Origin of the sequence: Embleya sp. NBC_00896 (assembly GCF_045207785.1) — a bacterium.
Classification (GTDB): domain Bacteria; phylum Actinomycetota; class Actinomycetes; order Streptomycetales; family Streptomycetaceae; genus Embleya.
Genome location: NZ_CP108776.1, coordinates 4,692,501 through 4,807,843 on the forward strand (window position 1 = coordinate 4,692,501; position 115,343 = coordinate 4,807,843).

The following is a 115,343-nucleotide window of genomic DNA, read 5'->3' on the forward strand; positions in this document are numbered from 1 at the left end:
CGAGTCAGAAACCGTATGTGTAGTCGAAGGACATGCGAAAGGTCCGGCGTAGAGGGTAAGACCCCCGTAGACGAAACATGTACGGCTTGCTTGCGCATTTCCCAAGTAGCACGGGGCCCGAGAAATCCCGTGTGAATCTGGCGGGACCACCCGCTAAGCCTAAATATTCCCTGGTGACCGATAGCGGACTAGTACCGTGAGGGAAAGGTGAAAAGTACCCCGGGAGGGGAGTGAAATAGTACCTGAAACCGTGTGCCTACAAGCCGTGGGAGCGTCGTCATCCGTGTTTACACGGGTGGCCGTGACTGCGTGCCTTTTGAAGAATGAGCCTGCGAGTTTGCGGTGTGTGGCGAGGTTAACCCGTGTGGGGAAGCCGTAGCGAAAGCGAGTCCGAACAGGGCGATTGAGTCGCGCGCCCAAGACCCGAAGCGGAGTGATCTAGCCATGGGCAGGGTGAAGCGCGGGTAAGACCGTGTGGAGGCCCGAACCCACCAGGGTTGAAAACCTGGGGGATGACCTGTGGTTAGGGGTGAAAGGCCAATCAAACTCCGTGATAGCTGGTTCTCCCCGAAATGCATTTAGGTGCAGCGTCGTGTGTTTCTTGCCGGAGGTAGAGCACTGGATTGTTGATGGGCCTCACCAGGTTACTGAGATAAGCCAAACTCCGAATGCCGGTAAGTGAGAGCGCGGCAGTGAGACTGCGGGGGATAAGCTCCGTGGTCGAGAGGGAAACAGCCCAGAGCACCGACTAAGGCCCCCAAGCGTGCGCTAAGTGGGAAAGGATGTGGAGTCGCACAGACAACCAGGAGGTTGGCTTAGAAGCAGCCACCCTTGAAAGAGTGCGTAATAGCTCACTGGTCAAGTGATTCCGCGCCGATAATGTAGCGGGGCTCAAGCGCACCGCCGAAGTCGTGTCATTCGTGCATACAGCCAAGCCTTCGTGGTTCAGGCGTACGGATGGGTAGGGGAGCGTCGTGCAGCGAGTGAAGTCGCGGTGGAAACCAGCGGTGGACGCTGCACGAGTGAGAATGCAGGCATGAGTAGCGAATCACACGTGAGAAACGTGTGCGCCGGATGACCAAGGGTTCCTGGGGCAGGCTAATCCGCCCAGGGTAAGTCGGGACCTAAGGCGAGGCCGACAGGCGTAGTCGATGGACAACGGGTTGATATTCCCGTACCCGCTACGATGCGCCAGCGCTGAACCTCGTGATGTTAAGGCCGTGAAGCCGCAGGGATCCTTCGGGTGAACTGTTTTGGTGGAGCCGCCGAACCAATCGGGTAGTAGGTGAGCGATGGGGTGACGCAGGAAGGTAGTCCAGCCCGGGCGGTGGTAGTCCCGGGGTAAGGGTGTAGGGCGAGAGATAGGCAAATCCGTCTCTCACATAGCCTGAGACCTGATGCCGACCCGATTGTGGGGAAGTGGATGATCCTATGCTGCCGAGAAAAGCCTCTAGCGAGTGTCGTGGCGGCCCGTACCCCAAACCGACTCAGGTGGTCAGGTAGAGAATACTAAGGCGTTCGGGTGAACTGTGGTTAAGGAACTCGGCAAAATGCCCCCGTAACTTCGGGAGAAGGGGGGCCATTGTTGGTGAGGAGACTTGCTCTCCGAGCTGGTGGTGGCCGCAGAGACCAGCGAGAAGCGACTGTTTACTAAAAACACAGGTCCGTGCGAAGTCGTAAGACGATGTATACGGACTGACGCCTGCCCGGTGCTGGAACGTTAAGGGGACCGGTTAGCTCTTCGGGGCGAGGCTGAGAACTTAAGCGCCAGTAAACGGCGGTGGTAACTATAACCATCCTAAGGTAGCGAAATTCCTTGTCGGGTAAGTTCCGACCTGCACGAATGGCGTAACGACTTCTCGACTGTCTCAACCACAGGCCCGGTGAAATTGCACTACGAGTAAAGATGCTCGTTTCGCGCAGCAGGACGGAAAGACCCCGGGACCTTTACTATAGTTTGATATTGGTGTTCGGTTCGGCTTGTGTAGGATAGGTGGGAGACTGTGAAGCGGACACGCCAGTGTCTGTGGAGTCGTCGTTGAAATACCACTCTGGTCGTGCTGGATGTCTAACCTGGGTCCGTGATCCGGATCAGGGACAGTGTCTGATGGGTAGTTTAACTGGGGCGGTTGCCTCCTAAAGGGTAACGGAGGCGCCCAAAGGTTCCCTCATCCTGGTTGGCAATCAGGTGTCGAGTGTAAGTGCACAAGGGAGCTTGACTGTGAGACCGACAGGTCGAGCAGGTGCGAAAGCAGGGACTAGTGATCCGGCGGTGGCTTGTGGAAGCGCCGTCGCTCAACGGATAAAAGGTACCCCGGGGATAACAGGCTGATCTTCCCCAAGAGTCCATATCGACGGGATGGTTTGGCACCTCGATGTCGGCTCGTCGCATCCTGGGGCTGGAGTAGGTCCCAAGGGTTGGGCTGTTCGCCCATTAAAGCGGTACGCGAGCTGGGTTTAGAACGTCGTGAGACAGTTCGGTCCCTATCCGCTGTGCGCGTAGGAGTCTTGAGAAGGGCTGTCCCTAGTACGAGAGGACCGGGACGGACGAACCTCTGGTGTGCCAGTTGTTCTGCCAAGGGCATGGCTGGTTGGCTACGTTCGGGAGGGATAACCGCTGAAAGCATCTAAGCGGGAAGCTTGCTTCGAGATGAGGACTCCCACCAACTTCGGTTGGGTAAGGCCCCCGAGAGACGATCGGGTTGATAGGCCGGGTGTGGAAGCCCTGTAAGGGGTGGAGCTGACCGGTACTAATAGGCCGAGGACTTGTCCTCAGTTGCTACGCGTCCACTGTGTGGTTCCCGAACCGCAATCGGTTTCGGGGAACCCGTTTGATAATTGAATCACCGCATGTGATTTCTGGTTCACCGATGTACCTGGTTGATTTTCAGGTTCGATGGTTTTCCGGTGGTCTTGGCGGAGAGGAAACGCCCGGTCTCATTCCGAACCCGGAAGCTAAGCTCTCCAGCGCCGATGGTACTGCACTCGAAGGGGTGTGGGAGAGTAGGACGCCGCCGGAATCTTCGTGTGAAAGGCCCGCCCCTTTTAGGGGCGGGCCTTTTGCGTTTTCCGGGGCCGGGATTATCGAAGTGCGCCCTTTCCGGGACCGGGCCTTTTCGACTTCGGCTCGCGGTGCGTCTTGCTCGCCGGCGGGTGGCTTTGTGATCGAGGCCCTGCCAAGGGTGCGGAGATGGGCCCGGCACGGCGGCGCCGGCGGTCAGGAGCCCTGGGATCCCCGGCGAGACGCGGGTGTTGCTCGCCGAAAAGCGGCTGGCAACGGCAGGCGGGGTGGGGGCTCGGGTCAGGTTCGCCGGGGGACCTTCCCGAGTGGGTCGGGTGCTCTCGGCCCGCGGGGAGGCGCCGGTGCGGTACGGATCCGGATGCCGTCGAGCGCCTCGGCTCGGCTTCAGGGGAAACCCGCAGGTCACGCATGAACCCGACCGCCGCAACCGCGCCGGAATCCCGAACCGGACCCGACACGCCCCGATCGATACGAAACGCCAAGCCGAGGCCGCCCGACCCACCCGGGAAGGCCCCCGGCGAACCCGGCCCGGCGACCCGCCCCGCCACGGTGGCGGCCGCGGCCTCGCCGGGCTGCGCGAGCGCGTCCGCGAGGCCGGCGGCGAACGCGACGCCGCCCCGCGCGGCGATGGCCGGCGACCCGTACCCGCACCCGCGGCGGAGCCGGCGTCGGAACCCGCCCGCGGCCCGGTCGAGGATCCGCTGACCGCGCGTGAGCACGAGATCGTCCGCCTGATCGCCCGGGGGCACACCAACGTCGAGATCGGCGCGGAACTCTTCATCACGCCCGGCACGGCCAAGACGCACATCGCGAACATCCAGGCCAAGCTGCGGGTTCGCAACCGAGTCGGGATCGCCGCGTGGGCCTGGGAGCATGGGCACGTCAGCCCGCGGGGGTGATGGCCGCTCGGAGGCCCCCTACAGTCGCCCGGCCAGTTTCAAGGCGAGGTAGGTGTCGGTCAGGGCCGAGGCGAGCGTGCCGGGCGGGGCGTCCACCACGGTGACGCCCCTGCGGCGCAACTCGGCGGCCGTGGCCCGGCGTTCGGCCAGTTCCTTCTCGCCGGCCGCCGCCTCGTAGACCGCCGTCGGATCGCCGCGGCGGGTCGCCATCTCGGCGATCGCGGGGTCGGACACCGCGGCGACGACCACCTCGTGACGGCTCGTCAGCTGGGTGAGCACGGGGAGGATGCCCTCCTGGACCGCCTCCCGCTCTAGGCCGGTGACCAGCACGACCAGTGCCCGGCGGGGCGAGCGGCGGAGGATCTCGGCGGTCAGCCCGCGCGCGTCCGGTTCGACCAACTCCGGTTCCAGGCCCGCCATCGCCTGGACGAAGGCGGGCAGTATCCCGTTCCGGGGCGCCCGGCGAACCTCGGCGCGGACCCTGCGGTCGTAGGCGAGCAGGTCGACCCGGTCGCCCGCGTGGTTGGCGACCGCGGTCAGCAGCAGGGTGGCGTCCATCGCGGCGTCCAGGCGGGGGATGTCGCCGATCCGGCCGGCCGAGGTGCGGCCGGTGTCCAGGACGACGAGGATGTGCCGGTCGCGCTCGGGGCGCCACGTGCGCACCACGACGCCCTGGTTGCGGGCGGAGGCGCGCCAGTCGATCGACTTGGCGTCGTCGCCGGGGACGTACTCGCGCAGCGTGTCGAACTCGGTGCCGGCGCCGCGCGTGAGCAGTGCGGAGCGGCCGTCGAGCTCGCGGAGGCGTTCGAGTTTCGAGGGCAGCAGTCGGCGGCTCGGGAAGCCGGGGAGAACGCGGACCCGCCACGGCACGTCGTGCGAGCCCTGCCGCGCGGCCATGCCCAGCGGGCCGATCGAGCGCACGGTGACGCGGTACGCGTTCCGGTCGCCGCGGCGGGTGGGGGTCATCGTGGTGGTGAGCCTGCGTCGTTCGCCCGCCGGGACGGCCAGGTCGTGGCGTTGGGTCGTGGTGCCGGTGCTCGGCGGCCACGCGTCGCGCAGCAGGCCGCGCAGCGGGCGCGGGCCCGGGTTGGTGACGGTCAGGGTGACCTCGGCCCGCTCGCCGAGCCGTACCGCGGTGTCGCCGGCTCGCTCGAAGGTCAGGCCGCGGACGCCGGCGGCCAGCAGCAGGTCGGCGGCGACGGCGAGCAGGATCGCGCCCTCGACGACGACCAGGCCGAGCCAGGACGGCAGCAGCAGGCCGACGACGAGGACGCCGAGTGCGGCGGCCAGGGCGGCGCGACCGGTCAGGGCCATCGGCGGTTAACGCGGGACCGGGGTGTGGGCGAGCACGGAGTCGATCACCGCGTCCGGGGTCACGCCCTCCATCTCCGCCTCGGGGCGCAGCCGCACGCGGTGTCGCAGCGCGGGCCGCGCGAGGGCCTTCACGTCGTCGGGTGTGACGTAGTCGCGGCCCGCGAGCCACGCCCAGGCCCGGGCGGCGGCGAGCAGTGCCGTGGCGCCTCGTGGCGAGACCCCCATGGCCAGCGACGGGGAGGTGCGGGTGGCCCGGCAGACGTCGACGACGTAGGCCAGGACGTCCGGGTCGACCCGCAGCGTGGCCACCGCGCGGCGGCCCGCTTCGAGGTCGGCGGCGCCGGCCACCGGGCGTACGCCGGCGGCGGCGAGGTCGCGCGGATCGAAGCCCTCGGCGTGCCGGCGCAGCACCACGATCTCGTCGTCGCGTTCGGGCAGTGGCAGGGTGAGCTTGAGCAGGAAGCGGTCGAGCTGGGCCTCGGGCAGCGGATACGTGCCCTCGTACTCGATCGGGTTCTGGGTGGCCGCGACCATGAACGGGTCGGGCAGCGGGCGCGTGGTGCCGTCGATCGAGACCTGCCGCTCCTCCATGGCCTCCAGCAGCGAGGCCTGGGTCTTGGGCGGCGTGCGGTTGATCTCGTCGGCCAGCAGCAGGTTGGTGAACACCGGGCCTTCGCGGAAGGAGAACTCGGCGGTGCGCGCGTCGTAGACCATCGAGCCGGTGACGTCGCCCGGCATCAGGTCGGGGGTGAACTGCACGCGGGTCGTGGTCAGGTCCAGGCCGCGGGCGAGGGCGCGCACCATCAGGGTCTTGGCGACGCCGGGGACGCCTTCCAGGAGCACGTGGCCCCGGCACAGGAGGGCGATGACCAGGCCGGTGACGGCGGCGTCCTGGCCGACCACGGCCTTGCCGATCTCGCCGCGCAGGGCTTCGAGGGCGTCGCGCGCCTCGCGGGTCTGCTCGGGGGCGCTCACGTCGTGCGTACCTGCCTTATCAGCGCGTCGAGTTCGTCGGCCAAGGTGACGAGGGCGTCGTCGCTCTCCGGGATCGCACCGTACAACAGGGCGTGTACGTCCGCGGACGTGCGGCCCGTGCGGGTGGTGAGCGCGGCGACCAGGGCGGCCTCGGTGGGGGTGCCGCCGAGCAGGCTCGTGAGGCGTTCGCGGGTGGCGGCGCGCAGCAGTTCGGCGGCGGTGTCGCGGGCCCTGCCGCGGCGGTACAGCCGGGCGCGGCCCTCGACCGTCTCGGCGGCGCGGACCACGACCGGGAGCGGTTCGGCGACGACGGGGCCGAGCCGGCGGGCCCGCCACAGGGCGAGCAGTACCGCGGCGATCGCGAGTTGGGCGGTGCCCCAGCGCCAACCGGCCGGGAGCAGGTCCCACAACGTGTCGTCGGCGGGCGGGAGTTCGCCGTCGCCGGGCAGGTACCAGACCAGGTGCGGGTGGGCGCCGAGCAGGTTGAGCGCGAGCGCGGCGTTGCCGTTGTCGTCGAGGCGGTCGTTGACGAGCGGGGTGCCGGAGCCCAGGACGACCGTGTCGTGTCCCGCGCTCGGCGGGGTGAGCACCAGGGTCGGTCGGCCGTTGTGCGGGTAGCAGCCGGTGGCGCCGGGGAGCAGGTCGGTGTCGAAGCGGACGCCGCCGGTGTCGGCGTTGCCCGCGCGCACGGCCGCCGGGAGCGCGCAGCGCGGGTCCAGGGTGCGGCGGGTGGCGTCGGCGGCGGTGTGCACGCCGGGGGCGAGGATCGCGAGCGCGGCCTCGCCGGGGCGGACCAGGACCGTGCGGGCCGGTGCCGCGGTCGCGAACGCGCGCAGTTGGGCGTCGGTGGCCATGCCGGGGAAGGGCAGCACGAGCGTGGTGTCCGGCCGGATCGCGCGGGCGGCCTCGTCGACGGAGCGTGCGAGGGTCACGTCGACGCCCTGTGCGGCCAGCAGGCGGGCCAGTGCCTTGGTGCCCTGCGGGCCGGTCGAGCGCGGGTCGAGCCGGCCCTGGTGTCGGTCGCCGCGGATGAGCACGAGCGCGGACACCACGATCAGCACGAGTGCGAACAGGCCGAGGGGGATCCGCATGCGGCGCCACACCTGCTCGGTGGTGGGGCTCAGCGCGACGCTCATCCGGGGACCCGCTCGGAGTGGTGCGGGCGGGCGGCGGCGCAGCGCGCGTCCAGGTCGCGCAGGTCGCGGTCGACGGCCTCGGTCGCGGCCCGCCCGCCGTAGCGGACGTCGTCGAAGGCGCGGGCCGCCGCGCGCAGGTCGCGGCCTGCTCGGGCAGCGCGCGGCCCGCGTCGGCGGCGGCCTCGTCGGCGGTGCGGCCGGGGCGTACGTCGAGCACGGCGCGTTCCTCCAAGGCCCGCACGATCGCGCGTACGCGCTCTTGGACGGCCTCGTCCCAGCGGCCCGCGGCGGCGTGCGCGTCGGCGGCCGCGCGGTGCCGCGCGGCGGACATCGGTCCTTCGTCGCCGTAGAGCGCGCGGTCGGCGCGGCGGGCCGCGCGCAGCGGCCCCAGGTGCCGGCGCAGCAGGACGATCGCGACGATCACGAGCACCAGGATCACGACCAGGCCGGTGCCGCCGCCCGGGGCGTGGTCGCCGGCCCGGGCGAGCAGGTCGCCGAGCCGGTCGAGGATCCAGTCGACGGCTCGGCGGACCGGGTTCGGGTCGTCCTGGTGGTATTCGCCGCGGGACAGCTCCTCCCGGGCGGCGTCCCGCGCGTCGTCGCGCGGGATGTCCACCGGTTCCCAGTCCCGGGTCGGGATCGCGAGCGCGTGGCGGATCACGCCGGTGCGGGTCCCGCCGCTGTGCCGGAGTCGGGTCCGTCGTCCAGGACTCCCGCCGCGCGGGCGAGTTCCAGGTCCAGGGCTTCGCGGCGGATGCGCTGGTCGATGTACAGCAGTGCGGTGGCGCCGGCGGCGAACGGGTACAGCAGCGCCGACGAGACGACCGCGCCGATGCCGGTGAACAGCAGGTCGGCGAAGCTCGGGTCGGGGATGTCGGACGGGTTGGAGGCGGTGAGGTCGGAGAAGCCGTCGGTGATCAGCAGGAACGGCGTCTGGATGATGGCGCCGACGATGGTCATGATCAGGGTGATCAGCAGCATCACGCCGCACACGCGCCACCAGGAGCCGGTGACGAGCTTGCGCGAGCGCTCCAGGGCCCTGCGGACCGACTGCTTCTCCAGCATCAGGGCGGGCCCGGCGAGGGCCAGGCACACGTAGAGGTAGATCGCCGCGACGATGCCGCCGATCAGGCCGGGGAGCAGCAGCAGCGCGCCGAGGCCCTCGGCGCCGAGGGCGAGCAGGAGCAGACCGGGCAGGACCGCGACGAGCATCGCGCCGACGGGGATCAGCCAGGCCGCGAAGGTGACGCCGAGCAGGCGCGGCAGGAGCGGGCGGACCGCCGACCACGCCTCGGCCGCGGACATCGTCTTGGCGATCACGGCGCGGCTGACCACGACGGTGAGCATGCCGGTGGCGGCGATCTGGCCGAGCGTGGCGATGAACACCGGCACGAGCAGCAGCGCGAGCGAGTCGCGCAGGTAGGCCCAGGCCTCCTCGCCGGTGGGGTTGTCACCGAGGTCCTTGGGCGAGAACTCGCGGTTCATCAGCCACTGCGCGGGGATTTCCAGCACCTGGGTGAGCAGCGCGATCACGACGGCGATGCCGATCATGACCTTCCAGTGCGCGCGCATGGCGGCGAACGCGCCGTCGAGGATCTCGCCGACGCTCAGCGGGCGCAGCGGGATCACGCCGGGCTTGGCGGCTTGGCGGTAGGGGCCGTTCCAGCCGGGCGGCGCGCCCCACGCGGGCTGCCCGGTGCCCCACTGCGGGCCGGGGCCCGGTCCCGGGCCCCAGGGGGCGGGGTGTCGGCTCGGCGGGCCCCACCCGGCGGCGGGCGGCTGCTGCGGCGCCCATCCGGGGGCCGGCGGTTGCGGGCCGGGCTGCGATGGGTCGGGCCGCTCGGGCTTGTCCAGGGACGGGGGCGGGGTCGACGACGGATCCGGGGACGCGGGTGTCGGCCGGTCGGTCGAGGCGGCGTCGTCCGCCGGGCGTTCTTCGTCCGGCCCCGGGGCGTCCGGGGTGGGCGAGCCGGGCGAGTCCGTCATGCGATTGCGCTCCTCGTCCTGTTCGGGTGGGGACTCATCGTGGCATGTCTTTGCCCGCCCTTGAGGTACGGCCGGCAACGGGAGGTGATTCGCCGTCAGGGCACACCGGCCGGGGGGACAACGTCGCGGGCACATCACTCGTTCCGGTGAGCGGCCAGAGGCGGCATTCGTGGCCGAAACGGTCGTTGCGCGGGTGGCCGGCCCGGCGTACAAACCGGCTTTCGAGGTGACTCCGCCCTCTCTTGACGTGGTGAATGTCATGAAAAGTGGGGGTTTATCCATGATGGACGCGGCCGGAATCGGTCGGATGAGTGCAGGTCACAATCCGGTAATGCGACGATGATGCACATGAAGGGACGCGTCCTCATCGTTGACGACGACACCGCACTGTCCGAGATGCTCGGCATCGTGCTGCGTGGCGAAGGGTTCGAGCCGTCGTTCGTGGCGGACGGAGACAAGGCACTCCAGGCATTCCGGGACGTCAAACCGGACCTGGTGCTGCTCGACCTGATGCTGCCCGGCCGTGACGGCATCGACGTCTGCCGCCAGATCCGCGCCGAGTCCGGCGTACCGATCGTGATGCTCACCGCCAAGAGCGACACGGTCGACGTCGTGGTCGGTCTGGAATCCGGGGCGGACGACTATGTGATCAAACCGTTCAAGCCCAAGGAGCTTGTCGCTCGTGTGCGGGCCCGCCTGCGCAGAGCCGAAGAACCCACCCCGGAGCAACTGGTGATCGGCGATCTCGTGATCGACGTGGCCGGCCATGCCGTGAAGCGGGACGGGCAGAACATCGCGCTCACCCCGCTGGAGTTCGACCTCCTTGTCGCACTCGCCCGCAAGCCCTGGCAGGTCTTCACCCGCGAGGTGCTTCTCGAACAGGTCTGGGGTTACCGACACGCGGCCGACACCCGCTTGGTGAATGTGCACGTCCAGCGGCTGCGCTCGAAGATCGAGCGGGATCCCGAGCGTCCGGAGACCGTGGTCACCGTGCGCGGGGTCGGCTACAAGGCGGGACCGGCCTGACCTTGAGATCGTCCCGGTGAGCACCGCGCAGCGGTCGCCCTCCCCGTCCGCCCCGACCCTCGCCCTGCGCCGTGTGCGCGGCGGCGTGGGCCGGGTCATGGCCCTGTGGAACAGATCGATCCAGTTTCGCGTCGTGGCCACCACTCTGGTCCTGTCGGTCGCCGTCATGGTGCTGCTCGGGGTGGTGGTCGTCGGCCAGGTCCGCAACGGCCTGCTCGACGCGAAGGTGGCCTCCGCCCGGTCCCAGGCCCAGGGCGGGTTCGAGGATGCCCGCGCGCAGGCCGACGAGATCGCCACCAGCCCGGGCCGGCACGTCCAGGTGCCGACCGGTACGCCCACGGCCGGCAACGGGGTCAACACCGGCGACTGGCTCAACGCGCTCGTCAAGCAGCTCTCCAGCGGCGGACAGGGCGTGTACGACGTGGCCGCGATCAGTCCGGACACCTCGACCCCCGGCACCGGCCGCGGCCCGCGCGCGTCCGGCGACGTGGTCCCCGACCAGAGCGTCCCGGCCGAACTGCGCCGCGATGTCGCGGCGCGGCCCGGCGTGGCGCTGTTGCAGTACACCCAGATCGTGCGGGACGGCCAACACGGCGAGGGCTCGGCCCGGCGTACCCGCGAGGCCGGCCTCGTGGTGGGTGAACAGCTGGAGGATCCCGAGGGCGGTTCGTACCAGCTCTACTACTTCTTCTCGTTCGGTCCCGAGGAGAAGACCCTGGGCCTGGTGCGCAGCACGCTGGCCACCGCCGGGGTCTTCCTCGTGCTGCTCCTGGTGGCGATCGCGGCGCTGGTGACCCGTCAGGTGGTGACGCCGGTGCGGATGGCCGCGCGGATCGCCGAGCGGCTCGCGGCGGGCCGCCTGGAGGAGCGGATGCGCGTGGTCGGCGCCGACGACCTGGCCCGGCTCGGCTCCTCGTTCAACAAGATGGCCTCCAACCTGCAGAACCAGATCCGGCAGCTGGAGGAGCTCTCGCGCGTCCAGCGCCGGTTCGTCTCGGACGTCTCGCACGAGTTGCGTACCCCGCTGACCACCGTGCGGATGGCCGCCGACGTGCTGCACGAGGCCCGCGACGACTTCGATCCGGCGACCCGGCGCTCGGCGGAGCTGTTGCAGAACCAGCTCGACCGGTTCGAGGCGCTGCTGTCGGACCTGCTGGAGATCAGCCGGTTCGACGCGGGCGCGGCCGTGCTCGACGCCGAGCCGGTGGACCTGCGCGACCTGGTGCGCCGCGTGGTCGAGGGCGCGGAACCGCTCGCCGAGCGGCGCGGCAGCCGGCTCGTGGTGCGCGCGCCCGACAAGCCGTGTGTGGCCGAGGTCGACCCGCGCCGGATCGACCGGGTGCTGCGCAACCTGGTGGTCAACGCGGTCGAGCACGGCGAGGGCCACGACGTGGTGATCAGCATCGCCGGCGGCGAGGACGCGGTCGCGGTCGCGGTGCGCGACTACGGCGTGGGCCTCAAGCCCGGCGAGTCCTCGCTCGTGTTCGCGCGCTTCTGGCGCGCGGACCCGGCCCGGGCCCGGACCACCGGTGGCACCGGGCTGGGCCTGTCGATCGCCCTGGAGGACGCGCACCTGCACGGTGGCTGGCTCCAGGCCTGGGGCGAGCCCGGCGGCGGCTCGCAGTTCCGGCTCAGCCTGCCCAAGACCGCGGGCGGCGAGCTGGTGCGTTCGCCGCTGCCGTTGGAGCCCGAGGACTCGCGGGCCAACCGGGGCCTGGACCCGGCGGGCTCGCCCTACCGGCGCAACGTCCGTACGGCCGGTCCCGCAGGAGGTAGCCGATGAGGCGGATCAACCCGGTCGTGGCCCTGGTGTGCGCGCTGGGCACGCTCTGCGGGTGCGCGTCGATGCCGAACAGCGGCAGCGTGCGCGAGACCGGCAAGGGCGACACCAAGGAGAAGGCCCCCGAGCAGCAGGTGCGGGTGTTCGCGGTGCCGCCCAAGCCCGGCGAGGAGCCGTACGGCCTGGCCTCCGGTTTCCTGGAGGCGGTCACCAGCGACGAGCCCGACTACGTGACGGCCCGCGCCTACCTGGCGCCGGACGCCAAGGCGAAGTGGGTGCCCACGCGCGAGATCGTCGTGCTCGACTCGAGCCCGCGGATCGAGCTCGTGCCGGGCGTCGACGAGAAGACGTACACGGTCGAGGTGTCCGGCACCCGGGTGGGCACGGTCGACGACCGCAACGCGTACCAGCCCGCGGCGGAGTCCGACGCGCCGTACCGGGCGGTCTTCCGGCTGGCCAAGGGCACCGACAACGAGTGGCGGATCACCGACCTGCCGGACGGGCTGATCCTGTCCGAGCCCGAGTTCCACCGGATCTACCGCTCGGTGAACACGTACTGGTTCGCGTCCTCGATGCCGGTCGGCAAGGACAGCCTGGTGCCGGACCCGGTCTACCTGCGCAGCCGGGTCGGCCTCACGACGGCGCTGGTGCGACAGCTGCTCTCCGGCCCCACCGACTGGCTGCGGCCGGTGGTGGACACCGCGTTCCCGGCCGGCACCGACCTGGCCGAGCGCACCGTCTCGATCGAGGACAACCGCACCGCGCGCGTCGAACTCAGCGGCCAGGCCAAGCTCGCCCAGACCAAGGGCTGCGAGCGGATGGCCGCGCAACTGCTGTACACGCTGCGACAGGTCTCCGGCGTGGACTCGGTGTCGATCACCGGCGGCGGCTCGCCGATGTGCTCGCTCTCCGACGACGACGCGGCGCGCTACGACCCCGTGCCCACCCGCGGGACGTTGCCCACCGGCTACTTCATCGGCAAGGGCGGCGTGGTCAACGTCGTGCCCGTCGCGGGCGGCAACCCGCCCACGCTGCCCGGCCCGTTCGGCGACGGCACGTACAAGTTCGACCAGATCGCCGTCTCGCGGGACCCGCTCCGGCGGCGGATCGCGGGCGTGAACAGCAGTGGGCACAAGCTGGTCGTCGGCGACGTCGACGGTCGCGGCGAGGTTCGGGAGTGGCTCAGCCTGGGGCCGGCGTCGCTGCTGAGCCCGACCTGGGACGGCCGCGGCGTGTTGTGGGTGCTCGATCGGACCAAGGGCGCCGAGCACGTGTTCGCGCTGTACGAGGACGAGCGCAACCAGGTCACCGTGGTCCCGGTGTCGGTGCAGAACGTGGACCCGTCCCGGATCACCGGCCTGCGGCTCTCCCCGGACGGCACCCGCGCCGCGATGATCGTGGACGGCGGCAAGGTGCTGGTCGGGCGGGTCGAGCGGCACATCAGCAACGGCGAGGTGGCGATGACGATCGCCGCGTCCCGCTCGGTCGTGCCCTCGCTCGTCGAGGTCAAGGCGATCTCGTGGAACGGCCAGGACCGGCTCGCGGTGCTCGGCAAGGAGGGCCAGGGGGCCCTGCAGCCACAGATCGTGGACATCGACGGGGGCATCTCGGTCTCCGTCGCGTCCGTCAACGGCATGCTGCACATCGCCGCCCCGGACGGCGCGGACCAGCCACTGCTCGCGGACTCCAGCGAGGAGAACATCTACCAGTTGTCGCAGGGCAACAACTGGACCAAAGTGCACAGCGGCGGCTATCCCGTCTATCCCGGCTAGTGCCGGGCGCGGCAACGGTCGCTTTTCGACACGTTCGATCGCCCGCCACGGCGCGCCATCACCGGATCGGGTGGTTCGGTGGTCGGGGGGTCCGTTTCGGGCCGGGCCGTGCGAGCTTGGAGGGCATGGAACGGCGTCGGATCCTCGCGGCATGGGCCGACCTGGTGCTGCCCGCGGAGTGCGCGGGCTGCGGCGTGCCCGGCGCGGTGCTGTGCGGCGGTTGCCGCGCGGTGTTCGCGCCCGACCCGGTGCCCGCGCGCCCGACCCCCGCGCCCGAGGGGCTGCCCCCGGTGCACGCGATCACCACGTACGAGGAACCGGTGCGCTCGGTGCTCGCGGCGTACAAGGAGCGCGGCGCGCGTTCGCTGGTGCGTCCCCTGGGAGACGCGCTCGCCCGCGCGGCCGCCGCCGGCCTGGGCGCCGACGCCCGTCCGTGCCTGCTCGTCCCGGTGCCCTCGGCGCGGTCGGCCGTGCGCCGCCGCGGGCGGGACGCGACGGGCGAACTCGCGCTGCGGGCGGCGTCCCGGATGCGCCGCAGCGGCGTGCCAGCGCGGGTCCTGCCGGCCCTGCGACATACCCGCCGAATCAAGGATCAAGCAGGGCTTACCGCGCGTGAACGAGGGGTGAACCTTCGGCGATCAATGATCGTTTCGGACAGGTTGGCACCCTTGTTTACGGGCATTAGTGTGGTGATCGTCGTCGATGACGTTTGCACCACCGGCGCAACTCTCGCGGAGGCGACCCGTGCGGTCCGAGCCGCGGGAGGGCGAGTCGAGGCAGCGGCCGTGGTGGCCGCGACCGCCCGGCGGCGCCGGTTGGAGCAGGACCATCGTCGACCTGGTCGGTCGGACGGGTGCCCACCTCTCCGGCATGGCGCAATGGATGGAGTTCTGCGTGGACATTGTCGTCAAGGGCCGCAAGACCGAGGTACCCGAGCGTTTTCGCAAGCACTGCGTCGAGAAGCTGGACAAGATCCGGAAGCTCGATGCCAAGGTGATCAGCGTTGACGTGGAGGTCTCCAAGGAGCGGAACCCGCGGCTGGCGGAGCGCTCGGATCGGGTGGAGATCACGCTCAACACGCGTGGTCCCGTGATCCGGGGCGAAGCCGCCGCGTCCGACCCCTACGCCGCACTCGACCTGGCGTGCGCGAGGCTCGAAGCGCAGTTGCGCAAGGCCGCCGACCGGCGGCGTGTGCACCGCGGTCACCGGGCCCCCGTATCGGTGGGTGCGGCCACGGCGGAGATCAATCACGCCGATCGGCTCAATGGGGCCGTGGTGGCGTCCGCGGAAGACATCGAGGCGGTGAAGAACGGCGAACTCCGGCCCCAGCCGCACATGGCGGGGCCGATCGAGGTGGATGGCGAAGGCCCTCTCGTGGTTCGCGAGAAGGTACACGCCGGGCGCCCCATGGCGCTCGACCAGGCGCTGTACGAGATGGAGTTGGTGGGCCACGACTTCTATCTGTTCATCGACGCGAGCACCAAGTGGCCGAGCGTGGTGTACCGCCGGCACGGCTACGACTACGGTGTGATCCACCTCAAGCCCGAGGACCGCGAGGACGGCGGACCGCAGTAGCGGTCGGGCCGTCGTTACGCGCCCTTTGGCAGTGATTCGGCGCCGAAACCCTCCTGGGTTTCGGCGTCGGTTGCGTCCCGGACCCTGGCGATCCCTGGCGAATGTTCCCCCGAGCAAGTATCAACCGCGCATAACGCCCAACAAGGCCTGGCGCCGTGGCGATCACGTGGGATCATGTTCTGGACACGGATCGTGCCGACCCAGGGGGGAAACACGGTGGGTGAACAGTCTGTTCCGACCCGCGTGGACCATGGCTTCGCGGGCGAACCGATTCGCGTGCTGGTGGTCGACGACCACGATCTGTTTCGCCGGGGCCTGGACATCGTGCTCGCGCCCGAACCGGACATCACGGTGGTGGGCGAGGCCGGGGACGGCGCCGAGGCGCTGGAGGCCGCGCAGGACCTGCTGCCCGACATCATCCTGATGGATGTCCGGATGCCCAGACGCGGTGGTATCGAGGCGTGTACGGCGATCAAGGAAGTCGCGCCCAGCACGCAGATCATCATGTTGACGATGAGCGAGGAAGAGGCCGACCTCTACGACGCGATCAAGGCCGGCGCGACCGGCTACCTGTTGAAGGAGATCTCGCACGGCGAGGTGGCCTCGGCGATCCGGGCGGTGGCCGACGGGCAGTCGCAGATCAGCCCGTCGATGGCGGTCAAGCTGCTGACCGAGTTCAAGTCGATGAGCCGGCGCGACGACGAGCGCCGCCTGGTGCCCGCGCCGCGGCTGACCGATCGCGAGATCGAGGTGCTGCGCCTGGTCGCCACCGGACGCAACAACCGCGACATCGCCAAGCAGTTGTTCATCAGCGAGAACACGGTCAAGAACCACGTGCGCAACATCCTGGAGAAACTCCAACTGCACTCGCGCATGGAAGCCGTGGTCTACGCGATGCGCGAGAAGATCCTGGAGATCGGCGACTAGCCGGCCCGATCCCGTTGTCCTCAACCGCCGGACGGGCTGAAATCAGCCCGTCCGGCGGTTGAGAACAAGCGGGCCGCAGGCCGGCCACGACTGCGAGGCCGTGCGTGGCCCGGCAGGCGGTCGGCCGCGCGCAGGCGCGTCAGAGCAGGGCGCGCAGGGGTTCGCGGGTGCTCTCGTGGTCGAGTTGCTCGATCCGCACGTCGTCGCAGCCCACCCACAGGGCGGCCTCGCGCAGCGCCTCGGCCATCGCGACGAGCGTGCGCTCGGCGACCCTCGCGCCGTTCTCGAAGGAGAGCCGGCGGGCCACCAGCGTGCGCCCGTCGCGGGCCGGGTCCACCCGGCCGACCAGTCGGCCGCCCGCGAGCAGCGGCATCACGAAGTAGCCGTGCACCCGCTTGGCGGCCGGTACATACGCCTCCAGCCGGTGTTCGAAGCCGCCGAACACGCGGGCGGTGCGCGGCCGGTCCCACACCAGCGAGTCGAACGGGGACAGCAGCGTGGTGCGGTGTCTGCCGCGCGGATTCGCGGCCAGCGCGTCGGGGTCGGCCCACGTGCCGTCCTTGGCCGCCTTGTCGCCCCACCCCGCGACGGTCACCGGGACCAGCCCGCTGTCGTGCACGACCGCGTCGACCTGGGCCCTGGTCAGCCGGTACTGGTCCATCAGGTCGGTCCGGGTGGCCACGCCGAGCTGTCGGCCCGCGAGCCGGACCAGGCGGCGCAGGCACTCGGCGTCGTCGGGCTCCTCCTCGGCCAGGGCCGCGGGGAGCACGCGTTCCGACAGGTCGTACACGCGCTTCCAGCCCTCGCGGCGCACGCACACCACGTCGCCGAAGGCCAGCGCGCGCTCGACGGCGATCTTGGTGTCGCTCCAGTCCCACCACTCGCCCTTGTTCTTCGCGCCGCCCAGTTCGGTCGCGGTCAGCGGGCCGTCGGCGCGCAGCCGCTCGATCACCGTTTTGTACGCCTCGTCGGTGACCTGCTGACCCCACAGGTGGCCGCGGGCGCGGAAGTGCCGGCGGCGGAAGGCGAAGTCCGGCCAGGCCGACAGCGGCAGCACGCACGCCGCGTGCGACCAGTACTCGAACGCGGTGTCGCCCGCCCAGTAGGCGGCCTCGACGGCCGGGCGGCCGACCGGGCCCAGCCGGGCGTAGGGCACGAGTTCGTGCGAGCGGGCCAGCGTCGAGATGGTGTCGAGCTGTACGGCGCCGAGCGTGCGCAGGGCGCCGAGCACACCCGAGCGACGGTCGGGGGCGCCCAGGAAACCCTGCGCGGCCAGGACGATCCGGCGGGCCTCGTCGGCGGTGAGCTGCGTCGTCATGCCCGCCACCTTAGAACGTATGTTCCCATCACGTGTCCGTTGCGACCCGGGCGTGCAGATGTCCGGCCTCGACGGCGCCGTCCGGGGTGCGAGCGAAGTCCGGCAGTACTCCTTCGAGTGCATATCCGGACGAGTTCGCGACCGCGCACGCGCCCTCGTTGCCGGCCGCGTGCCGCAGTTCGAGCCGGTGCAGATCCAGCGCGCCGAACGCCCAGCGGCTCACCGCGCCCACGCCGTGTCGGGCCACGCCGCGCCCGCGGGCGGCCGGCAGCGTCCAGAAGCCGATCTCCGCCACGCGCGGCTCGGGGTCCAGGCCCTCGAGTGCGATATGGCCGTAGACCTCGCCCGTCACCGCGTCCATGACCGCGAACGAGGGCCCCTCGCCGCGGGCCCAGCGCTCCTCGCGCACGGCCAGCCACGCGCTCGGATCGCCGCCCGGCGGCACGAGCGACCAGTGCGCGATCTCCGGATCCGCGAGCGCGCCGCCGATCACGTCGAGGTCGTGTTTGTTCCACGGGCGCAGCTGAAAGCGCCCCGCCGCGATCTCCACAGGTTCCATGCCCGTCACTGTGCCGGCCCGCGAGGCTCGATCCCGGCTTGCCTCCTCGCATACGATGGCCGTATCGGCGGGACGGGCCCCGCCGTGCCGTCACGTCCGAAAGGCGGGCGGGCGCCGTCGGGCAAGGAGCTCATCCAGCGTGTCTATCTTCGACAGGGTCCTGCGCGCCGGCGAGGGCAAAATCCTGCGCAAGCTCAACCGCATCGCAGAGCAGATCGAGTCGATCGAAGATGACTTCAAGGACCTCTCCGATGCCGAGCTTCGGGCACTGACGGACGAATACAAGCAGCGCTACGCCGACGGGGAGACCCTCGACGACCTGCTTCCGGAAGCCTTCGCCACGGTTCGCGAGGCCGCGACCCGCACCCTGGGCCAGCGGCACTACAAGGTGCAGCTCATGGGTGGCGCCGCGCTGCACCTCGGCAACATCGCCGAGATGCGCACCGGCGAGGGCAAGACCCTCGTGTCGACGCTTCCCGCCTACCTCAACGCGATCGCCGGCGAGGGCGTGCACGTCGTGACGGTCAACGACTACCTCGCCGAGCGCGACTCGGAGTGGATGGGTCGCGTGCACCGCTTCCTCGGCCTGAGCGTGGGCTGCATCCTCGCGAACATGCCGCCGCACGAGCGCCGCAAGGCGTACGGGTACGACATCACGTACGGCACCAACAACGAGTTCGGCTTCGACTACCTGCGCGACAACATGGCGTGGTCGGCCGACGAACTGGTGCAGCGCGGCCACTTCTTCGCCGTGGTCGACGAGGTCGACTCGATCCTCGTCGACGAGGCCCGCACGCCGCTGATCATCTCCGGCCCGGCCGACCAGGCCACGAAGTGGTACGCCGACTTCGCCAAGATGGTCAAGCGCCTCAAGCGCGGCGAGGCCGCCAACACGCTCAAGGGCATCGAGGAGACCGGCGACTACGACGTCGACGAGAAGAAGCGCACCGTCGCCATCCACGAGTCCGGCGTCGCCCGGGTCGAGGACTACCTCGGCATCGACAACCTCTACGAGGCCGTCAACACCCCGCTCGTCGGCTACCTGAACAACGCCATCAAGGCGAAGGAGCTGTACAAGCGGGACAAGGAATACGTGGTCGTGGACGGCGAGGTGCTCATCGTCGACGAGCACACCGGCCGCATCCTCGCCGGTCGCCGCTACAACGAGGGCATGCACCAGGCGATCGAGGCCAAGGAGGGGGTGGACATCAAGGACGAGAACCAGACCCTTGCCACCGTCACCCTCCAGAACTTCTTCCGGCTGTACAAGAAGCTCGGCGGAATGACCGGTACGGCCATGACCGAGGCCGCCGAGTTCCACCAGATCTACAAGCTCGGCGTGGTGCCGATCCCCACCCACCGCTCGGTGCAGCGGGTGGACCAGTCGGACCTCGTGTACAAGACCGAGGAAGCCAAGTTCGACGCGGTCGTGGACGACATCACGCAAAAGCACGAGAAGGGCCAGCCGGTCCTGGTCGGCACCACCAGCGTGGAGAAGTCCGAATACCTCTCCGCCCAGCTGCGCAAGCGCGGCGTGCCGCACGAGGTGCTCAACGCGAAGCACCACGAGCGCGAGGCGCAGATCGTCGCGCAGGCCGGTCGCAAGGGCGCGGTCACGGTGGCCACCAACATGGCCGGCCGCGGCACCGACATCATGCTCGGCGGCAACCCGGACCACCTCGCCGCGGCCGCACTCGCGCAGCGCGGGCTCACCCCCTCCGAGACCCCGGAGGAGTACGAGGCCGCGTGGGCCGACGCGCTGGAGAAGGCCAAGAAGGCGGTCAAGGCCGAACACGAGGAGGTCTCCGACCTCGGCGGCCTGTACGTGCTCGGCACCGAGCGGCACGAGTCCCGCCGGATCGACAACCAGCTGCGCGGTCGCTCCGGCCGCCAGGGCGACCCGGGCGAGTCGCGCTTCTACCTCTCGCTCGGTGACGACCTGATGCGCCTGTTCAAGGCCAACATCGTCGAGCGCGTGCTGACCCTGGCCAACGTGCCCGAGGACCAGCCGATCGAGTCGAAGATGGTCTCCAACGCGATCAAGTCGGCGCAGACCCAGGTCGAGCAGCAGAACTTCGAGATCCGCAAGAACGTCCTCAAGTACGACGAGGTGCTGAACCGCCAGCGCGAGGTGATCTACGGCGAGCGCCGCCGCGTGCTCGCGGGCGAGAACCTGCAGGAGCAGATCGGCCACTTCATCGACGACACCGTCGAGGCCTACGTGCACGGCGCCACCGAGGGCTTCGCGGAGGAGTGGGACCTCGAGAAGCTGTGGGGCAACCTCAAGCGCCTCTACCCGGTCAGCATCACGATCGAGGAGGTCGAGGAGGAGTTCGGCGACCGCTCGGAGCTGGACACCGAGCAGCTGGTCGAACTGCTCCGCGCCGACGCCCAGGCCGCCTACGCGCTGCGTGAGGAGAAGCTCGGCGACGAGGTCATGCGCGAGCTGGAGCGCCGGGTGATCCTGTCGGTGCTGGACCGCCGCTGGCGCGAGCACCTCTACGAGATGGACTACCTCCAGGAGGGCATCGGCCTGCGGGCGATGGCGCAGCGCGACCCGCTGGTGGAGTACCAGCGCGAGGGCTTCGACATGTTCAACGCCATGATGGAGGGCATCAAGGAGGAGTCGGTCGGCTACCTCTTCAACGTCGAGGTCGAGATCGAGCAGGTCCCCGAGGCCCCGAGCATCTCGATCGACAAGGCCGCCCCACTGCCGGAGATCCACGCCAAGGGCCTGGACGCCCCGCAGCGGCCGGCGCACCTGCAATACAGCGCGCCGACGGTCGACGGCGAGGGCGGCGTGGTCACCGTCGAGGAGAACTTCGACGAGGACGACGTCGAGGTGGGCGAGGGCGCGACCCGCGCCGAGCGCCGCCGCGCGCAGCGCGCCAAGCGCAAGAAGAAGTAGCTCGTCGAGCCCGAGGGCCCGGACCGCGCACGCGGTCCGGGCCCTCGGGCGTTCCCGGGTCCCGCGTCCTTCTCGGGTCCGGGGTCGGGGTCGCCCGGTCAGGCCAGCCGGTCGTGTTCGAGCGCGGTACACAGCCACGCGGTGCCGGGCCCGCGGGTTGCGGCGTCGCGTTCCAGGCGGAAGGCCACGGTCAGCACCCACGTGGCCGCGCGCAGCCGCGCGTAGCCCTCGGCGACCCCGTCCGCGGGCGCGCGCCCGCCACACGACTCCACCCGCATCCGGCCCACGCGGCGTTCCGCGAGCCGGCGGGCCAGCTGCCGCGCGGTGCCGTAGACGGCGACGGAGGCGTACGGCCGCAGCTGGGTGATCGCCCGCAGCCCGGACACGATCTCGGCCAGCGCGTACGCGAGCCGGCGGGAGCGCAGCCGGGCCTCGGCCGGATCCGGCTCCTTCGGGGTGACGATCAGCCGCAGCGCGGGCCGGGGGTCGGGCGGTGCGAACAGGCGCGGCGCCAGCGCGAGCGAGCCGTGCACCGGCGCCGGGTCGGGGCCCAGGGCGCGCGGGTGCAGCGGGACGATCGTGTGATCGGGCCGGTCGGGCCGGTGGGGTGCGTCGAAGGGTGTCTCGCCGCCGGGTGCCCGCACGATGTACAGGTGCGGTGGCGAACCGGTGCGAAGGGTGCTCGGGTGGACCATGTGTGCTCCCCGTGACTGAAAACGAGTGTTGCCGGATCCGGCACTCGTTCCGCTCGTTCCCCCGACCGGAACGTGTGCAGAGACTTCCTAGCCGGCTTGCGCCCGTGCGGTCAACCGTTCGTCTGGCCAACCCTCCGTGACCATCGTCGACCGATTTCTCGGGGTGGCGCCCGGCTCGATCGCCCACAGTGATTACGCTGACGCGCGTCGACTCACGCAATGTGGCGGTAGGTCGACCGTCGCCCCGGTTCCCGTCGGACACGAAGGATGCCGGGATTTCACCCGATTGGAGTCGCCCGATGCGCGTGTTCATCCCCACGACGCCCGCAGGTCTGTCCGCAGTGCACGCCGAGGGCGCCATCGTGTCGGCTCCGGTGCGGGCGTACGCGGTCACCGACGCGCTGCGCGCCTGGTACGAGACCGAGGACGAGGAGGAGCTGGAGTACGGCGCGCTGACCCAGGCCGCCGAGGCCTCGCTGCGGCTGCTCGCGGGCGAGCCGGGCGCGGTGCGGCGGATCGTGCTCGCGGCGGACGTGCCCGACGCGTTGGTGACGGCTCGGCCGCAGGAGGGCCCCGCGACGGTCGTGGTCGACGCGACGGTCCCGCGCAAGCGGATCGCGGCCGTGCACATGGACACCGAGGAGGCCGAGCCGGCGGTCGCGGCGGCGCTCGCGGGCGGGCTCACCGACGACCTCGTCGAGGCCACCGAGGAGCACGAACTGCTGTGGTTCGCGACACAGGAGATCGCCGACCTGGTGTGAGGCCGGCCACGGCACAATGAAGGCCCATGAATCATCCGAATGGTCTGAACGGTCGAACCCCGCACCTGGTGTGGGACTGGAACAGCACGCTGTTCCACGACATGGACGCGATCATCGCGGCCACGAACGCGTCGTTCGCGCTGCTGGGCCTGCCCCCGATGACGCTCGAGCGCTATCGCGAGCTCTACTGCGTGCCCGTGCCGCGCTTCTACGAGAAGGTCACCGGGCGGGTTCCCGAGCCGGACGAGTGGACCCTGCTCGACGACGCCTTCCAGGCCGTCTACGCCACGCACAGCGCGCTGTGCGAGCTGGCGACCGGTGCGGACGAGCTGCTCGACGCGTGGCAGCGCGAGGGCGGCACGCAGTCGCTGCTCTCGCTGACCGCGCACGAGTCGCTGATGCCGTTCGTCCGACGGTTCGGGATCGAGCGCCGGTTCGTGCGCGTCGACGGCCGGGTCGGCCCGCCCGGCGGCGGCAAGGCCGAGCACCTGGTCCGGCACCTGGACGCGCTGCGCAAGGATCCGGCCGAGGTGGTGCTGATCGGCGACGCCGCCGACGACGCGCTGGCCGCGCTGCACGTGGGCGCGCGGGCGGTGCTGTACGCGGGCGGCTCGCACGGACGGGCGAGCCTGGAGAGCGTGGGCGTGCCGGTGGTGGACTCGCTCGCGGACGCGGTGGCGCTCGCGCGCACCTTCGGGGCCTGACCGTCCGACCGCCTGACCCGGGGTCGTCCGGCGGCGTTCAGCGGTGTCGGTCGGCGTTCGGCAGCGTTCATCGGCGTTCGGCGGTGTTCGGCATCGAACGTCCGGTTCGTGGGCACTGCGCATCCATGGATGCTGTGACCCAGGTGCCCCGGCCGCACAACGAACCCGTCCACGGCTACGCGCCGGGCAGCCCCGAGCGGGAGCGCCTGGCGGCGCGGCTCGCGGAGTTGTCCGCGACCCCCGTCGACCTGCCGCACGCGATCGGCGGCGAGCACCGGATGGGCGCGGGCAAGCGCGTCCAGATCGTCCAGCCGCATCGGCGCGCCGCCGAACTCGGCACGCTCGCCAACGCGACCCACGACGACGCGCGGGCCGCGCTGACCGCCGCGAAGGAGGCCGCGCCCGACTGGCGCGCGCTCGACTTCGACGACCGCGCGGCGATCATCCTCAAGGCGGCCGACCTGCTCGCCGGCCCGTGGCGGGAGACGATCGCGGCCGCGACGATGCTCGGGCAGGGCAAGACCGTGCAGCAGGCCGAGATCGACGCGCCGTGCGAGCTGATCGACTTCTGGCGGTTCAACGTCGACTTCGGCCGGCGGATCATGGCCGAGCAGCCGATCAACGGCCCCGGCGTGTGGAACCGGCTCGACCACCGGCCGCTCGAAGGATTCGTGTACGCGGTCACGCCGTTCAACTTCACCGCGATCGCGGGCAACCTGCCGACCGCGCCCGCGCTGATGGGCAACGTCGTGCTGTGGAAGCCCTCGCCCACCCAGGCGCTGGCCGCGCACCACCTGATCCGCCTGCTCGAGGCGGCCGGGATGCCGCCGGGGGTGATCAACCTGCTGCACGGCGACGGCATCGCGGTCTCCGACGTCGCGCTGGCCGACCCGGACTTCGCCGGGCTGCACTTCACCGGCTCGACCGCGACGTTCAAGCACCTGTGGCGCACCATCGGCGCGAACATCGACACCTATCGCACCTATCCGCGGATCGTCGGCGAGACCGGCGGCAAGAACTTCGTGGTCGCGCATCCCAGCGCCGACCAGCACGTGCTGCGCACCGCCCTGGTCCGCGGCGCGTTCGAGTACCAGGGCCAGAAGTGCTCGGCCGCCTCACGCGCCTACATCCCCCGCTCGATCTGGGAGAGCGGCTTCCGGGACGACTTCCTCGCCGAGGTGGACGGCCTGTCGATGGGCGACGTGACCGACCTGAGCCACTTCATGGGCGCGGTCATCGACGATCGGGCGTTCGCCAAGCTGAAGGCCGCGATCGACCGCGCGCACGCCGACGACGGCCTGCGGGTGCTCGCGGGCGGCACGTACGACGACTCGATCGGCTGGTTCGTCCGGCCCACCGTCGTGCTCGCGGAGGACCCGTGGGACGAGCTGTTCACGACCGAGTACTTCGGGCCCGTGCTGGGCGTGCACGTGTACGAGGACGGGGACTGGGACGCGATGCTGCGGCAACTGGAGTCGGTCGCGTCGTACGCGCTCACCGGCTCGGTGATCGCGCGCGATCGGCGCGTGCTCGCCGAGGCCACGGGCTTCCTGCGGTTCGCGGCCGGCAACTTCTACCTCAACGACAAGCCCACCGGCGCGGTCGTGGGCCAGCAGCCGTTCGGCGGCGCGCGGGCGTCCGGCACCAACGACAAGGCCGGCGCGACGCAGAACCTGATGCGCTGGACCAGCACCCGCACGATCAAGGAGACCTTCGACCCGCCGACCGACCACCGCTACCCGCACATGGACTGAGCGCCGCCCCGCGCCCGGCTACGCGGGCGCCTTGGCCCGCAGCACCTGGACGAACTCGCGCATCCACGCCGGGTGGTCGACCCACGTGCGAGCCGACACCAGGGTGCCGTCGACGACCGCCTCGCCGTCCACCCACGTGCCGCCCGCCGCCTTGACGTCCGGTGCGATCGCCGGATAGGCGGCGGTGCGGCGCCCGGTCAGCACCCCCGCCGCGGCGGCCACCAGCGGGCCGTGACAGATCTGCGCGACGGGCTTCTCGGCCTCGAAGAAGTGCCGCACGATCCGTTGGACGACCGGGTTGTTGCGGATGTACTCCGGCGCCCGTCCGCCCGGCAGCACGAGCGCGACGTAGTTCTCCGGCCGCACCTCCACGAACGCGAAGTCGGCGGGCCACGTGTAGCCGGGCTTCTCGGTGAAGGTGTCGAACCCGTCGACGAAGTCGTGTACGACGAACTGGAGCTTCTTGCGCGAGGGGCCCGCCACGTGCACGTCGTACCCCTCCTCGCGCAAACGCTGGTACGGGTAGAGCACCTCGAGCGATTCCGCCGCGTCTCCGGTGATGATCAGAACCTTCTTGGCCATGACGATCGCCTCCCCACGAGTTCGTCCCGCCGCGCGTTCCGTCGTCCGTCCGGCCTCCACGGTGCCCCGAGTGCCGTCTTCGAGGCAATGGGTACGAGGTGTCCGGCCCGAACCGGAAATTCCTTACAGAGTGATCCGAGATCCCCTCTCGGCGGCCGTGAGGCACGCGAGTAGCCTGACGATGCGGCGACGCCGCGCGCGTCGAGGGCCGGGACGACGGAGTCCCGGAACCACCATCGGCTCGTGGACGTCGCCTCAAACAGGTACTCGGGACAAAGCGGGTACCCGCACGACACAGCCGGGCACGCCCGGGGACGGCAACGGTCACGCAACGGCGCGCGACAGGAGCGGCAGCATCATGCAGAGCAAGCTGGACGAGGCGAAGGCGGAGCTTCTCGCCCGAGCGGCGGAAGCGGCACGAGCGGCATCGTCACAGCACGGAGGCGGCGGGCCCGAGGGCCCGAACCGGGTGGACCTGAATGTCCTCCTGTCCCGCTACTACCGGCACACCGCACCCGACGACCTGATCGATCGCGATCCGGTCGACGTGTACGGGGCGGCGATCTCGCACTGTCGGCTCGCGGCGGAACGCCCCCAGGGCACCGCGCGGGTCCGGGCCTACACGCCCACGGTCGAGGAGAACGGGTGGGCCTCAGGGCACACGGTGGTCGAGGTCGTCACCGACGACATGCCCTTCCTGGTGGACTCGGTCACCAATGAACTCTCCCGCCAGGAACGCAGTATCCACGTCGTGATCCATCCGCAGCTCATCGTCCGGCGCAACGTCGCCGGCGAGCTGCTGGAGATCGTCGACACCACGGACGCACACGGTGTGCCCGCGGACGCGGTCATCGAGTCCTGGATGCACATCGAGATCGACCGTGAGAGCGACCGCGAGGACCTGCGCTCGATCGAGACCGGTCTACAGCGGATCGTCCGCGACGTCCGCGAGGTCGTCGAGGACTGGACCAAGATGCGCGACACGTCGCTGCGGCTGGCCGACGAACTCGCCAACGACCCGCCGGCCACGCTGCCCGAGGAGGACATCGGCGAGGCGTGGGAGCTGCTGCGCTGGCTCTCCGAGGACCACTTCACCTTCCTGGGCTACCGCGAGTACGACCTGGTGGAGGAGCGCGGCGAGGACGCGCTGCGCGCCGTCCCCGGCACCGGCCTGGGCATCCTGCGCTCCGACCAGGACCTGTCGGCGTCGTTCAGCCGGCTCTCCACGCAGGCCCGCGCGAAGGCCCGGGAGAAACAGCTCCTGATCCTCACCAAGGCCAACTCGCGGGCGACCGTGCACCGCTCGGCCTACCTCGACTACATCGGCGTCAAGAAGTTCGACGCGGCCGGCAACGTGATCGGCGAACGCCGCTTCCTGGGCCTGTTCAGCTCCGCCGCGTACACCGACAGCGTCCAGCGGATCCCCGTCGTGCGCCGCAAGGTGCACGCCGTCCTGGACAAGGCCGGCTTCCCGCCGGTCAGCCACGACGGCCGGGACCTGCTGCAGATCCTGGAGACCTACCCGCGCGACGACCTGTTCCAGATCGCGGTCGACGAGCTGCACGACATCGTCATCAGCGTGCTCTACCTCCAGGAGCGGCGCCGACTGCGGCTGTTCCTGCGCAAGGACGAGTACGGCCGCTTCTACTCGGCACTGGTCTACCTGCCGCGCGACCGGTACACCACCGAGGTCCGGCTCAAGATGCAGGAGATCCTGCTCGGCGAGCTGGCCGGCTCGGTCGTCGACTACACCGCGCGCAACACCGAGTCGGTGCTCGCGCGCCTGCACTTCACCGTGCGGGTGCCCACCGGCGCCGAGCTCGGCGACCCGGACATCGACTACATCGAGAAGCTGCTCGCAGAGGCCACCCGCTCGTGGATCGACGACTTCGGCGAGGCCCTCGTCGCCGAATGCGGCGAGGAGAGCGCGGCCGAACTGTCCCGCCGTTACGCGCACGCGTTCAGCGAGGGCTACAAGTCCGACTTCGCGCCGCGCACGGCGGTCGCCGACCTCAAGCGGGTCGAGGAGCTCAGCCCCGAGTCGGACTTCAAGCTGCACCTGTACGAGCCGATAGGAGCCCTGCCGGGCGAGCGCCGCTTCAAGATCTACCGCACCGGCGGGTACGTCTCGCTGTCCGAGGTGCTGCCGATCCTGCAGCGGATGGGTCTGGAGGTCGTCGACGAGCGGCCGTACGAGCTGCGCCGGGCCGACGGCAGCGTGGCGTGGGTGTACGACTTCGGGCTGCGCTACGACGCGTCGGCGATGTACGGCCAGCCCGAGGACGTCAAGGAGCTGTTCCAGGACGCGTTCTCGGCGACCTGGACCGGGCGCACGGAGAACGACGGGTTCAACGCGCTGGTCTTCCGGGCCGGCCTGACCTGGCGTCAGGCGATGGTGCTGCGCGCGTACGCGAAGTACCTGCGCCAGGCCGGGTCCACGTTCGGGCAGGAGTACCTCGAGGGCGTCCTCGTCTCCAACCCGCACACCACGCGCCTGCTCGTGAACCTGTTCGAGGCGCGCTTCTCGCCGGGCCACCAGCAGGCCGGCACCGAACTCGTCGACGGGATCGTCGAGGCCATCGAGGGCGCGCTGGACCAGGTCGCCAGCCTGGACGAGGACCGCATCCTGCGGTCGTTCCTGGCGATGGTGAAGGCGACCCTGCGGACCAACTTCTTCCAGCACCGCGAGGACGGTCAGGCACACGACTACCTCTCGCTCAAGTTCGACCCGCAGGAGATCCCGGACCTGCCCGCGCCGCGGCCGCGGTTCGAGATCTTCGTGTACTCGCCCCGGGTCGAGGGCGTGCACCTGCGCTTCGGCGCGGTCGCGCGCGGCGGACTGCGCTGGTCCGACCGGCGTGAGGACTTCCGGACCGAGATCCTGGGCCTGGTCAAGGCGCAGATGGTCAAGAACACCGTGATCGTGCCGGTCGGCGCGAAGGGCGGGTTCGTCTGCAAGCAGCTCCCGGACCCCGCGGACCGCGAGGCGTGGCTGGCCGAGGGCATCGCGTGCTACCGCACGTTCATCGGCGCGCTCCTGGACATCACCGACAACCTCGTCGACGGGCGGGTCGTGCCGCCGGTGGACGTCGTGCGCCACGACTCGGACGACACCTACCTGGTGGTCGCGGCCGACAAGGGCACCGCGACGTTCTCCGACATCGCCAACGAGGTCGCACAGTCGTACGGGTTCTGGCTCGGCGACGCGTTCGCGTCGGGCGGGTCGGCGGGCTACGACCACAAGGGCATGGGGATCACCGCGCGCGGTGCGTGGGAGTCGGTCAAGCGGCACTTCCGCGAACTGGGCCACGACACGCAGACCGAGGACTTCTCGGTCGTCGGCATCGGCGACATGTCGGGCGACGTCTTCGGCAACGGCATGCTGCTGTCCGAACACATCCGCCTGATCGCCGCGTTCGATCACCGGCACATCTTCCTCGACCCGAACCCGGACGCCGCGACGTCCTTCGCCGAGCGGCGCCGGCTGTTCGACCTGCCGCGCAGCTCGTGGGCCGACTACAACCAGGACCTGATCGCGGCCGGCGGCGGCGTGTACCCGCGCACCGCCAAGTCGGTGCCGATCAGCCCGCAGGTGCGCGAAGCGCTCGGGCTGCGCGAGGGGCTCAACCGGCTCACCCCGGCCGAGCTGATGAAGGCGATCCTGCAGGCCCCCGCGGACCTGTTCTGGAACGGCGGCATCGGCACCTACATCAAGTCGAGCGCCGAATCCCACGCCGACGTCGGCGACAAGTCGAACGACGCGATCCGGGTCAACGGCGCCGACCTGCGGGTCAAGGTCGTCGGCGAGGGCGGCAACCTCGGCTGCACGCAGCTGGGCCGGGTCGAGTTCGCGCTCGCGGGCGGACACATCAACACCGACGCGATCGACAACTCGGCGGGCGTGGACACCTCGGACCACGAGGTGAACATCAAGATCCTGCTCAACCAGGTCACCGCCGCCGGCGACATGACCGTCAAGCAGCGCAACAAGCTGCTCGCGGCCATGACGGACGAGGTCGGGCACTTGGTCCTGGAGAACAACTACGGCCAGAACGGCGCGCTCTCCAACGGGGTCAGCCAGGCCGCGAGCCTGCTGCACGTGCACGTGCGGTACATGCGCAGGCTCGTGCGCGACGGGTACCTCAACCGCGAGATCGAGTTCCTGCCGACGGACCGTCAGCTGAGGGAACGTCAGCAGAACGGCCAGGCACTGACCCAGCCCGAGCTGGCGGTGCTGCTCGCGTACACCAAGATCGTGATGGCCCAGGACCTGATCGCGTCCGACCTGCCGGACGATCCGTTCCTGGCCCGGGAGTTGCACCGCTACTTCCCGAGCGCGCTGCGGAAGAAGTTCGTCGAGCAGATGGACCGCCACCCGCTGCGCCGCGACATCATCACCACCGTCGTGGTCAACGACGTGGTGAACCTGGCGGGGCTCTCGTTCATGTTCCGCATGCGCGAGGAGACCGGTGCCTCGGCGGAGGAGGTCGCGCGGGCGCACATCACCGCGCGCGAGATCTTCGCCGCGGACGCGACGATGGACGCGATCGCGGCGCTGGACAACAAGGTCTCGGCCGCGGTGCAGACCAAGCTGCGGCTGCACAGCCGGCGCCTGATCGAGCGGGCCACCCGCTGGTTCCTGGGCAGTCGGCGCGAGATCGACATCGCGGCGCAGGTCGAGTTCTTCCGCGACGGCGTCGCCGAGGTGATCGCACACCTGCCCAAGGTGCTGCGCGGCTCGGACCTGGCCTGGATGGACGGGCTGTACGAGGAGTTCACCGCGGCGGGGGTGCCGGCCGAGTTGGCGACCGCCGTGGCCGGGATGTCCTCGGCGTACGCGGCGCTCGACATCGTCGAGGTCGCGCACGACTCCGAGCGCGGTGTGATCGACGTCGCGCAGGTGTACTTCGACATCGCCGACCGGCTGCCGATCGCGCACCTGCTCGACCGAATCATCGAACTGCCGCGCAGCGACCGGTGGAAGTCGATGGCGCGGGCCTCGCTGCGCGAGGACCTGTACGCGGCGCAGGCCGGACTCACCGCCGACGTGCTCGCGTCGGGCGGGCCGGAGGACACCCCGGAGCTGCGGTTCAAGGCGTGGGAGGACAAGAACGCGCCCGTGCTCGTGCGCGCGCGTTCCACGCTGGAGGAGTTGCAGGAGGCGGAGAACTACGACCTCGCGACGCTGTCGGTCGCGATGCGGGTGATTCGCACGCTGCTGCGGACCGGCGGCAAGAGCTGACCCGTATGGATGTGCCGATGGCCCGGAACCTCGTCGGTTCCGGGCCATCGGCCTGTCGCGGGTGCCGCCCTCGTCGCGGTGTGCGCGGCTCCTACGGTTCGAGCATCAGCAGTTCGTGGTGGCTGCGTTCGCGCACCGCCCACCAGCACGGCAGGTAGATCACGGCCGGCAAACCGGCGACCAGGATCGTCCAGGTCGGGCAGTTCATCAGTGCGGTCACCAGCGCGACGAACACGTGGATCAGGCCCACCGCGGCCGCCCGGGCCAACGCGCCCGTGCCGCGCCGCATGGAGTCGCGCACCGCGGCGACTCCCATACCGCAGACGACGGCGATCCCCGCGCACAACACCGACGCGATCAGCAACAGGTCGCCGAGCCCTTCCAGGCTCTTGGCGTCGTCGCGCACGGCGAACGACATGACCGCCAGCGCCACGGCCGTCGCACCCGTCAGGACCGTCTCGATGGTCAGGGCGACCAACAGCGTCCGCAACAAACCGATTCGACGATTTCCCCTCATGTTTTCCCCCGAAATGACGTGATCCCCCCGTTTGGTGCACCCCCCGAGCCGGTTTCAACGCGGCGGGGAGCACCCTACGCCTTCGGACGATGCCACACGGAATCACGTTCCCGATGGCGGGCCCGTAACGATGCCGGTACGAAACGACAGGCCGCGGGGCCCGACCGGACGTGCCGGTCGGGCCCCGCGGCCTCGGTTCGCGGTTACTTGACGGCGCCCGCCATGACGCCTTGGACGAAGTAGCGCTGGAAGCTGAAGAAGACGACGACCGGCACGATCAGGGAAAGGAACGCGCCGGGGGCCAGGACGTCGATGTTGGCGCCGAAGGCCCGGGACTGGGATTGCAGGGCGACGGTGAGCGGCGCCGAGTCGGTGTCGGCGTAGATCAGCGCGATGAGCATGTCGTTCCACACCCACAGGAACTGGAAGATGCCCAGCGACGCGATCGCCGGCAGGCCCAGCGGCAGGATGACCTTGAAGAAGATGGTCAGGTCGGTGCCGCCGTCCATCCTGGCGGCCTCCAGGAGGTCGCGGGGGATGCCCGCGAAGTAGTTCCGGAGCAGGAACACCGCGAACGGTAGACCGAAGGCGACGTGGAACAGGATCACGCCCAGGATCGTGCCGAACAGGCCGGTGTCGCCGTAGAGCTTCGAGATCGGGATCAGCGCGACCTGGACCGGCACCACGAGCAGCCCGATCACGATCAGGAACAGCCAGTCCCGGCCGGGGAATTCCAGCCACGCGAACGCGTAGGCGGCGAGCGCGCCGATCAGGATCACCAGGAGTGTGCTGGGCACGGTGATCCAGATCGTGTTGAAGAACGCCCGGGTCATGTCCTTGTTGTCGAGCAGCCGGCTGTAGTTGTCGAAGGTCAGCTCGCTCGGCGTGCCGAGGGCCTTCCACCAGCCGGACTTGCTCATGTCCTGCGGATCGCGCAGCGAGGACACGAGCAGGCCGAACGTCGGCATCAGCCAGAACAGCGCGACCACCACGAGCAGGATCGCGACCAGGCCGCCGCCGGTGCGACCGACGATCCGGCTCGCCAGGCCGCGCTTGATCGCCGTTCCGTCGGGTGCCGGAGGTTTCCGAGGCTTCGTCGGGTCGGGTGCCACGGTCGCGCTCACCGGTTCTCCCTTCGGAAGCGACGGATGTTGAACAGCATCGCGGGCAGCACGAGCAGGAACAGCAGGATGCCGATGGCGCTGCCCAGTCCCTGGTTGTTGCCGCCGCCGAAGGACGCCATGTAGAGCTGCAGGGCCAGGACGTTGGCCTCCTTCTGCGACGACCCGAGCGAGATGATGTACACGAGGTCGAAGATCTTGAGCACGTTGATCGTCAACGTGACCATCACGACCACGAGCACGGGGGAGAGCAGCGGCACGGTGACCCGGCGGAAGACCTGCCACTCGGTCGCGCCGTCCACCCGGGCGGCCTCCAGCGCGTCGCGCGGGATCGCCGCGAGGCCGGCCGCGATCAGCACCATCGCGAAGCCCGCCCACATCCAGATGTAGGCGCCGATGATGGCGCCGGTGATCAGGTTCGGGCCGAGCCAGTCGTAGCCGCCGAAGGACTTCGCGAAGTTGGCCTCGGTGAGCCGGAGTTGGACCGGCCCGTCCTTGACCGCCGAGGCGGGCAGGGTGAACGAGCCGTCCTTGCCGCTGGTGGTGCTCGCGACGGTCCTGCCGTTCCGGACCGCCTCGACCTTGACGCCCGGCAAACCCTTCTCGCCGGGGTCCACCACCCCGGCCTTGCCGGCGTTGCCCTTGGCGAAGTCGACCCACACCACGCCGCCGAGCCCGCCGGCGGAGGGGACACCGGGCTTGGCGTCCCGCGCGTCGCCGGGGATCCTGTCCTGCGGCAGCGCGACCAAGGGGAGCAGCGCGGTGCCGCCGGGCGCGGTGCCGGCCTTGGTGATGAAGCCGCCGCCCTGCTTGGTGAGCAGGGTGTCGTTGCGCGGCCGGGCGCCCGGATACGGCGCGCCCTCGCTGAACATGTCGTGCACGCTCGTGATCACCGCGTTGGCGACGCCCTGGTCGGGGTCGCGGTCGTACACGAGCCGGAAGATGATGCCCGCGGCCAACATGGACACGGCCATCGGCATGAAGACGATGAGCTTGAACGCGGTCGCGAATCGGACTCGTTCGGTGAGCACCGCGAAGATCAGGCCGAGCGTGGTCACCACGACCGGCACGACCAGGACCCAGATCAGGTTGTTCTTGAGCGCGGTGAAGGTGTCGTCGTCGGTGAACAGTTCCTTGTAGTTGTCGATGCCCACGAAGTCCGACCAGCCGTCCGCGCCGAACACGCTGCGGATCAGCGTCCAGACGATCGGATAGGCGACCAGGACGGCGAGCATGATCAGGGCCGGCAACAGGAACAGCCAGCCCAACAGGGCGCCCGAACCGAGCCCGCGCGACTCGCGCGCGGGCTGCGGTTTCATCTTCTCGGGCACCGCGACCTGTGCGGGTGCCTTGTCACTCATGACGGTGCGTCACCCGCCCGTGTAGGCCTTGGCGGCGTCCGACTCGAGCTTGCCTTGCGCGCCCGCGACGTCGGACGGATTGCGGAGGAAGTCCTGCAGATCACGCCACATACCCTCGCCCTTGGTCCCGCCGAACGCGGCGGGGGACTGGTCGGACAGGTCGAAGCGGAAGTCCTCGCCGGCGGCGATCAGGTTCTTGGCGATGCCGCGCGTGGCCTCGTCCTTGTAGGCCGCGAAGTCGAGGCTCTTGTTGGGCGAGAGGTAACCGCCCTGTTCCGCCCACACCTTGGCGGCCTCGGGCGAGGCCAGGTACTTGAGCAGGGCCATCGCGCCGGGGGAGTCCTTCATCGCGACCGCGACGTCGCCGCCGGTGACGACCGGGGCCTTGCCGGAGCCGACCGCGGGGAATCCGAAGAACTTGGCGTCCGTGCCGATCTTGGCCTTGGTGTCCTTGAGGATGTTGGTGCCGATGAAGTCGGCGCCCGCGATCATGCCGGCCTTGGGCGGGGCGCCGAAGACCTGCGGAACGGACTTGGGGAACTCGGTCTGGAGCGCGCCGCCGGTCCCGTCGGGGAACCAGTCGCTCTTGCCGAAGACCTGCGCGAGGGTCTCCAGCGCGGCCTTGACCGAGGGGTCGGTCCACGGGATCGCGTGCTTGGCCAGCTGGTCGTACTTGTCGGGGCCGGCCTGGCTGAGGTAGATGTTCTCGAACCAGTCGGTGAGCACCCAGCCGTCGGCGCCGCCGACCGCGAAGGGCGCCGTGCCGGAGTCGGAGATCAGGCCCGCGTTCTTGAGCAGGTCTTCCCAGGACTTGGACTCGGCGGCGCCGGCGGTCTCGTAGACCTTGGTGTTGTACCAGACGAGCGACTTGTTGGCGCCCTTGTAGTAGACGCCGTAGAGCTTGTCCTGGTACGAGCCGAGCTTTTGCCACTGCGCGGCGTAGTTCGCCTGCACGCTTTGCTGCACGTCCGGCGCGAGCGGCTTGACCCAGCCCTTCTGCGCGAACTGCTGGAGTACGCCCGGCTGGGCCAGGAACGCGACGTCCGGCGGCGCGTTGCCCTCGACCCGCTGGCCGAGGAACGTGGACGCGCTGTCGCCGGTCGGGATGAACTCGGTCTTGGCGCCCGTGCGTTTCTCGAAGTCGGCCAACACCTTCTTGAACGCGGCCTGTTCGTCACCCGTCCACACGGCCGCGACGCTCACCGTGGTGCCGTCCAGGCGCGGGACCGCGGCGCCCGACTGTCCGGGCGTCGAATCCCCCTTCTTGTCCTTGCCGTCGTCATCGCCGCCGCAGGCCGTGAGACCCATGGCGAGCATCGAGGCGACCGCCAAGGCGCCCACGAACCGCTTCATACATCCTCCGTTATGGAAAGACCCGACTCCGGGTCGAAGAAGTGCAGCCGGTCGGTTGCCACCCGCATCACCACGGTGGAACCCTCACGCACCCGGGTACGCGGCCCGAAGCGGGCCACGAGCTCGGAGTGCGCGGCCCCCGCGTCCGGCACGTGATCCTCCGCGCCGACGTCGCGCGCGAGCTCCTGGACGTCCTCGGTGACCGCCGGTGGCGCGTCCACGCTCACGTGCACGAGCACCTCGGAGCCCATCGCCTCGACGAGGTCGGCCTCGGCGCGCAGGACCGCGCCCTCGGCGGGCTCGGCGTCCTCCAGGGCGGTGTCGTAGAGGTCCTCGGGCCGGATGCCCACGATCAGCGGTCGACCGTCGTAGCCGGCCAAGGCCGGGCGCGCGGCGAGCACGTCGGCGTGCACGATCAGCCGTTGGCTGCCGACGCTCACGCTCGTGGTCCCCGCGTCGTCGCGGGCCAGGGTCCCGGTGATCAGGTTCATCGCCGGGGATCCGATGAAGCCCGCGACGAACAGGTTCACCGGGTGGTCGTACAGCTCCTGCGGCGGCGCGACCTGCTGCAGGACCCCCTTCTTCATCACCGCGACCCGGTCGCCGAGGGTCATCGCCTCGGTCTGATCGTGCGTCACATACAGCGTGGTGACCCCGAGTTCGCGGGTCAGCCGAGCGATCTGGGCACGCATCTGCACGCGTAGCTTGGCGTCGAGATTGGACAGTGGTTCGTCCATCAGGAACGCCTGCGGCTCGCGTACGATCGCGCGGCCCATCGCGACTCGCTGCCGCTGGCCGCCGGAGAGTTGCCGGGGCTTGCGGCCCAGATGCTCCTCCAGGCCGAGCGTGCGCGCGGCCTTGGTCACCCGTTCTCGGATCTCGGCCTTCGGCAACTTCCGCAATCGAAGCCCGAATCCGATGTTGTCCCGCACGTTCAGGTGCGGGTAGAGGGCGTAGCTCTGGAAGACCATCGCCACGTCCCGATCACGTGAGGGCACCCGATTGACGACCCGGTCGCCGATGCTCACCGTGCCCTCGCTGATGTCCTCCAGACCCGCGACCATCCGCAACGCGGTGGTCTTCCCGCATCCGGATGGACCGACCAGAACCAGGAACTCCCCGTCCGCCACAGTCAGATCGAGCGCCTTCACCGCTCGCGTCCCGTCTGTGTAAACCTTTCCAACCTGGTCGAGTACCACTTCCGCCACGAATTTCCCCCGAGGGTGGACAGATGTCGCTTGCTGATGTCCTGTGTTACGCCTGGTGTGGCGTAGGCCACAAGACCTTCCCCGTGCAACGAGCTTCATTCGTGACTTTTGATCAACGGCCGGTAATGAGCGGCGGTCCGATGTCGCGCTCCGTATGCTGGGCGGGTCGCGACTGGCGTACGCGTGGGATCGACCACGGGGGAGCGGCGGTTCCGCCGACGAGGTGTCGTCCGCCTGGGCACCCGGATCACATCCACTGTGAACCGAGCCGGAGAACGCATGGACATTCACGGGCAAGTGACGAACTGCCACCTCGAACTGGGCCGCACCGACCCGGAGATCGCGTCCTTGGTGCGCGCCGAGGAGCTTTTGCAGCAGGACACGCTGCGGCTGATCCCGAGTGAGAACTACGTCTCCGCCGCCGTGTTGGAGGCGACCGGGACGGTGCTCACCAACAAGTACTCGGAGGGTTATCCCGGCCGTCGGTACTACGAGGGCCAGCAGAACATCGATCCGATCGAGATCATCGCCCGCGAGCGGGCGCAGGCGCTGTTCGGCGTGGACCACGCCAACGTGCAGCCGTACTCCGGCTCACCCGCGAACCTCGCGGTCTACCTCGCGTTCGCGCGGCCGGGCGACACCGTGCTCGGCATGTCCCTGCCGATGGGCGGGCACCTCACGCACGGGTGGGGGGTGTCCGCGACCGGGACCTGGTTCCGCGGCGTCCGCTACGGCGTGCGGGCCGACACCGGCCGGACCGACCTCGACGAGGTGCGCGAACTCGCGCTGCGAGAACGGCCGAAAATGATCTTCTGCGGCGGCACCGCGGTGCCGCGCACGGTCGACTTCGCGGGGTTCGGCGCGATCGCCCGCGAGGTCGGCGCGATCCTGGTCGCGGACGTCTCGCACATCGCCGGGTTGATCGCGGGCGGGGTGCACCCGTCGCCGGTCGAGCACGTGGACGTGGTGTCCACGACGACCCACAAGACCCTGCGCGGGCCGCGCGGGGCGATGCTGATGTGCGCTCGCGAGCACGCGAAGGCGATCGACAAGGCGGTCTTCCCCGGCCTCCAGGGCGGCCCGCACAACCACACGACGGCGGCGATCGCGGTCGCGCTGCGCGAGGCGGCCGGCGAGGACTTCCGGGTGTACGCGCGCCAGGTGGTGGCGAACGCGAAGCGGCTGGGGGAGGAGCTGGCGGCGCGGGACTTCGACCTGGTGTCCGGCGGCACCGACAACCACCTGCTGCTCGTGGACCTGACCCGGCGGGGCGTGCCGGGGAAGATCGCGGCCAAGGCGCTGGACCGGGCCGGGATCGTGGTCAACCACAACACGGTGCCGTTCGAGACCCGATCGCCGTTCGACCCGTCCGGGATCCGGATCGGCACGCCGGCGCTCACGTCCCGCGGGCTGACGCAGGAGCACATGGTGTGCGTGGCGCGGTGGATCGACCGGGTGGTCACGGCGGCGGCGACCGGCGCCGAGGACCGGGTGGCGGCGGTGCGGCAGGAGGTACGCGAGTTGATGAGCGGCTTCCCGGCGCCCGGGTTGCCCGTGTAGGCCCTGTCCGGGGGATCTCGGCGGCCGGTCAGTGGGCTTTTCGGGTCGCGGGTTCCAGGGGGGTCGGGTGCCATAGCGGGGACTGGGGCTTGGTGCCCAGTTGTTCCGCCGCGCGGCGGACCGCGCCGGTGAGCAGGGCCAGGTCGGTGGGCCCCTTGCCGCCGCCGACCGGGGTGGGGCGGCGGGCCAGGCGGTTGCCCATTTCCTGCCACTCCTGGCGGACCACGGTCGGGCGCAGGGTCGCGGTGCGCGGCATTCGGCCGGTCACCCGGCCTCCCTGGAAGGGCACGACCGCGCCGTCGTGGCCGCGCACGAAGCCGCGGCCGGGGTAGTCCTCGTCCACGCCCGCGGCGTCCTCGACGTCGATCAGGACGCGGGATGCCTGCGGGTCGTCCACGCGCAGCGCGATCCGCAGCTCGGCGCCGGCCGCGGCCTCGATCTCCGGCGTGCGCGCGGGCTGGCCCGTGGTCACCAGCAGGTGTACGCCGTGCGCGCCGCCGCGATGGGCCACGTCGGCGAGGCTCTTGACGAAGCCGGGGTACGCCTCGGCCAACAGGTCTATGTCGTCCACCGCCACCACGAGCCGGGGCAGCGGCCGGTCCGGGCTCGCCCGGTACGCCTCGAAGGCGGTGCCGCGCAGGAGTGCCTCGCGGCGGTCCAGCTCCTCCCGGACCGCCGTGATCGCCTCGCCCGTGGTGGGGATGTCGGCGTCGGTCAGATAGCCCACGACGTGCGGCAGCTCGGACAGCCCCTCGGGGCCGCGGACCAGCGCGATCGCGAGCTCGTCCGGCCGGTTGGCGACCGCGAGCGAGCACAGGATGGACGCGAGCAGCTCGGAGCGGCCCGAGCCGGCCGCGCCGCCGATCACCACGTGCGGTCCCTCGGCGGACAGGTCCGCGGTGACCGGGCCGCGCGCGTCGGAGCCGAGCACGGCTTGCGGCGAGCGGCCCGCCTCGCGCCAGCCCGCGAGCAGTTTGGCGGGGGTGAGCAGGTCGAGGTTGAGCAGGTCGAGCAGCCGGACCGACTCCGGCAGCGGCGAGGTGACCCGCCGGGTGGCCTCGCGCAGCGGAGCCAGGGCCCGCGCGAAGCGGTCCGCCCACGCCGGGGAGACCGCGTCGGCCACCACGTCCTCCACCCGCCGGGTGCCGGGACCCATCAGGTCGACCCGGGTGCCCACCTCGCCGGTGACGTGCGCGACCGCCGAGCACTGCGGCGGCAGTTCCCCGGCCCGCTCCTCCAGGCACAGCGCGTGCACGCCGGCCGCGGGCCCTTCGACCAGCAGCCGGACGATCTCGGGCCGTGCGGCGAGCGCGCCCGCGCCGTCGAGGACGACGACGGTACGCCGGGCCGGGACCCGCTCGGCGGTGTCGATGCGATCGAGCAACTCGCCCGCCCGGGCCTTTACCTGATCGGGCGTCAGACCGACCAGGAGCCGGCAGTCCTGGCCCTCCGCGGGGCGCAGGTGCGGCAGCCAGCGGGCCCACGCCCAGTCGGCGGCGGTCGCGGGGTCGGCGCACAGCACGACCAGTTCGACGTCCTGCGGGCCGTGCAGCCCGGCGAGCTGGGCCACGACCGAGCGGGCCAGGCCGAGCAGGCGGGCGCGATTTCCGGCCACGCCGAGCACGGTGTCCTTGAGCGAGACGGTGACCGGGACCGAGAACGCGGTCAGCCGGCGCTCCTCGCCGTCGCCGCCCGCGGCGGGCTCCACCAGCGTCACCCGCGAGGGCAGGTCGCCGACCCCGATCCGCACGCTGAGCGCCTCCGGATGCCCGGCCGCGCGCTCCCACAGCCGGCCCGCCGGACCCGGCTCGCCGGTGGCGAGCGCGTCCAGGAGCAGGGTCGCGGGGTCGGGGGACTGGTCGCGGCGCCAGCGGACCTCGTCGAGCAGGGCGGCGCGGGCCTTGGTCTCGATCGCCTCCCGCTCGGTCTCCGCGGCCTTGCGGCGCAGGGCGAACGGGCGGCGGCGGGTCGGCGTCTCCTCGGGCAGGTCGAATCGCCCGCGCGAGGGCACCGGCAGCTGCGCGCGGGCGATCCGGCGCACCTCGATGTGCCCCGTGCCGTCGGCGCGGGCGCGGGTGCCGGCGGTGTCCTCGGGCGACCCGTACGGTTGGGGCAGGAAGGTCTGGAGGGTGGACTCGCCCACGCGCAGCAGCGAGCCGGCCGGCAGGTCGACCGGTTCGCGGCCGATCGGCATCCCGTCCACGGTGGTGCCGTTGGTGGATCCGAGGTCGGCGACCCGGATCCGGCCCGGCTCTATCCACAACTCGGCGTGCAGGCGCGACAGATCGGGATCGCCCAGCCGCACCTCGGCCTCGGGCGCGCGGCCGATCCGGACCCCGCCCTGGTGCAGCAGGTGCACGCCGCCCGCGTCGGGGCCGCCCACGACCCGCAGTTGCGGGGACCCGGCGGACGGCGAGGGGGAGCCGAGCGCGTCGACGGTGACCAGGGCGCCGTCCACGAGCGGCGGCCGGCCCACGGGCGTGTCGTCGCGCAGCCGTATGTCGCCGACCCAGAAGCGTTGGCCGTCGGTTCCGGAGGCGGTCCGCAGCGCGCCCGCGATCCCCGCGAAGGTGGTCCCCGACGGCGCGGTGACGAGCACGTCGGCGCTCGGCCCGGTCCGCTGCGGTCCGTGCACGGTGAGCCGGATCTGCATGCGCGCCTCCCTCCTCCGAGCAGAAAACAAGAGGCATCCTCGCACCCGCGACCGTCATGTCGCCTACAGCCGGACAGACGATGGATCTTGTCCGAATTTCGACCACAAAAGACCGGGTCGCCGGCGAATCGCCCGAACACGTTCCCGAGCGGTTCGTCGAATACCGTGCGACACGGAGCGCTGAACCGTACCTGGGGTCGATGCGTCCGTAGATGAGTACCACCTAGGGTGGAAGGCAACCCGGCACCACCGCCCAGGTGGCGGACAGGACAGTGGGGAGCGTCGTGGACCGGCCGGTCGGCAGCAAATATCTGCTCCAGGAAACCCTGGGGCGCGGGGCCAGCGGCACCGTGTGGCGCGCGAGCGTGCGCGATTCCGGTGAGATCGTCGCGGTCAAGGTGCTGCGCGAGGAGTTGGGCACCGACCCGGATGTGGTCACCCGCTTCCTGCGCGAGCGCTCGCTCCTGCTCAACCTGCGGCACCCCAACCTGGTGCACGTGCGCGACCTCGTCGTCGAGGGCGAGACGCTCGCGCTGGTCATGGACCTCATCGACGGCCCCGACCTGCGTACGTATCTCCGTGAGAACGGCCCGTTGCCGCCGGCCGCCGCCGCCTTGACGATGGCTCAGATCTGCGACGCGCTGAGCGTGACGCACGCCGACGGCGTCATACATCGGGACCTGAAACCCGCCAACATCATGCTCGCCCGCAACGGCGACTCGCTCTACCCGATGCTGACCGACTTCGGCATCGCCCGGCTCGCCGACTCGCCCGCGCTCACCCGCACCCACGAACTCGTCGGCACGCCCAGCTACGTCGCCCCCGAGACCGCCGAGGGCCGCCCGCTCACCCCGGCCGTGGACGTCTACGCGGCGGGCGTGGTGCTGTTCGAACTCGTCGCCGGGCACCCGCCGTTCCGGGACACGAACCCGATCGCGCTGCTGCACCACCACCTGACCGAGTTGCCCACCCGCCCCGCCGGGATGCCCGACGCCTACTGGCTGATCACCGAGCGGTGCCTGGCCAAGCAGCCCGAGGCGCGTCCCGACGCGGCCGGTCTCGGGCGCGCGCTGCGGCTCGCCGCCGACATCGTCTCCGGCGTGCGGCCCGACGACGGCTCGCTCGCGCGCCTGCTCGTCGCGAGCTCGTTCGGCGCGAACCCCGGCGCGGCGGACGCGACCCGCACGCTCTCGCAGACGTCGAGCGGATACCCCGCACCGCCGCCGACCGCGCCGCCGAACTCGCCCGACGCGACCCGGGTGATGAGCGCACAGCCGCCCGGCTACCCGCAATCCCCGCAGCACTATCCGCCGCAGCCCGTGTACGCCGAGCCGGCGCCCTACAACCGACCGTCCGGCCCGCCGCCGGTCGCCGCACCGCCCGCCGCGGCGCCGGCGCCCGACCCGGGACCGCCGCCCCCGCCTCCGCCGCCGCAGCGCTACCGGCGCGACGAGCCGGCCGAGCGCGAGCCGCGCCGTCGGGAGCGCCCCGTCCGCGAGCCGCGCGAACGCGAGCCCCGCGAGGACGCGCCGCGTCGGCGCCGCGGCTTCCGGCTCACCAGCATCCCCGGTGTGGGGTGCACGGTCGGCTGCCTGCTGCGGCTGGCGATCATGGCCGCGATCCTGTTCGCGATCTACTGGTTCAGCCCGTTGCGCGACTGGGTGCACACCGCTTTCGACTGGTTCGATACCGTTCGAGGCTGGTACGACAGCGTCAAGGACTTCGTGACCGGCGGCGACGACGGCGGCGGTGGAAAGTAGCAACTGACGCGCAGTCATCCCCCGGTCGGCCCGTGTCGAGGACGACTTCGTACACGCCGTCCTACCCGACGGTCCCCGCATCCGGGGGCCGGCCGCGTAGGGTGCGGTCGGGGAAGTCCGCTGTGAGCACCACGCTCGCTGGGTCCACGGAGCTGCTTTGGCACGCAAGATCGGTAGCCGATACGTCGCCCTGAAGGTGCTCGGGCGCGGTGCCAGCGGGACCGTCTGGCAAGGCGAGGGTCCCGAGGGACCCGTCGCCATCAAGCTGTTGCGCGAGGACCTCGCCTCCGACCAGGTGCTCGTGGCCCGCTTCGTGCAGGAGCGCACCGCGCTGACCAGCCTGGACCACCCCAACATCGTGGGCGTGCACGACCTCGTGGTCGACGGCACCGACCTCGCCCTGGTGATGGACCTCGTGCTCGGCCCCGACCTGCGCGCGCGGCTCGAGCGCGAACGCGTGCTCACCCCGCGCCTGGCCGCCGCGATCGTCGCCGACGTCGCCGACGGGCTCTCCGCCGCGCACGCCGAGGGCGTCATCCACCGCGACGTGAAGCCCGAGAACATCCTGATCGACAACTCGGCCGGGGTCTCCCGGGCCCGCCTCACCGACTTCGGCATCGCGCGCCTGGTCGACGCGCCGCGTCGCACCCGCGCCACCCGGATCATCGGTACCCCCGACTACCTCGCGCCCGAGATCATCGAGGGCCTCCAGCCGACCGCCGCGGTGGACGTGTACGCGCTCGCCACCGTCCTGTACGAACTCCTCACCGGCTGGACGCCGTTCGGCGGAGGACACCCCGGCGCGGTGCTGCGCCGGCACGTCACCGAGCCGGTGCCCGGCATCCCCGGGCTGCCCGACCCGCTCGCCGCCGTGCTCGCGTCCTGCCTGTCCAAGGCGCCCGCCGCGCGACTCACCGCCCGGGAGCTGGGCGAGCGGCTGCGCTCGGCGCTGCCCGCGCTGATCGGGCTGCCCGCGTTCGACGTCCCCGACCCCAACGGCACCGCCGGGCGGCAGGACACCCCGTGCCGCGTCCGGCCGGCGTCGTCCCGCTGGTGTCCGGCACGGCGGAGGCCGCCGAGGGCAGCCGGGACACGCACACCAACCTGACCCGTCCGGTGTTCGACGGCGCCGTCCCGGTGCAGTCGCACCGGCGCGGCAAGCCCTCCGCGGCGCGGCCGGCGCGCGGCGCAGGCTCGTGCTCGTGGTGGCCGGCGTGGTCGCGATCGCGGCCGTCGGCGCGGGCGGGGTGTGGTTGACCAGGGGCGACGACCCGACCCGACCCGCCGGCCAGAGCAGCAACGCGCCGTCGGGCCCGGCCCGGCCCGACCCCGCCCGCACCGCCGGCGGCAGCACCGCGCCCGGCACCGCCGGCGGCTACGCGTGGGCCGCGTTCGCGCCGCTGCCCGCCGCCCCCGTGCTGCTCCAGGGCGGCCCCGCCGCGACCCGCTCCGAGGGGGACCGCACCTACGTCGTGCAGCGCGACGGCGAGGGCAACCTCTGGTACATCACCGGCGACGACGCCCGCTACGGCGAGTGGCGCAAGCTGCCCGCGTTCCGCACCGTCGACGACCCCGCCGCGGTCGCCGGCGCGCGCGGTCGGGTGGACGTGTTCGCGGTCGGCGCGACCGACCGGCTGCTGTACCGCTCGACGTTCGCCGACGGCCGGTTCGGCGATTGGGTGCGGGTGGACGGCAAGACCAAGATCAACGGTGCCCCCGCCGCGGTGGCCGGCGGCGACCGGATCGACGTGGTCGCGCGCACGGTCGGCGACGGGCTCGCCGCCGGCTCGTTCACCGGGACCACCTGGAGCGGCTTCACCACCGTGCCCAGCGCCGGCCGGATCGAGGCGGCGCCCGCGTTGACCAGCGCCGCGGCCGGCTCGCTCGACGCGTTCGTGGTGCGCGCGGGCGACCACGCGGTGCTGCACATCCCCTACCTCGACGGCACCTGGCGCGAGCCCGAGCGGGTCGGCCTGGCCGCGTCCGGTCGCCCGGCGGCCGCCTACAGCGAGCGCCGGGGGCTGCTGGTGCTGGCCCGCGACGCCAACGGCCGACTGCTCGGCGCGGTCCCCGGCGAGGGCGGCTGGCGCCCGGTCGACCCGAACACCGCGACCCCGGACGCCCCCGCCGCGGTGAACACGGGACCCGACCGCGTGGAGGTGTACGTCCGCGCCGACAACGGACGGCTCCAGGCCGCCGTGTCGAGCCCGGACGCGACCTGAGGCCCTTCCCCGACCCCGACGGGATCGCCGCCCGCCGGGGCCGAAGGACACGCCGAGTCCGAGCGCACCTCGCGGGCCACTTAGGATGGGTGCGTGGCAGCCGTTGATCCTTCCGAAGAGCTCAAGTCCGTCGAGTCGACCATGACGTCGATCGAGGCCGTCCTCGACCTCGACAAGATGCGGGCCGATGTCGCCGCGCTCAACGAAAAGGCGGCGGCACCCGACCTGTGGGACGACCCCGAGGCCGCCCAGAAGGTGACGAGTCGTCTCTCGTTCCTCCAGGGCGAACTGCGCCGGGTCGAAGACCTGCGTCGACGCCTCGACGACGTCAACGTCCTGTTCGAGCTGGCCGAGGCCGAGGACGACGCGGACACCCGCACCGAGGCCGAGAACGAACTCGCGTCGGTGCACAAGGCGGTCGGCGAACTCGAGGTCCGCACCCTGCTCTCCGGCGAGTACGACTCGCGAGAGGCGCTGGTGACCATCCGCTCCGAGGCCGGTGGCGTGGACGCCGCCGACTTCGCCGAGATGCTCCTGCGGATGTACACGCGCTGGGCCGAGCGGCACGGCTATCCGACCGAGGTCTACGACACGTCGTACGCGGAGGAGGCCGGCATCAAGTCGGCGACCTTCGCCGTCAAGGTGCCGTACGCCTACGGCACGCTGTCGGTCGAGCAGGGCACCCACCGCCTCGTGCGGATCTCGCCCTTCGACAACCAGGGCCGTCGGCAGACCTCGTTCGCCGGCGTCGAGGTGCTGCCGGTCGTCGAGCAGAGCGACCGCGTCGACATCGACGAGTCCGAGCTGCGCGTGGACGTGTACCGCTCGTCCGGCCCCGGCGGCCAGGGCGTCAACACGACCGACTCCGCCGTGCGCATCACGCACATCCCCACCGGCATCGTGGTGTCCTGCCAGAACGAGCGCTCGCAGATCCAGAACCGCGCGTCCGCGATGGCGGTCCTCTCGGCCAAGCTGCTGGAGCGCCAGCGCCAGGAGGAGCAGGCCCGGATGAACGCGCTCAAGGGCGAGGGCTCGTCCTGGGGCAACCAGATGCGCTCGTACGTCCTGCACCCGTACCAGATGGTCAAGGACCTGCGGACCGAGTTCGAGGTCGGCAACCCGCAGTCGGTGCTCGACGGCGAAATCGACGGCTTCATCGAGGCCGGCATCCGCTGGCGCAAGCAGCAGCAGAACGCCGCGTAATCGACCACCCGTTTTCGAGCCCCCCGACCCGTAAAGCCGGGTAATGGCCCGATTCGTTCCACGAAGGCCCTCGCGATTACGCGGGGGCCTTCGTGGTGTGTGTCGCGTTGCGCTTTCGTGCCGATTTTCTCGGCGAATCGGAATTAATCCCCGCAACCCTCTCCGAACGCCCTTGACGCGGCATCCACCCGGTTACCAGTCTGAACGGCGGCATTACCGCGACGTAACCAATCGGAGAGCCCGAGGCACATCGATCGATGGGCACGGGCGCGCGTCGGGGTGATGCCCAACGGCGTTTGGGACCCCACCCGCGCCGGCGCGGGTACGGGGATCCCATCCAACTGGGGGTTAATTGATGACAACCAAAATGCGCGTGCGCACGGCTCGTATAGCCGCGGCCGTGCTGTTCGCGACCGGCGCGTCCTTCGCGGTCGCGGGAGTCGCAAGCGCCGAGGGCGCGAGCACGAGCGACGAGCCGACGTGCACGCCGACTCCGACGCACGAATGTGAGACGGACCCGCCGACGGTGCCGCCCGTGACGGTGCCTCCGGTGACGGTTCCGCCGATCACGGTGCCGCCGGTGACGGTGCCCCCGATCACGAAGCCGCCGACCACGAAGCCGCCGACCACGGAGCCGCCCGGCACCGAGTCGCCGACCACGAAGCCGCCGACCACGAAGCCGCCGACCACCGGTGGTGGCAATGGCGGCAACAACGGCGGCAACAACGGTGGCAACAACAACACCGGTGGCAACGGTGGCAACACCAACACCGGCGGCAACGGCAACACCGGTGGCGGCAACACGTGTGACGCCACGCACGCCTCAGGCGGTCTCGACCTGAACTGTGGGACCAACGAGAACTCGCGGACCAACTCCGGCAACGGTGACCAGCAGAACGCGCCGGTCCGCGACTTCGGCGGCGGCGACACCACGCCGGCGCAGCAGCCCGCGGCGAAGGACAAGAACCTGGCCGACACCGGTTCGGGCGCCAACATGGCGTTCCTGATCGTCGGCGGTGCCGCGATGGCGGCCGGTGGCTTCACGTTCACCGTCCTGCCGGCGCGGCTGAAGCGTCGTCAGCAGACCGAGGCGGCCTGAGTCGAAGACTTGTGCCCCGGCGCGGCGGTGTCGGGGCACTGATGCGCCGTCCGGACATTCCGAGCCGGGCGCACCGCGTTCGACGCGAGTGCGTCTGTGAAACGGTCGGTTCGGAACGAGGGACGGTGGGCGGCACCGCGGAACGGCGTCGGACCCTGTGTCCGGCACCGAGTACGGGGCGCCCGCCCGGGTCGGTCCGCGTCGGACAGCTGCCGACAACGGCCGACACGGGTTCCGGAATCCACGGAACGCCGCCGGACAGCGCGAAGGCCCTGGGGGCACCCAGGGCCTTCGTGTCGTCTAGGGGTGGATCGGGCGGCCTGTTCAGCCGCCCAGGCCGGCCAGCAGCAGTGCGCAGGCCAAAACGAGCAGGGCGATCGCCACGAGCATCGCGGGATTGGGCCCACCGGAGCGCTGCAGGCGCTCACGGCTCGCCCGACACGTCGGGCAGCGACCCTCCGCGACCAAGCCGGCGCAGTTCGCACACACCAGGCGGTCCAAGGTCATCTCGACTCCTCCGCCTCGATTGCTCCGCTATCGCGCATCGATACACATAACGCTCGCGACGCGGCGGGAAGTTCCCATCCCCTTCCACTGTGCCGCTTACACTCACGGAATGGCCATGCCCGACGACCACTCTGTCCGAGCCTGGGCGCCCGGCTCCCGACAGTCCGGTCCCTTGGCCTCCTCTGTGCCCCCAGCTGCATGTCCTGCCCCCTACACTGGCGCACCGTGATGCAACCGTGATCCGATTCGACAACGTCAGCAAGACCTACCCGAAGCAGCCGCGCCCCGCGTTGCACGACGTCTCCCTCGAAGTGGAGAAGGGTGAGTTCGTCTTCCTCGTCGGGTCCTCGGGCTCGGGTAAGTCCACCTTCCTGCGGCTCGTCCTCAAAGAGGAGCGGCCCTCCCTAGGCAACATCTTCGTGGCGGGCAAGGACCTCGGCCGGCTGTCCAACTGGAAGGTTCCCGCGCTGCGCCGCCAGGTGGGCACCGTCTTCCAGGACTTCCGGCTGCTGCCGAACAAGACCGTGTACCAGAACGTCGCGTTCGCGCTCGAGGTGATCGGCAAGCCGCGGGGCACGATCCGCAAGGTGGTTCCGGAGGTCCTGGACCTGGTGGGACTGGGCGGCAAGGAAGAGCGCATGCCCGGCGAACTGTCCGGTGGTGAGCAGCAGCGCGTGGCGATCGCCCGTGCCTTCGTCAACCGGCCGATGATCCTCATCGCCGACGAGCCCACCGGCAACCTCGACCCCCAGAACAGCGTCGGCATCATGAAGCTGCTCGACCGGATCAACCGGACGGGCACCACGATCCTGATGGCCACGCACGACCAGGCGATCGTGGACCAGATGCGCAAACGCGTCATCGAGCTGGAACAGGGCCGACTCGTCCGCGACCAGTCCCGCGGCGTGTACGGCTACCAGCACTGATCCACCGGACCACAACGGCGCGGCATTCCGGCCGCGCCCCGAGCGACTAGGACATCATGCGCGCCCAGTTCGTCCTCTCGGAGATCGGAGTCGGTCTCCGCCGGAACCTGACCATGACGATCGCGGTGATCGTCAGCGTCGCGCTGTCCCTCACGCTGGCCGGAGCGGGTGCGCTGCTGCGGGTGCAGGTGAACGAGATGAAGGACTTCTGGTACGACCGGGTCGAGGTCTCGATCTTCCTGTGCGGCAAGAGCGACCACGACGCCGGTTGTGCGGGCGGTGAGGTGTCGAACGAGCAGCGCGAGTCGATCCGCGCGGAACTCAGCAGGATGCCGCTCGTCGAGAAGACCTACTACGAGACAAAGCAGGAAGCGTTCCAGCACTTCAAGGAACAGAACAAGGAATCCCCGCTCTCGGGCAGCGTGACCGCGGACCAGCTGCCGGAATCCTTCCGGGTCAAGCTCAAGGACCCGACGAAGTACGTGGTCGTGGCGAGCGCTTTCGCGGGCCGCCCGGGCGTGCAGTCGGTGCAGGACCAGCGCAAGATCCTGGAGCCGTTCTTCAAGCTGTTGAAGAACGCGCAATTGGCCGCCATCGGCGTCATGGTGTTCATGCTCCTGGTGGCGATCCTGTTGATCGTCAACACGGCCCGGGTATCCGCGTTCAGTCGCCGGCGCGAGACCGGCATCATGCGGCTGGTCGGCGCGTCGAATCTGTACATCCAATTGCCGTTCATCATGGAATCGGCGATCGCCGGGCTCCTGGGCGGCGTGTTGGCGAGCGGTCTGTTGAGCGCCGGTTTCTTCTTCGGCGTCAGACAGGGCCTCGGGCAGCAGTTCAACGCGTTCGAGTTGATCGGCTGGGGGCCGGTCCTCTGGACCTTCCCGCTGCTGGTCATCTTCGGCGTGCTGATGTCCGGGATCGCGTCGTTCCTCACGCTGCTGAAGTACCTCAAGGTCTGACTCGCGGTTCGCCCGCGACTCGGATCCCGGATCCCGGATCCGGCCCGACGGCCCGACGGCCCCGTTTCGCTTCGGCGGAGCGGGGCCGTCGAACGTATGCGTGCGCCCGGACGGGTTCGTATTACTTCCATATCGGTGTGGGTCGTGGCAATTCGTTCGAATCCTGCATCTCATGTGATCATGCGCAGAATTCGGACGAGGCGACTCGGCTTCCTCGCGCTCGTGGTGATCACGGGTGCCGCGGTGGGTTTCGTGCCCGCGTACGCGGACGGGGGCGGTGACGCCCGGGCCCGCAAGCAGCCCAACGGCGCCGCGGCCCGGGACATGCGTACCGATCTCGACGCCTCGCTGGCCCGGCTCGCGAAGGCCGAGGCGGCGTACGCCGAGGCCGAGGCGGGCGCGCCGGGCGCCCGCGCCGCGCTGGACGCGGCCCGCGCGCGGGCGGCCGAGGCGCGGGCCCACACGGCCGAGCTGAGCCACGGCGTGGACCTCGCGATCGCCGCGGTGGGCACCGCGGAGGCCGAGTTGCGCGACGTCGCGGCCTCGACCGAGTCGGTGCGCGACGACGTCACCCGGCTCGTGAGCCGCGCGTACCGCAACGGGGGGATGGCCCAGCTCTCGATGATCCTGCGCGCGCAGACCCCGGGGCAGCTGCTGAGCAGCCTCCAGGGCTATCGGCAGATGCTCCAGGCCGACCACGAGACGATCGCCCGCCTGGAGCGCACCAAGGACGCGATCGACGTCCGCAGGGCCGAGCTGGAGCGGCGCCGCGAGGAGGCCCGGCTCCGGCACGAGGAGGCGGACCGGAACCTGGTCGAGGTCCTCGCGCTGGAGCGGACCGCGGCGGAGGCGACGGCGAAGGTGGACACGCTGGCGGCGCAACGCCAGGCCGCGTTGAACACCGCGCGCGAGGAGAAGGCGGCCGACCAGCAGCGCTACGGCGTGACCAGGGCCGAGCAGAAGCGGCTGACCGAGCTGGTGAACCGGCACAACGCGCCGACCCGCTCGACCCGCTCGAAAGGCGGCTCCGGCACCCGGTCCTCGGGCTCGGCGCGGAGCGCCGCACTGTCCTACCCGGTCCGCGGCCCGCTCAGCTCGAAGTTCGGGATGCGCTACCACCCGATCCTGGAGTACACGAAGCTGCACACGGGGACCGACTTCGCGGTCCCGGTGGGCACGTCGGTGGCGGCGGCCCGCGAGGGCACGGTCGTGCAGACCGGCTATACCTCGGCGTACGGCTACCGCGTCGTGGTCTCGCACGGCCGGGTCGGCGGCGTAGCGTTGACCACGACGTACAACCACCTGTCCAAGATCACCGTGCGCGAGGGGCAGAAGGTGGCCCGGGGCGGCCAGGTCGGCCGCTCGGGCAACACCGGCTGGTCCACCGGCGCGCACCTGCACTTCGAGGTCCTGGTGGACGGCGAGTTCGTCGACCCCGCGCTGTGGATCTGACGCGGCCGTCCCGGTGCCGCCCGGGGTAATGGGTTTGCGGCCATGCGCGAGAATGCAGGGACCATGGCGAAAGAGACAGGGCGCAAGCTCATCGCGCAGAACAAGAAGGCGCGGCACGACTACCTCATCGAGGACACCCTCGAGGTCGGCCTCGTCCTGACCGGCACCGAAGTCAAGTCGTTGCGGGCCGGCAAGGCGTCCCTGGTGGACGGCTACGCGAGCATCGACGGTGGCGAGGTGTGGCTGCACAACGTGCACATCTCGGAGTACTCGCAGGGCACGTGGACCAACCACACGGCGCGGCGCAAGCGCAAGCTGCTGCTGCACCGGCACGAGATCGAGAAGCTCATCCACGAGACCCAGGAATCGGGTCACACGCTGGTGCCGCTCAGCCTGTACTTCAAGGACGGCCGGGCCAAGCTCGAACTGGCGCTGGCCAAGGGCAAGAAGAACTACGACAAGCGGCAGACCCTGCGTGAACAGCAGGACAAGCGCGAGACCGATCGCGTGATGTCCAAGTACGTGCGCGGCCGCCGGGAATGAAGTGGACCGGTTCCGTGTTGGGACCGTACGATGGGCGTGGTTGCGCCTGAGCGGGTGTAGTGGGCGTGACCATCGAGCATGACACTCGGTCTCCGGATTTCGCGGAGCCCCGGGTGGTTGCTTGAAAACTCAATAGGGGGTGATCGGTTTCGACTGCGGCTGTCGAAGCAGAGGAAGCGAGCCGAGGAAGCGACAATGATCTCGTTAACCACCTGTCGCAAACAAATAATCGCCGATACCAAGCGCGATTCCTTCGCCCTCGCTGCCTAAGCGAGTATCCGAAGGTGTCAGACCGGGTGCGTCCCCGCCCCGGACCCTGGCATAATCTAGGGGACTCCACCGTACGACCCGGCTACGGGGTCATACGGAACACTAAACAGTAGCTGAGCCCGTCGGTGTCTTGTCCACGTGAACACCGGGGCTGAGAAAATCGTTGTGGACTGCGCTCGGAGAAGCTCTGGTTTTGCACCGTAGGACGCGGGTTCAATTCCCGCCACCTCCACCCCTGTTGAAATAATTGAAAAAAGATGACCACGAAGAAGCCCGGTGTATTCGTACACCGGGCTTCTTCGTGCGCGCTTCGTCTGCGCTTCGGGTGGCGCGCCTCGGGCGAACCCGATTCCGGCGAGCGGGTCCGCTTCAGGTGTCGGTGCCGACGCCGAGCAGCGCGTGGACGCCCGCCTTGAAGTCGGTCGCGCAGGTGTGGCCCAGGACCGTGCGCTGGACCATGAAGCCCTGGAGCAGGGCCATCACGGCCAGTGCGACGACCTTCGGGTCGGCGGTCGGGGGGAGGGCGCCGGTGTCGCGGGACGCGGCGCAGACCGCGACGAGGCGTTCCAGGACGACGTTGTACTCGGCGCGCACATGCGCACCGAGCTCGGGATCGCGCATGGCCTCGCCCCAGACCTGGATGGCGACCCGGCCGATGCCCTCTTCGCCGTCGAGGGCGACGACCGTGTCGACCAGGCGGTCCAGCGTCTCGGTGAGCGGCTCTGATCCGGCGCCGGCCATCCGGAGCGTGTTCGGGTCCGGCAGGGCGGCGGCCACCGCCTGGAGGGCGTCGGTGCAGCACGCGGCGATCAGTTCGTCCTTGCCCTTGAAGTACCGGTACACGGCGCCGGCGGACAGGCCGGACGCGGCGAAGACGTCGGGCATCGACGTGCGGTGGAAGCCGTTGTGCGCGAAGCAGCTCCGGGCCGCATCGAGGATCTGGCGGCGGCGGGCGTCGAGGTGTTCCTGGCTGACCTTGGGCATGGGTCGATAATAAAACGAACGTTCTTCTTGACAGAAGCCCGGTGGGCCGCCCAGGATCGTTTTCCTCAAGTGATGAATATGAAGATCCTCGATTCGGGGCTCGAGGGAGGGGCGATGTCGCAGAACGTGTCGCACGACGCGTCGGACGAGGTACGCGGGCGGTCGCGGGACGCTTCGGAGCGACCGGAACCGGAGACGGACGCAACAGCGGATCCCGGATCGGAAGCCGGGGCGGTCGGGCCGTCGGCGGAGCGGCCGGTGATTCCGATGTGGCGGATCGCGGCCGGGGTCGCGGTGGGGCTCGTGGTCCTGCAGATGCTCATGCTGTCCCTGTTCGGGTGGCCCGGGGCCCGCTCCGCGCCGCGCGACCTGCCGATCGCGGTGGCGGGGCCGCGGGCGGCGGTGGACGCGCTCGCGGACCGCCTGGAGGCGCAGCGCCCCGGTGCGTTCACCGTGCACGCGGTGGCCGACGAGGCGGCGGCGCGGGCCCGGGTCGAGGGCCGTCGGGACTACGGCGCGATCGTGCTCGGCCCGGACGGGCCCCGCCTGCTGACCGCGTCGGCCGCGAGCGCGACGGTCGCACAGCTGCTTCCGCAGGTGGCGGCCGCTGCGAACGAGGGCCGACCGGTGCCGGTCGTCGACGTCGTACCGGCTCCCGCCGACGATCCGCGCGGCGCGGGTCTGAGCGGCGCGGTGCTGCCGCTCGTGCTGACCGCGATGCTCAGCGGGATCTTCCTGACCCTGACCGTGCCGAAGCTGCGACTGCGGCTCGCCGGCGCGGGCCTGTTCGCCGTCCTGGCCGGCCTCGTGGCCGCGGGGATGCTCCAGGGCTGGATCGGTGCCCTGTCGGGGCCGTACGCGATCAACGCGGGCGCGGTGACGCTGCTCATGCTCGCGGTCGGTCTGCCGATCATCGGCCTGGCCGCGCTGATCGGGAAGCCGGGCATCGGGGTCGGGGCGTTCACCATGTTCATGATCGGCAACCCGATGTCGGGAGTGTCGAGCGCTCCCGAACTCCTCCCGCGGCCGTGGGGCACGCTCGGCCAACTCCTGCCGCCGGGCGCGGGCGGCAACCTGCTGCGCTCGGTCGCCTTCTTCGACGGCAACGGCGCCGCCGAGCACCTCACCGTGCTGCTCGCGTGGATCGCCCTGGGCTCGGCGCTGGTAGCCGCGAGTGGGCTCAGGCGAGCACGCGGCGAATAGCCGCCGACTGCGACCGGTGCGCCCTGAAGTGCCGAGGGCCCGACCAGGTGAGATGGCTCTCCACGCAACGAACCGGCGGTCCCGTTCGGGGCCGCCGGTTCGTGATGCTTGGGACACCGACCCGCCAATGCTCGCCTCGCGGCAAGTGGTCCCTCGAAGGGACTAATGGTTGGGCCCGGGGGCTTGGATCGAGCCGGTGCCATGGGACAGCCTAGCCGACCGCCCCCCGGAGGCCGGAGCGATCACGAAGGACGAGGATCACAGTTTGCGTGCGCCCGGGGCCCGGGTACAGCGGGCCCCGGGCCCGGCCGTGTCCACGAAGTGAGACCATCGGAGGCGATGCGGCGCCGTGGGAGACGGGGCGCCGCAGCGATCGGAGGAGAAAGAGTTCATGCCCGCAGCGCCAAGCGCCTCGTACTCGATCACGGCTCGACTGGAGGTCCCCGCAGGGGGACGGTCGGTCAGTCGGCTCACCAACACGGTCGAATCCGCCGGGGGGTCGATCACCGCGCTCGACGTCACGGCGTCCGGCCACGAGCGCCTGCGGATCGACGTCACGATCGCCGCGACCTCGACCGATCACGCCGACCGACTCGTCGAGGCGGTCCGGGAGATCGAGGGCGTCACCCTCGGCAAGGTCTCCGACCGAACCTTCCTGATGCACCTCGGCGGCAAGATCGAGATGCAGTCCAAGCATCCGATCCGCAACCGTGACGACCTGTCGATGATCTACACCCCGGGCGTGGCGCGAGTGTGCCTGGCCATCGCGGAGAACCCCGACGACGCGCGCCGGCTGACCATCAAGCGCAACACCGTCGCGGTGGTCACCGACGGCTCCGCCGTGCTCGGTCTGGGCAACATCGGCCCCAAGGCCGCGCTGCCGGTCATGGAGGGCAAGGCGGCCCTGTTCAAGCGGTTCGCCGGGATCGACGCGTGGCCGATCTGCCTCGACACGCAGGACCCCGACGAGATCGTCCGCGCGGTGCAGGTCATGGCGCCGGGCTTCGCCGGGATCAACCTGGAGGACATCTCCGCGCCGCGCTGCTTCGAGATCGAGCGCCGGCTGCGCGAGACGCTCGACATCCCGGTCTTCCACGACGACCAGCACGGCACCGCGATCGTGGTGCTCGCGGCGCTCACCAACGCGCTGCGGGTGGTCGGCAAGAAGATCGAGGATGTGCGCATTGTCATGTCCGGCGCGGGCGCGGCGGGTACGGCGATCCTCAAGCTGCTCCTCTCCGCAGGCGCCGGCCACGTCGTGACCGCGGACGTCCAGGGCGTCGTGCACACGGGCCGCACCGGCATGGGCGAGGACCTGCGCTGGATCGCCGAGCACACGAACGAGCAGGGCCTCACGGGCACCCTCAAGGAGGCCGTGGTCGGCGCGGACGTGTTCATCGGCGTCTCGGCGCCGAACGTACTCGACGGCTCCGACATCGCCGCGATGGCCGACGACTCGATCGTGTTCGCGCTGGCCAACCCGGATCCCGAGGTGGACCCGGTGGCGGCCCTGGAGCACGCCGCGGTGGTCGCCACGGGTCGCAGCGACTTCCCGAACCAGATCAACAACGTGCTGGTCTTCCCGGGCGTCTTCCGCGGCCTGTTGGACGCCCAGAGCCGGCACGTCACCAACGAGATGCTGCTCGCCGCCGCGCGGGCGCTGGCGTCGGTGGTCTCCGACGACGAAGTGAACCCGAATTACATCATTCCGAGTGTTTTCCACCCGGAGGTCGCCGGCGTGGTGGCCGCGGCGGTGCGGGACGCGGTGTTGGCGGAGCGGCAGAACCCTGCGGGATGATCGTCGTACTGTCTGTACGCATCCCGGTTGCAGAGGCCCCCGAACGGCCCCGTAATCTGCCGGAACCGCGAAATCACGGGGCTTTCCCAGTGATTTCGCGTGTCCTTGATTAGCTTCCGGGCATGGATGAGTGCAGGATTCGTCCCCGGGGCAAGAACAGCGAGTTGGACTGAACCACGTCCGTGACCACGTTGTGGTGGCGGGCGGAGGTCAGCAAGACACGGGAGTGACACATGAACCGCAGTGAGCTGGTGGCCGCCCTCGCGGAGCGCGCCGACGTGACCCGCAAGGACGCGGACGCCGTACTGAGCGCGCTCGCCGACGTCGTCGGTGAGATCGTCGCCAAGGGTGACGAGAAGGTCTCGATCCCCGGCTTCCTCACCTTCGAGCGGACCCACCGTGCCGCCCGCACCGCGCGGAACCCGCAGACCGGTGACCCGATCGACATCCCGGCAGGCTTCGGTGTGAAGGTTTCGGCGGGCTCGAAGCTCAAGGCCGCGGCCTCGGGCAAGTAAGGCCGTAGCGCCCCGGTAGAACCGGAAGGGCGGCTTCCCCTCGGGGAAGCCGCCCTTCCGGCATTCGCGGGCCTTCGTGGGCCGTTCAGGGCCCGTCACGGGCCCTCGGGGTCCGGGGGACCGGCCCCGAGGGCACCGGATCGTCCCCGGACGCCGTCCGGGGACGATCTAGGCGACGCTTTCGGCGATCCGCATCGGTAGCTCCACGCGGGCGCCCAGGGCCTCCAGCTTGGCCTGGAAGTCCTCGTAGCCGCGCTCGATCAGGTCGATGCCGGTCACCCGGGACGTGCCCTCCGCCGCGAGCGCGGCGATCAGGTACGAGAAGCCCGCGCGCAGGTCCGGGATGTCCAGGTCGGTCGCGTGCAGCTTGGCGGGCCCGGAGATGACGGCCGAGTGCTGGAAGTTGCGCTGGCCGAAACGGCACGGGGTGCCGCCCAGGCACTCGCTGTACAGCTGGATCGTCGCGCCCATCTGGTTGAGCGCGGACGTGAAGCCCAGGCGTCGCTCGTACACCGTCTCGTGCACGATCGACAGGCCGGTGGCCTGGGTCAGCGCGACCACGAGCGGCTGCTGCCAGTCGGTCTGGAAGCCGGGGTGTACGTCGGTCTCCAGGGCGATCGCCTTGAGCGGGCCGCCCGGGTGCCAGAAGCGGATGCCGTCGTCCTCGATCGAGAACGCGCCGCCGACCTGCCGGAAGACGTTCAGGAACGTCATCATGTCCAGCTGGCGGGCGCCGCGGACGTAGATGTCGCCGTGCGTGGCCAGCGCCGCGCAGGCCCAGGACGCGGCCTCCAGGCGGTCCGGGAGGGCGCGGTGGTCGTAGCCGCCGAGCTTGGCCACCCCGATGATCCGAATCACCCGGTCGGTGGTGACGGAGATGATCGCGCCCATCTTCTGGAGCACGCAGATGAGGTCTATGATCTCCGGCTCGACCGCCGCGTTGGACAGCTCGGTGGTGCCCTCGGCGCGGACCGCCGCGAGCAGGACCTGCTCGGTGGCGCCGACGCTGGGGAACGGCAGGCTGACCTTGGTGCCCTTGAGCCCGTTGGGCGCCTCGATGTACAGGCCCTCGGGACGCTTGGTGATCACCGCGCCGAACTCGCGCAGGACGCTCAGGTGGAAGTCGATCGGCCGGTCGCCGATCATGCAGCCGCCGAGGTCCGGGATGAACGCGCGGCCGAGGCGGTGCAGGAGCGGGCCGCAGAACAGGATCGGGATCCGGCTGGAGCCCGCGTGCGCGTCGATGTCCACGACGTTGGCCTGTTCGACCTGGGTCGGGTCCATCAGCAGTTCGCCGGGCTCCTCGCCCTCGCGCACCGCGACGCCGTGCAGCTGGAGCAGGCCGCGGACGATGCGCACGTCGCTGATCTCGGGGACGTTGCGCAGCCGGCTCGGCGCCTCGCCGAGGAGCGCCGCCACCATCGCCTTCGGCACCAGGTTCTTGGCGCCCTTGACGCGAACCTCGCCCTCAAGCGGGGAACCGCCGTGAACCAAGAGCACGTCGTCTTGCATGAATCCTCGCACTTCTTCGCAAACCGAAGCCGACAGGGAAGATGGACCGACAGCGTTACACGGTAGTCGGATCCGCCTCTCTCCCGTGCCGGCCCGCGGCGCCGAAGGGCCCAAAGCGGAGGGTCGTTCGACCCGTATTCGGGGGGTTGGGATGAACGGCGGCAGGCTCGCGTACTGGGCGTTCGCGGTGGCTGTGGTGCTGAACCTGGTGATCCTGTTCAATCCGGGCAGTCCAGGTGACCCGGCGACATTCATTCCACATCGTGACAAGATCGTGCATTTTCTTTCGTTCGCGGCCGTGGCGTGGACCGGTCGGCGTGTCGGAATCGGGCCGCTCGTGCTCGGTGTGGGGCTCGCGGCGCACGCGATCGAGAGCGAGTTGGTCCAGCACTTCCTGTTGGCGCGGCGCAGCGGCGACGCGTGGGACGCGGTCGCGGACATGTTCGGCGCGACGGCCGGCCTGACGTTCGCGGTCCGACTTCCTCGCGGGGTGGCGTCACACGAGGCGACGGTTGCGGGATCATGAGCCCCATGACCGAGGTATCGCTCACCGGACGCCTGCTCGTGGCCACGCCCGCGCTGGCCGATCCCAACTTCGACCGGTGTGTGGTCTTCCTCCTGGAACACGACGAGGACGGCACGCTCGGCGTGGTGATCAACCGGCCCAGCCCGGTCGATGTCAACGACGTGCTCGTGCCGTGGTCGAAGATCGTCAGCGAGCCGTCCGTGGTGTTCCAGGGCGGCCCGGTCGCGATGGACTCGGCGCTCGCGATCGCGTCCGTGCCGGGCGGCGCGGAGCCGCTGGGATGGCGGCGGGTGCACGGCGGTCTGGGGCTGGTGGATCTGGACGTACCGCCCGAGTTGGTCGCGTCCGACTTCGGCTCGATGCGCGTGTTCGCGGGCTACGCGGGGTGGGGGCCGGGGCAGTTGGAGACCGAGCTCAAGTCGGGCGCGTGGTACGTGGTCGACTCCGAGCCGGGGGACGCGTTCACGCCGCACCCGGACCGGCTGTGGCGTGCGGTGTTGCGTCGCCAGGTGGGCGAGTTGGCGATGGTCGCGACCTATCCCGAGGACCCCACGCTGAACTAGGGCGTGTCCAGCGCCGCGCCCGGCAACGCCTGCCCCGTCGCGGCGCCCGGCACCGGTGCCGGGCGCCGGGAACCGGTGAACCTTTCCGATCACGGCACCGGCTTCCGTCCGGGTGACGGGGCCGGGGTCGCCGCCGCCGGCGCTGGTTAGACTGGATCGCATGACCACTCCCCAGAGCTTCCCGGAGCCGGAGCACGGGACGGGCACCGGCACGCTGATCGAGGAGACGCCGCAGCTCTCCCACGGCGACGGTGACCACGAGCGTTTCGCGCACTATGTCCAGCGCGACAAGATCATGGAAAGCGCGATGTCCGGGAGTCCGGTCATCGCCCTGTGCGGGAAGGTGTGGGTACCGGGTCGCGACCCGAAGAAGTACCCGGTCTGCCCGATGTGCAAGGAGATCTACGAGACGATGCCCGCCGGCGGCGGGGACAAGGACAAGAGCGGCAAGGGCGGCAAGGGCGGTTCGAGCGGCGGTAAGTAGTCGCCGTTTCGTGGGTGTCGCGGTGCCGAGGCGTCGACCAAGTGGTCGGCGCCTCTCGCGTTGTGCCGAATCTCGACCTGGACCGCCCGTTCGAGGGTGGCTGCCAATAGGGTGGGCGACGCTGTGGACGCGACGATCTTGATGCCGCTGTCGCTCGACGAGGCCGTGGAGGCACTCGCGCGCGATCCCCGGGCGATGCCGGTTGCCGGGGGGACCGACCTCATGCCCCGCGTCAACGCCGGAACGCTGCGACCGCCCGCCCTGATCGGGCTCGCGAAGGTCGCCGATCTGCGCCGGTGGGGTTACGAGGACGGCTTCGCCATGCTCGGCGCCGGACTCACCTGGGCCCGGCTCGCGGGGACCGATCTGGCCTCGCTCGTACCGGCGCTGGCCGCCGCCGCCAACGAGGTGGGCACCGCGCAGGTGCGCGCGATGGGCACCCTGGGAGGCAACATCCTCTCGAGCGGCCGAGCCGCCGACTCCCTGCCCGTACTCGCGGCCCTGGAGGCCACCGTGTCGTGCCGTTCGCCGGGCGGCGTGCGTGAGGTCGCGCCGCATCTGCTCGCGCCCAAGGAGGGTCCGATCGCCGAACAGCTGTTGCGGCCGGGCGAGTTGATCACCGGCGTGCGGGTGCCCCTGCTGCGCGGCGTCCAGGAGTTCATGAAGGCGCCGGTCGGGGGTGGGCGGTACCTGACGCTCGCGCTCGTGGCCGGCGCGGTGGTCGGCGACGTGCGATGCGCGATCGGCGGCGCGCATCCCGGGCCGGTTCGCGCGTTCGGGGCGGAGGAGTGGTTGGCGGGGCGGATCGACGCGCACACGGGCCGACTCGTGGACGCGCGCGACGCGGCCGACTTCGGCCGACTGGTCGCGGACGAGGTCCGGCCCGAGGCCGAACAGCGGGCCACCCGGGCGCACCTGCGGCACGTGGTCGCGGTGTGCGCACGCCGCGCCGTACAACGGGCGTTCGGCGGATGACCGCCGGGCCGGGCTTCGACGACGCGCCCACGACGTCGTACATCCTGCGGGTCAACGGCGAGGCGCGGCTGATCGAGAACGCGTGGATCGGCGAGAACCTGCTGTACGTGCTGCGCGAGCGGCTCGGGCTGCCGGGGGCCAAGGACGGCTGCGGGCAGGGCGTGTGCGGGACCTGCACGGTGCACCTCGACGGGGTCGCGGTCGCCGCCTGCCTGGTCGCGGCGGCGACGCTCGGCGACCGGGAGGTGCGCACGATCGAGGACCTGGACAACGACAACGAGACCGCCGACGTGCAGCGCGCCCTCGTCGAGTTCGGCGCGGTCCAGTGCGGCTACTGCGTGCCCGGGGTGGTCGCGTCCGCGTGCGCGCTCCTCGCGCGTTCGCCGGAGCCGGACGAGGTGGAGGTCCGGCGCGCGCTGGACGGGCACCCCTGTCGGTGCGCCGGCCCGCACCCGATGGTGGAAGCCGTCCGCGCGGTGGCGCGCCGGCGGGTACCGCAGGAGACCCACTCGACCATGATGTTCAACGTGATAGCGCCACCGGCCACCGGCGGCGCCGAGTGAGCATCGGGGGGTCCGCACCGCGCCCCGACGGGGACGCCAAGGCACGCGGGCGGTTTTCGTTCACGGGCGACCTGTGGGCCCCCGGCCTGCTGTGGTGCGTGCTGGTGCGCTCGCCGCACCGGCACGCGCGGATCCTGGGCATCGACGTCGGCCCGGCGTACGCGGTGCCGGGTGTGCGCGGGGTGGTGACGGCCGCGGACCTGCCGACCGGGTCCTGCCACGGCGTGATCGTGGCGGATCGGCCGGTGCTCGCCGACAGCGTCGTGCGCTTCGCCGGGGAGGCGGTCGCGGCGGTCGCGGCGGAGACGTTGCAGGCGGCGAAGGCCGGGGCCGCGGCGGTCGCGGTGTCGTACGGGCCGCTCGAGGTCGCGTCCGACCCCGAACACTCCTTCGCGGGGCCGCCGTTGCACCCCGACGGCAACGTGCTGCGGCACATCGCGCTGCGGCACGGCCGGCCGGTGACGCTGCGCCGGGACGGGACGCCGGTGCAGGAGGTCGTGGTGGAGGGGCTGTACGAGGTCCCCGCGCAGTACCAGGCCAATCCCGCCACCGACGCCGCGCTCGCGCTGCCCTCGCCGGACGGCGGGGTCGAACTGCACGTGGCGTCGCCGTACCCGCACGCGGACCGCGACCAGGTCGCCGAGTGCCTGGGGCTGCCGGCCGGGATGGTGCGGCTGATGCCGACCGGTGCCGGCGGGTCCTCGGGCACCAGGGAGGACGTCGGGCTCACCGCGGTGGTCGGCCTGCTCGCGCTGCGCACCGGCCGGCCGGTCAAGGCGGTGCTCGATCGGGAGGAGTCGCTGCGCCTGGGCGGGCATCGGCACGCGGCGCGGATGAAGTACACGCACCGGGCCGACAGCGACGGCCGGCTGCTCGCGGTCGAGGCGCAGATCATCCTCGACGGCGGCGCGTACGCAGGGGTCTCGCCGGAGGTGGTGGGGCGGCTCGTGGGCTGCGCGGCGGGGCCGTACATGGTGCCGTACGCGGTCGTCGACGCGTGGGCGGTGCGGACCAATAACCCGCCGGCGGGGAACATGCGCGGGCCCGGCGCGGTGCAGGTGTGCTTCGCGCACGAGGCGCAGATGGACAAGCTCGCGGACGCGCTCGGGATGAACCCGGTCGAGTTGCGGCTGCGCAACGCGTTGAGTACCGGGACGATGCTGACGACGGGTCAGATCCTGGACGGTCCGGTGCCGGTGGGGGCTGCGCTGCGGGCGGTCGCGGAGGCCGCGCCGCCGCCGGCGCCGCCCGCGCCGGGGACGTTGCGCGGGACCGGGTACGCGGTCGGGCTGATGCCGTTGCTCGGGATCGAGGGGGCCGACGAGACGTCGACGGCGACCGTGCGGCTCGACGGCGGGGTGGTGACGGTGACGTGCGCGGCGGTCGAGGTCGGGCAGGGCTTCGTGACGCTGGTCCGGCAGATCGTCGACGAGGTGCTGGGCGTGCCGGACGCGATCGTGTTGCAGGCGGGTACGGCGCTGCCGACGGCGGGGGCGCCGGGCGTGGGGCGGCATACCTGGCTGACGGCGGGTGCGGTCGAGCAGGCGGCGCGGGAGATCCGGGAGCGCTTGCTGGCGCCGGTGGCGGCCAGGTACGGGATGACGGCGCGGTTGTTGGACGTGCGGGACGGGCGGATCAAGTCGTACGACGGGCTGATCGACCTGTCGGTGGACGTGATGTACGAGGACACCGCGACGGTGACGACGGCGGGCGCGTGTCGGGCGCCGAGCACCGAGCCGCTGGACGACGCGGGGCAGGGCAACGCGTACCCGGCGGTCGCGTTCTCGGCCTGCCGGGTGGTGGTCGACCTGGATCCGGAGCTGGGCACGATCCGGGTGGTGGACGTGACCGGGGCCTATGACGCGGGGCGGGTGCTGGATCCGGCGCAGGCCCGGGTACGGGTGGAGAGTTCGGTGGCGATGGGGGTCGGGCTCGCGCTGATGGAGGACCCCGAGTCGGCGTGGGCGCCGCCGGGCACGTGGGACGTACCGCCGGTCCGGGTCGCCGCCTGGATCGAGGAGCCGCAGCCGGGCGCGCCGTTCGGCGCGAAGGGGCTGGGGGACGCGGCGATCGTGCCGGTGCCGGCGGCGGTGGCGGCGGCGGTGCGGGACGCGACCGGGTTGGAGCTGCCGCGGCTGCCGTTGCGGCCGCGGGACGTGGTGGTGGACTAGGCACCGCGGCTGCGGCCTCGGCCTCGACCCCGGCCGCGCGGCTGTGCTGCTCGGATTGAGAGGCTGCGTCGATCTCGGTGATAAGAGGCTTGTCCGACGAACCTCTAGGCTGCTTCGGTGACAGCCGTAGGGGAGTCGAAGCGAGCACGACGGAGTGCCGACAAGCACGACACGGAGCCGGGCGTCCTGACCCGGCCCTATCTCCAACTCACGCTCGGGATCGTGTCGGTGGTCCTGCTGATCGCCTTCGAGGCGATGGCCGTGGGCACCGCGATGCCGGTGGCGGTCAAGGAACTGGACGGCGTGCCGCTGTACGCCCTGGCGTTCTCCGGGTTCTTCACCACGAGCCTGCTGGCCATGGTGTTCTCCGGCGAGTGGTGTGACGCGCGTGGACCCCGGCTGCCGCTGTTCGGCGGGATCGGGGCGTTCGCGGCGGGGCTGGTCCTGGCCGGCACGGCGCAGTCGATGTGGCCGTTCATCGTGGGCCGGGCCGTGCAGGGCCTCGGCGGCGGGCTCGTGATCGTGTCGCTGTACGTGGTGGTGGGCCGGGCGTATCCGTCCGCGCTGCGGCCGCGGGTGTTCTCGGCGTTCTCGGCGGCGTGGGTGCTGCCGTCGATCGTCGGGCCGCCGGTGTCGGGCCTGGTGACCGACCACCTCGGGTGGCGCTGGGTGTTCCTGGCGATACCGGTGCTGGTGGCGCTGCCGATCGCGATGATGCTGCCGCAGCTCAAGCGGATGGCGGGCGAGCCGGACCCGGACGCGCGGATGAACCGGCGCCGGATCGGGGCGGCGCTCGGCGCGTCGGTGGGCGCGGGGATGCTCCAGTACGGCGGGCAGCGCCTGAACGTGGTCGGCGTGCTGCTGCTGGTGGCGGGACTGGCGTTGATGGCGGTGACGGTGCCCCGGCTGCTGCCCGCCGGCACGTTGCGGGCGGCGCGCGGGCTGCCGGCGGTGATCCTGTCCCGGGGCGTGCTCGCCGGGGCGTTCTTCGCGGTCGAGTCGTTCGTGCCGCTGATGCTGATCAGCGAACACGGGTTGTCGCCGACTCAGGCCGGTCTGACGCTGACGGTGGGCGCGCTGTCGTGGGCGCTGGGGTCCTGGTTCCAGGGACGCTCACCGCGCGAGCGGCGGCCGCGACTGGTCCAGGTGGGCTTCCTGTTCGTGGCGATCGCGATCGGCGGGGCGCTGCTGGCCCTGGTGCCCGGGATGTCGCCGTACACGGTCACGGTGGGCTGGTTCTTCGGCGGCGCGGGCATGGGCATGGCGGTCTCGTCGGTGAGCGTGCTGACCCTGGACCTGTCCGAGCCCGAGGAGTCCGGCACCAACTCGTCCTCCCTCCAGGTCGCCGACTCCCTGGGCAACATCGTGATGGTCGGCCTGGCCGGCGCCATCTTCGCCGCCCTCCACCAGGGCACCGGCAAGGACAGCGACGTCTTCACCCTGATCTTCGCCATCATGCTCACCGTCACCCTCGTGGGCGCCCTCCTGGCCCCCCGCGTCCGCCGCCCGGAAGCGAGCTGAGCGATCCGATCGGCGGTCGAATCCCATCCGATTCCTGCGACGCGCCGACTACCCTGAGTCCCGAGTGCCTGCTGCGGCGCCGGCTTCGAGGATTGGGGACCTCATGCCCTTGCAACCGCGATTTCGTAGATCCGCGGGCTCGCAGAGGAGGTTCGTCGATCGGGAAGAGGCGACGGCCGCCTTCGAGGACGCCTGGGCCGATGCGGGTGACGGCCTGCGGGTCGTGAACGTGACCGGGGTCGGCGGAATCGGGAAATCACGCTTCCTGCGGGAGTGCCAACTGCGGCTGGAGTCCGAAGCCCGGACCGCGCTCCTCGATCTGCAGATCCCGGCTCTGCGCGAACAGGACGCCGCACTCGCGGTGTTGCGCGCGCGCTTCGGCGCCCAGGACGTGTCGTTTCCGCGCTACGACCTCGCGTACCTCGCGTTGTGGCAACGCTTACACCCGCACCTGCAGATCTCGCTTGCCGACATTGCCGCGCGGCAGGAGAGCGACGTCCTCACCGACATCGCCGACGCGGTGGGCGGCCTGCCCGTCTTTCGGAGCGTCTCGGGACTTCTGGAACTCGCCGGTCGGTCGTCCGAACGCTTCAAGCGTTGGCGCTGGCTCAGGAACGACGAGACGCTGCACCGGCTCGACGAGCTCGATCCGGTCGAACTCGCCGACGCCGCGACCTTCCTGTTTGCCGAGGACCTGCGTCGGGCGAGCGCGGAGAAGCACTATCTCGTGTGCGTCGACGCGTATGAGGCCTTGGTCGGCGGCAGTACCCGCGCGGGTCGCACCGCCGGACTCGACGCGTGGCTGCGGGACCTCGTTTCGCAGCTCGACCGAGGCGTGGTGCTCATCGCGAGTCGTGAGCCGCTGGGCTGGGAGACGTACGACAGTCAATGGGCCGCGCACATGATCCGAGTGCCACTCGACGGCTTGCCCATGCCCGCGCGTGTCGAACTGCTCCAAGCCCACGGGGTCGCCGATGTCCGCGCTCGCACGGCCCTGGCCCGCGCGAGTTCCGGCGTGCCGTTCTACCTGAACCTGGCCCTCGACGCGGATACCGGCGCAACCGAGGGCCGACCCGCGCTCACCCGGGCCGTGTCGGGTGAGGAGATCCTCGAACGCTTTCTGCAACACGTGGACCCGCAGGAGGTTCGTCTGCTCGAACTCCTCGCGGTGGCAAGGACGATCGACTACGAGATCTTCCGCACCGTCGGAGCGGCATTCGCGCTGTCCGCGGACCGGCTGACCTGGGAGACCCTGACCGCGTATTCGTTCGTCCAGCCGGCCGGACCCGATCAGTTCCAACTGCACCAGTTGATGGCGGCCGAACTGAGGGCACGGCAGAGCCCCGCGACCCGCCGGGCGGTGCACCGTGTACTCCATGCCCTCTGGCGTGAACGGGCGGCCCGTTCGGCGACAGGTGGCGCGAGCGTCCGCAGGACGACCGGAGTGCGACTGCGCGAGGTCGCCTTCCACAGCATGTACGCCGGGGAGTTCACCGCGGCGGAGCTGCTCGCGATCGCGGCGGAGATCGCCGCGAGCGGCGGCATTCGATCCCTGGGCGGAGTCGTCGAGGACGCCCTGCGATTTTGTGCCGCCGGCGACCGTCCACGCCCCGAGCTGGAGATGGCGGCGCGGTGCGTCGAGGCGGAGACCGCGATCCTGGTCGGTGACGTCGAGCACGCCGAGGCCCTGACCCGGGCTCTCGGGGCCGTCGACGGCGACAGTTCGGCCCAGGTGCGGTTGGCGCTCGCCGGCGCGGACGCGCTGCGCGTGCTCGGCCGAACATCCGAGGCATTGGCTCGCTATTCGTCGCTGTGGCAGGGGGCCACTGTGCCGGAAGGCAGAAGCGCCGGGTTGTGGGCCGCCGACCTGTACATGGCAGGAGGGCGCTTTCGCGACGCGGAGAACCTGGTGAACGGCCTGATCGCCACGCTCGATCGCAACGAACACCAACTGCGTGGGGACACCGCCCGGCTGATCCATCTGGGCCGGCGATTCGCGTTCGACTTTCCGGCTGCCCGCAGCAGCCTGGATCAGGCGCAACTGCACTACATGGAGTCCGGATCGGCCGTCTGCCTCGCGAACCTGGCGGTCAATCGGGCCGAGTTCCTGGCCTGGACCGAGCCCGAACACGCGGGTGACGTCGCGGACGAGGCAATCGCGATGCAGCGTGACATCGGCGCACTGCACGAACTCGGCAAGGCTTATACGGCGAAGGCGCTCGCCCTGCTGCGTCGCGGCCGGATCGCCGAGGCGGAGTCGACGCTCGATACCGCCTTGGAGACGCTCGGGCGTGCCCGCTATCGGTCGGGGACGGCCCGGGCCCAATTGGTCAGGTCGCTCATCCTGTTGCACCGGGGTGAGCGGGAGAACGCGCGCGGCACCGCGGAGTGGGCGATCCGTGAGTTCCAGGGGGCGGAGGTGTATCCCACGCTCGTGCTGGCTTCGCTGTTCACGCTGCGCAGATCGGGCTTGGAGCAGCCGGCGCACGCGGCCCCGCTGGCCCGGGCTCGGGCGGCCATCCGTCCCGTCGACTCCCTGGGGGCCATCGAGGGAAGAGTCGACGCATGGGTAGCCACCGTTCTCGGGGAGTGAGCATGACGCCGGATCCGCTGACGCTCTATCGCACCGCACGCGAATCGGGGAAAAGCGCATCCGGGTTCTACAACGACAACGTGCGCGTCGAGACGGACCAGGGTCCGGTGATCGTCCGTATCCCGATTCATGGCGCGGACGGCATGGACCTGCGCGTCTGGCCGGAACAGGACGTGATCCGGGCGATCGCACCGTGGGTGTCGGCGATCCCGTGTGTGCTGCACGTCTCACCCGATCCGGCGTTCCAGATCCATCGCTTCGTGTCCGGTGACGTCGTGGACGCGATCGCGCCGCGGGGCGTCGAGGTTCCTCGGCATCTGGTGTCGGATGTGCTGCGGTTCTTCCTGGACATGTCGAGAGTGCCCGTCGACGACCTGCCCGGGGTGCCGGTGGATTGGCCGAAGGATCGCGATACGGCGGGATTCGGGGCGCGGCTCTCGGCGGTCACGGCCGACGTATGGGAGCGGTTTCGGCAGCCCTACGCGTCTTTGTACGCGGCGTTGGGCGTGCCGAAGGATCCACTCGGCCGAGTGACGGCCGACTGGCACACGATGACGGGCCGTCCGTTCGGCGTCCTGCACTGCGATGTCCACCGCAAGAACCTCATCGTGGCGGCCGGCCGGACCTGCTTCCTTGATTGGGAACTGGCCCTGTGGGGCGATCCGCTGTACGACCTGGCCGTGCACCTGCACAAGATGGACTACCTTCCCGAGGAAGCCGAAGCCGTGCGCTTCGGGTGGTTCGCCGTGATGCCGGACGACGTGAAGGCCGAGGCGGTCGCGGATCTGGCGGTGTACATGCGCCATGAGCGGGTCAAGTCCGCCCTCGTCGACACGGTTCGCTACTCCAAGTTGATCCTGGCGGCGGCCGATCCCGAGACCGAGAGACGGCTCGTGCACTCGTTGGCCATGAAGGTCAATCGAGCGCGCGCGATCTGGGGCTCGGGGGATTCGTTGGGCCTCGACGAGGTTCGGTGGGCCCTGAGGGCGCACACTCCCGGGTCCGAGCCGTGATCACCGGAGCCGGCCGAACCGACGGGACACGGCGGCTGTTGCTGCGGCCTGGGGTCTTCGGGGCGTTGGGTGAGCTGGTTGGTGGGCTACGAGGGCTGGTTCTTGTGGTGGAGGGTGGTTGTTGCGGTCAGGCCCAGGAGGAGGAGGGCGAGGGAGGTGAGGAGGAGGGTTGGGGTGGGGCCGAGGGTGGTTGTGGTCGGGCCGCCCAGGGCGGTGCCCAGGGGGACCGCGAGGATGCGGATGGCGGAGACCACGGCCAGTACGCGGGGGAGTTCGGCGGGGGTGGCCGAGCGTTGGAAGAGTGTGGTGGACATCGTCGAGAAGGGCGGCCACATCAGGCCGAGCAGTGCGAAGCCCGCCATTGCCACCGGTGTCGGGGCGCCCAGGCCCAGGGGGAGCAGGGTCAGGCCGGAGAGCGCGACGATGCCCGCCGTGGTCGGGCCCAACGGCAGTCGGCGCAGGTAGCCCGTGAGCAGCGAGCCGAGCACCGCGCCCGCGCCGAAGAGGCTGTAGAAGCCCGCGAGCGTGCCCGCCGACGCGTGCAGGTCGTGGGTCACGTGCAGCGGCAGCGCGACGTAGACGGGGCCGAACAGGAAGAAGAACCCGATGCTGAGGATCACCAGGTTGCGCATCGTGCGATCGCGGCGGATCACGGCCAGGCCGCCCGCGCGGGAGGCGTCCGCCGCCTCGGCGGGATCCGGGGCCTGGGGTCCGGGGGCGGCCCACAGCAGGGTGCCGGCCAAAACCGCGAAGGACCCGGCGTCGACCGCGATGACCGAGATCGCGCCGCCCCACACCACCAGCGGCGCGGCGAGCAGCGGGCCCGCGATGGTGGCCACCGACGCGATCGTGGAGAACACCGCGTTGCCCGCGAGGTGGTCGCCCTCGCGCAACTGGCGCGCCAGCAGCGTGTACGTACCGGCCTGACCCCACGAGTGCAGCACCGACGACAGCGCGAGCAGGCCGACGTACAGCCCGATCGACAGCGCGCCCGCGAGGTGCGCGAGCGGTATCGCGCCCAGCGCGCCGGCCCGCAGCAACGCGTCCCACATCGCGAGCCGCGCGGGGCTGCGGCCGCGCAGCAGGCGGTTGAGGACGATCGCGCCCAGCGCCCCCGGCAGCGTGTACGCCGCCACCGCGAGCGCCACCCACAGTCCGCGCCCGTCGGCCGGCGCGATCTCGACGGCGAGCCAGCCCACCGCCACCACGGCCATGCCGTCGCCCAGGGCCGAGACCGCGTAGCCGGGCAGCAGTCGGCGCAGCACGGGGTGCGCGAGGATCGGCCGGTATGGGGAGTGCCGCGCGACTTGGGCGGGGGAGGGTGCCATTCGAGTCTCCGATGTGTCGGGTTCCTGGGCGAGACGATTCCCTGGGAAATCGGCGGCGGGGCTCGGTTCGGCGCTGGGCTGAATGAATCCGCTGTCCGCGTAAGGGCGGCCCCGCCCGGTGTCGCGACTCGCGCCGAATGCCCGTTGCGTACCACCGAATCCGAGCCGCTCGCGCCGCGCCGGCGTCGATCCCGACCGGGCCTCGGGTAGCCTGATCGCTTGCCCTCAACCGCCCCTTCGGCTTGGAGCAGACCCGTCGCAGTGAGTACCGCAGCCGCGTCCCATCTGTCCCCGGCTTTCCCCAACCGTGCCCCCTGGGGCACCGCGAACAAGCTTCGCGCGTGGCAGCAGGGGGCCCTCGACACCTACCTCGAACGGCAACCGCGCGACTTCCTCGCGGTCGCCACCCCGGGGGCCGGCAAGACGACGTTCGCGCTGCGGATCGCCTCCGAGTTGCTCGACGCGCACGTGATCCACCAGATCACGATCGTCGCGCCGACCGATCACCTCAAGAAGCAGTGGGCCGAGGCCGCCGCGCGCATAGGCCTGCGGATCGACCCCAACTATTCGAGCGCGTCGGGCCCGGTCTCGAAGGAGTACCACGGGATCGCGGTCACCTACGCGGGGGTCGGCGTGCACCCGATGCTGCACCGCCGCCGGGTCGAGAACCGCAAGACGCTGGTGATCCTGGACGAGATCCACCACGCGGGCGACAGCAAGTCGTGGGGCGAGGCGTGCATGGAGGCGTTCGAGCCGGCCACCCGGCGGCTCGCGCTGACCGGTACGCCGTTCCGCTCGGACATCAACCCGATCCCCTTCGTCGCGTACGAGGAGGGCAAGGACGGCATCCGGCGCTCGTCCGCCGACTACACCTACGGCTATGGGCACGCGCTGTCCGACGGCGTCGTGCGGCCGGTGATCTTCCTGTCCTACTCGGGCGACCTGCGCTGGCGGACCAAGGCCGGCGACGAGATCGCGGCCTCGCTCGGCGAACCGATGACCAAGGACGCGATCAACCAGGCGTGGCGGACCGCGCTCGACCCGCAGGGGTCGTGGATGCCGCAGGTCCTGCGGGCCGCGGACCGGCGGCTCGGCGAGGTGCGCAAGGCGGTCCCCGACGCGGGCGGCCTGGTGATCGCGACCGACCACGAATCGGCCCGGGCGTACGCGCGGATGATCCGCGAGATCACCGGGCACGGCGCGACGCTGGTGCTCTCCGACGACACCGGCGCGTCGAAGAAGATCGACGACTTCTCCGCGTCCGAGGACCGGTGGATGGTCGCGGTCCGGATGGTCTCCGAGGGCGTGGACGTGCCGCGGCTGGCGGTCGGCGTGTTCGCGACCACCATCTCGACGCCGCTGTTCTTCGCGCAGGCGGTCGGCCGCTTCGTCCGCGCCCGGCGGCGTGGTGAGACCGCGTCCGTGTTCCTGCCGTCCGTTCCGACGCTGCTTCAGCACGCGAACGAGATGGAGGTCGAGCGCGACCACGTCCTGGACCGCCCCAAGAAGGAGGGCGGGATGTACGACGAGGAGGACGCCCTCCTCGCGCAGGCCAACGCGCAGAAGGACGAGCCGGGGCAGCAGGAGCAGTTCGCGTTCGAGGCGCTGGAGAGCGAGGCGCGGTTCGACCGGGTGCTGTTCGACGGCGCGGAGTTCGGCCTGCAGGCGCATGTGGGCAGCGAGGAGGAAGAGGAGTACCTCGGCCTCCCCGGGCTGCTCGAACCCGACCAGGTCCAGATGCTCCTGCAGTCGCGGCAGGCCAAGCAGGTCGCCAAGAGTCGTCGCAAGCCGGACCACGAGGCGGACCTGTCGGAGAAGCCGGCCGATCAGCGTCCGGTGGTGACGCACCGTCAGATGACGGCCATGCGCAAGGAACTCAACACCATGGTCGCGGCGTGGCACCACCGCACGGGGCAGACGCACGGGCAGATCCACAACGAGCTGCGGCGGGTGTGTGGCGGGCCGGCCGTGGCGCAAGCCTCTGCGGGGCAGCTGGAGGCTCGGATCGGGAAGGTCCGGGAGTGGGCTACGTCCTCGTCGGGGCGGTGAGGTGGTCCTGGGCGGGGGGGGTGGGGCCGGGCCGGCGGGTGCCGGGTCCTCAAGCGCCGGACGGGCTGGGCGGTGGTCGTCAGGTGTTTGTCCTCAAGCGCCGGACGGGCTTGATGGGGTTCGTCTTCGGCTGAGGGTGGGCTTGGGGAGGCTTGTCCTCAAACGCCGGACGGGCTGGGTGGGTTTCGTTTCGGGTGTCGGGCGGGTTTCGGGAGGGTTGTCCTCAAGCGCCGGACGGGCTGACTGGGTTTCGTTTCGGGTGTTGGGTGGGGCTCGGGAGGCTTGTCCTCAAGCGCCGGACGGGCTGACTGGGTTTCGTTTCGGGTGTTGGGTGGGGCCTCAGGTGCCGGACGGGGTTGGTGGGGCTCAAACGTCGGAGGGGATCGCGGGTGGGTATCTCATTGGTTGGGATGGGGTGTCCGGCTGGTGAATACGGGGTTCTCGGCCTCGAACATGATGCGCATCGCAATTGGTGATTTGCGTGGTTTGGGGTGAATGATCCGATTCATCTGATATTTTGCCTGTCCGTATCCCGGATATCCGGTGCCAAAACTGCCCTCCCTGGTTAGCGTGATCCTCCGACGTGTCACACAGGAGAAACCGTCCTGCGTGGACGTGGGACTCTGCTCGGCCCGCATGCCGAGTGGTGGACGAGCATGTGTTCTGGCCCCATGACCTGGCGCCGCACAGCCTCGCGATTGTGGCGTTCCGTTCGGGGACCGAACGCCGCTGGACGTAATGCAACGTCACGCGAACGGAGGGGAACTCGTGGTCGCCGAGACGTCACAGACCCTGGACCGAGGGCTCAAGGTCCTCGCACTGCTCGCCGACGCGTCGGACGGCATGTCGGTCCCCGACATCGCCACCGCGCTCGGAGTCAATCGCACCGTCGTCTATCGCATTCTCGCCACCCTGGAACAGCACGGGCTGGTCCGGCGGGACGAATCCGGCCGAACCAAGCTCGGGCTCGGCGCGCTGCAGTTGGCCCGCCGTGCGCACCCGCTCGTCCGGGACGCGGCCGTGCCATGTCTGCGCCGGCTCGCCGAGGAGACCGGTGCCACCGCGCACCTGACCATCGTCGACGGCCTGGAGGCGCTCGTGGTCGCCGTCGCCGAACCGACCTGGACCGACTACCACGTGGCCTACCGGGTCGGTTCGCGCCACGCGCTCGACGCGGGCGCGGCGGGCCTGGCGATCCTGGCCGCCCGCCGGGTGCTCGCGGGCCTCGACATGCCCAGGTCGTACGTCTACGCACCCGGCGACGGACGCCACACGGTCCCGGGGATCGCGGCCGCGGTGCCGGATCTGGCCGCCGTCGAGTCGAGCGTCGGAATCGTCTCGCTCGGCAACCTGGACACCGAGCGGCTGGGGCGGCGGGTGGCCGAGGCGGCGGCCGAACTGTCCGACGAATTGGGCGGTGTCAGGGTCTCCGCCGCGTAGCCGGTACGAGTCCCGTACGGCGTGGCTCCACGCGCCGTGTTTAATTGCCAACCGTGGCCCGTACCAAGCTCACCCTCCCGGTGTCCCTGCTCCTCGTCGCGATCCTCTGTGTGTTCGCGTTCGTGGTGCCGATGCCGTACATCCTGATCACGCCGGGTGCGACCGCCGACACGCTCGGCGACGACGCGGGGCGGCCGGTGGTCGAGATCTCGGGCCCCGTCACCGTGTATCCGACGACCGGACACTTCCTGCTCACCACGATCCACGCGAGCGGACGCGACGACGAGCGTCGCCTCGCCTCGCTGATCGGCGCGTGGTGGGACAGCGAGGAGGCGGTCGTGCCGAAGAAGTCGGTCTACCCCGAGGGCAAGAGCATCGAGCAGGTCGTCGAGTCCAACGTGAAGGACATGGTCAAGTCGCAGGACAGCGCGACGATGGCGGCCCTGAAGTACCTCGACAAGTCGCCCGAGCAGGTCAAGGTCACGCTGCACCTGACCGACGTCGGCGGCCCCAGCGCCGGCCTGTTCTTCGCGCTCGGCATCGTGGACAAGCTGACCGAGGGTCAGCTCACCGGTGGCCGGACGATCGCCGGCACGGGTGCGATCGACGCCAACGGCAAGGTCGGCGAGATCGGCGGCCTGCCGATGAAGCTGTTGGCCGCCAAGCGGGACGGGGCGACGGTTTTCATCCTGCCCAAGGGCGAGTGCAAAGAGGCCGACCGGGCCGGGGACAATGGGCTCAGGTTGATCCCGGTGGAGACGCTTTCGGGGGCGGTCGACGCCTTGAACGCGTTGAACACGGGCGGGAAGGTGCCGTCGTGTTGAGTGCGGGTGGCGGTTGTCTTCAAGCGCCGGACAGGCTTGATCGGTGCGTTCTTGGGCTGTGGACGGGCTTTGGGAGGCTTGTCCTCAAGCGCCGGACGGGCTGAACTGCTTTGTCCTCAAGCGCCGGACGGGCTGAGCCGCTTTGTCCTCAGGCGCCGGACGGGCTTGGGGAGGCTTGTCCTCGAACGGCTTCACCTCCACCTCGCGCACCCGCGGCAGCGTCGACCGTCAGAGCGCGGCGCCCGCCCCGGCGAAGCCGGCGACGAACTCGTCGGCCGGGTTGGTCAGGATCGCCTCGGGGGTGTCGTACTGCGCGATGTGCGACTGCTCGCGCAGCACCACGATCTTGTCGCCGAGCTTGACCGCCTCGTCGAAGTCGTGCGTGACGAACACGATCGTCTTGCGCAACTCGTGCTGGATCCGGATCAGTTCGTCCTGGAGGTGGCCGCGCGTGATCGGGTCCAGCGCGCCGAACGGCTCGTCCATCAGCAGCACCGGCGGATCGCCCGCGAGCGCCCGCGCGACGCCGACCCGCTGCTGCTGACCGCCGGAGAGTTGGCGCGGGTAGCGGTTGCGGAACTCGCCGCTGTCCAGGCCGACGGTCTCCAGGAGTTCGTCCACCCGCGAGGACACCTCGGACCGGCTCCAGCCGAGCATCTTCGGGACCAGGGCGATGTTCTGACCGACCGTCATGTGCGGGAACAGGCCGCTGTTCCGGATCGCGTAGCCGATCTTGCGGCGCAGCTCGACCGGGTCCAGGCGGGTCACGTCGCGGTCGTCGATCGAGATCAGCCCCGAGGTCGGCTCGATCAGCCGGTTGATCATCTTCATCGTCGTGGTCTTGCCGCTGCCGGACGGGCCGACGAACACGACCAGTTGCCCGGCCGGGATCTCCAGCGTGACCCGGTCGACCGCGGCCGACTTCTGCCCGGGGAAGTGCTTGGTGAGCTCCTCGAGCCGGATGGTCGCACCGGTGACGTCAGCCACGGATCCCCCTGGATACGGTCAGCCGGCCGAGGAGCACGTAGGCGGCGTCGAAGAGGAGGGTGAGCGCGACCACGCCGAGGGTGCCCGCCCACGCGGCGTTGATCGCGTCCTTGCTGCCGAGCCGGGCCAGGCCGTTGAAGATCTCGTTGCCGAGCCCGGAGCCGGACACGTACGCCGCGATCGCCGTGATGCCCATGATCATCCGGGTGGACACCCGGATGCCGGTGAACAGCGCCGGCCACGCGAGCGGCAGCTCGACCCGAATCAGGATCATCGCCCGGTTCATCCCGATCCCGCGCGCCGCGTCCACAAGCTGTGGATCGACGCCGGCCAGGCCGACGATCGCGTTGCGCACGATGGGCAGCAGCGCGTACAGCACAAGCGCGACCACGGTCGGCGCGGCGCCGAGCCCGAGCATCGGGATCAGCAGGCCAAGGAGCGCGAAGGAGGGGATGGTCAGGACCGTCGCGGTGCCGGCGATCGCGATCCGCGACGCGAGCGCGCTGCGATAGGTGGCGATCGCGATCACCACCCCGACGAGGGTCGCGACGACCATGCACCGGAACACCGCGTTCGCGTGCATCCAGGCTTCGATCCAGAGCTGCTCACGGCGGCTGGAGACGTAGTCCCAGAAGCTCAAGGCGGCCCTTCCCGCGTTCCCGGCGCTGACCGGGGTCGGTTACCGTCGGCTTCGGGCCGGGAAACGCGGGATGGGCCGAGCGGGCGGATTCGTCACTCGTTCCGGTGTCGGTTCACCCGTCCGCCACGGCACATTCGACCAACGGCAGTACCCGATAGGGCACCGGGTTCTCCAGCGCGATCGTGGTCGAGGCGCGCTGGACCCCGTCGAGCTCGATGATCTGCTCGATCACCCGTTGCAGGTCGGTGTTCGTGCGCGCGACGATCCGGCACAGCAGGTCGCCGCGGCCGGTGATCGCGTGCACTTCGAGCAGCTGGGGAATGCCCTCCAGGTGTTTGCGCAGGTCGCGCCCCTGCCCCTGGCGGATCTCCAGGGTCACGAACGCGGTCACCGTGAAGCCGAGGGTGGCGGGGTCGACGTCGGGTCCGAAGCCGCGGATCACACCGGCGTCACGCAGTCGATCGAGGCGGGCCTGTACGGTCCCGCGGGCCACGGCGAGCCGACGCGAGCACTCGACGACACCGATTCGCGGTGTTTCGACGAGCAACCGGATCAGCGCGGCATCCAACCGGTCGATCTGCACGGGTGCCCTCCCTCGGTCCTGGTTTACCGGTGCCTACCCTGGGCCCAATCACGGCCACACCGGGAGGCAGCATGACCACCGACCTGTTCGCGGCATTGCGGGAGGGTCTGCCCGCGCACACCCTGGTGACGGACGCGGACATCGCCGCATCGTACGCGCGTGACATGGCCGGGCTGTGTGCGGCCGGTCGCCCTGCGGTGGTGGTGCTCGCGGAGACCACCGAGCAGGTCCAACACGTCATGCGGGTCGCGACCCGGTTGCGGGTTCCGGTCGTTCCGCAGGGCGCCCGCACCGGCCTGTCCGGCGGCGCGAACGCCATGGACGGCTGCATCGTGCTGTCACTGATTCGGATGAATCGGATCCTGCACATCGACCCGATCGATCGGACGGCCGTGGTCGAGCCCGGCGTGGTCAACGCCGACCTCTCGAAGGCGACCGCCGCGCACGGACTGGTCTACCCGCCCGACCCCTCCAGCTGGGAGACCTGCACGATCGGCGGCAACATCGGCACCGGCGCGGGCGGGCTGTGCTGCGTCAAGTACGGCGTGACCGCCGAGTACGTGCTCGGCCTGGAGGTCGTGCTGGCCGACGGGCAGCTGCTGCGTACGGGGCGGCGCACCGCCAAGGGCGTCGCGGGCTACGACCTCACCCGGCTGTTCGTCGGCGCGGAGGGCACGCTCGGTGTGGTCACCCGGGCGACGTTGGCGCTGCGGCCGACGCCGCCGCCCGCGCTCGTGACGGTGGCGCAGTTCGCCAGCACCGCGACGGCGGCGCGCGCGGTCTCGGCGATCATGGCGGCGGGCCACACGCCCTCGCTGATGGAGCTGATGGACGGCACGACCGTGCGCGCGGTGAACGCGATGGCCAACATGGGTCTACCGGCCGAGACGGCCGCGCTGCTGCTGATCGCGGTGGACACCCCGGCGCCGGCCGCCGAGCTCGCCGCGATCGAGGCGATCTGTACGGAGGCCGGCGCGTTCGAGGCGTTCACCGCCGAGGACGCCGCGGACTCGGCGCTGTTCATGCAGGCCCGGCGGCTCGCGCTGCCGGCCCTGGAGCGGCTGGGGACCAGCATGATCGACGACGTCGCGGTCCCGCGTTCGCGGCTCGGCGACATGCTCGAAGGGGTGGCCGCGATCGCCGAGCGCTTCGACACCATGATCGGCATGTGCGCGCACGCGGGCGACGGGAACACCCACCCGATCGTGATATTCGACGCGACCGATCAGGCGGCCGCCGAGCGCGCGGAGGCCGCGTTCGACGCGATCATGCAGCTGGGGCTCGACCTGGGCGGCACGATCACCGGCGAGCACGGCGTGGGCGTGCTCAAGCGCGAGTGGCTCGCGAAGGAACTGGGCCCGGTGGGCGTCCAGGTGCACCTGAGCGTCAAGGCCGCGTTCGACCCGCTGGGCATCCTCAACCCGGGCAAGGTGGTCTGAGGACCGGTCGGGAGGATGCTCCTCTACTCCTTCAGGGGCATGTCTCGGGGGTACGTCGGGGTTCGGGTCGTCCTCTGGGAGTAGGCGCGATCGGGACTCCCGGGCGACGCCCCGAAGGGGGTGCGGCACCTAGATTTCCAGGTGTCGCCCTTTCGGGGCGGCGAGAGTTCGTTCGGAGGTGGCGGTCGTGGAGAAGCGGGACAGTCGAGAGGCACGAGTCGTGGCGATTGCCGCACTGCGTCGTCGACAGGCACGTGCGCAGGCCCACGCGCGACTGGTCACCGCGATCCGCCGCGCCGCCTGAGCCGACGCCGGGTGACCGACGTCGGCCGACCCGACCGTCAGAGCGCGCCGGCATCGGCCGCGCCGCGCACGGTCGGGTACAGCGGGCGGTAGCCGAGTTCGCGGCGCAGGAGCGTGGTGTCGGGCAGTGCCTCCCACGGGTCCTCGACCGCCTTGTCTTCGGCCGGATGCGCCATCCCGTGCAGCGCGTACAACTCGTGCACCGTCAGCGGCGCGTCGTCGCCGACGTTGTACACCGGCGACGGCACCCGATCCGCGCGCAGGACGCGAAGCAGCGCCTGCGCGACGTCCGCGTGATGCACGGTCGGCAGCCTGCGGTGTGCGGCCCAACCGGCGCCCCACGGCATGAAGTCGCGCAGGTGCGAGTCACCGTCGCCGTAGACGAACGCGAGGCGCAGGATTACCAGGTCGAGCCCGAGTTCGGCGCGCAGTCCCAGCAGGTCCTTGTCGGTCGCGGCCTTCGTCGCCGCGTAGAGACCCCACACCGCGGCCGGCTCGATCGGGTCGTGCTCGGTGAGCGGGCGGGCGGAGCCGGGGCTGTAGACCAGGTTCGTGCTCGTGTGTACGAAGCGGCGCACGCCCGCCTCGACGCCCTCCCGGGCCAGCGCCACCGCCGCCTCGTGGTTGACCGCGCGGGCCCGCTCGTCCGAGACGCCCCGGAACGCGGCGGCGAGATTGACGACGGTGTCGGTGCCCGCGAGCGCCTTGGCCCGGTCGGCCGCGGCGCAGATGTCCCCCTCGACGACCTCGGTGCCGGCCGGTGCCCGGCTCGCGTCGCGGACCAGGACGCGGACGGTGTCCCGCGGGTCGAGGCCGGCGAGCAGTCGCGGGACGAGGCGGCTGCCGACGTTGCCGGTGGATCCGGTGACGAGGATCGTGCTCATGGTGTTCTCCCGGGTGGGTGTGGTCCGGTGGGATGCGAACGGGTGGGTTCCGGCGGGTTCGGCGATCGGGTGTGCCCCACGGGCGGATCGATGGCGCCGGACCTGCGGTGTGCTCAGCCTGGCGGGGGCCGGCCCGGGGTGAAAGAGCCCTGTTCACCCGCGGACGACTCAGCCGAGGAGCGGTGATCCAGGGACAATCGATCCCTGGTTGCCGTGCGCGTGACGGTGGATCCTGGCGGCATGAGTGATCGACGCGAACTCGCCGGATTCCTGCTGCGCAGCCGCGAACGGCTGACCCCTACCGACGTGGGCCTGCCCATGGGCGCCCGCCGGCGTATCGCCGGGTTGCGTCGCGAAGAGGTCGCGCAGCTGGCCGGGATGTCGGTCGACTACTACGCGCGTTTGGAGCAGAACCGCGGCCCGAATCCGTCGCCGCAACTGCTTGCCGCGCTGGCCCGCGCGTTGCGCCTGGACGAGGACGGTCGCGATCACCTGTTCCACCTGGCCGGACACGTTCCGCCGGGGCGTATGTCGAGGTGTACCGAGCATGTGGCGCCCGCGCTGTTGCTGGTGCTGGATCGGCTGTACGACACGCCCGCGCAGGTGCTGTCCGAACTCGGGGACGTGCTGGCGCAGAACCCCATGTCGGTGGCGCTGATGGGGCCCAATGTCGGCAGCAACATCCTGTGGAGCTGGTTCGCCGAGCCGGACGGGCGGGCGCGGTTTCGGGAGTGCGATGTGGACGCGTTGTCGCGGGCGCATGTGGCGGATCTGCGGGCGACGGTCGCGCGGCGGGCGGATGATCCGCGGCCGGGGATGTTGGTCGAGCGGTTGATTGGTGCGTCGGAGGAGTTTGCCGCGTTGTGGGCGGCGCATGACGTCGCGGTGCGGCGGGGGGCGGAGAAGACGATCAGGCATCCGGAGATCGGTGTGGTCACGGTCGCTTGTGACGTGCTTTTGGCCGGGGACGGCGGGCAGCGGTTGGTCGTGTTCACCGCTCCGCCGGGGAGTTCGGGGGCCGAGCAGTTGGCGCTTCTGCGGGTTGTGGGGTTGCAGACGATGTCGGCCTCGGCCGGTGCGGCGGGTTGAGGGCCGGGGTGTGGGTGGCCTGCGGTCTGCTTGTCCTCAAGCGCCGGACGGGCTGATTTGGCCGGCCCTCGGTCGTGGTGGCCTCAAGCGCCGGCCGGGCTGGATTGATCCGATTTTCGGTCGAGGTGGTCTCAGGGGCCGGCCGGGCCGGGGTTGGGCGGCCTGCGGTCTGCTTGTCCTCAAGCGCCGGACGGGCTGATTTGGCCGGCCTTCGGTCGTGGTGGCCTCAAGCGCCGGCCGGGCTGGATGGATTCGGCCTTCGACCGTGGTGGCCTCCAGCGCCGGCCGGGCTGTCTGTAGCCCGGCCGGTGTTGGTTGGCTGGTCAGGTGCGGTTGGGTTGGGGGTTCAGGAGGGTGTTCAGGTGGGTTTGGTCGACCGTTAGGCCCGCTTCTTGGGCGGCTTCGATGGTCAGGTCCGGGGGGAAGCCGTGTGAGTCGTAGAGGGTGAAGACTGTTTTGGCCGGCAACTGATGGGTGCCTGTGGTGAGGGCGCGGCGGATTGCCTTGTTTACGAGGTGGGTTCCGCGGTGGAGTACCCGGTCGAAGGATTCTTCTTCCCGGGTCGTGAGGTCCTCGATCAGGGGCGCCTCGTGGAGCAGTTCGGGCCAGGACGGGCCCAGGTTCGTCACGACGCTCGCGGTGAGTGGGCCCAGGATCGGGCCCTGGATGCCGAGTCGGCGGCCGTGTCGCAGGGCCCGGCGGATCAGCCGGCGCAGCACGTACTCGGTGCCCTCCTTGCCGGGGCGGATCCCGTCCGCGAGCAGGAACGCGATCGCGCGCGCGTGGTCGGTGAGGACCTCGAAGGACACCCGATCGGGGTCCTCGCGGTCGACGGGGGAGTAGGGCCGGCCCGCCAACTCCTCCGCCGTCGCGAGCGTGGGTCGCAGCAGGTCGGTCTGTACGACGCTGTCCACGTCCTGTAGCACCGCCGCCAGTCGGTCCAGGCCGAGGCCGGTGTCGATGCCGGTGCGCGGCAGTTCGCCCAGGACCGGGAAGCCGCCGCCGGGTTCGGTCTCGCCGCGCACGCTGCGCATGAAGACCAGGCTCCACAGTTCGACGTAGCGCTCGGAGTCGACCGCGGGGCCGCCCTCGCGGCCGAACGACGGGCCGCGGTCGTACGTGACGTCGGAGCACGGGCCGCACGGCCCCGGCACGCCCATCGACCAGAAGTTGTCGACCGCGCCGAGCCGTTGGATCCGGGTCGACGGCACGCCGACCGCGCGCCACATCCGCTCCGCCTCGTCGTCGTCCTCGTACACCGTGATCCACAGCCGGTCCGGCGAGAGGTCGTAGTGCCGGGTCAGCAGTTCGTACGCGAACGCGATCGTCTCGGACTTGAAGTAGTCGCCGAAGGAGAAGTTGCCGAGCATCTCGAAGAACGTCGAGTGCCGGCGGGTCCGGCCGATGTTGTCGATGTCCACCGTGCGCACGCACTTCTGGACCGAGGTCGCGCGCGGGAACCCGGGCTCGACGTCGCCCAGGAACCACGGTTTGAACTGGTTCATCCCCGCGTTCGAGACCAGCAGGCTCGGATCGGGCGGGAGCAGCGAGCCGGAGGGCACGAGGCGATGCCCGCGCGATGTGAAGAAGTCGAGGAAGGTGGAGCGGATCCGTGGGGAGAGCATGGCGATTCGGCCTTCTCGGGAGCAGCGGGCGGTGGTCTGCGCACACGCCGAGCCGGGCCGAGGTGCGCCTAACGCGCTCGGTTCGCCGGCTCGACGCCGGTAGCTCGCTGCCGCCCGTGGATCTCCATGCCCTCGACGATAGCCCGGCGGTCCGGCACGGGCGACGGGTTATCCCCGGCCGGTGGGCGCCCGACCGCCGATGAACCCTTCGCGCGGCACTCGGCATGCCATACCGTGACTGCCATGAGCGAGCAGCCGCGTGGCGATGCCCCATCGGGGGAGGGTGGCGACCTGCGGCCCGACATGGCCGACCGGCTGCGCTCCTATTGGGGCTTCTCCGCGCAGCGCGAACGGCAGGCCGCGATCGGCCGGGCGGCGCCGCGCAAGCGGCGGCACGTCGAGGTGCAGTGCGGCAAGTGCGGCTCGACCAAGGTGAGCACCGACATCGTCGGCGACTACGTGTGCGGCTCGTGTGCCGCGCGATGGCGTCCGCCGACCGCCGCGGACGGCCCCACGTGCCCCGAGTGCGGTTCGGGCAAGGTCTCCTCGATGCCGTACGGGGACCGCAAGTGCCGCGACTGCGATCACCAGTCGCGCCCGGGCTGATCCGCGGTTCGTTCGGAGCGCTCCCGGCACCCTTGTTTTGTATGGCTGTTGCGGATACCCACGGTCGTAAACGATCAACGTGGGAGGCAGCGCCATGACAGCACGTCTTCAGGACCACGTCGCCGTGATCACCGGCTCCGGGGCCGGGATCGGGCGCGGGATCGCGCGGCGGTTCGCGGCGGAGGGTTGCCGGATCCTGGTCAACGACATCCGGCCCGAGTCGGCCGAGCGGGTCGCGGCGGAGATCACCGACGCGTTCGGCGTCGAGACGCTGGCGATGCCGGCGGACGTCACGGTCAAGGCCGACGCGGTCGGCCTGGTCGAGGGCGCGCTCGCGCGTTGGGGCCGACTGGACACGCTCGTCAACAACGCGTGGGGCGGCGGGCGGATCAACCACATCGAGAACAAGACCGACGAACAGTTCCAGCACGGCCTGAACATGGCGTTGTGGGCCGGGTGGTGGACGATGCGGGCCGCGTTCGAACCGATGCGCGACGCGGGCGGCGGCAGCGTGATCAACATCGCCAGCCTCAACGGCGTCAACGCGCATCGGTTCACCGCCGAGTACAACGTCGGCAAGGAGGCGCTGCGCGCGCTGACCCGCTCGGCCGCGCGCGAGTGGGCGCCGCACCAGATCCGGGCCAACGTGATCTGCCCCGGGGCCAGGACGGAGGCGTTCGCCGCGTACGCGAAGGCCGATCCGGCGGCCGCCGCGACCGCCGAGGCGAGCAACCCGATGGGTCGGATGGGCGACCCCGAGACCGACATCGGCGGCGCCGCGTTGTTCCTCGCGAGCGACGACTCGCGCTACGTCACCGGCAACACGCTCTTCGTCGGCGGCGGGACGCACATCAACGGCTCCACGTGGGCGCCGACCCCCGAGGAGGACCGGGTCGGTTAGCCGGCGCCCCGGCCGGAGCGCCGGGCGGGCTTGTCACACGGCATCCGCCCATGGCACAAATGAGGGCGTATTCGGGCGAACATCCGTGGTGCGCATCACCATTCGACTAATCGTCAAACTGACGAGTAATCGTGTTATGCTGACGACATGGACACCGCAACCACCGCCCTGCTGACGGACCACTACGAGCTGACGATGCTCGAAGCCGCACTGCGCAGCGGCGCGGCGCACCGCCGTTCGGTGTTCGAGGTCTTCGCCCGCCGGCTGCCCGACGGCCGTCGCTACGGCGTGACCGCCGGCACCGGCCGGCTGCTCGACGCCATCGAGAACTTCCGCTTCGACGACGAGAGCCTGCACTTCCTTTCCGAGGCCGGCGTGGTCGGTCCCGCGACGCTCGACTGGCTCGCGGGCTACCGGTTCACCGGCAACATCTGGGGCTACGCCGAGGGCGAGTGCTGGTTCCCCGGCTCGCCGCTGGTGGTGGTCGAGGGCAGCTTCGCCGAGGCCGTGGTGCTGGAGACGCTCCTCCTGTCGATCCTCAACCACGACGCCGCGGTGGCCGCCGCCGCGTCGCGGATGACGTCGGCCGCCGCCGGGCGCCCGTGCATCGAGATGGGCTCGCGCCGCACCCACGAGGAGGCCGCGGTGGCCGCCGCGCGCGCCGCGTACATCTGCGGCTTCGCGAGCACGTCGAACCTGCGCGCCGGGCAGCGGTACGGCATCCCGACCAGGGGCACCAGCGCGCACGCGTTCACGCTCCTGCACGACGACGAGCGCGAGGCGTTCGCGGCCCAGGTGGCGGCGCTCGGGCGGGACACCACGCTGCTCGTGGACACCTACGACGTCGCCGCCGCCGTCCGGGCCGCCGTCGACATCGCCGGCGACGAACTCGGCGCGGTCCGGCTGGACTCGGGCGACCTGCTCCTGCTCGCCCACCGGGTGCGTGCCCAGCTCGACGAGCTCGGCGCGGTCAAGACCCGGATCGTGGTCACCAGCGACCTCGACGAGTACGCGATCGCCTCGCTGCGGGCGGCTCCCGTGGACGCCTACGGCATCGGTACGCAGCTGGTGACCGGCTCCGGGCAGCCGACCGCGTCGCTGGTGTACAAGCTCGTCGCGCGGTCGGTGAGCGACGAGCCCGACGCGCCGCTGGTGCCGGTCGCCAAGAAGTCGCCCGGCAAGCCGAGCCACGGCGGGCGCAAGAGCGCCGTCCGGCGCTACGACGCCGAGGGCGTGGCCGAGGCCGAGGTGCTGCGGGCCTATCGGCCGGACGCGGAGCCGGTGCCCGGCGAGCGTGAACTGTTGGTCCCGCTGGTCGCGAACGGCGAGATCGTCGGCCGCGAGCCGCTGTCCGCGGCGCGCGAGCGGCATGCGCGTTCGCGTGAGGAACTGCCGCTCTCGGCTACGCAGCTCTCCCGCGGGGAACCTGTACTTCCCACCATCTACGAGTAGGGACGACAACGATGACCCGGGCATTGATCGTCGTGGACGTACAGAACGACTTCTGCGAGGGCGGCAGCCTCGCGGTCGCCGGCGGGGCCGCGGTCGCGGAGGCGATCCGGCACCATGTCGCGGCCAACTCGGCCGAGCAGCCGCCGGACCCCGTGCACGCGGAGACGGCGCCGTACGCGCACATCGTGGCCACCCGCGACCACCACGTGGATCCCGGGGCGCACTTCGCGGACGCGCCGGACTACGAGAGCACGTGGCCGGTGCACTGTGTGGCCGGGACCGAGGGCGCGCGCTTCCATCCGGCGTTCGCGCAGGTGGTCGAGTCGGGGCGGGTCGAGGAGGTCTTCTCCAAGGGGGCGTACGCGGCCGCCTACAGCGGGTTCGAGGGGGTGGCGGCCGACGGTACGGTGCTTGCCGCTTGGCTGCGGGAGCGTGGGGTCACCCAGGTGGACGTGGTGGGGATCGCGACGGACTACTGCGTGCGGGCTACTGCGCTGGACGCGATCGGTGAGGGGTTTCGGACGCGGGTCTTGCTGGGGCTGACCGCGGGGGTTGCGGCGGAGAGTACGGAGCGGGCGTTGGCGGATCTGCGGTTGGCGGGGGCGGTGCTCGTGGGGGAGTCGGCTGCATAGCGCCGTGCGGCACCTGGGTTGGCCTCAAGCGCATAGCGCCGTGCGGCACCTGGGTTGGCCTCAAGCGCCGGCCGGGCTGGTTTACCCGGCCTTTGGCCGAGGTGGCTTCAAGCGCCGGCCGGGCTGGTTTGGCCGGCCTTCGGTCGAGGTGGGCTCGAACGCCGGCCGGGCTGGAGGTGGCTCGGCCGGCGTTTGCGGGTTCGTCAGGGGATTGGGCCCACCGTGACTCGGGCTGCGCCGCCTGTGCGGGTTGGGCCGGTGGTGGTGATCTGGACGCCTGTGTGTGGGACTTTGACGCCCATGTTCGGTGCGGTGGGGGACCAGTACGTGCGGTTGTCGGCGAATACCGCGACGCCCTTTCGGGACGGGAAGGTGCCCAGGCGGCCGAGGTTGACTGCCGAGGTGGGTTCGGTTTCGGCGGTCAGTGCCGCGTCGGCGGTCTGGAAGCGGGTCGGGAGTGGTTTGCCGGAGGGGTTCAGGAGCGGTTCCGGGTGGACGTCGATCGGCAGGATCAAGCCCTCGCCGGGGTGGTCCGTGACGTCGTTGTCGGTGAACGAGGGGTCCCACAGCCAGATCAACACGCCCTCGCCGTACGGGAAGTGCGTCGCGACCCGCTTGCCGCTGCCGCTGGGGCTGGTGACCAGGTACGGGCCGGCCACGAGCGCGGTGTCGGCCCCGACGTACTGCCGGTTCTCGACGATGTACCAGCGCTTCGCGGAGCTGCCGGCGCGTGGCGGCAGCGGGATGAGCAGTGCCTGCGGGTCGCCCGTGGACTGATTCGGCGCGAGCTGGACCACGGTCTTGCGCTTGGGATCCACGGTGCGGACGTCGAGCCAGCCCAGTTGCAGCTTCTCCCACGCGGACAGCGCGCCGGGCAGCGAACCCGCGCCGTTCTCGTCGCCGAGATAGCTGCCGAGCGCCATCAGCGACCAGAACCCGGGCGGGCCGTCGCTCGAGTTGCCGTGGTCGTACAGGTCCGGCAGGCCCAGGCTGTGGCCGAACTCGTGTGCGATCACCCCGAGTCCGCCGTTCTCGGGCTGCATCGTGTAGTCGCCGGCCCACATCCCGGAGGCGCCGATCGGCGTGCCGCCGGCCCGGTTGTACGCGGGGCCGGTGCGGCCGACCTGGTCGGCGTACGCGTACCAGCGGTGCGACCACACCGCGCCGCTGCCCTGCTCGCCGCCGCCCATCGCCTTGTCCACGCCCGCGTGCACGATCTCGAGGTGGTCGAGGTAGCCGTCCGGCTCGTCGAACTCGCCGTCGCCGTCGAAGTCGTCGCGGTCCCAGCGGTCGAACGAGGCGAGCTGCTCGCCGATCCGCGCCGGTGTCAGGCCCTCGGCGATGCGGGCGTCGTACCAGGTCCGCATCGCGTCCCGGACGAGGTCCCACACGTCCCGGCACACGTTCTCGCCGCAGTCGTCGTTGCCGTACCGGGCCTCGTTGTACGGCACCCGGACCCAGTCGGTGACCTCGCCGTCGAGCGAGAAGCGGCCGGCCGACTGCTGCCGGTAGTACGAGGCGAGCGAGGGGCGGGTGGTGCCGGGGCCGAAGAACAGGTCGCGGTAGTGATCGCGCTCGTAGCTCGCCTGCCACATCATCGTGGTGTCGTCGGCCCGGTTCGGTGCGGGGATCGCGCCGTGTCGCGGACCAGGCCGGGAGTCGCCCTCCGTGCGATCGCCGAACTCGACCAGGATCGCGAACACCCGAGCCGCGGCGGGCGGCCGGGTCTCGGCCCGGCCGGCCTCGCCGGCCGCGACCGTGCGCGAGGCGAGGCTGGGGTCGTCGGTCATCGCCCGGACCGCCGCGTCGCGTCGCTGCGTGCGCCGTTGGGTGAACGGGTGCGGCAGGTTGTCGTCGCGTTCGACGAAGGGGCCTGCCTCGGCTGGGGCAACCGCGACGGCGTGCGTGACGGCGGGCGCCCGTGCGGGTGGCGCCGGTGCGGCGGCGAGGACGAGCAGCGCGCAGAGCGCGGTGACGACGGCAGGGCTGATGAGGCGCGAGTGGTTCACGTGGAACTCTCCGGGTCTCGGTCGGGTCCACGGCCGAAGATCGGCGCTCCGACCGGTCGCGAGAGGGTGCCCACACTCGCGACCGATAAATCCCGATCGCAATCGAATGGTCACATTGCGCGCCCGGAGCAGTAGCTTGAGAGCGGGGGGCGTGCACAAAGGGGTGCAGGGGGAGGTGGTGCGTCGTGGCCCGAGGGGATTTTCTCCGACTCAGCTACGGCGTATTCGTTGCGATCGTCTTGACGGTCTCACTACTCGCGGCATGGGAGCCGCACACCGTGGCGGGCGCTGCCGTCGCCATGGGCATCGGTGTCGCGCTCGGCACGACGACGGCAGTCCTCGGCATCCGCGCGCGCCATCACGCGCCGCGGATCACGCCCCGCGGATGACCGTGGTGCGTGCGGCCTTGTCGTGCAGACACTGGTGCCACGGCTGATCCCAGAATTGCCACAACACGTTGACCAGCCAGAAGAGCGTGCCCACGCACGGCACGATGGGAGGCAGGGTGAAGACGGCGGCGCGGGTCCACGCGGGCGATCCGGAGATGGGCCCGCCGTCGGCCACCCGCACCACCTTGATGCCCAGGACCCGCTTGCCGAGGGTGCGGCCGAACCGGTCGAGTTGGAAGCCCTCGTAGAGGAAGTACACCAGCCAGAAGATCAGACCGGACGAGAACTGTGCGCCGAACGACACGTCGTCGTAGTCGGCGCCGGTGATCGGCCACGAGAGCAGGCCGGCGACCACGCCGACGATCACGGTGTCGATGATCCGCGCCACGAGTCGGCGCAGCGGGCCGCCGAGCGTCGGGCTGTCGCCGTGGCCGCCGCCGCCGGAGCCGTAGGACGGGTCCTGACCGTAGGGACCCTGCCCGTAGGGGGCCTGGCCGGACGGGTCCTGGCCGTAGGGCGGCTGTCCGTACGGCGGCTGCTGCCCCCCATATGGCGGCTGCTGTCCGGGGGGCTGCTGCTGCCCGTAGGGGTTCCGACCGGACGGGTCTTCGCCGTAAGGGTCGGGTGGCGGAGGCGGTGCACTACCTGTCATAAAACCGAGTAAAGCGGACAGAAGCTAACGTTGACGCAACGTGTTCGATCGACCCGGCGTGTCGCGTCCGTACGGGTGACGGGCCGTCAGCGCGGGCCCGGGGGCGGGGCCGGCCGGGGCCGTCGACCGGCTCGGACGCGCCCCCGGCGCCGCGCTCAGTCCCGCGCCACGAACGTACGGGCCGCCTTGTCGTGCAGCCCCTGCCGCCACGGCCGGTCGAAGAGGCCCCACAGCGCGCCGAGCACGCCGACCACGAACACGCCCGGGACGTACAGCGTCAGCCAGCGGCGCACCGACTGCCACAGCGTCGGGGTGTCGTGGCTGTCCAGGTCCGCGACGCGCAGGCCGAACAGGGTCTTGCCGAGCGAGCGGCCCCAGCGCCACGTGGGCAGCGCCTCGTACAACAGCGCGACCGCGAGCACCGTGCCCAGGACCACCGCGAGCGTGGTGCCGGTGGTGCCGTCGATCAGCCAGACCGTGGTGTCACGCCCCTCGTAGCGGGCCCGGTCGATCTTGTCGCGGATGTGGTCCACCGCGTCCGGGACGAGCGGGATGCCGACGGCGATGCCGGCCGCGAGCGGGATCAGCGCGTCGGCGATCCGGGCGAGCAGGCGCCGGCCCAGGGCGGCCGGGCGGCGTTCGTTGCTGCCGAAGATGTCGGCCTGGACCGGGCGGAACGGCGCCGCCGCGGGCTCGTCGGCGGAGCGCTGCGGCGGGACGGGGTCGGCGTGGGGGGAGGCGGACGAGGGGGTTGAGGCCGGTCCGGGGGCGGCCGGGCCCGGGGAAGGGGACGGGGCGGCGGTCGGCGGGGCGTACATGCCGGTGGAGGACATGTCGTACAGCCCGCCGGTGCGCGCGGACAGCACCTCGCCCTGGATCACCCGCCCGCCCCGCTCGATCGCCTCGGGGGGCGCGGACTGCGCCGATCGGGGGGGCTGTTCGGCGGCCGGTCGACCGGGATCCTCGGCCGGCCGACTGCTGTCCGGCACCCAGGCACCGCCGTCCCAGTAACGGATGTGGCCGGTGATCTCCGGATCCGGGTACCAACCCGGTGCTGGCGCAGAGGACATGGGCGGGATTTTGCCGTACTCGGGGGGTGGCGCGTACGCCCCGGGTCGGATCGGGGTGTGGCCGACCGCACAGGAGCCGGTTCGCCCGGGCTCTGCCCTGATGGCAGCATGGGGCGTATGAGTGTCGCTCCCATCGAGGTCGAGAAGCACCAGCCCGAAGAGGACGTCCGGGCGGAGACCCCTTGGGTATGCATCGTCTGGAACGACCCGATCAATCTGATGTCGTACGTGACCTACGTCTTCCAGTCCTACTTCGGGTATCCGAAGAAGAAGGCCGAGAAGCTCATGCACGACGTGCACCACAAGGGCCGGGCGGTGGTTTCGTCGGGGACGCGCGAGGAGATGGAGCGCGACACCACGGCAATGCACGGGTTCGGACTGTGGGCGACCGTCCAGCACGACAAGTGACACCGCTGCCCGGACCCGTTCGGCGCCGGCGGTCTCGCCGGCGCCCGTCCCACACTCTCCAGGAGATGTTCAGCCTGTGAACGGCCTCTTCAGTCGCGGACGCTCGGGCAAGCCCGAGATCGTCCTTGAGGACATGCACGTACGGGTGCTGGCCGATCTGTGCGGTCAACTGATGGAGATGGTCTCGCCCGACGACGACGAGGCCGATCCGCTGGCCGCCGAACTGGGTCTGACCGGGCTCGGCTCGACGGAGGTGCCGAGCACGCCGGACGATCCGGCGCTCGCGCGGCTGCTGCCCGACGCCTACCCGGAGGACGCCGAGGCGGCCGCCGAGTTTCGCCGGTACACCGAGACCGACCTGCGGCTGCGCAAGCGCGACAACGCGCGGATCGTGCTCGCCGACCTGGCCGAGCTGATCGACCTCACCGAACCGGCCGACGCCGCCGAGCTGCGCGAGCAGGCCGGCGAGCACCGGGTCGTGCTCGACCCGCAGGGCGTGCAGGCGTGGCTCGGGGCGCTCAACGACCTGCGTCTGGTGATCGGGACGCGGCTCGAAGTCACCGAGGACATGGAGGAGTTCGAGGCGAAGCTGGCCGAGGACGACCCGCGGCGGTGGCTGTTCGCGGTCTTCCACTGGCTCGGTGGGCTCCAGGACTCCCTGCTCGGGTCGTTGTGACCGGACGGTGCTAGAGCCTGTTCTGGGTTCGGATCATGTGGTGGGTCGGAGGCTGCGGAGCCAGAGGATTGCGCCGCGGAGGTGGAGTCCGGCGAGGTAGCTGTCGGGCGTCTTGTCGTATCGGGTGGCCAGGCCTCGCCATGCCTTGATCTTGTGGATGCAGCGCTCGACGGTGTTGCGGTCCTTGTAGAGCGTGGCGTCGTGGCCGATCGGTCGACCTCCGCGTGAGCCCTTCTTCTTGCGGTTGGCGGCCTGGTCGACCTTCTCGGGGATGACCGCCTTGATCCGGCGTCTGCGCAGGTAGAGGCGGGTGGCGCGACTGGAGTAGGCCTTGTCGGCGGCGACGGCGCCGGGTCGGGTGCGAGGTCGGCCGACGGGGCCCCGGACCCGGATCCCCTCGACGACGGCGACGAAGCGCGGGTTGTCGGCGGCTTGTCCGGGAGTGACCACGAAGGACAGCGGCCGGCAGCGGCGGTCGGCCGACAGGTGGATCTTCGCGGAGAGTCCGCCGCGCGAACGGCCCAATGCGGCCGTCCTCAGCCTGGCCCGGTGTCGGCGCCGCACCCGCCGACGCTCCGCGCGCGCCGCCTCGTCCCCCGCTGCGGGCACCCCCTCCGTCACCGGCCCCTTTTGCCCCTTTCGAGAATCCCCTTTTCCTCGTCGACGGCCTTCTCCACCTCCCGCAGGAGTTCGGCGTCGACGACCATCCCGGCCGCGTCCTGATGCGCACGAACGACGGTGGAGTCCACGCTCACCAGGCCGAGTTCGACCTGCCCGCGGGCGGCGGCCTCGGCGATCATCGCCTCCATCAGGGCCCGGAACGTCCCCGCCAGGGCCCACGCGTGGAACCGCTGGTAGACGGTCTGCCAGGGCCCGTACCGCTCGGGAACGTCCCGCCACGGACTGCCCGTGCGAAAACGCCACATCACCCCGTCGAAGCAGTCCCGCAACCGCCCCGGATACGGGCCGCGCTCCCCGATCGGGAGGAACGGCTCGACCAACTCCCACTCGCCATCGGCCAGATCACCACGCGTCATCCCGACCTTGTATCAAGCAACCGCCCTCCCGCGCAGGAAAACCAGTCCGAAGATTGGAACCCAGAACAGGCTCTAGTGCCGCGCCCGGCAACGTTCGCCCCGTCGCGGCGCCCGGCACGGCCCCTCGACGCACCGCCGAAACGTCCAAGTACTCCAGTACGAGAACGTTCCGGCGGCACGCCAAGGAACCGCACCGAACACCGCGACGGGGCAAACGTTGCCGGGCGCGGCACTAGTAGTCCGTCGCAGCTAATTCTTGGGATAGAGGTGGCGCAGTTTGATGCGTGCGTCGTGGGTGGTGAACTGCCAGTCCACCTGACGTTGGTCGGTGTTGGTGGCGTTCTGCCAGGCGGAGAGTTCGGTGTTGAGGATGTCGAGGTCGCCGATCCGGCGGTCGAGACATTGCCGGGTCAGCGCGGAGAGTTCGATCTCGGCGATGTTGAGCCATGACCCGTGTTTGGGTGTGTGGTGGATCTTGAGGCGTTGGGCCAGTGCGAAGGCCTCTTCCGGGTCGAATGCCTCGTACAGTGAGGCGATGCCGTGGGTGTTGAGGTTGTCCATCACCAGCACCACGGCCTCGGCGTCGGGGTAATCCACGCTCAGCAGGTGCTTGACCTGGCCGGCCCAGTCGATCCGGGTCCGCTGGGACAGTGCCTGAACTCGGCGCCACCCGCGCAGGGGTTCGACCCACATGAAGATCGAGCACGTGCCGCGGCGGATGTACTCGCTGTCCTGGCGGGCGTCGTGACCCGGGCGGGCCGGAAGCGGGTCGCGGGCATGGTCGAGGAGCTGGTAGGGCTTCTCGTCCATGCACACCACCGGACGTGCCGGGTCATAGGGCCGGGCGTAGACGGCCAGTACGTCTTCCATCCGGGCCGCGAACTCCGCGTTCGCTCGTGGTGGGATGGTCCAGCACTTCTTCAGATGAGGACGCAGTTCCGTTTTTTTAAGACCCGTCCGATGGTGGAGTGGTCCAGATCGGGGATGTCCTCGACCAGCGCGACGTGCTTCTCCAGCAGCCGCAGCGACCACCGGGCATGGCCCTGGGGTGGCTGTGAGCACGCCATCGCGATCAGCCGGGCTTCGACCTCACCGGTCACCGGCGAGGGCACCGGCGGGAGGTCGCGCTTCTTCCGCGCGATCGTGGCGTGAACATCGCCACCGGTCTCGGCGAAACGCTTGGCGACCAGCCGCAATGTCTCACCGGAGACGCCGAGCCGGGCCGCGATCACCTCCTTGGGATCCGCCTCACCCACCGAGGCATCCAGCGCAAGCAGCACCCGCGCACGCATGATCATCGAGGCCCCACGAACACCCGTCGTGGTCACCCGGACCAACTCCTCGCGATCCTGCGCGGTCAACCTGACCGGCCGCTTTTTCTGCGAACCCATGACAACAGTCCCGTCTGGCAAAGGGGAAGGAATCTGCCAGACACCAACCTCCCAACCAGACACGCCATATCTAAGCAGCGACACGCTACTAGGGCCTGTCGTCAATCCCCCGCCGAGCACCGACACCGACGAATCGGTTGATCCCCGCATAGGCGTGCTCTTCGGACACGCCGGAGGAATCGGAATCCCCGTTTCCGCCCGCTTCGGTTGGTAAGACGGCTTCCGTACCGACGACGGGAGCGATCATGACGGACACCGAAGTCGGCTCGGCCGCGAAGGCGGCCGAGCCGGGCATCGAGACCGAGGGGTACGAGCGGGGGCTGAACGGCCGCCAGATCCGGATGATCGCGATCGGCGGCGCGATCGGGACCGGCCTCTTCCTCGGCGCGGGCGGCGCGATCGAGAAGGCCGGGCCGTCGTTGATCGCCGCCTACGCGGTCGCGGGCGTGTTGATCTTCTTCGTCATGCGCGCGCTCGGCGAGCTGCTGATGTACCGCCCGGTCGCGGGCAGCTTCTCCGAGTACGCCCGGGAGTTCTTCGGGCCGTTCGCGGGGTTCGTGACGGGCTGGACGTACTGGGTGATGTGGGTGGTCACCGGGATGGCCGAGATCACCGCGGCCGGCGTCTATGTGCAGCACTGGTGGTCGTGGATCCCGCAGTGGGTGACCGCGCTCGTGGTCCTGATCGGGCTGTTCGCGGCCAATCTGATCTCGGTCAAGCTGTTCGGCGAGTTCGAGTTCTGGTTCTCGATGATCAAGGTGACCGCGATCATCGGGATGATCCTGGTCGGCGTCGGCGTGCTGCTCTTCGGCTTCGGCGAGGCGGGTGACCAGGCGTCGGTGACCCACCTGTGGTCCGACGGCGGCTTCGCGCCCAACGGCGTCGGGGAGACGCTGCTGGTGCTGCAGATCGTGATGTTCGCGTTCCTGGGCGTCGAACTGGTCGGCGTCACCGCGGGCGAGGCGCAAAACCCCGAGACGGTGCTGCCGCGCGCGATCAACACCATCCCGTTCCGGATCGGCCTGTTCTACATCGGCGCGCTCGTGATCATCCTGTCGCTCGCGCCGTGGACCGACTTCCATGCCAAGGAGAGCCCGTTCGTGCTGGTCTTCGACCGGGTGGGCATCCCGGCCGCGGCGGCGATCATCAACTTCGTGGTGCTCACCGCCGCGCTGTCCTCGTGCAACTCCGGCCTGTACTCGACCGGCCGGATGCTGCGCACGCTCGCGGTCGAGGGGCAGGCGCCGCCGCGGGTGAGCGGGCTCAGCTCGCACCGGGTACCGGCCATGGCGGTCACCGTGTCGGCGATCGTGATGGGTGCCGGCGTCCTGATCAACGCGCTCGTGCCGGACAAGGCCTTCATGTACATCACGTCGGTCGCCACCGTGGGCGCGCTGTGGACGTGGGGCATGATCGTCGCCTGCCAGATGCGCTACCGGCGCGCGGTGGACCGCGGCCGACTCGAGGGGCACGGCTTCCGGATGCCGGGCGCGCCGTACACGGGCTGGGTGGTGCTCGTGTTCCTGGTGATGGTGCTGGTCCTGCTGGGCTTCTCCGCCGACACCAGGATCGCGCTGTACGTGGTGCCGATCTGGGTGGCCTTCCTGGTCCTGGCATACCTCCCGTCGCGACGCGGGGCCCGGGTCTGAGGTCGCTCGACATCGGCCGCTCAGTACGCTCGAAGCATGCTCACCATCACCGCAGCCCTGCGCGATCAGATCGTCGCCCACGCCCGCGCCGACCACCCGGACGAGGCGTGCGGCGTCGTCGCGGGCCCCGAGGGCACCGACCGTCCCGAGCGGTTCATCCCGATGCTGAACGCGGCCCGGTCGCCCACGTTCTACGAGTTCGACTCGGCGGACCTGTTCAAGCTCTACCGCGAGATGGACGACCGCGACGAGGAGCCGGTGATCGTCTACCACTCGCACACCGCGACCGAGGCGTACCCGTCGCGCACCGACGTGTCGTACGCGTCGGAGCCCAACGCGCACTACGTGCTCGTGTCGACGCGCGAGGAGCAGACGTACGAGTTCCGGTCGTACCGGATCGTCGACGGGGTGATCACCGAGGAGGAGGTCACCGTCGTCGAGTCGTATTGATCGACGGTGGCGGCGCGGCCGGTCGGGGTCGGATCGGAATCCGCGCCGAGGGCAGGTGAGGGGCGTCGAGTGCCGCCGAGCGCCGTGTCGATGTTCGTGGCGGCGTCCGATTGTTACCGTTACATCCGGCTCCGTGCCCGGATTCGGGCGACCACGTCTCGCATCTTGATATGGGGCGTTCCGGCATGCGAGAAGACATCGGAGCGTCCCGGGGGAATGGCTAGCATGACCATATGCGTTATGCGGGCGTGAATACGACGGAAGCAGTGCCGGGCGATGCCCCTGGCGCGCTGCTTGTCGCACGCCTGCACGTGGATCTGTGCCGACTCTCCAGCGCCCTCTGTCGCGCTGCGCGCGTGGGCTGATCCCGCTTCGGATCGGCCCGCCAGACACTCCAGGCAGCAGGCACCCTCCCGCAGCACCGGCGCATGCGAACGACCCCGCCCCACCGCTCCCGACGGAGCGTCAAGGGTGCGGCCCGCGTCCGGACTGCGTTCTCTCCGTTCGCGTCATCACCAGAGGAGCGCATCCATGGCCATCGAGGTCCGCATCCCGACCATCCTCCGCACCTACACCGACGGCGCGAAGGCCGTGGACGGTGCGGGCGCCACGCTCGCCGACCTGTTCGTCGACCTCGAGGCCCGGCACCCGGGCATTCGCGAGCGACTGATCGAGCAGAACGGCGAGCTGCGCCGCTTCGTCAACGTCTACCTCAACGACGAGGACGTGCGGTTCACCGGCGGCCTCACCACCAAGCTGGACGACGGCGACAGCGTCACGATCCTCCCGGCGGTCGCCGGTGGCGCGATCTGATGCGCTACGACTCGTTGCTCGACTCGGTCGGCCGTACCCCGCTGGTCGGCCTGCCGAGCCTGTCCCCGTCGCCGACCGTGCGGGTATGGGCCAAGCTCGAGGACCGCAACCCGACCGGGTCGATCAAGGACCGTCCGGCCCTGCACATGATCGAGGCGGCGGAACGCGACGGCCGGCTGACCCCGGGCTGCACGATCCTGGAGCCGACGTCGGGCAACACCGGGATCGCCCTGGCGATGGCGGCCAAGCTCAAGGGCTACAAGATCGTCTGCGTGATGCCGGAGAACACCTCCGAGGAGCGCCGCGAACTGCTGCGGATGTGGGGCGCGCGGATCATCGCCTCGCCCGCGGCGGGCGGCTCCAATACGGCGGTGCGGGTGGCCAAGGAGCTCGCGGCCGAGAATCCCGAGTGGGTGATGCTGTACCAGTACGGCAACCCGGCCAACCCGGACGCGCACTACGCGACCACCGGCCCGGAACTGCTCGAGGACCTGCCCACGATCACGCACTTCGTGGCCGGCCTGGGCACGACCGGGACGCTGATGGGCGTCGGGCGCTATCTGCGCGAGAAGGTCCCCGGGGTGACGATCGTCGCGGCCGAACCGCGCTACGACGACGTCGTCTACGGGCTGCGCAACCTGGACGAGGGCTTCGTGCCCGAGCTGTACGACGCCGAGGTGCTCACCACCCGCTACTCGGTGGGCTCCGCCGACGCGGTTCGGCGGACCCGCGAACTGCTGCAGAAGGAGGGCATCTTCGCGGGCATCTCCACCGGCGCCGTCCTGCACGCGGCCCTCGGCATCGCCCGAAAGGCGGTCAAGGCGGGCGAACCGGCCGACATCGCCTTCGTGATCGCGGACGCCGGCTGGAAGTACCTGTCCACCGGCATCTACACCGCCGAATCCACCGAGGCCGCGGTCGAGGGCCTGCACGGCCAACTCTGGGCCTGATCACTCGCAGCACACATCTTTCCGGCTCCGCCCTTCCTCTCGACACGGGAGGGGCGGAGCCGTTTTCGTCGTGACCCTCGATGCCCGTCACGGTGCGTGGGGCGGTCACGCAGGGACCGGGCGAATGCCGGCGAGGGCGACGTTGCCCGGCCTCAGGCGAGGGGTACCGGCCAGGAGGGGCCGCCCGGCGAACCGTGCCACACGATCTGCGTGCCATCCGGGCGGACGGAGACGCCGAACCGATCCAGCCCGGGCCGGTGGGCGGAATCCCACCACGTCCAGGCCGCCGCCACCTCGTCCCACAGTCGGCGGGGGCCGTACTGGCGGACGGCGAAGACCGCGAGCCCTGCGCCGTCGTAGTCGACGCAAGCCCATGAGCTCCCCGCCTCGTCGGCCACCCAGATTCGCGTATGGACACCGTCCAGGCCGGGGTTCGGCTCCCATAGGTGCCAAACCCGAGGCACGGCGACGCCGATCGCGAAGTCGGCGTCGCCGGTGACATCCCACGGCGACACTGTTGTGGTCCCGGAATCGGGCACGTGTTCGGGACGCACGACGTCGTCCAAGTCGTCGATGCGGCCGGTGCGATGAGCGCGCATACGCATGAAGGCTCCCCCGGGGACGAAAGGGCCGACGGCCGAGCCGTCCTGATGAGTCGTCAAGACCAGCGAACCGTCCGCGGTCCACGATGTCGCCCACGGCGTGACGATGCGTCCACCGGTTCGGGTCTGGGCGATCCAGGGCGCAGGGACGCGTTCGACCGAGCAGGTGCAGAGCACGCGATCGTAGGGCGACCCGTTCGCCCAGCCTTCGGCGCCGTCACCGGTGACGACCCGGGGCGCCGGTCCGATCGCCGTGAGCCGGCGCCGGGCCTCCACGGCCAAGGCGCGATCCAATTCGACCGTGACGACCCGATCGGCTCCGAGCCGGTGGGCCAGTAGCCCGGCGTTCCACCCGGACCCGGTGCCGATCTCCAGGACCCGATGCCCGTCGCGGACGTCGAGGGCGAGCAACATCCCGGCCACTACGGTCGGTTGGGACGCCGAGGATGACGGCCAGACCGGGTTTGGGCCGGCCTCGGCGCCGTCGTTGAGCTGCACGATCACCGATACGTCCTGGTAGGCGGCGGCAAACCACGCGTCCGGCGACGCACGCCGATCGATCCGCTCCGGTACCCGTTCTCCCCGCCGCCGTACCCAGACCACATCCGGCAGGAACCGGTGGCGGGGCACAGCGAGAAAAGCGTCCCGCCACTGCTGCGCCAAGGATCCGGTCCTCTCCTCCACGAGACGGAGCAGACCCGCGTTGACGCGAGCTTGCTCCGAGGCTGTCGAGGTCATGGGCTCACTCATTTCTGCGGCGGCGGATCCGGCGGTGTCTCCGGCGGAATCGGCCGGTCCTTCTGCGCGTCGTCACCACTCTTGTCGCGATGCCGTGCCGTACGGATCCCCATACCGATGGTCATGCTTTGGTCCCTTCCGATCCCGTGTTCTCGTGGATCACCGAACGAGTGCGGATCTCGGCGGCGCCCGGCCGGCCCGGCAACAGGACCGTTCACGGGCGTGGCGACTCATAGGGCCACCCGCAACACGCGCACGGGGCTTCGGTTTGGTGGCCGCTACGCGCGAAGCCCTTGTGCGTTTCGGGCGGCACGAGGATCTCGGTCCCGTGCGGACCGACGCGGTAGATGGCCAACGTGATGCTGCTGCCTGGGGGTTCGGGGAGCGGTACATGCTCCGGGCGGCAGTGTGTCGAGTCATTCATCCGGCATCTGGCGAACCTCGACCGGCGGTTGCGGGCTCGGCGTTTCCAGCGCAGTGTGGAGGCGCTCGAACTTCGCGAGCGGATCAGCGAGTTCAGTGCCGTTGCGTTGTCGGACGGGTTCGATCAGGGGGACGCTTGAGCCCGCTTCCCGCTCGGCTGAGGGATCGATGGCATGACCGGATCGAACCCGCGCCCGGGCGCGGGCAGTTGTACTGGCATGCGCTGCTCGGGCGGGACGGGAAGGCTCGTGGGGTCGGCCGTCTCGGGCAGGAGCGGCTTGCGGGATTCTCGGGGTTTCATCGGGTCCCGTTGCGGTGGCTGCACCTGACCATGCTGGAAGTCGGGCCGACACGTGAGGTCGGGATCGAACGGATCGCCGCGATGGTCGAGCGTGCCCGGGAGGGGCTCGCCGAGTGGCCGCCGGTGACAGTCAATCTGGGCCGGATCCTCTATCACCCTGAGGCGGTCATGCTCGGCATCGAGCCGCCCGACGCGCTTGACGCCCTCCGGGAAGTCATTCGCGGTGCGACAAAGGTCGCGCGCGACGAGGGTTTCGCCGACTCACCGTGGACGCCACACATGACGCTCGCGTACAGCGTCGCCGCCCAATCGGCCGAGCCGGTTATCGCCGCGCTGGGTCGTAGGCTCCCCGCCCGCGAGATCACCATCCGCGCGGTCACGCTCGTCGAGCAGTGGGGACCGGAGCGGGATTGGGACTGGCGGCCACTGGTCGAGGTCGGGTTGGGGCGAGTCGGTGGGGTGCGGGGGCGTTGGGTGGGGGTTGGTGATTTGGGGGCGGGTGTGGGGCTGTGCGGCGTGTTGGGGCCGTGACGTCGGTCACCACCATGCCCGTTGTGCACCGGGACGTACCCCTCCACTGCGTACTCTCAGGGGGTGGCATTCGCATCCAATGACGCGCCGATCGGGATCTTCGACTCGAGCTTCGGTGGCCTGACCGTGGCCAGGGCCGTGCTCGATCAGCTTCCGAACGAGTCGATTCGCTACCTCGGCGACACCGCACGGCAGCCGTATGGGCCGCGGCCGATCGCGGAGGTGCGCGCGTACGCGTTGGAATGCCTCGACCGGCTCGTCGACGAGGGCGTGAAGCTCCTTGTCATAGCGTGCAACAGCGCGTCCGCCGCGATGCTGCGCGACGCCCGCGAGCGCTACGCCGTGCCGGTGGTCGAGGTGATCAAGCCGGCCACCCGCCGGGCCGCCGCGGCGACCCGCAACGGACGGGTCGGGGTGATCTCGACGCAGGCCACCAAGACCTCGATGGCCTACGAGGACGCGTTCGCCGCGGCGCCGCACATCCACCTCAGCACCCAGGCCTGCCCGCGCTTCGTCGAGTTCGTCGAGCGCGGCGTGACCGGCGGCGACGAACTGCTCAAGGTCGCCCGGGGCTACCTCGACCCGATCGTCTCCGAGGGCGTGGACACGCTGATCCTCGGTTGCACGCACTACCCGCTGCTCACCGGTGTCATCTCCTACGTCATGGGGGAGCAGGTCACGCTCATCTCCAGCGCCGAGGAGACGGCGAAGGACGTCTACCGGGCGCTCGCGGCCGGCGGCCTGATGCGCGACATCGGGCGGGACCTCCCCGAGCACCAATTCCTCACCACGGGCGATCCCGCCCAGTTCCGCGACGTCGGTCGCCGGTTCCTCGGCCCCGAACTCGCGCACGTCGACGCGCTCGGAGCCCTCACGTGAAACTCACCGTCGTCGGCTGCTCCGGCAGCTTCCCCGGGCCCGACAGCCCGTGTTCGTGCTACCTCCTGGAAGCCGATGGGGTACGGATCCTGATCGACCTCGGCAACGGCGCGCTCGGTGCCCTCCAGCGGCACGCCGCCCTCGGCTCGATCGACGCCGTGCTGCTCAGCCACCTGCACGCCGACCACTGCCTCGATCTCGCCTGCTACTTCGTGGCCCGCAAGTACTGCCCGGTCGGGGAACTGCCGCGGCTGCCCGTGTACGGGCCGCGCGACACCCACGAGCGGATCGCGCACGCCTACGACGTCGAGGGCGCCACCGACAACGGGCGGATGGCCGACGTGTTCGACTTCCGCACCGTCGTGACGGGCACCTTCGAGGTCGGCCCGTTCCGGATCACCGCCGACCGGATGCCGCACCCCGTCGAGTCGTACGCCTACCGGATCGAGGTCGGCGGCCGATCGCTCGTCTACTCCGGCGACACCGGCGTCAGCGACGACCTGGTCCGGATCTCGCGCGGCGCCGACCTGCTGCTGTGCGAGGCCTCGTTCGAGTACGGCCGCGAGGACCTTCCGCACGTGCACCTGAACGGCCGGCAGGCCGGCGAGCACGCCGAACGCGCGGGCGTGGGCCGCCTGTTGCTCACCCACATCCCGCCGTGGACGAGCCGTCAACGCAACCTCGACGACGCCCGCAAGACCTTCGCCGGCGCGGTGGACCTGGCCCTGCCGGACGCGACGCACACCGTCTGAGGCCGTGCCGGACACGGTCCGGCGGGGCACGCGGCACGGCTTAGGCTGGGGGACATGTCACGAGTAGACGGCCGTACCCCCAACCAGCTCCGCCCTGTCACCTTCCAGCGCAAGTGGCTCGACCACGCCGAGGGCTCGGTCCTCGTCGAGTTCGGCCGCACGCGCGTCCTGGTCGCCGCGAGCGTCACCGAAGGCGTGCCGCGCTGGCGCAAGGGCAGCGGGGAGGGCTGGGTCACGGCCGAGTACTCGATGCTGCCGCGCGCCACGCACACGCGGGGCGACCGCGAGTCGGTCAAGGGCCGGATCGGCGGGCGTACGCACGAGATCTCGCGGCTGATCGGCCGGTCGCTGCGCGCGGTGATCGACACCAAGGCGCTCGGCGAGACCACGATCCACCTCGACTGCGACGTGCTCCAGGCCGACGGCGGCACCCGCACGGCGGCGATCACCGGCGCGTACGTCGCGCTCGCCGACGCGGTGGCCTGGGCGCGCGAGCGCAAGCTCACCCGCAAGGGCGCCAACCCGCTGATCGGCTCGGTCGCGGCGGTCAGCGTCGGCATCATCGACGGCGTGCCGATGCTCGACCTCCCCTACGAGGAGGACGTCCGCGCCGAGACCGACATGAACATCGTCTGTACCGGCGACGGCCGGTTCGTCGAGGTGCAGGGCACCGCGGAGAAGGAGCCGTTCGACCGCGCGCTGCTGAACAGCCTGCTCGACCTCGGCGCGCACGGCTGCGAAGAGCTGACGGTGCTTCAGCAGCTCGCGCTGGAAGGCTGACCCGGCGCCGGGACGGCATCCGACCCGACCCCGTACCCCGGGTCACGTGCCGGTTGCGAGTGTCACGTACGCGCAACCGGCACGCACCGGATATGCGACCGTCGGCCCGGCAGGCGGCCGGACACCAGTACGGTCATGCCATCTGATCATCCCGATCAGCCGCCACGACCGGGCCGATCGGTCCGTCCCCTGACGAGGAGCGCCATGTTCCGCGCCACGTACCGTCCCCGCCGCGTCCTGCGCACGACCATCGCGGCCGCCGCAATCGCGGGAGCGTGCTTCGCCACCGCCGCGTGCGAGCAGGCACAGCAGGCCATCTCGTGTGCCGAACTGGCCACCAACCTCACCAACGACATCAGCAATCTGGGTAATGTGCTGAACGACCCGGCCGCCGCCCGGACCTCGCTCGACAACCTCCAGAAGACCCTGGACGACAAGACCAAGGACCTGGACTCGGACGACGCGAAGAACGCCGCCAACAGCCTCAGCGACGTGATCACGCAGCTCAGCACCAAGGCCGCGAACGGCGGCAGCCTGAGCGCGAGTGACGTGCAGCCGCTGATCAACGGTGCGAAGAACCTGGCCACGATCTGCGTGAAGTAGCCCGCCCCATCCGCCGGCCCGGCGGTCGCCCGAAGTCGATCCGCGACCGCCGCGCGCCTAGGCTTAGGCTTTGGCCCATGAGCCGTCTCGTACTCGCAACGCGCAACGCCAACAAGGTCGTCGAGCTCCAGCAGATCCTCAAGGACGCCGGGCTCGACGTCGAACTCGTCGGCATGGACTCCTACCCCGACGTCCCCGACGTGCCCGAGACGGGCCTCACCTTCGCGGCCAACGCGCTGCTCAAGGCACACGCCATCGCCCGGGCCACGGGTCTGCCGGCGATCGCCGACGACTCGGGCCTGTGCGTGGCCGCGCTCAACGGGATGCCGGGGATCTTCTCCGCGCGCTGGGCCGGCACGCACGGCGACGACAAGGCCAACCTGCGGCTGTTGCTCGCGCAACTGTCGGACATCGCCGACGAGCACCGCGCGGCCTGGTTCGCGTGCGCGGCGGCTCTGGCCCTGCCCGACGGCACCGAACGCGTCGTCGAGGGTCGGTTCGAGGGCACCCTGACCCGCGAACCGCGCGGCACGGGCGGCTTCGGCTACGACCCGATCCTCCGGGTCGCCGACGACACCCGCACGGCGGCCGAGCTCACCGCCGCCGAGAAGAACGCGATCAGCCACCGGGGCAAGGCGTTCCGCGCGCTCGTGCCGATCGTGGCGGACCTGGTGGGCTGAGCACCCGCACCCACCCGCACCCACACCCACCGACACCACGCCCGCACCACGCCCGGATCCGGCCTCGAATCCGCCCGGCCCACCTTGTTGCGAACTACTTGCAATAAGCTCGGCCGGTCGAGATCACCGAGCAGCCGGAGGACGTCATGAGCACGATCGACCAAGAGCGGGCCGCGGCTCGGTCCGATGTGGTCCGCGCCTGGGTGGACGGCTGGGCGGTCGCCCGCTCGGTGCCCGCGCCGATCGCGGTGGACGGCGGCTTCCGCCTCGACGTGGGGTTGCCGGGACACCTCGTCCGCTACGTCCTCTTCGACGTCGACGCGGTGGCCGAACTCGCCCTGACCCGCGCCGAACCCGGGACCTGGATCAAGACCGCGGCGCCGGCCGAACAGGTGCGGTCGGCGCTGACCCCGACGTGGACCGAGGGCGCCCCCGAGTACCTGATGACGACACCGCTGCGGCGCACCCGGGCCACCGCGCCGGCGGGCTACACGATCGACGTCGAAACGCGCGGCGGACTCACCTCGGCGTGCCTGCTCGCCGCCGACCGCACCGTCGCCGCACGCGGTCGGGTCGCGGTCACCGGATCGACCGCCGTGGTCGACGACGTGCTGACCGACCCGGCGCACCGCCGCCGGGGACTGGGCAGCGTCCTGATGACCCGGCTCGCCGACGCCGCCGCCGAACAGGGCGCCACGACCGGAGTCCTGGTCGCGTCGCCGGCCGGCCGCGAGCTGTACCGCACGCTGGGCTGGACCCTGCGCAGCGAGATCACGCCGGCCTGGATACCGACCCCGGACCCGGATCCGATCGCCGACCCGGAGGCGGCGGACGCGTAGGCGAAACCCACACCCTGTCCGACCGGGCAGGCCCCCCTTGCCCGATCGGGTAGGGAAATACCCACCCCTCGAACCCTCCCAAGCGCGACCATGAGCGCGTGCCGGGCCGGTCCGCAGCGCACGCGACCCGTGTGCGCCGAGGCCCGGCGGGTCGAACGAGCGTGGGGGAGACCGTGATTCGGACCATGTGGACACGACCGGCCCGGGCGATGCTCGCGGGCGCGGGCGCGCTGGTGCTCGCGCTGGCCGGCTGCGCGACCGACGCAGCCCCCACCGGACGCGCGGCCCCGGCGGCCCAAACCCACACACCCGCGGGCCCGCGGCGCCCGCCGCCTCCGTGAGACCCGCCGCCACGCCGGCGGCCCCGCCCTGCGACCCCTGGGCCAGCCTGCGCCCGTCGGACGCCGACGGCCCGGCCGTCGCCCGGATCCGGCAGCGCGGATATCTGACCGCAGGCGTGGACCTCAACAGCTACCTCTGGGGCTCGGCCGACCCGGCGACCGGCGAGATCGTCGGCTTCGACATCGACCTCGTCCGGGCCATCGCCAAGGGCATCCTCGGCCCCGAGGCGCGGATCAAGTTCGTCACCATGTCCCCCGAACAACGCGTCGCGCGGATCCGCGCCGGCGACGTGGACGTGATGGCCCGCACGATGACCATCACCTGCGAACGCAAGGCCGAAGTCGCCTTCTCCACCGTGTACTTCCAGAGCGGCCAGCAACTCCTCGTGGCCAAGAACTCGCCCGTCACCGCCTTCGACCGAGGGCTTCGCGGTCAACGCGTCTGCGTCGGCGCCGGTACCACCGCCGTCGACCTGCTCGCCCGCGCCGACCTCGGTGCGCTCGTCGACGTCGCCGACAACCACCTCGACTGCCTGGTCCGGCTGCAATCCGGGCTCACCGACGCGATCCTCACGCACGGATCGCTCGCCGCGGGCCTGGCCGCGCAGGACCCGATGATCCACGTGGTCGGCCCGCGCCTGGACGAGACGCTGTACGGCGTCGCGATGAACCCGAACGACACCGACCTGGTCCGGCGGGTCAACGCGATCCTGGCGGACTACCGCGAGGGCGGCCCGGACAGCCCGTGGATGCGGTCCTACGATCGCTGGCTCGCGGGCAATCTCCCGGCCGCGGAACGGCCGGCCGCCCCGCCGGCCGCCAAGTACGCGGACTGACCGAGTCGCCGGGTCGGCCGCGCCGCGTCACTCCCGCCCCACCCGGTAGGCCCGCTTCACCTCCGCCCACCGCGCCGCCTGTTCGGGCGTCAGCCGCCCGCGCAGTTCGGCCAGCTTGAGCAGATTGGCCTCGGCGTCGGTGGTCAGTGTCTGCGCCTCCGCCGCGTAGTGGTCGTCGACGAGCGCCTCCACCTCGACGTCGCCGAGCACCGGGAGGATTCGCTCCGCGAGCTTGTTGGTGTCGCGATACGAGCCCTGGAGTCGAAACGGCGGCTCGGTGCGCGCCGCGTCCGACTGCGCCGCCGAGGCGATGTACGCGCGGTTGGCCGCGAGCACCGTCTCGCGCACGTGCAGCAGTCGGCGCAGCACGGCCAGGATCCGCTCCAACTCCGCCCGGTCGTACGGGTGCGCGAGCCGGTCGGGCCGAGCGGTGTCGTCGCCGCGCGCGAGCCGGACCAGCAGATCGAGGTCGCCGTGCCCGCGGCCGGCGATCGGGGCCAGCACCGGGTTCGCGGTGAGCGCGTTCTCGACGTGGCTGAGCGCGAACAGGTCCTCCCGGCCGCCGAGCACGTCGCCGAGGTTCCACACGTCGGCGCGGTTCGCGAGCATGTCCGGGATCCGGAACCGCTGCCCGGACTCGGTGTACGGATTGCCGGCCATGCACACCGCGAAGCGCTTGCCGCGCAGGTCGTAGCCGCGGGCCCGGCCCTCCCACACGCCCTCGATCCGGCGCTGCGCGTCGCACAGCGACACGAACTTCTGGAGCAGCTCCGGCGATACGTGCTGGATGTCGTCCAGGTGCAGCAGCACGTTGTTGCCCAACTCCAGCGCGAAGCCGATCTTCTCGATCTCGCGCCGGGCGGCGGCGTCCGGCGCCGCGGCCGGGTCGAGCGAGATCGTGCGCGGGCCGAGCGCGGGCCCGTCGATCTTGACGAACACCAGCCCCAGCCGGGCCGCGACGTATTCGAGCAGGGTGGTCTTGCCGTAGCCCGGCGGGGACAGCAGGAGCAGCAGCCCCTGGCTGTCGGTCCGCCGGTCGTCGCCGGCCGCGCCCAGCTGCTTCGCGAGGTTGTCGCCGATCAGCGGCAGGTACACCTCGTCGATCAGCCGGTTGCGCACGAACGCGGACATGACCGTCGGCGTGTACGTGTCCAGCCGCAGCCGCTCGCGCTCGGCGGCCAGCAACTCGGCCCGCCGGCGCTCGTACGCCCGGTACGCGGGCACCCGCACCCGCCGGAACTCCTCGGTGCGCAGCAGGAACTCGTCCAACCGCACGGACAGCGAACCCCCGCTCGCGAGCCGCGGATGCGCGCCGAGCAGGCCCTCCACGGTCGCCGACACCGGATCGGCCACGTCGTGCCGGTCGAGCGCCTCGCCGCACAGCTCGACGGCGACCGCCTCGGGCAGGTCCCGATCGGTGTGCGGACCACCGGGGTGCGGACCACCGGCGTACGCGCCCAACCAGGCCCGCACGAGCTGGTGCCGGGCGGCGAGATCGCCCCCGAGCGCGCGCAGATCCGCGGCGAAGTCCTTCGCCGCGGGCGACCCCGCACCACCCAGCGACTCGCGGAATCCGGCGAGCAGCGCCCGCGCCGCGGCGCTCGTCGCGAAACGCGGCCCACCGGCGGCGAGTTCCTCGAACAGGTACGCCCCGACCGACCCGCCCGCCGGCACGCCCCCGAGCGAGTCCAGGAACTCGCCCGCCGCGCCGTCGAGTTCGGCCGCCAGCTCGCCGATCGCCGGCACCGGCCCGAAGGCGTCCCGCGCCCGTGCGAGCGACTGGGCCCGGGTCACCCACGCCCCGCGTGACGCGTCGGCGACCCCGTACGCCCAGAACAACTGGGCCGCCGCCCGACCCCCCGGCGCGAACCGCAGCAGCCCGGCCCCCGCCCGCAGCCGCAGCACGGCCGCGAGCAGCGCCGCCGCGTCGTGGTCGTGCACACCGCGGTCGTAGCCCTCGCCGTGCCGCGGCGCCGCGACCCGGCGCACCTGGGCCAGCAGCTCCGCCGGCGAGGCGGCGGCCAACCCGGCCGGCGAGAGCCCCGCGGAGCCCGCCTCGGCCTCGGCGAGCACCAGCGCCGCGAGGTGCTCGGCCCGGTAGACCTCCGGCGATTCCGAGCTCAGCGGCTGGTCGCGAAAGACCCGGTGGGCGGCCGGCAGCGGCTCGGGCACGAGCGCTCGGTAGTCGGTACCGGTGATCGCGAACGCGAGGGTGTCCCCGTGCGGGACCAGGGTCAGCTCGATCGGCCGCTCGTCGACCGCGAAGCGGTGCCGGCCCAGCCGGACCGTGCCCGCCGCGTCGTAGAGCTCGGCGCGGTCGCGCAACGCCCGGGCGGCCTCCTGGCGGGCCGCCTTGAGCCGCCCGTCGAGTTCGCCGGCTCGGACCGGGTCGCCGAGGCGGCGCAGTTCCTCGGCCGTCGACCGGACCTTGCCGACCAGCGGGTCGGACGCGAAGTAGGTGTTGATGTCGTCGACGCTCGCGAGCGTGCGGACCCGGCGCCCGATCGTGGTCAGGATCCGCCCCGCCGACTCGGCGAGCCGGCGGGTGTGCCGGGCGCGCTCGTCGAGCCGGGCCTGCTTGCGCGCGGAGAACGCGTCGTGGATCCGCTCGCGTTCGGTGCCGATCCGGGCCAGGTGCTCGTCGAAGGTGCCGAAGCGGGCTTCGAGGTTCTCGATCCGGGCGAGCAGCCGGCCGAGCTGTTCGTCGCACTCCTCCGGGGTCGCGGCGGCGGACAGCGCGCCGACCACGGTCTGCTCCAACAGCGCGACCTCGGCCGCGAACTCCGCCCGTTGCTCGGCTTCGAGCAGGTCCCGGCGGCGCGCCTCCAGGGTCGCGCGGGCCCGGTTGACGCCGCCGAGCACCTCGCCGATCCGGGTCAGGATCGCGGTGCGCACGGTCGCGTCGGTGCCTTCGAGCGTGCCCACGACGTCGGTGACGACGCGCAGGCCGTCGGTCTGTTCGTCGATCCGCGCGCCCAGCGCCGCCGACTCCGCGACCGTGGCCGACCGCGCGGCCTCGGCGATCAGGCCGTCCACGATCCGATGGGTGCCCACGAACGCGTCGTCGTCGGCGAGGAAGGCCACCGCGCGCCGCCCGGTGCTCGCCAGTTCGTCGATCAGCGCGATCTCCAGGCCCTCCAACCGGGTCGCATCGATGTACCGGATCTCCCGCAGCGTGCCGATATGCCCTTGTGCGTGCCGGAGTTCGGTGAGTTGGCGCACGCACGCGCCGGCGCTGTCCGGCTGCTCGCCGCGCACCCGCCGAGTCAGTGCCGTCGTGGTCGCCGCGGCCTCGTCGAGCGCTTCGGCGGCCACCCGACGCAGGTCCAGGACCCGGCGGAACTCCTCGACGACCGCGCTCGCGGTCGCCCGGACCGTCGCCAACGGCTCGGCGAGCGCCCCCAGTTCCGAGTCGGCGAGCCAGTGGTGGGTGTCGACGACCCGGGCCGCGGCGGCGGTGATCGCCGCGAAGACCGCCGTGGTGGGGGTCGTCTCCTCGGCCATCGCGGCGATCGACAGGCAGTCGGCGATGCCGCGCACGAGCTCGGGATTGCCGATCCGGGCGAGCGGTCCGGTGCCGGCCGGGCGCGCGGCGGCGTACGCGTCGGACAGGTAGGGCGTGCTCCACATCTGGACCGTGTGCACGCGCGTGGGCTCCTCGTTCGCCGCGCGCAGCACCGCCATCGTGCCGTCGGCGAAGAAGGCGCGACCGAGCCCGACGATCGGAGCCGCGGCCTCCTCGCGGATCACGTTGTACGACAGCAGCGTCGTGCGGCCCGCGGCGCGGGCGTGGAACGCGTACAGCACGTCCTCGCCGTTGGGTGAGTGCACGACCGACTCGAATTCCAGCTCCGCGGTGTCGATGTCGAAGGTGCGGGCCGTCCCGGTGGTCGGGTAGTAGCCGCCGGGGAAGACGATGCCCTGGTCGTCCGGCAGCCGTCGGCAGGCGCGCCCGATGCCGTCGAGCCGCCGCACCTCGGTGGTCCGGGTGTTGAAGACCAGATGGCGCCACGCGTCCTCGTTGTACGGACGGACCCGCACCAGCAGCAGCGGGCCGAGCCGCGCGTGTTCGACCTCCGCGTCGGCGAGCGACTGGAGCGGCTCGTCGACCGGCTCGCTGTGGATGCCCTCGTCGGTCTCGGTGTCGTTCCGGGCCTTGACGGTGAGCCGGCCGCCGAGCGTGGACACGTACAGCGTGTCCTCGATCGCGATGTGCGGATGCCGACCCGGGACGTGGTCGCCGCGGGTGCTCGGGGTCCAGTCGAATTCGTGTGCCGCCGGGAAGACGTGCTCGCGCTCGCCCCGGGCGTCGACGTAGGACGGGGTGCCGTCGGCGGCCGAGCGCCAGCGCAGGACCCGGATGTCGGTGAGCCGCTCGCCGACCCGGAAGACCGCGAGCACGTACGTGCCGGTGTCCCGCAATTGCAGCAGCCGGGTGCCGCGGAAGTAGCGGAACAGCTCGGTGAAGTCCTGCCGAAAGCGCGGGTCGTCGAGCAGGCCCGGGACGGCGTCGAGCGGGGCCGGTGCGAATCCGTCGGCGGTCCGCCGATACAGCCCGAACACGTCGCCGGGCCCGATCGGCTCGCCCGGTGGCGCGTCCGCGTCGTAGCCGACCAGCAGCAGCCCGCCCACCTGGACCACGTCCCGAGCGAGCACGGCGCGCTCGGTGCGGACCCGGTGGGTGTCGGTCAGGTCGAGCGTGCCGCCGCCGTAGGTCCGGATCCGCCGTTCGTTCAACTCCCTTGCCCGGGAACCCAGTTCGCGGGCCGCGCCGAGGAGTCGGTCGCGCAGGACCTCGTAGGTTCCCGGCTCGGCCGCGGACTCGGCCGGCGCACTGCCCGCGACCGGGCCTTCGCTGCTCACGTCTGATCGACTCCTCGTTCGGTACGACGGGGCGGACCCGCGCGGGGCTACTTGCCGACGCCGTTGAGCGGGGCGGAGGCCGCCGGATCGGTGAGCCGCAGCTCGCCGAGCCCGCCGGCTCGGGCCGCGTCCAGCAGGCCCCGCAACGCGTCCGCCTGCGGGCCGCCGTCGGAGATCAGCGCGCCGAGCGCGCCCGCGAGCGTGAGGTCGCGCAGTCCGCCCGCGCCCAGGCCGGAGACCATCGCGCCGAGATCCTCGGTGAAGGTGGAGCCGTTCGCGTCCAGCCACGGACCCGCCATCGCGCGCACCGTCTCCGACCGGTCGACGAACGCGTCCACGCCCTTGCCCGCCGCCATCGCGCCGACGATCCGGTCGAAGAACATGCTGTCGCCGCCGACGATGTCGATCCTGGCGTTCTCCAGGCCGGTGGCGAGCACGGTCGCCTGCGCCTCGGCGATCTGCCGCTGTACGTCGAGGCCGGCGAGCCGGATGTCCTTCTCGGCCTCCAGCCGGAGCCGGAACTCCTCGTGCTCGCGGCTCGCCTCGTCCAGCGCGGCCATCGCGGCGGCCTTCTCGGTGAGCCCCTCGGCCTCGCCCTTGAGCTTCTCGCGCAGCCCGTCCGCGCTCGCCAGCGCCTTCTGCCGGATGACCTCGGCCTCGGCGTGGCCGAGCCTGGACACTGCCTCGGCCATCCGCTCGCGTACCTCCGCCTCGGCGAGACCGGCCGCCGCGGCCTCGGCGCGCTTGCCCTCGGCACCGCGGATCGCGGCCTGGGTGTCCAACTCCGCCGACTTGCGCCGGGCCTCGGCCAGCGTGAGCTGCTCGGCCGCGCGGTGGCCGGCCGCCTGCTCGGCGGCCTCGGCCGCCTTGATGTCCTTGACCAGCCGCTCCTGGGCCTGCCCCTCGGCGTGGATGATCAGCGCCTGCCGCTCCCGCTCGGCCTCCTCGACCAGCCGGAGCTTCTTGATCTCCTCCTCCTGCGCGGCGACCGTCCGCTCGACCGCGATCCGCTCGCGGACCACCTCGGCGATGTCGCGCTTCTCGCCCTCGACCTCCTTGTCGCCGGCGATCCGGCGCAACTGGGTCTCGCGCTCGCGGGCGATCACCTCCAGGAGGCGGTCCTTCTCGATCCGCTCGTTCTCGACCGCGATCACCCGCTCGCGGTTCTTCTGCGCGACGGCCACCTCGCGCTCGCGGTTCTCGTTCTGGATGCCGAGCGCCTCCTCCGTCTTGATGTGCGCGCTCTGCGAACGCAGGCGCTCCTCGGCCTGCACGCGCGAGGTCTCGGCCTCCTCCTTGGCCCGGGTGATCTCGATCTCGCGGCGCTGCCTGATCTCCGCGTCGGCCTGCCGGCGTTCGAGTTCGAGAACCGTCTCGCGGGCCTCGACGTTCTGCCGGGTCATCTCCTTCTCCTCGGTGCGCTGGTACTCGTTGGTGCGCACGTGCTCGATCGCGGTGAGCTCGGTGATCTTGCGAATGCCCTGGGCGTCCAGGATGTTCGCGTTGTCGAGCTGGCTCATCGGGGTCTGCTCGAGGAAGTCGATCGCGGCGTCGTCGAGGTGGTAGCCGTTGAGGTCGGTGCCGATGACGGCGAGGATCCGGTCCCGGAACTCCTCGCGCTTGGTGTAGAGGTCGACGAAGTCGAGCTGCTTGCCGACGGTCTTGAGCGCCTCGGCGAACTTGGCCGCGAAGAAGTCCTGGAGTTCGGCCCGGTCACTGGCGCGGTCGGCGCCGATCGACTGGGCGACCTTGATGACGTCCTCGACCGTCTTGTTGACCCGGACGAAGAAGTAGATGTGGATGTCGGCGCGGATGTTGTCCTGGCAGATCAGGCCCTCACGGCCGGTCCGCCGGATCTCGATGGTCTTCACCGAGATGTCCATGACCTCGGCCTTGTGCAGCACGGGCAGGACCACGGCGCCGGTGAAAGTGACGTCCACCGTACGGGACTTGGAGATGATCAGCGCCTGGCCCTGCGACACCTTGCGGTACAGCCGGGTCACGGCGAGGAAGACGACGAGTACGACGAGCAGGACGACGGCGACGAGCACACCGATGCCCACGGTGATGGCATCCATCAGTGAAATCCCTTGGTAGACCGGGATGTTGGTGTTGGAGAACGGGTGAGGAGTTCAGTACGCCGAGCGGTTCGGGTCCAGGGCGCTGTCGAAGCGGGTGACCCGGAAGAACTCGCCCTCGACGTCGTAGTCGAAGATCAGCGCGGTGCTGCCGGAGATCAGGCCGGTCTCGTCGGTGCGCACCTGGAGGATCGCGGTCGAGCCGTCCTCGGCCCGCACCTCGGCCTGACCGAAGTCCGGGCCCACCCGGCCGGTCCGGATCACGCAGGTCCGGCCCACGAAGTCGGCCCGCAGGGCCGGGCGTTCGGGAGGCAGCAGGCGGCGGCCCAGGCCGCGCACGAGTCGCGCGGTCAGCCAACCGCAGCCGAGCGCCACGGGGAGCGTCGTGGCGCGCAGCCACCAGTGGTCGGTCAGCGCGGTACCCACCAGGCTGACGAACCAGGTGACGGCGATCGCGAACGAGACCGTCACCGTGACCGGCACACCGACGGTGTCGGGTGAACCGTGATCCCCCCGGATCACGTGAGCGTCGTGGCCCCCGTGGCCCGCGTGGCCCCCGTGACCCCATGGGCCGCCATGACCGTGGCCCGCGTGACCTCCGTGGTCCACACCGACACCGCCGAGCAACACCATCAGCCAGTAACCGGCCACCACGACAAGAGCGAAGCTGAAGAGCACCGCGGGAAACGCCAGTGCCGCCCGCACGAAGTCCCCCACCGAGCCACCCCCGCTCCCCTTGTCGCGCCCCGACATCGTGGCAGGCGGGCGGGCGCTCCCACATTGCCGGAACCCGGAAGACTTCGCGTGCGCTTGACGTCCGACGGGTCACCGACGGGCGGGCCTCACGGGTGAATACGCCTAGAGCGGTTTCCCGGGCCAGCCCAGGATGCGAGCGCCCATCGCGGCGGTTTCCAGGGTGTAGCGCTGGAGGGCGTCGGCGGGGTCGTAACCGGTCAGGGCCCGGATCCGGGCCAGGCGGTACGAGAGGGTGCGCACGCTGATCCGCAGCCGGCGGGCCGCCTCGGCGTTGACGTAGCCGGCCGCCGCGCACGCGGTGATGGTCTCCAGGAGCGGCAGCGCGCCGCCGCGCGCCTGGGCGAGCGGGCCGAGCGCGGTGCGGACCAGTTCGGCCATCGCCGCCCGGTCGCGCATCAGTACCGGGAAGACGAGCAGGTCGAGCGCGTTGAGCACGGTTCCGGGCAGGTCCAGGCGTTCGGCGAGGTCGAGTGCGCCGAGCGCCTCCTCGTAGGAGAGCATCACGCCGCCCGCCCCGGGGTGCGAACGGCCGAGGGCGACCCGGGTCGCGCCCTGGTAGCCGGTGCCCGGCCGGTCGGCGTACTTCGCGAACGTGTCCAGGATCGGCTGCTCGCTGTCCCCCGCGACGCACACGAGCCGACCGTCCTTGGTGGTCAACAGCAGCTCTCGCTCGCCGAACCGGCCGCTCAGTTCGCGCTCGACCCGGCGCACCAGCGGATGCACGTCGTCGTACGCCTCGGTGCCCGCGGCCACCGCGACCGCGTGCGCGCGGGCCAGACGCAGTCCGAACCGCTCGGCCCGCTCGGCGAGCCGGCCGAGGTCGCTCCGTCCGTGCAGCAGGTCGTCGATGAACTCGCGCCGCGCGGCCTCCTCCTGACGGACCGCCAGCCGCTGGGCGCGCTCGTGCCCCGCGCCGATCGCGGCGATCACCGAGGCCACCGCCGCGAGCAGCGCGTCACCCGTGCGGGCCGCGTCGGCGACGGTCGCCGCGCGGGTTATGCCGGGCAGCGAGGTCCACAGGCGACGGGTCTCGCGCAGGTACAGGCCGACCAACTCGCGCGAGCCGTGGCCGGCCTCCGCGGCCCGTTCGCCGAGCGCGGCCAGCGCGTCCAACTCGGCCCGGCGCGGCAGCCGCCCGGTCGCCGAGATCTCGCCCAGCAGCTCGGCGTACCCGATCACGAAGTCGACCGGTATCCCGTCGTCGCTCTGCACGCTCGTCCCCCCGGGGTGTGCCGCACGGTGTCCGGTACGCGACGCGTGGACGCTACCAATCCTGCCGGATCCCGGCAGTGCGCGGGGCCGCGGCGCCGACGCCGACCGGGCGGGCCCGGTCGGGCCGGTTCGATCAGGCCGATCCGGGCGCCGACCCGCGGCGGTTCGTCACACAACGGTAAGCAGCGCGAGGACCCGGCCGGGGCCGGTGCGAGCGAGGATGGGAGAACCTGTTCTCCGAGCGTGAGGTGACGTCGTGCGGCGTTCCGGTTTGGGTGGTGCCGCGTTCGCCGGCGTGGTCGCGGCCGCGGTGGCGCTGGGGGTCGCCGAGGCGGTCGCGGCGTTCGTGCGCCCGGAGGCCACGCCCTTCGTGACGATCAGCGGCGCGGTCACCGATCGCGCCCCCGAGGGGCCCCGCGAGTGGGCGATCCGGACGTTCGGGACCGACGACAAGGCGTTCCTGCTCACCGTCATCGCCGTCCTGCTCGCGCTGTTCGCCGCCGGACTCGGGATGCTGGCCCGGCGCCGGTTGGGGTACGGGATCGCCGGCGTCGTCGTGCTCGGCGGTTTCGCGGTGTGGACCGCCGTCGATCGGCCCGCGTTCGAGGGCGGCGACGTGCTGCCGGCGATCGTCGGCACGGTCTTCGGGATCGGCGCCCTGGTGCTGCTGACCCGGCCCGACCTGATCGACCGCAGGCCGCTCGCCCGACCGCTGCCGGGCGCCTCCGAGGCGGACGTCACCGAACCGGTCGCCGACCCCTCGCGCCGCAACGTGCTCCTGGTCGGCGCCGCCGCGCTGGCCGCCGTCGCCGGCTTCGGCGGCCGGATGCTCCAGCACGCCCGGTTCAACGCGGAGAAGTCCCGTGCGGCGGTGGCCGACCTGCCGCGACCGGTGAGCCCGGCCGCCCCGGCAGGCCCCGGCTTCGTCGAACCCGGCCTGGCTCCCTACCTGACCCCGAACGCCGGCTTCTACCGCATCGACACCGCGTTCGCCGTGCCGCAGATCCGGGCCGAGGACTGGGCGCTGCGGATCCACGGCCTCGTCGACCGGGAGATCCGGTTGGACTACCGGGAGTTGCGGGCCCGGTTCGCGATCGAGCGGGACATCACGCTGGCCTGCGTGTCCAACGAGGTCGGCGACGACCTGATCGGCAACGCCCGCTGGCTCGGCACCCCGCTGGCCGACCTGCTGCGCGAGGCCGGCCTCCGGCCGGGCGCCGATCAGATCGTGTCCAAGTCCACCGACGGGATGACGATCGGCACGCCCGTGCGCGAGGTGATGGACGGCCGCGACGCGATGCTCGCGTACGCGATGAACGGGGAGCCGCTGCCGATCAAGCACGGCTTCCCGGTTCGGATGGTCGTCCCCGGCCTGTACGGATACGTCTCCGCGTGCAAATGGATCGTGGACATCGAGGTGACCACGTTCGACGCGTTCGACGCCTACTGGGTCAAGCTCGGATGGGCCCAACAGGCGCCGATCAAGACCCAGTCGCGGATCGACACGCCCCAGGACGGCAAGGACCCCAAGGCCGGTCGGATCCCGGTCGCCGGCGTGGCCTGGGCCCAGCACCGCGGGATCACCGCGGTCGAGGTCCAGGTCGACGAAGGCCCGTGGCAGCAGGCCGAACTGGCGCCGCAGACCACCACCGACACCTGGCGCCAGTTCCGCTGGATGTGGGACGCCACCCCCGGCAGGCACACCCTGCGGGTGCGGGCCACCGACGGCACGGGGGAGGTGCAGACCGCCAAGCGGGCCGACGTGGTCCCCGACGGCGCG

General features: G+C 70.9%; 93 protein-coding genes, 2 rRNA genes, 1 other RNA gene, 2 pseudogenes and 1 riboswitch (2 of these 99 cut by a window edge). Of the genes and pseudogenes, 64 read left to right on the forward strand and 34 right to left on the reverse strand.

Translation table 11 applies throughout. The annotated features are described in order from the left end of the window. The 3 genes from OG928_RS21380 to OG928_RS21390 form a co-directional block, all read left to right on the forward strand. Positions 1-2,774, forward strand: a 23S ribosomal RNA gene (locus OG928_RS21380); it begins 354 nt to the left of the window's first position. 129 nt (positions 2,775-2,903) lie between these two features. Continuing rightward, positions 2,904-3,020: ribosomal RNA gene (rrf, locus tag OG928_RS21385) — 5S ribosomal RNA — on the forward strand. A 343-nt stretch (positions 3,021-3,363) separates the two neighbouring features. Beyond that, positions 3,364-3,921, forward strand: coding sequence for a response regulator transcription factor (locus tag OG928_RS21390; protein ID WP_406286172.1), 558 nt, complete (start codon positions 3,364-3,366; stop codon positions 3,919-3,921). An 18-nt stretch (positions 3,922-3,939) separates the two neighbouring features. Here OG928_RS21390 and OG928_RS21395 read toward each other — a convergent pair whose 3' ends face one another. From OG928_RS21395 to OG928_RS21405, 3 genes are read right to left on the reverse strand one after another with little or no spacing between them, the layout of a single operon-like run. After that, positions 3,940-5,235, reverse strand: coding sequence for a DUF58 domain-containing protein (locus OG928_RS21395; protein ID WP_406286174.1), 1,296 nt, complete (start codon positions 5,233-5,235; stop codon positions 3,940-3,942). A 6-nt stretch (positions 5,236-5,241) separates the two neighbouring features. Continuing rightward, complete coding sequence (locus tag OG928_RS21400) at positions 5,242-6,210, reverse strand: AAA family ATPase (protein ID WP_406286176.1); 969 nt, start codon at positions 6,208-6,210, stop codon at positions 5,242-5,244. Continuing rightward, a complete protein-coding gene (locus OG928_RS21405) occupies positions 6,207-7,346 on the reverse strand; it encodes a DUF4350 domain-containing protein (RefSeq protein WP_406286178.1) in 1,140 nt (379 codons plus the stop codon). The genes OG928_RS21400 and OG928_RS21405 overlap by 4 nt, the downstream gene beginning before the upstream one ends. Positions 7,347-7,363: 17 nt before the next feature. Between OG928_RS21405 and OG928_RS21410 the strand changes: the two genes are divergently transcribed. After that, positions 7,364-7,696: a hypothetical protein gene (locus OG928_RS21410; RefSeq protein WP_406286180.1), complete on the forward strand. Its 333-nt coding sequence runs from the start codon at positions 7,364-7,366 to the stop codon at positions 7,694-7,696. Positions 7,697-8,003: 307 nt separating this feature from the next. Here the strand turns inward: OG928_RS21410 and OG928_RS21415 are convergent, their stop codons facing one another. Further along, positions 8,004-9,332, reverse strand: coding sequence for a glycerophosphoryl diester phosphodiesterase membrane domain-containing protein (locus OG928_RS21415; protein ID WP_406286183.1), 1,329 nt, complete (start codon positions 9,330-9,332; stop codon positions 8,004-8,006). Positions 9,333-9,680: 348 nt separating this feature from the next. Between OG928_RS21415 and mtrA the strand changes: the two genes are divergently transcribed. The 6 genes from mtrA to OG928_RS21445 all read left to right on the forward strand — a co-directional run bounded on the left by mtrA (position 9,681) and on the right by OG928_RS21445 (position 16,412). After that, positions 9,681-10,358: an MtrAB system response regulator MtrA gene (mtrA, locus tag OG928_RS21420; protein ID WP_026219725.1), complete on the forward strand. Its 678-nt coding sequence runs from the start codon at positions 9,681-9,683 to the stop codon at positions 10,356-10,358. Positions 10,359-10,374: 16 nt separating this feature from the next. After that, positions 10,375-12,141 carry an MtrAB system histidine kinase MtrB gene (gene mtrB / locus OG928_RS21425; protein WP_406286185.1) on the forward strand — a complete coding sequence of 589 codons (1,767 nt, stop codon included), beginning with the start codon at positions 10,375-10,377 and terminating at the stop codon, positions 12,139-12,141. After that, on the forward strand, positions 12,138-13,910 hold the full coding sequence (locus tag OG928_RS21430; protein ID WP_406286187.1) for an LpqB family beta-propeller domain-containing protein: 1,773 nt from the start codon (positions 12,138-12,140) through the stop codon (positions 13,908-13,910). The genes mtrB and OG928_RS21430 overlap by 4 nt, the downstream gene beginning before the upstream one ends. 527 nt (positions 13,911-14,437) lie before the next feature. Then, positions 14,438-14,917, forward strand: coding sequence for a phosphoribosyltransferase family protein (locus tag OG928_RS21435; RefSeq protein WP_406291111.1), 480 nt, complete (start codon positions 14,438-14,440; stop codon positions 14,915-14,917). Continuing rightward, the gene (gene hpf, locus OG928_RS21440; protein WP_406286189.1) at positions 14,805-15,485 is read left to right on the forward strand and encodes a ribosome hibernation-promoting factor, HPF/YfiA family; all 681 of its coding nucleotides are present in this window, start codon (positions 14,805-14,807) and stop codon (positions 15,483-15,485) included. Before OG928_RS21435 ends, hpf begins: the two co-directional genes overlap by 113 nt. Positions 15,486-15,701: 216 nt before the next feature. Next, on the forward strand, positions 15,702-16,412 hold the full coding sequence (locus tag OG928_RS21445) for a response regulator (RefSeq protein ID WP_406286191.1): 711 nt from the start codon (positions 15,702-15,704) through the stop codon (positions 16,410-16,412). A 139-nt stretch (positions 16,413-16,551) separates the two neighbouring features. On the opposite strand, the gene OG928_RS21450 is transcribed toward OG928_RS21445, so the two are convergent. Together OG928_RS21450 and OG928_RS21455 are read right to left on the reverse strand one after the other, a co-directional pair. Further along, entirely contained in the window at positions 16,552-17,730 is a 1,179-nt protein-coding gene (locus OG928_RS21450; RefSeq protein ID WP_406286193.1) for a winged helix-turn-helix domain-containing protein, read from the reverse strand. A 28-nt stretch (positions 17,731-17,758) separates the two neighbouring features. Then, positions 17,759-18,289: a GNAT family N-acetyltransferase gene (locus OG928_RS21455; protein ID WP_406286195.1), complete on the reverse strand. Its 531-nt coding sequence runs from the start codon at positions 18,287-18,289 to the stop codon at positions 17,759-17,761. Positions 18,290-18,428: 139 nt separating this feature from the next. On the opposite strand from OG928_RS21455, the gene secA reads away from it, so the two are divergent. Further along, a complete protein-coding gene (secA, locus tag OG928_RS21460; RefSeq protein ID WP_406286197.1) occupies positions 18,429-21,197 on the forward strand; it encodes a preprotein translocase subunit SecA in 2,769 nt (922 codons plus the stop codon). A gap of 98 nt (positions 21,198-21,295) precedes the next feature. Here the strand turns inward: secA and OG928_RS21465 are convergent, their stop codons facing one another. Further along, the gene (locus tag OG928_RS21465) at positions 21,296-21,892 is read right to left on the reverse strand and encodes an Rv3235 family protein (protein WP_406286199.1); all 597 of its coding nucleotides are present in this window, start codon (positions 21,890-21,892) and stop codon (positions 21,296-21,298) included. Positions 21,893-22,191: 299 nt separating this feature from the next. Here OG928_RS21465 and OG928_RS21470 point away from each other — a divergent pair, with 299 nt between their 5' ends. From OG928_RS21470 to pruA, 3 genes are all read left to right on the forward strand, one after another. Next, positions 22,192-22,653, forward strand: a complete 462-nt coding sequence (locus OG928_RS21470; protein WP_406286201.1) for a DUF6912 family protein — start codon at positions 22,192-22,194, stop codon at positions 22,651-22,653. A 26-nt stretch (positions 22,654-22,679) separates the two neighbouring features. Continuing rightward, on the forward strand, positions 22,680-23,357 hold the full coding sequence (locus OG928_RS21475) for an HAD family hydrolase (RefSeq protein WP_406286203.1): 678 nt from the start codon (positions 22,680-22,682) through the stop codon (positions 23,355-23,357). 125 nt (positions 23,358-23,482) lie between these two features. Further along, entirely contained in the window at positions 23,483-25,111 is a 1,629-nt protein-coding gene (gene pruA, locus OG928_RS21480) for an L-glutamate gamma-semialdehyde dehydrogenase (RefSeq protein WP_406286205.1), read from the forward strand. An 18-nt stretch (positions 25,112-25,129) separates the two neighbouring features. On the opposite strand, the gene OG928_RS21485 is transcribed toward pruA, so the two are convergent. Continuing rightward, positions 25,130-25,693: a DJ-1/PfpI family protein gene (locus OG928_RS21485; protein WP_406286207.1), complete on the reverse strand. Its 564-nt coding sequence runs from the start codon at positions 25,691-25,693 to the stop codon at positions 25,130-25,132. Between the two features lie 358 nt (positions 25,694-26,051). Between OG928_RS21485 and OG928_RS21490 the strand changes: the two genes are divergently transcribed. After that, the gene (locus OG928_RS21490; RefSeq protein ID WP_406286209.1) at positions 26,052-30,935 is read left to right on the forward strand and encodes an NAD-glutamate dehydrogenase; all 4,884 of its coding nucleotides are present in this window, start codon (positions 26,052-26,054) and stop codon (positions 30,933-30,935) included. A 91-nt stretch (positions 30,936-31,026) separates the two neighbouring features. On the opposite strand, the gene OG928_RS21495 is transcribed toward OG928_RS21490, so the two are convergent. From OG928_RS21495 to OG928_RS21515, 5 genes are all read right to left on the reverse strand, one after another. Continuing rightward, a complete protein-coding gene (locus OG928_RS21495) occupies positions 31,027-31,425 on the reverse strand; it encodes a hypothetical protein (RefSeq protein WP_406286211.1) in 399 nt (132 codons plus the stop codon). Positions 31,426-31,655: 230 nt separating this feature from the next. Beyond that, entirely contained in the window at positions 31,656-32,576 is a 921-nt protein-coding gene (locus tag OG928_RS21500; protein WP_406286213.1) for a carbohydrate ABC transporter permease, read from the reverse strand. Further along, complete coding sequence (locus OG928_RS21505; protein ID WP_406286215.1) at positions 32,573-33,934, reverse strand: ABC transporter permease subunit; 1,362 nt, start codon at positions 33,932-33,934, stop codon at positions 32,573-32,575. The genes OG928_RS21500 and OG928_RS21505 overlap by 4 nt, the downstream gene beginning before the upstream one ends. Positions 33,935-33,943: 9 nt before the next feature. Continuing rightward, positions 33,944-35,287 (reverse strand): ABC transporter substrate-binding protein, encoded by a 1,344-nt coding sequence (locus OG928_RS21510; RefSeq protein WP_406286218.1) that lies wholly within the window; start codon positions 35,285-35,287, stop codon positions 33,944-33,946. Beyond that, a complete protein-coding gene (locus OG928_RS21515) occupies positions 35,284-36,495 on the reverse strand; it encodes an ABC transporter ATP-binding protein (protein WP_406286219.1) in 1,212 nt (403 codons plus the stop codon). Before OG928_RS21515 ends, OG928_RS21510 begins: the two co-directional genes overlap by 4 nt. A gap of 158 nt (positions 36,496-36,653) precedes the next feature. Continuing rightward, positions 36,654-36,742: riboswitch (ZMP/ZTP riboswitch) on the forward strand. A gap of 32 nt (positions 36,743-36,774) precedes the next feature. Between OG928_RS21515 and glyA the strand changes: the two genes are divergently transcribed. Then, positions 36,775-38,055 carry a serine hydroxymethyltransferase gene (glyA, locus tag OG928_RS21520; RefSeq protein ID WP_406286222.1) on the forward strand — a complete coding sequence of 427 codons (1,281 nt, stop codon included), beginning with the start codon at positions 36,775-36,777 and terminating at the stop codon, positions 38,053-38,055. Between the two features lie 28 nt (positions 38,056-38,083). Here the strand turns inward: glyA and OG928_RS21525 are convergent, their stop codons facing one another. Beyond that, positions 38,084-40,708: an FHA domain-containing protein gene (locus OG928_RS21525; RefSeq protein WP_406286224.1), complete on the reverse strand. Its 2,625-nt coding sequence runs from the start codon at positions 40,706-40,708 to the stop codon at positions 38,084-38,086. 257 nt (positions 40,709-40,965) lie between these two features. Between OG928_RS21525 and OG928_RS21530 the strand changes: the two genes are divergently transcribed. The 5 genes from OG928_RS21530 to OG928_RS21550 all read left to right on the forward strand — a co-directional run bounded on the left by OG928_RS21530 (position 40,966) and on the right by OG928_RS21550 (position 46,992). After that, a complete protein-coding gene (locus OG928_RS21530; protein WP_406286227.1) occupies positions 40,966-42,468 on the forward strand; it encodes a serine/threonine-protein kinase in 1,503 nt (500 codons plus the stop codon). A 157-nt stretch (positions 42,469-42,625) separates the two neighbouring features. Further along, positions 42,626-43,576: a serine/threonine-protein kinase gene (locus OG928_RS21535; RefSeq protein WP_406286229.1), complete on the forward strand. Its 951-nt coding sequence runs from the start codon at positions 42,626-42,628 to the stop codon at positions 43,574-43,576. Between the two features lie 94 nt (positions 43,577-43,670). Then, entirely contained in the window at positions 43,671-44,690 is a 1,020-nt protein-coding gene (locus OG928_RS21540; RefSeq protein WP_406286231.1) for a hypothetical protein, read from the forward strand. Positions 44,691-44,783: 93 nt separating this feature from the next. Then, a complete protein-coding gene (gene prfB, locus OG928_RS21545; RefSeq protein WP_406286233.1) occupies positions 44,784-45,893 on the forward strand; it encodes a peptide chain release factor 2 in 1,110 nt (369 codons plus the stop codon). A 355-nt stretch (positions 45,894-46,248) separates the two neighbouring features. Continuing rightward, the gene (locus OG928_RS21550) at positions 46,249-46,992 is read left to right on the forward strand and encodes a hypothetical protein (protein WP_406286235.1); all 744 of its coding nucleotides are present in this window, start codon (positions 46,249-46,251) and stop codon (positions 46,990-46,992) included. Between the two features lie 324 nt (positions 46,993-47,316). Here OG928_RS21550 and OG928_RS21555 read toward each other — a convergent pair whose 3' ends face one another. Next, the gene (locus OG928_RS21555) at positions 47,317-47,499 is read right to left on the reverse strand and encodes a hypothetical protein (protein WP_406286237.1); all 183 of its coding nucleotides are present in this window, start codon (positions 47,497-47,499) and stop codon (positions 47,317-47,319) included. 236 nt (positions 47,500-47,735) lie between these two features. On the opposite strand from OG928_RS21555, the gene ftsE reads away from it, so the two are divergent. From ftsE to ssrA, 5 genes are all read left to right on the forward strand, one after another. Then, entirely contained in the window at positions 47,736-48,425 is a 690-nt protein-coding gene (gene ftsE / locus OG928_RS21560; protein WP_078977036.1) for a cell division ATP-binding protein FtsE, read from the forward strand. A gap of 56 nt (positions 48,426-48,481) precedes the next feature. Next, complete coding sequence (gene ftsX, locus OG928_RS21565) at positions 48,482-49,387, forward strand: permease-like cell division protein FtsX (protein ID WP_406286240.1); 906 nt, start codon at positions 48,482-48,484, stop codon at positions 49,385-49,387. Positions 49,388-49,567: 180 nt separating this feature from the next. Continuing rightward, positions 49,568-50,839 (forward strand): M23 family metallopeptidase, encoded by a 1,272-nt coding sequence (locus tag OG928_RS21570; protein ID WP_406286242.1) that lies wholly within the window; start codon positions 49,568-49,570, stop codon positions 50,837-50,839. A 63-nt stretch (positions 50,840-50,902) separates the two neighbouring features. Beyond that, on the forward strand, positions 50,903-51,382 hold the full coding sequence (smpB, locus tag OG928_RS21575; RefSeq protein ID WP_406286245.1) for an SsrA-binding protein SmpB: 480 nt from the start codon (positions 50,903-50,905) through the stop codon (positions 51,380-51,382). A 135-nt stretch (positions 51,383-51,517) separates the two neighbouring features. Next, positions 51,518-51,887: a transfer-messenger RNA gene (ssrA, locus tag OG928_RS21580) on the forward strand. 134 nt (positions 51,888-52,021) lie between these two features. On the opposite strand, the gene OG928_RS21585 is transcribed toward ssrA, so the two are convergent. Next, the gene (locus tag OG928_RS21585) at positions 52,022-52,636 is read right to left on the reverse strand and encodes a TetR/AcrR family transcriptional regulator (protein WP_406286247.1); all 615 of its coding nucleotides are present in this window, start codon (positions 52,634-52,636) and stop codon (positions 52,022-52,024) included. Between the two features lie 267 nt (positions 52,637-52,903). Here OG928_RS21585 and OG928_RS21590 point away from each other — a divergent pair, with 267 nt between their 5' ends. The 3 genes from OG928_RS21590 to OG928_RS21600 all read left to right on the forward strand — a co-directional run bounded on the left by OG928_RS21590 (position 52,904) and on the right by OG928_RS21600 (position 56,152). Next, on the forward strand, positions 52,904-53,839 hold the full coding sequence (locus tag OG928_RS21590) for an ABC transporter permease (protein WP_406291113.1): 936 nt from the start codon (positions 52,904-52,906) through the stop codon (positions 53,837-53,839). 391 nt (positions 53,840-54,230) lie between these two features. Then, positions 54,231-55,637 carry an NAD-dependent malic enzyme gene (locus OG928_RS21595; protein WP_406286248.1) on the forward strand — a complete coding sequence of 469 codons (1,407 nt, stop codon included), beginning with the start codon at positions 54,231-54,233 and terminating at the stop codon, positions 55,635-55,637. Positions 55,638-55,870: 233 nt separating this feature from the next. Continuing rightward, positions 55,871-56,152, forward strand: coding sequence for an HU family DNA-binding protein (locus tag OG928_RS21600; RefSeq protein WP_355539945.1), 282 nt, complete (start codon positions 55,871-55,873; stop codon positions 56,150-56,152). A gap of 168 nt (positions 56,153-56,320) precedes the next feature. On the opposite strand, the gene murA is transcribed toward OG928_RS21600, so the two are convergent. Then, the gene (gene murA / locus OG928_RS21605; RefSeq protein ID WP_406286251.1) at positions 56,321-57,664 is read right to left on the reverse strand and encodes a UDP-N-acetylglucosamine 1-carboxyvinyltransferase; all 1,344 of its coding nucleotides are present in this window, start codon (positions 57,662-57,664) and stop codon (positions 56,321-56,323) included. 151 nt (positions 57,665-57,815) lie between these two features. Here murA and OG928_RS21610 point away from each other — a divergent pair, with 151 nt between their 5' ends. The 9 genes from OG928_RS21610 to OG928_RS21650 all read left to right on the forward strand — a co-directional run bounded on the left by OG928_RS21610 (position 57,816) and on the right by OG928_RS21650 (position 68,073). Continuing rightward, positions 57,816-58,190, forward strand: coding sequence for a hypothetical protein (locus OG928_RS21610; protein ID WP_406286253.1), 375 nt, complete (start codon positions 57,816-57,818; stop codon positions 58,188-58,190). Positions 58,191-58,195: 5 nt separating this feature from the next. Continuing rightward, positions 58,196-58,753: a YqgE/AlgH family protein gene (locus OG928_RS21615; RefSeq protein WP_406286255.1), complete on the forward strand. Its 558-nt coding sequence runs from the start codon at positions 58,196-58,198 to the stop codon at positions 58,751-58,753. A gap of 160 nt (positions 58,754-58,913) precedes the next feature. Next, entirely contained in the window at positions 58,914-59,237 is a 324-nt protein-coding gene (locus OG928_RS21620; RefSeq protein WP_406286257.1) for a DUF3039 domain-containing protein, read from the forward strand. Positions 59,238-59,378: 141 nt separating this feature from the next. Further along, positions 59,379-60,212, forward strand: coding sequence for an FAD binding domain-containing protein (locus OG928_RS21625; protein ID WP_406291115.1), 834 nt, complete (start codon positions 59,379-59,381; stop codon positions 60,210-60,212). After that, positions 60,209-60,775, forward strand: a complete 567-nt coding sequence (locus tag OG928_RS21630) for a (2Fe-2S)-binding protein (protein WP_406286260.1) — start codon at positions 60,209-60,211, stop codon at positions 60,773-60,775. Before OG928_RS21625 ends, OG928_RS21630 begins: the two co-directional genes overlap by 4 nt. Next, complete coding sequence (locus OG928_RS21635; protein ID WP_406286262.1) at positions 60,772-62,946, forward strand: xanthine dehydrogenase family protein molybdopterin-binding subunit; 2,175 nt, start codon at positions 60,772-60,774, stop codon at positions 62,944-62,946. The genes OG928_RS21630 and OG928_RS21635 overlap by 4 nt, the downstream gene beginning before the upstream one ends. Before the next feature lie 117 nt (positions 62,947-63,063). Further along, the gene (locus tag OG928_RS21640) at positions 63,064-64,467 is read left to right on the forward strand and encodes an MFS transporter (protein WP_406286264.1); all 1,404 of its coding nucleotides are present in this window, start codon (positions 63,064-63,066) and stop codon (positions 64,465-64,467) included. A gap of 103 nt (positions 64,468-64,570) precedes the next feature. Beyond that, positions 64,571-67,060 (forward strand): hypothetical protein, encoded by a 2,490-nt coding sequence (locus tag OG928_RS21645; protein WP_406286267.1) that lies wholly within the window; start codon positions 64,571-64,573, stop codon positions 67,058-67,060. A gap of 2 nt (positions 67,061-67,062) precedes the next feature. Next, complete coding sequence (locus OG928_RS21650) at positions 67,063-68,073, forward strand: aminoglycoside phosphotransferase family protein (RefSeq protein WP_406286270.1); 1,011 nt, start codon at positions 67,063-67,065, stop codon at positions 68,071-68,073. Between the two features lie 86 nt (positions 68,074-68,159). On the opposite strand, the gene OG928_RS21655 is transcribed toward OG928_RS21650, so the two are convergent. Continuing rightward, on the reverse strand, positions 68,160-69,401 hold the full coding sequence (locus tag OG928_RS21655) for an MFS transporter (RefSeq protein WP_406286273.1): 1,242 nt from the start codon (positions 69,399-69,401) through the stop codon (positions 68,160-68,162). Between the two features lie 261 nt (positions 69,402-69,662). Between OG928_RS21655 and OG928_RS21660 the strand changes: the two genes are divergently transcribed. The 3 genes from OG928_RS21660 to OG928_RS21670 all read left to right on the forward strand — a co-directional run bounded on the left by OG928_RS21660 (position 69,663) and on the right by OG928_RS21670 (position 73,714). After that, positions 69,663-71,450, forward strand: coding sequence for a DEAD/DEAH box helicase (locus tag OG928_RS21660; protein ID WP_406286276.1), 1,788 nt, complete (start codon positions 69,663-69,665; stop codon positions 71,448-71,450). A 768-nt stretch (positions 71,451-72,218) separates the two neighbouring features. Next, positions 72,219-72,890, forward strand: coding sequence for an IclR family transcriptional regulator (locus tag OG928_RS21665; RefSeq protein WP_406291117.1), 672 nt, complete (start codon positions 72,219-72,221; stop codon positions 72,888-72,890). 53 nt (positions 72,891-72,943) lie between these two features. After that, positions 72,944-73,714, forward strand: coding sequence for a PDZ domain-containing protein (locus OG928_RS21670; protein ID WP_406286278.1), 771 nt, complete (start codon positions 72,944-72,946; stop codon positions 73,712-73,714). A gap of 231 nt (positions 73,715-73,945) precedes the next feature. Here OG928_RS21670 and OG928_RS21675 read toward each other — a convergent pair. From OG928_RS21675 to OG928_RS21685, 3 genes and pseudogenes are all read right to left on the reverse strand, one after another. Next, positions 73,946-74,701: pseudogene (locus tag OG928_RS21675) on the reverse strand (ABC transporter ATP-binding protein); the annotation flags it as partial. Continuing rightward, entirely contained in the window at positions 74,694-75,341 is a 648-nt protein-coding gene (locus OG928_RS21680) for an ABC transporter permease (RefSeq protein WP_406286280.1), read from the reverse strand. The pseudogene OG928_RS21675 and the gene OG928_RS21680, both read right to left, overlap by 8 nt. Positions 75,342-75,453: 112 nt before the next feature. Continuing rightward, positions 75,454-75,924, reverse strand: coding sequence for an Lrp/AsnC family transcriptional regulator (locus tag OG928_RS21685; protein WP_406286282.1), 471 nt, complete (start codon positions 75,922-75,924; stop codon positions 75,454-75,456). Between the two features lie 71 nt (positions 75,925-75,995). On the opposite strand from OG928_RS21685, the gene OG928_RS21690 reads away from it, so the two are divergent. Further along, positions 75,996-77,363: an FAD-binding oxidoreductase gene (locus OG928_RS21690; protein WP_406286285.1), complete on the forward strand. Its 1,368-nt coding sequence runs from the start codon at positions 75,996-75,998 to the stop codon at positions 77,361-77,363. Between the two features lie 341 nt (positions 77,364-77,704). Here OG928_RS21690 and OG928_RS21695 read toward each other — a convergent pair whose 3' ends face one another. Then, on the reverse strand, positions 77,705-78,550 hold the full coding sequence (locus OG928_RS21695; protein ID WP_406286288.1) for an NAD-dependent epimerase/dehydratase family protein: 846 nt from the start codon (positions 78,548-78,550) through the stop codon (positions 77,705-77,707). Positions 78,551-78,790: 240 nt separating this feature from the next. On the opposite strand from OG928_RS21695, the gene OG928_RS21700 reads away from it, so the two are divergent. Continuing rightward, positions 78,791-79,639, forward strand: coding sequence for a helix-turn-helix transcriptional regulator (locus tag OG928_RS21700; RefSeq protein WP_406286289.1), 849 nt, complete (start codon positions 78,791-78,793; stop codon positions 79,637-79,639). A gap of 323 nt (positions 79,640-79,962) precedes the next feature. On the opposite strand, the gene alaS is transcribed toward OG928_RS21700, so the two are convergent. Further along, entirely contained in the window at positions 79,963-81,264 is a 1,302-nt protein-coding gene (gene alaS / locus OG928_RS21705; protein ID WP_406286291.1) for an alanine--tRNA ligase, read from the reverse strand. A 243-nt stretch (positions 81,265-81,507) separates the two neighbouring features. Here alaS and OG928_RS21710 point away from each other — a divergent pair, with 243 nt between their 5' ends. The 4 genes from OG928_RS21710 to OG928_RS21725 all read left to right on the forward strand — a co-directional run bounded on the left by OG928_RS21710 (position 81,508) and on the right by OG928_RS21725 (position 84,855). Next, positions 81,508-81,870: a hypothetical protein gene (locus tag OG928_RS21710; protein ID WP_406286293.1), complete on the forward strand. Its 363-nt coding sequence runs from the start codon at positions 81,508-81,510 to the stop codon at positions 81,868-81,870. A gap of 94 nt (positions 81,871-81,964) precedes the next feature. Continuing rightward, the gene (locus OG928_RS21715; protein WP_406286294.1) at positions 81,965-82,771 is read left to right on the forward strand and encodes an SDR family NAD(P)-dependent oxidoreductase; all 807 of its coding nucleotides are present in this window, start codon (positions 81,965-81,967) and stop codon (positions 82,769-82,771) included. Positions 82,772-82,918: 147 nt separating this feature from the next. Next, complete coding sequence (locus tag OG928_RS21720) at positions 82,919-84,223, forward strand: nicotinate phosphoribosyltransferase (RefSeq protein ID WP_406286296.1); 1,305 nt, start codon at positions 82,919-82,921, stop codon at positions 84,221-84,223. Between the two features lie 11 nt (positions 84,224-84,234). Further along, on the forward strand, positions 84,235-84,855 hold the full coding sequence (locus OG928_RS21725; protein ID WP_406286298.1) for an isochorismatase family protein: 621 nt from the start codon (positions 84,235-84,237) through the stop codon (positions 84,853-84,855). A 203-nt stretch (positions 84,856-85,058) separates the two neighbouring features. On the opposite strand, the gene OG928_RS21730 is transcribed toward OG928_RS21725, so the two are convergent. The 3 genes from OG928_RS21730 to OG928_RS21740 all read right to left on the reverse strand — a co-directional run bounded on the left by OG928_RS21730 (position 85,059) and on the right by OG928_RS21740 (position 88,975). Next, positions 85,059-86,864 carry an immune inhibitor A domain-containing protein gene (locus tag OG928_RS21730; protein WP_406286301.1) on the reverse strand — a complete coding sequence of 602 codons (1,806 nt, stop codon included), beginning with the start codon at positions 86,862-86,864 and terminating at the stop codon, positions 85,059-85,061. A gap of 372 nt (positions 86,865-87,236) precedes the next feature. Continuing rightward, positions 87,237-87,905 (reverse strand): RDD family protein, encoded by a 669-nt coding sequence (locus OG928_RS21735; RefSeq protein WP_406286304.1) that lies wholly within the window; start codon positions 87,903-87,905, stop codon positions 87,237-87,239. 155 nt (positions 87,906-88,060) lie between these two features. Then, positions 88,061-88,975, reverse strand: a complete 915-nt coding sequence (locus OG928_RS21740) for an RDD family protein (RefSeq protein WP_406286306.1) — start codon at positions 88,973-88,975, stop codon at positions 88,061-88,063. A 117-nt stretch (positions 88,976-89,092) separates the two neighbouring features. Between OG928_RS21740 and clpS the strand changes: the two genes are divergently transcribed. After that, a complete protein-coding gene (clpS, locus tag OG928_RS21745; protein ID WP_406286308.1) occupies positions 89,093-89,383 on the forward strand; it encodes an ATP-dependent Clp protease adapter ClpS in 291 nt (96 codons plus the stop codon). A gap of 76 nt (positions 89,384-89,459) precedes the next feature. After that, on the forward strand, positions 89,460-90,059 hold the full coding sequence (locus OG928_RS21750; protein WP_406286310.1) for a DUF2017 domain-containing protein: 600 nt from the start codon (positions 89,460-89,462) through the stop codon (positions 90,057-90,059). Positions 90,060-90,092: 33 nt separating this feature from the next. Here OG928_RS21750 and OG928_RS21755 read toward each other — a convergent pair. The 3 genes and pseudogenes from OG928_RS21755 to OG928_RS21765 form a co-directional block, all read right to left on the reverse strand. Further along, positions 90,093-91,096 (reverse strand): annotated as a pseudogene (locus OG928_RS21755) (IS5 family transposase). A gap of 249 nt (positions 91,097-91,345) precedes the next feature. Beyond that, a complete protein-coding gene (locus tag OG928_RS21760; protein WP_406286313.1) occupies positions 91,346-92,128 on the reverse strand; it encodes an IS630 family transposase in 783 nt (260 codons plus the stop codon). Beyond that, positions 92,017-92,487 (reverse strand): helix-turn-helix domain-containing protein, encoded by a 471-nt coding sequence (locus OG928_RS21765; protein WP_406286316.1) that lies wholly within the window; start codon positions 92,485-92,487, stop codon positions 92,017-92,019. Before OG928_RS21765 ends, OG928_RS21760 begins: the two co-directional genes overlap by 112 nt. A gap of 245 nt (positions 92,488-92,732) precedes the next feature. Here OG928_RS21765 and OG928_RS21770 point away from each other — a divergent pair, with 245 nt between their 5' ends. From OG928_RS21770 to OG928_RS21790, 5 genes are all read left to right on the forward strand, one after another. Further along, on the forward strand, positions 92,733-94,136 hold the full coding sequence (locus OG928_RS21770; protein WP_406286319.1) for an amino acid permease: 1,404 nt from the start codon (positions 92,733-92,735) through the stop codon (positions 94,134-94,136). A 36-nt stretch (positions 94,137-94,172) separates the two neighbouring features. Further along, positions 94,173-94,586, forward strand: coding sequence for a Mov34/MPN/PAD-1 family protein (locus OG928_RS21775; protein ID WP_406286322.1), 414 nt, complete (start codon positions 94,173-94,175; stop codon positions 94,584-94,586). A 266-nt stretch (positions 94,587-94,852) separates the two neighbouring features. Then, positions 94,853-94,951 (forward strand): putative leader peptide, encoded by a 99-nt coding sequence (locus tag OG928_RS21780; RefSeq protein ID WP_406291118.1) that lies wholly within the window; start codon positions 94,853-94,855, stop codon positions 94,949-94,951. A 166-nt stretch (positions 94,952-95,117) separates the two neighbouring features. Beyond that, positions 95,118-95,399 (forward strand): MoaD/ThiS family protein, encoded by a 282-nt coding sequence (locus OG928_RS21785; RefSeq protein WP_406286323.1) that lies wholly within the window; start codon positions 95,118-95,120, stop codon positions 95,397-95,399. Continuing rightward, positions 95,399-96,349, forward strand: coding sequence for a PLP-dependent cysteine synthase family protein (locus OG928_RS21790; RefSeq protein WP_406286325.1), 951 nt, complete (start codon positions 95,399-95,401; stop codon positions 96,347-96,349). Before OG928_RS21785 ends, OG928_RS21790 begins: the two co-directional genes overlap by 1 nt. Before the next feature lie 152 nt (positions 96,350-96,501). On the opposite strand, the gene OG928_RS21795 is transcribed toward OG928_RS21790, so the two are convergent. After that, complete coding sequence (locus tag OG928_RS21795) at positions 96,502-97,689, reverse strand: methyltransferase domain-containing protein (RefSeq protein ID WP_406286327.1); 1,188 nt, start codon at positions 97,687-97,689, stop codon at positions 96,502-96,504. Between the two features lie 559 nt (positions 97,690-98,248). On the opposite strand from OG928_RS21795, the gene OG928_RS21800 reads away from it, so the two are divergent. The 9 genes from OG928_RS21800 to OG928_RS21840 all read left to right on the forward strand — a co-directional run bounded on the left by OG928_RS21800 (position 98,249) and on the right by OG928_RS21840 (position 104,654). Next, positions 98,249-98,944 carry a 2'-5' RNA ligase family protein gene (locus OG928_RS21800; protein WP_406286329.1) on the forward strand — a complete coding sequence of 232 codons (696 nt, stop codon included), beginning with the start codon at positions 98,249-98,251 and terminating at the stop codon, positions 98,942-98,944. Between the two features lie 63 nt (positions 98,945-99,007). After that, a complete protein-coding gene (murI, locus tag OG928_RS21805) occupies positions 99,008-99,823 on the forward strand; it encodes a glutamate racemase (RefSeq protein WP_406286331.1) in 816 nt (271 codons plus the stop codon). Continuing rightward, complete coding sequence (locus OG928_RS21810; protein WP_406286333.1) at positions 99,820-100,575, forward strand: MBL fold metallo-hydrolase; 756 nt, start codon at positions 99,820-99,822, stop codon at positions 100,573-100,575. Before murI ends, OG928_RS21810 begins: the two co-directional genes overlap by 4 nt. A 54-nt stretch (positions 100,576-100,629) precedes the next feature. Then, positions 100,630-101,355 carry a ribonuclease PH gene (rph, locus tag OG928_RS21815; protein ID WP_406286335.1) on the forward strand — a complete coding sequence of 242 codons (726 nt, stop codon included), beginning with the start codon at positions 100,630-100,632 and terminating at the stop codon, positions 101,353-101,355. Between the two features lie 204 nt (positions 101,356-101,559). Next, positions 101,560-101,958 carry a hypothetical protein gene (locus tag OG928_RS21820; protein ID WP_406286337.1) on the forward strand — a complete coding sequence of 133 codons (399 nt, stop codon included), beginning with the start codon at positions 101,560-101,562 and terminating at the stop codon, positions 101,956-101,958. Between the two features lie 77 nt (positions 101,959-102,035). Further along, the gene (rdgB, locus tag OG928_RS21825) at positions 102,036-102,638 is read left to right on the forward strand and encodes an RdgB/HAM1 family non-canonical purine NTP pyrophosphatase (RefSeq protein ID WP_406286340.1); all 603 of its coding nucleotides are present in this window, start codon (positions 102,036-102,038) and stop codon (positions 102,636-102,638) included. Between the two features lie 146 nt (positions 102,639-102,784). Then, positions 102,785-103,477, forward strand: a complete 693-nt coding sequence (locus tag OG928_RS21830) for a GNAT family N-acetyltransferase (RefSeq protein WP_406286342.1) — start codon at positions 102,785-102,787, stop codon at positions 103,475-103,477. 185 nt (positions 103,478-103,662) lie between these two features. Beyond that, positions 103,663-103,818, forward strand: a complete 156-nt coding sequence (locus OG928_RS21835) for a hypothetical protein (protein ID WP_406286345.1) — start codon at positions 103,663-103,665, stop codon at positions 103,816-103,818. Then, complete coding sequence (locus OG928_RS21840; RefSeq protein ID WP_406286346.1) at positions 103,815-104,654, forward strand: glutamate ABC transporter substrate-binding protein; 840 nt, start codon at positions 103,815-103,817, stop codon at positions 104,652-104,654. The genes OG928_RS21835 and OG928_RS21840 overlap by 4 nt, the downstream gene beginning before the upstream one ends. Positions 104,655-104,681: 27 nt before the next feature. Here the strand turns inward: OG928_RS21840 and OG928_RS21845 are convergent, their stop codons facing one another. From OG928_RS21845 to OG928_RS21860, 4 genes are all read right to left on the reverse strand, one after another. Next, positions 104,682-109,517 (reverse strand): DNA repair ATPase, encoded by a 4,836-nt coding sequence (locus OG928_RS21845; RefSeq protein WP_406286348.1) that lies wholly within the window; start codon positions 109,515-109,517, stop codon positions 104,682-104,684. 47 nt (positions 109,518-109,564) lie between these two features. Further along, on the reverse strand, positions 109,565-111,595 hold the full coding sequence (locus OG928_RS21850) for a flotillin family protein (protein WP_406286350.1): 2,031 nt from the start codon (positions 111,593-111,595) through the stop codon (positions 109,565-109,567). A gap of 54 nt (positions 111,596-111,649) precedes the next feature. Beyond that, entirely contained in the window at positions 111,650-112,312 is a 663-nt protein-coding gene (locus tag OG928_RS21855) for a hypothetical protein (RefSeq protein WP_406286352.1), read from the reverse strand. Between the two features lie 141 nt (positions 112,313-112,453). Next, entirely contained in the window at positions 112,454-113,563 is a 1,110-nt protein-coding gene (locus OG928_RS21860) for a helix-turn-helix domain-containing protein (protein WP_406286354.1), read from the reverse strand. 256 nt (positions 113,564-113,819) lie between these two features. On the opposite strand from OG928_RS21860, the gene OG928_RS21865 reads away from it, so the two are divergent. Then, a protein-coding gene (locus tag OG928_RS21865; RefSeq protein WP_406286356.1) for a molybdopterin-dependent oxidoreductase crosses the window boundary here: on the forward strand, positions 113,820-115,343 show its 5' portion. 36 nt of this gene lie beyond the right edge of the window; 1,524 of the gene's 1,560 nt are visible here — the first part of the coding sequence; the start codon lies at positions 113,820-113,822; its stop codon lies off the right edge, out of view.

What these genes read in the sequence shown, in the direction of transcription:
- OG928_RS21395 (WP_406286174.1), bottom strand. Translation starts at nt 5,235, where the DNA reads ATGGCCCTGACCGGTCGCGCCGCCCTGGCCGCCGCACTCGGCGTCCTC.
- OG928_RS21405 (WP_406286178.1), bottom strand. Translation starts at nt 7,346, where the DNA reads ATGAGCGTCGCGCTGAGCCCCACCACCGAGCAGGTGTGGCGCCGCATG.
- OG928_RS21415 (WP_406286183.1), bottom strand. Translation starts at nt 9,332, where the DNA reads ATGACGGACTCGCCCGGCTCGCCCACCCCGGACGCCCCGGGGCCGGAC.
- mtrA (WP_026219725.1), top strand. Translation starts at nt 9,681, where the DNA reads ATGAAGGGACGCGTCCTCATCGTTGACGACGACACCGCACTGTCCGAG.
- OG928_RS21430 (WP_406286187.1), top strand. Translation starts at nt 12,138, where the DNA reads ATGAGGCGGATCAACCCGGTCGTGGCCCTGGTGTGCGCGCTGGGCACG.
- OG928_RS21435 (WP_406291111.1), top strand. Translation starts at nt 14,438, where the DNA reads ATGCGCCGCAGCGGCGTGCCAGCGCGGGTCCTGCCGGCCCTGCGACAT.
- OG928_RS21450 (WP_406286193.1), bottom strand. Translation starts at nt 17,730, where the DNA reads ATGACGACGCAGCTCACCGCCGACGAGGCCCGCCGGATCGTCCTGGCC.
- OG928_RS21455 (WP_406286195.1), bottom strand. Translation starts at nt 18,289, where the DNA reads ATGGAACCTGTGGAGATCGCGGCGGGGCGCTTTCAGCTGCGCCCGTGG.
- OG928_RS21465 (WP_406286199.1), bottom strand. Translation starts at nt 21,892, where the DNA reads ATGGTCCACCCGAGCACCCTTCGCACCGGTTCGCCACCGCACCTGTAC.
- OG928_RS21470 (WP_406286201.1), top strand. Translation starts at nt 22,192, where the DNA reads ATGCGCGTGTTCATCCCCACGACGCCCGCAGGTCTGTCCGCAGTGCAC.
- OG928_RS21475 (WP_406286203.1), top strand. Translation starts at nt 22,680, where the DNA reads ATGAATCATCCGAATGGTCTGAACGGTCGAACCCCGCACCTGGTGTGG.
- pruA (WP_406286205.1), top strand. Translation starts at nt 23,483, where the DNA reads ATGGATGCTGTGACCCAGGTGCCCCGGCCGCACAACGAACCCGTCCAC.
- OG928_RS21485 (WP_406286207.1), bottom strand. Translation starts at nt 25,693, where the DNA reads ATGGCCAAGAAGGTTCTGATCATCACCGGAGACGCGGCGGAATCGCTC.
- OG928_RS21490 (WP_406286209.1), top strand. Translation starts at nt 26,052, where the DNA reads ATGCAGAGCAAGCTGGACGAGGCGAAGGCGGAGCTTCTCGCCCGAGCG.
- OG928_RS21505 (WP_406286215.1), bottom strand. Translation starts at nt 33,934, where the DNA reads ATGAGTGACAAGGCACCCGCACAGGTCGCGGTGCCCGAGAAGATGAAA.
- OG928_RS21510 (WP_406286218.1), bottom strand. Translation starts at nt 35,287, where the DNA reads ATGAAGCGGTTCGTGGGCGCCTTGGCGGTCGCCTCGATGCTCGCCATG.
- glyA (WP_406286222.1), top strand. Translation starts at nt 36,775, where the DNA reads ATGGACATTCACGGGCAAGTGACGAACTGCCACCTCGAACTGGGCCGC.
- OG928_RS21525 (WP_406286224.1), bottom strand. Translation starts at nt 40,708, where the DNA reads ATGCAGATCCGGCTCACCGTGCACGGACCGCAGCGGACCGGGCCGAGC.
- OG928_RS21550 (WP_406286235.1), top strand. Translation starts at nt 46,249, where the DNA reads ATGACAACCAAAATGCGCGTGCGCACGGCTCGTATAGCCGCGGCCGTG.
- OG928_RS21555 (WP_406286237.1), bottom strand. Translation starts at nt 47,499, where the DNA reads ATGACCTTGGACCGCCTGGTGTGTGCGAACTGCGCCGGCTTGGTCGCG.
- ftsX (WP_406286240.1), top strand. Translation starts at nt 48,482, where the DNA reads ATGCGCGCCCAGTTCGTCCTCTCGGAGATCGGAGTCGGTCTCCGCCGG.
- OG928_RS21570 (WP_406286242.1), top strand. Translation starts at nt 49,568, where the DNA reads ATGCGCAGAATTCGGACGAGGCGACTCGGCTTCCTCGCGCTCGTGGTG.
- smpB (WP_406286245.1), top strand. Translation starts at nt 50,903, where the DNA reads ATGGCGAAAGAGACAGGGCGCAAGCTCATCGCGCAGAACAAGAAGGCG.
- OG928_RS21585 (WP_406286247.1), bottom strand. Translation starts at nt 52,636, where the DNA reads ATGCCCAAGGTCAGCCAGGAACACCTCGACGCCCGCCGCCGCCAGATC.
- OG928_RS21590 (WP_406291113.1), top strand. Translation starts at nt 52,904, where the DNA reads ATGTGGCGGATCGCGGCCGGGGTCGCGGTGGGGCTCGTGGTCCTGCAG.
- OG928_RS21595 (WP_406286248.1), top strand. Translation starts at nt 54,231, where the DNA reads ATGCCCGCAGCGCCAAGCGCCTCGTACTCGATCACGGCTCGACTGGAG.
- OG928_RS21600 (WP_355539945.1), top strand. Translation starts at nt 55,871, where the DNA reads ATGAACCGCAGTGAGCTGGTGGCCGCCCTCGCGGAGCGCGCCGACGTG.
- murA (WP_406286251.1), bottom strand. Translation starts at nt 57,664, where the DNA reads ATGCAAGACGACGTGCTCTTGGTTCACGGCGGTTCCCCGCTTGAGGGC.
- OG928_RS21610 (WP_406286253.1), top strand. Translation starts at nt 57,816, where the DNA reads ATGAACGGCGGCAGGCTCGCGTACTGGGCGTTCGCGGTGGCTGTGGTG.
- OG928_RS21615 (WP_406286255.1), top strand. Translation starts at nt 58,196, where the DNA reads ATGACCGAGGTATCGCTCACCGGACGCCTGCTCGTGGCCACGCCCGCG.
- OG928_RS21620 (WP_406286257.1), top strand. Translation starts at nt 58,914, where the DNA reads ATGACCACTCCCCAGAGCTTCCCGGAGCCGGAGCACGGGACGGGCACC.
- OG928_RS21625 (WP_406291115.1), top strand. Translation starts at nt 59,379, where the DNA reads ATGCCGCTGTCGCTCGACGAGGCCGTGGAGGCACTCGCGCGCGATCCC.
- OG928_RS21630 (WP_406286260.1), top strand. Translation starts at nt 60,209, where the DNA reads ATGACCGCCGGGCCGGGCTTCGACGACGCGCCCACGACGTCGTACATC.
- OG928_RS21645 (WP_406286267.1), top strand. Translation starts at nt 64,571, where the DNA reads ATGCCCTTGCAACCGCGATTTCGTAGATCCGCGGGCTCGCAGAGGAGG.
- OG928_RS21650 (WP_406286270.1), top strand. Translation starts at nt 67,063, where the DNA reads ATGACGCCGGATCCGCTGACGCTCTATCGCACCGCACGCGAATCGGGG.
- OG928_RS21655 (WP_406286273.1), bottom strand. Translation starts at nt 69,401, where the DNA reads ATGGCACCCTCCCCCGCCCAAGTCGCGCGGCACTCCCCATACCGGCCG.
- OG928_RS21690 (WP_406286285.1), top strand. Translation starts at nt 75,996, where the DNA reads ATGACCACCGACCTGTTCGCGGCATTGCGGGAGGGTCTGCCCGCGCAC.
- OG928_RS21695 (WP_406286288.1), bottom strand. Translation starts at nt 78,550, where the DNA reads ATGAGCACGATCCTCGTCACCGGATCCACCGGCAACGTCGGCAGCCGC.
- OG928_RS21700 (WP_406286289.1), top strand. Translation starts at nt 78,791, where the DNA reads ATGAGTGATCGACGCGAACTCGCCGGATTCCTGCTGCGCAGCCGCGAA.
- alaS (WP_406286291.1), bottom strand. Translation starts at nt 81,264, where the DNA reads ATGCTCTCCCCACGGATCCGCTCCACCTTCCTCGACTTCTTCACATCG.
- OG928_RS21710 (WP_406286293.1), top strand. Translation starts at nt 81,508, where the DNA reads ATGAGCGAGCAGCCGCGTGGCGATGCCCCATCGGGGGAGGGTGGCGAC.
- OG928_RS21715 (WP_406286294.1), top strand. Translation starts at nt 81,965, where the DNA reads ATGACAGCACGTCTTCAGGACCACGTCGCCGTGATCACCGGCTCCGGG.
- OG928_RS21720 (WP_406286296.1), top strand. Translation starts at nt 82,919, where the DNA reads ATGGACACCGCAACCACCGCCCTGCTGACGGACCACTACGAGCTGACG.
- OG928_RS21725 (WP_406286298.1), top strand. Translation starts at nt 84,235, where the DNA reads ATGACCCGGGCATTGATCGTCGTGGACGTACAGAACGACTTCTGCGAG.
- OG928_RS21735 (WP_406286304.1), bottom strand. Translation starts at nt 87,905, where the DNA reads ATGACAGGTAGTGCACCGCCTCCGCCACCCGACCCTTACGGCGAAGAC.
- OG928_RS21740 (WP_406286306.1), bottom strand. Translation starts at nt 88,975, where the DNA reads ATGTCCTCTGCGCCAGCACCGGGTTGGTACCCGGATCCGGAGATCACC.
- clpS (WP_406286308.1), top strand. Translation starts at nt 89,093, where the DNA reads ATGAGTGTCGCTCCCATCGAGGTCGAGAAGCACCAGCCCGAAGAGGAC.
- OG928_RS21765 (WP_406286316.1), bottom strand. Translation starts at nt 92,487, where the DNA reads ATGGGTTCGCAGAAAAAGCGGCCGGTCAGGTTGACCGCGCAGGATCGC.
- OG928_RS21770 (WP_406286319.1), top strand. Translation starts at nt 92,733, where the DNA reads ATGACGGACACCGAAGTCGGCTCGGCCGCGAAGGCGGCCGAGCCGGGC.
- OG928_RS21775 (WP_406286322.1), top strand. Translation starts at nt 94,173, where the DNA reads ATGCTCACCATCACCGCAGCCCTGCGCGATCAGATCGTCGCCCACGCC.
- OG928_RS21785 (WP_406286323.1), top strand. Translation starts at nt 95,118, where the DNA reads ATGGCCATCGAGGTCCGCATCCCGACCATCCTCCGCACCTACACCGAC.
- OG928_RS21790 (WP_406286325.1), top strand. Translation starts at nt 95,399, where the DNA reads ATGCGCTACGACTCGTTGCTCGACTCGGTCGGCCGTACCCCGCTGGTC.
- OG928_RS21795 (WP_406286327.1), bottom strand. Translation starts at nt 97,689, where the DNA reads ATGACCTCGACAGCCTCGGAGCAAGCTCGCGTCAACGCGGGTCTGCTC.
- rph (WP_406286335.1), top strand. Translation starts at nt 100,630, where the DNA reads ATGTCACGAGTAGACGGCCGTACCCCCAACCAGCTCCGCCCTGTCACC.
- OG928_RS21820 (WP_406286337.1), top strand. Translation starts at nt 101,560, where the DNA reads ATGTTCCGCGCCACGTACCGTCCCCGCCGCGTCCTGCGCACGACCATC.
- rdgB (WP_406286340.1), top strand. Translation starts at nt 102,036, where the DNA reads ATGAGCCGTCTCGTACTCGCAACGCGCAACGCCAACAAGGTCGTCGAG.
- OG928_RS21830 (WP_406286342.1), top strand. Translation starts at nt 102,785, where the DNA reads ATGAGCACGATCGACCAAGAGCGGGCCGCGGCTCGGTCCGATGTGGTC.
- OG928_RS21835 (WP_406286345.1), top strand. Translation starts at nt 103,663, where the DNA reads ATGTGGACACGACCGGCCCGGGCGATGCTCGCGGGCGCGGGCGCGCTG.
- OG928_RS21850 (WP_406286350.1), bottom strand. Translation starts at nt 111,595, where the DNA reads ATGGATGCCATCACCGTGGGCATCGGTGTGCTCGTCGCCGTCGTCCTG.